Source organism: Parapedomonas caeni (assembly GCF_041060555.1).
GTDB lineage: Bacteria > Pseudomonadota > Alphaproteobacteria > Sphingomonadales > Sphingomonadaceae > CAUJIW01.
Genome location: NZ_JBEUDS010000008.1, coordinates 56321 through 140012 on the forward strand (window position 1 = coordinate 56321; position 83692 = coordinate 140012).

The 83692-nt window shown below is 67.3% G+C and carries 85 protein-coding genes, 1 tRNA gene and 1 pseudogene (1 of these 87 only partly in view); 25 read left to right on the forward strand and 62 right to left on the reverse strand.

Annotated elements, in window-relative coordinates; translation table 11 throughout:
* The 26 genes from rplO to secA form a co-directional block, all read right to left on the reverse strand.
* Positions 1–356, reverse strand: the 5' portion of a protein-coding gene (gene rplO / locus ABU113_RS07500) for a 50S ribosomal protein L15 (protein WP_454558883.1). It extends 103 nt beyond the left edge of the window; the window shows 356 of its 459 coding nt (coding positions 1–356); it begins with the start codon at positions 354–356; the stop codon falls past the left edge of the window.
* A gap of 93 nt (positions 357–449) precedes the next feature.
* Positions 450–638, reverse strand: coding sequence for a 50S ribosomal protein L30 (gene rpmD / locus ABU113_RS07505; protein WP_454558884.1), 189 nt, complete (start codon positions 636–638; stop codon positions 450–452).
* Positions 639–645: 7 nt separating this feature from the next.
* Entirely contained in the window at positions 646–1239 is a 594-nt protein-coding gene (gene rpsE / locus ABU113_RS07510) for a 30S ribosomal protein S5 (RefSeq protein ID WP_454558885.1), read from the reverse strand.
* Between the two features lie 3 nt (positions 1240–1242).
* Positions 1243–1599, reverse strand: a complete 357-nt coding sequence (rplR, locus tag ABU113_RS07515) for a 50S ribosomal protein L18 (RefSeq protein ID WP_454558886.1) — start codon at positions 1597–1599, stop codon at positions 1243–1245.
* 9 nt (positions 1600–1608) lie between these two features.
* A complete protein-coding gene (gene rplF / locus ABU113_RS07520) occupies positions 1609–2142 on the reverse strand; it encodes a 50S ribosomal protein L6 (RefSeq protein ID WP_454558887.1) in 534 nt (177 codons plus the stop codon).
* 13 nt (positions 2143–2155) lie between these two features.
* Positions 2156–2554, reverse strand: a complete 399-nt coding sequence (gene rpsH / locus ABU113_RS07525; RefSeq protein WP_454558888.1) for a 30S ribosomal protein S8 — start codon at positions 2552–2554, stop codon at positions 2156–2158.
* 17 nt (positions 2555–2571) lie between these two features.
* Positions 2572–2877 (reverse strand): 30S ribosomal protein S14, encoded by a 306-nt coding sequence (rpsN, locus tag ABU113_RS07530; RefSeq protein WP_454558889.1) that lies wholly within the window; start codon positions 2875–2877, stop codon positions 2572–2574.
* 19 nt (positions 2878–2896) lie between these two features.
* A complete protein-coding gene (gene rplE, locus ABU113_RS07535; RefSeq protein WP_454558890.1) occupies positions 2897–3478 on the reverse strand; it encodes a 50S ribosomal protein L5 in 582 nt (193 codons plus the stop codon).
* The gene (rplX, locus tag ABU113_RS07540) at positions 3471–3791 is read right to left on the reverse strand and encodes a 50S ribosomal protein L24 (RefSeq protein ID WP_454558891.1); all 321 of its coding nucleotides are present in this window, start codon (positions 3789–3791) and stop codon (positions 3471–3473) included. Before rplX ends, rplE begins: the two co-directional genes overlap by 8 nt.
* On the reverse strand, positions 3791–4159 hold the full coding sequence (gene rplN, locus ABU113_RS07545) for a 50S ribosomal protein L14 (protein ID WP_454558892.1): 369 nt from the start codon (positions 4157–4159) through the stop codon (positions 3791–3793). Before rplN ends, rplX begins: the two co-directional genes overlap by 1 nt.
* 29 nt (positions 4160–4188) lie before the next feature.
* Positions 4189–4425, reverse strand: a complete 237-nt coding sequence (gene rpsQ / locus ABU113_RS07550) for a 30S ribosomal protein S17 (protein WP_454558893.1) — start codon at positions 4423–4425, stop codon at positions 4189–4191.
* A gap of 10 nt (positions 4426–4435) precedes the next feature.
* Entirely contained in the window at positions 4436–4627 is a 192-nt protein-coding gene (gene rpmC, locus ABU113_RS07555) for a 50S ribosomal protein L29 (protein WP_454558894.1), read from the reverse strand.
* Between the two features lie 20 nt (positions 4628–4647).
* On the reverse strand, positions 4648–5067 hold the full coding sequence (gene rplP, locus ABU113_RS07560) for a 50S ribosomal protein L16 (RefSeq protein WP_454558895.1): 420 nt from the start codon (positions 5065–5067) through the stop codon (positions 4648–4650).
* 86 nt (positions 5068–5153) lie between these two features.
* Positions 5154–5849: a 30S ribosomal protein S3 gene (gene rpsC / locus ABU113_RS07565; RefSeq protein ID WP_454558896.1), complete on the reverse strand. Its 696-nt coding sequence runs from the start codon at positions 5847–5849 to the stop codon at positions 5154–5156.
* Positions 5849–6229 (reverse strand): 50S ribosomal protein L22, encoded by a 381-nt coding sequence (gene rplV / locus ABU113_RS07570; protein WP_454558897.1) that lies wholly within the window; start codon positions 6227–6229, stop codon positions 5849–5851. Before rplV ends, rpsC begins: the two co-directional genes overlap by 1 nt.
* 9 nt (positions 6230–6238) lie before the next feature.
* The gene (gene rpsS, locus ABU113_RS07575) at positions 6239–6514 is read right to left on the reverse strand and encodes a 30S ribosomal protein S19 (protein ID WP_454558898.1); all 276 of its coding nucleotides are present in this window, start codon (positions 6512–6514) and stop codon (positions 6239–6241) included.
* Between the two features lie 14 nt (positions 6515–6528).
* Entirely contained in the window at positions 6529–7362 is an 834-nt protein-coding gene (gene rplB / locus ABU113_RS07580) for a 50S ribosomal protein L2 (RefSeq protein WP_454558899.1), read from the reverse strand.
* Between the two features lies 1 nt (position 7363).
* The gene (locus ABU113_RS07585) at positions 7364–7663 is read right to left on the reverse strand and encodes a 50S ribosomal protein L23 (RefSeq protein WP_454558900.1); all 300 of its coding nucleotides are present in this window, start codon (positions 7661–7663) and stop codon (positions 7364–7366) included.
* Positions 7656–8279: a 50S ribosomal protein L4 gene (rplD, locus tag ABU113_RS07590; RefSeq protein WP_454558901.1), complete on the reverse strand. Its 624-nt coding sequence runs from the start codon at positions 8277–8279 to the stop codon at positions 7656–7658. The genes ABU113_RS07585 and rplD overlap by 8 nt, the downstream gene beginning before the upstream one ends.
* A gap of 3 nt (positions 8280–8282) precedes the next feature.
* Positions 8283–9020, reverse strand: coding sequence for a 50S ribosomal protein L3 (gene rplC / locus ABU113_RS07595; RefSeq protein ID WP_454558902.1), 738 nt, complete (start codon positions 9018–9020; stop codon positions 8283–8285).
* 95 nt (positions 9021–9115) lie between these two features.
* Positions 9116–9430, reverse strand: coding sequence for a 30S ribosomal protein S10 (rpsJ, locus tag ABU113_RS07600; protein WP_454558903.1), 315 nt, complete (start codon positions 9428–9430; stop codon positions 9116–9118).
* A 134-nt stretch (positions 9431–9564) separates the two neighbouring features.
* Positions 9565–10755, reverse strand: coding sequence for an elongation factor Tu (gene tuf / locus ABU113_RS07605; protein WP_454558904.1), 1191 nt, complete (start codon positions 10753–10755; stop codon positions 9565–9567).
* 47 nt (positions 10756–10802) lie between these two features.
* Positions 10803–12896: an elongation factor G gene (fusA, locus tag ABU113_RS07610; protein ID WP_454558905.1), complete on the reverse strand. Its 2094-nt coding sequence runs from the start codon at positions 12894–12896 to the stop codon at positions 10803–10805.
* Positions 12897–12923: 27 nt separating this feature from the next.
* Complete coding sequence (rpsG, locus tag ABU113_RS07615; RefSeq protein WP_454558906.1) at positions 12924–13394, reverse strand: 30S ribosomal protein S7; 471 nt, start codon at positions 13392–13394, stop codon at positions 12924–12926.
* 12 nt (positions 13395–13406) lie between these two features.
* The gene (rpsL, locus tag ABU113_RS07620) at positions 13407–13778 is read right to left on the reverse strand and encodes a 30S ribosomal protein S12 (protein WP_454558907.1); all 372 of its coding nucleotides are present in this window, start codon (positions 13776–13778) and stop codon (positions 13407–13409) included.
* A gap of 462 nt (positions 13779–14240) precedes the next feature.
* Positions 14241–17015, reverse strand: coding sequence for a preprotein translocase subunit SecA (gene secA, locus ABU113_RS07625; RefSeq protein ID WP_454558908.1), 2775 nt, complete (start codon positions 17013–17015; stop codon positions 14241–14243).
* Between the two features lie 269 nt (positions 17016–17284).
* On the opposite strand from secA, the gene ABU113_RS07630 reads away from it, so the two are divergent.
* From ABU113_RS07630 to ABU113_RS07640, 3 genes are all read left to right on the forward strand, one after another.
* Complete coding sequence (locus ABU113_RS07630; protein WP_454558909.1) at positions 17285–17791, forward strand: DUF2062 domain-containing protein; 507 nt, start codon at positions 17285–17287, stop codon at positions 17789–17791.
* 112 nt (positions 17792–17903) lie between these two features.
* Positions 17904–19166: a bifunctional glutamate N-acetyltransferase/amino-acid acetyltransferase ArgJ gene (gene argJ / locus ABU113_RS07635; RefSeq protein WP_454558910.1), complete on the forward strand. Its 1263-nt coding sequence runs from the start codon at positions 17904–17906 to the stop codon at positions 19164–19166.
* Positions 19167–19348: 182 nt separating this feature from the next.
* Positions 19349–21187: a hypothetical protein gene (locus ABU113_RS07640; RefSeq protein ID WP_454558911.1), complete on the forward strand. Its 1839-nt coding sequence runs from the start codon at positions 19349–19351 to the stop codon at positions 21185–21187.
* Positions 21188–21543: 356 nt separating this feature from the next.
* On the opposite strand, the gene groL is transcribed toward ABU113_RS07640, so the two are convergent.
* Entirely contained in the window at positions 21544–23181 is a 1638-nt protein-coding gene (gene groL, locus ABU113_RS07645; protein ID WP_454558912.1) for a chaperonin GroEL, read from the reverse strand.
* Between the two features lie 164 nt (positions 23182–23345).
* Positions 23346–23627: pseudogene (gene groES / locus ABU113_RS07650) on the reverse strand (co-chaperone GroES); the annotation flags it as partial.
* 214 nt (positions 23628–23841) lie between these two features.
* Between groES and sppA the strand changes: the two are divergent.
* Positions 23842–25773, forward strand: coding sequence for a signal peptide peptidase SppA (gene sppA / locus ABU113_RS07655; RefSeq protein ID WP_454558913.1), 1932 nt, complete (start codon positions 23842–23844; stop codon positions 25771–25773).
* Positions 25774–25821: 48 nt separating this feature from the next.
* On the opposite strand, the gene ABU113_RS07660 is transcribed toward sppA, so the two are convergent.
* On the reverse strand, positions 25822–26304 hold the full coding sequence (locus tag ABU113_RS07660) for a redoxin family protein (RefSeq protein WP_454558914.1): 483 nt from the start codon (positions 26302–26304) through the stop codon (positions 25822–25824).
* A 160-nt stretch (positions 26305–26464) separates the two neighbouring features.
* On the opposite strand from ABU113_RS07660, the gene ABU113_RS07665 reads away from it, so the two are divergent.
* The 4 genes from ABU113_RS07665 (at position 26465) to ABU113_RS07680 (ending at position 28979) form a co-directional block, all read left to right on the forward strand.
* On the forward strand, positions 26465–27028 hold the full coding sequence (locus ABU113_RS07665) for a YqgE/AlgH family protein (protein WP_454558915.1): 564 nt from the start codon (positions 26465–26467) through the stop codon (positions 27026–27028).
* Positions 27029–27188: 160 nt separating this feature from the next.
* The gene (locus ABU113_RS07670) at positions 27189–27659 is read left to right on the forward strand and encodes a hypothetical protein (protein ID WP_454558916.1); all 471 of its coding nucleotides are present in this window, start codon (positions 27189–27191) and stop codon (positions 27657–27659) included.
* 94 nt (positions 27660–27753) lie between these two features.
* Positions 27754–28578: a TrmH family RNA methyltransferase gene (locus ABU113_RS07675; protein ID WP_454558917.1), complete on the forward strand. Its 825-nt coding sequence runs from the start codon at positions 27754–27756 to the stop codon at positions 28576–28578.
* Positions 28575–28979, forward strand: a complete 405-nt coding sequence (locus tag ABU113_RS07680) for an ACT domain-containing protein (protein ID WP_454558918.1) — start codon at positions 28575–28577, stop codon at positions 28977–28979. Before ABU113_RS07675 ends, ABU113_RS07680 begins: the two co-directional genes overlap by 4 nt.
* A 14-nt stretch (positions 28980–28993) precedes the next feature.
* Here ABU113_RS07680 and ABU113_RS07685 read toward each other — a convergent pair whose 3' ends face one another.
* From ABU113_RS07685 to ABU113_RS07745, 13 genes are all read right to left on the reverse strand, one after another.
* Positions 28994–29680, reverse strand: coding sequence for a TIGR02466 family protein (locus tag ABU113_RS07685; protein ID WP_454558919.1), 687 nt, complete (start codon positions 29678–29680; stop codon positions 28994–28996).
* Positions 29681–29782: 102 nt separating this feature from the next.
* Entirely contained in the window at positions 29783–30682 is a 900-nt protein-coding gene (locus tag ABU113_RS07690; RefSeq protein WP_454558920.1) for a class I SAM-dependent methyltransferase, read from the reverse strand.
* Complete coding sequence (locus ABU113_RS07695) at positions 30679–31938, reverse strand: M16 family metallopeptidase (RefSeq protein WP_454558921.1); 1260 nt, start codon at positions 31936–31938, stop codon at positions 30679–30681. Before ABU113_RS07695 ends, ABU113_RS07690 begins: the two co-directional genes overlap by 4 nt.
* Positions 31935–33332 carry a threonine synthase gene (gene thrC, locus ABU113_RS07700; protein ID WP_454558922.1) on the reverse strand — a complete coding sequence of 466 codons (1398 nt, stop codon included), beginning with the start codon at positions 33330–33332 and terminating at the stop codon, positions 31935–31937. The genes ABU113_RS07695 and thrC overlap by 4 nt, the downstream gene beginning before the upstream one ends.
* Positions 33333–33356: 24 nt before the next feature.
* Positions 33357–34055: an SURF1 family protein gene (locus tag ABU113_RS07705; RefSeq protein WP_454558923.1), complete on the reverse strand. Its 699-nt coding sequence runs from the start codon at positions 34053–34055 to the stop codon at positions 33357–33359.
* A gap of 10 nt (positions 34056–34065) precedes the next feature.
* Positions 34066–34455 carry a DUF983 domain-containing protein gene (locus ABU113_RS07710; RefSeq protein ID WP_454558924.1) on the reverse strand — a complete coding sequence of 130 codons (390 nt, stop codon included), beginning with the start codon at positions 34453–34455 and terminating at the stop codon, positions 34066–34068.
* Positions 34456–34522: 67 nt separating this feature from the next.
* Positions 34523–35371 carry a cytochrome c oxidase subunit 3 gene (locus ABU113_RS07715; RefSeq protein ID WP_454558925.1) on the reverse strand — a complete coding sequence of 283 codons (849 nt, stop codon included), beginning with the start codon at positions 35369–35371 and terminating at the stop codon, positions 34523–34525.
* 17 nt (positions 35372–35388) lie between these two features.
* Positions 35389–36024 (reverse strand): cytochrome c oxidase assembly protein, encoded by a 636-nt coding sequence (locus ABU113_RS07720; RefSeq protein ID WP_454558926.1) that lies wholly within the window; start codon positions 36022–36024, stop codon positions 35389–35391.
* Positions 36021–36179 (reverse strand): hypothetical protein, encoded by a 159-nt coding sequence (locus tag ABU113_RS07725; protein WP_454558927.1) that lies wholly within the window; start codon positions 36177–36179, stop codon positions 36021–36023. The genes ABU113_RS07720 and ABU113_RS07725 overlap by 4 nt, the downstream gene beginning before the upstream one ends.
* Positions 36176–37048: a heme o synthase gene (locus ABU113_RS07730; RefSeq protein ID WP_454558966.1), complete on the reverse strand. Its 873-nt coding sequence runs from the start codon at positions 37046–37048 to the stop codon at positions 36176–36178. The genes ABU113_RS07725 and ABU113_RS07730 overlap by 4 nt, the downstream gene beginning before the upstream one ends.
* 96 nt (positions 37049–37144) lie before the next feature.
* Positions 37145–38794 carry a cytochrome c oxidase subunit I gene (gene ctaD, locus ABU113_RS07735; RefSeq protein ID WP_454558928.1) on the reverse strand — a complete coding sequence of 550 codons (1650 nt, stop codon included), beginning with the start codon at positions 38792–38794 and terminating at the stop codon, positions 37145–37147.
* A gap of 21 nt (positions 38795–38815) precedes the next feature.
* Complete coding sequence (gene coxB / locus ABU113_RS07740; protein ID WP_454558929.1) at positions 38816–39673, reverse strand: cytochrome c oxidase subunit II; 858 nt, start codon at positions 39671–39673, stop codon at positions 38816–38818.
* A gap of 122 nt (positions 39674–39795) precedes the next feature.
* Positions 39796–40608: a crotonase/enoyl-CoA hydratase family protein gene (locus tag ABU113_RS07745; protein WP_454558930.1), complete on the reverse strand. Its 813-nt coding sequence runs from the start codon at positions 40606–40608 to the stop codon at positions 39796–39798.
* A gap of 97 nt (positions 40609–40705) precedes the next feature.
* On the opposite strand from ABU113_RS07745, the gene ABU113_RS07750 reads away from it, so the two are divergent.
* Positions 40706–41227 (forward strand): (2Fe-2S)-binding protein, encoded by a 522-nt coding sequence (locus ABU113_RS07750; protein ID WP_454558967.1) that lies wholly within the window; start codon positions 40706–40708, stop codon positions 41225–41227.
* Between the two features lie 14 nt (positions 41228–41241).
* On the opposite strand, the gene ABU113_RS07755 is transcribed toward ABU113_RS07750, so the two are convergent.
* Entirely contained in the window at positions 41242–42207 is a 966-nt protein-coding gene (locus tag ABU113_RS07755) for an NAD(P)H-dependent flavin oxidoreductase (RefSeq protein WP_454558931.1), read from the reverse strand.
* A 162-nt stretch (positions 42208–42369) separates the two neighbouring features.
* Here ABU113_RS07755 and ABU113_RS07760 point away from each other — a divergent pair, with 162 nt between their 5' ends.
* From ABU113_RS07760 to bfr, 3 genes are all read left to right on the forward strand, one after another.
* Entirely contained in the window at positions 42370–43158 is a 789-nt protein-coding gene (locus tag ABU113_RS07760) for a hypothetical protein (protein ID WP_454558932.1), read from the forward strand.
* Between the two features lie 125 nt (positions 43159–43283).
* Positions 43284–43481, forward strand: a complete 198-nt coding sequence (locus ABU113_RS07765; protein ID WP_454558933.1) for a (2Fe-2S)-binding protein — start codon at positions 43284–43286, stop codon at positions 43479–43481.
* A gap of 127 nt (positions 43482–43608) precedes the next feature.
* Positions 43609–44088 (forward strand): bacterioferritin, encoded by a 480-nt coding sequence (gene bfr / locus ABU113_RS07770; protein ID WP_454558934.1) that lies wholly within the window; start codon positions 43609–43611, stop codon positions 44086–44088.
* A 12-nt stretch (positions 44089–44100) separates the two neighbouring features.
* Here bfr and ABU113_RS07775 read toward each other — a convergent pair whose 3' ends face one another.
* From ABU113_RS07775 to norR, 6 genes are all read right to left on the reverse strand, one after another.
* A complete protein-coding gene (locus ABU113_RS07775) occupies positions 44101–46779 on the reverse strand; it encodes a PAS domain-containing protein (protein ID WP_454558935.1) in 2679 nt (892 codons plus the stop codon).
* Between the two features lie 72 nt (positions 46780–46851).
* The gene (locus ABU113_RS07780; protein ID WP_454558936.1) at positions 46852–48234 is read right to left on the reverse strand and encodes a class II 3-deoxy-7-phosphoheptulonate synthase; all 1383 of its coding nucleotides are present in this window, start codon (positions 48232–48234) and stop codon (positions 46852–46854) included.
* A gap of 102 nt (positions 48235–48336) precedes the next feature.
* The gene (gor, locus tag ABU113_RS07785; protein WP_454558937.1) at positions 48337–49689 is read right to left on the reverse strand and encodes a glutathione-disulfide reductase; all 1353 of its coding nucleotides are present in this window, start codon (positions 49687–49689) and stop codon (positions 48337–48339) included.
* Between the two features lie 124 nt (positions 49690–49813).
* Positions 49814–50137: a hypothetical protein gene (locus tag ABU113_RS07790; RefSeq protein ID WP_454558938.1), complete on the reverse strand. Its 324-nt coding sequence runs from the start codon at positions 50135–50137 to the stop codon at positions 49814–49816.
* Between the two features lie 130 nt (positions 50138–50267).
* Positions 50268–50705: a MarR family winged helix-turn-helix transcriptional regulator gene (locus ABU113_RS07795; RefSeq protein ID WP_454558939.1), complete on the reverse strand. Its 438-nt coding sequence runs from the start codon at positions 50703–50705 to the stop codon at positions 50268–50270.
* A gap of 71 nt (positions 50706–50776) precedes the next feature.
* Positions 50777–52348 carry a nitric oxide reductase transcriptional regulator NorR gene (norR, locus tag ABU113_RS07800; RefSeq protein WP_454558940.1) on the reverse strand — a complete coding sequence of 524 codons (1572 nt, stop codon included), beginning with the start codon at positions 52346–52348 and terminating at the stop codon, positions 50777–50779.
* 128 nt (positions 52349–52476) lie between these two features.
* On the opposite strand from norR, the gene hmpA reads away from it, so the two are divergent.
* The 4 genes from hmpA to ABU113_RS07820 all read left to right on the forward strand — a co-directional run bounded on the left by hmpA (position 52477) and on the right by ABU113_RS07820 (position 55338).
* Positions 52477–53652, forward strand: coding sequence for an NO-inducible flavohemoprotein (gene hmpA, locus ABU113_RS07805; RefSeq protein ID WP_454558941.1), 1176 nt, complete (start codon positions 52477–52479; stop codon positions 53650–53652).
* Positions 53653–53916: 264 nt separating this feature from the next.
* Positions 53917–54111, forward strand: a complete 195-nt coding sequence (locus ABU113_RS07810; RefSeq protein ID WP_454558942.1) for a YgaP family membrane protein — start codon at positions 53917–53919, stop codon at positions 54109–54111.
* A 175-nt stretch (positions 54112–54286) separates the two neighbouring features.
* The gene (locus ABU113_RS07815) at positions 54287–54904 is read left to right on the forward strand and encodes a hypothetical protein (protein ID WP_454558943.1); all 618 of its coding nucleotides are present in this window, start codon (positions 54287–54289) and stop codon (positions 54902–54904) included.
* Positions 54905–54918: 14 nt separating this feature from the next.
* A complete protein-coding gene (locus ABU113_RS07820) occupies positions 54919–55338 on the forward strand; it encodes an MAPEG family protein (protein ID WP_454558944.1) in 420 nt (139 codons plus the stop codon).
* Between the two features lie 41 nt (positions 55339–55379).
* Here the strand turns inward: ABU113_RS07820 and htpG are convergent, their stop codons facing one another.
* The 7 genes from htpG to ABU113_RS07855 form a co-directional block, all read right to left on the reverse strand.
* Positions 55380–57254, reverse strand: a complete 1875-nt coding sequence (gene htpG, locus ABU113_RS07825) for a molecular chaperone HtpG (protein WP_454558945.1) — start codon at positions 57252–57254, stop codon at positions 55380–55382.
* Positions 57255–57338: 84 nt separating this feature from the next.
* Positions 57339–58328, reverse strand: a complete 990-nt coding sequence (locus ABU113_RS07830) for a DUF4340 domain-containing protein (RefSeq protein WP_454558946.1) — start codon at positions 58326–58328, stop codon at positions 57339–57341.
* Between the two features lie 5 nt (positions 58329–58333).
* Positions 58334–60208 (reverse strand): Gldg family protein, encoded by a 1875-nt coding sequence (locus ABU113_RS07835; protein WP_454558947.1) that lies wholly within the window; start codon positions 60206–60208, stop codon positions 58334–58336.
* Positions 60208–60960 (reverse strand): ABC transporter permease, encoded by a 753-nt coding sequence (locus ABU113_RS07840; protein WP_454558948.1) that lies wholly within the window; start codon positions 60958–60960, stop codon positions 60208–60210. The genes ABU113_RS07835 and ABU113_RS07840 overlap by 1 nt, the downstream gene beginning before the upstream one ends.
* Entirely contained in the window at positions 60957–61895 is a 939-nt protein-coding gene (locus ABU113_RS07845; protein WP_454558949.1) for an ABC transporter ATP-binding protein, read from the reverse strand. The genes ABU113_RS07840 and ABU113_RS07845 overlap by 4 nt, the downstream gene beginning before the upstream one ends.
* A gap of 187 nt (positions 61896–62082) precedes the next feature.
* Positions 62083–62337, reverse strand: a complete 255-nt coding sequence (locus tag ABU113_RS07850) for a hypothetical protein (RefSeq protein ID WP_454558950.1) — start codon at positions 62335–62337, stop codon at positions 62083–62085.
* Between the two features lie 96 nt (positions 62338–62433).
* Entirely contained in the window at positions 62434–63441 is a 1008-nt protein-coding gene (locus ABU113_RS07855; protein WP_454558968.1) for a cysteine synthase A, read from the reverse strand.
* A 282-nt stretch (positions 63442–63723) separates the two neighbouring features.
* Between ABU113_RS07855 and ABU113_RS07860 the strand changes: the two genes are divergently transcribed.
* The 7 genes from ABU113_RS07860 to ABU113_RS07890 are packed head-to-tail and all read left to right on the forward strand — an operon-like array spanning position 63724 to position 72056.
* Positions 63724–64182 carry a flavin reductase family protein gene (locus ABU113_RS07860; protein WP_454558951.1) on the forward strand — a complete coding sequence of 153 codons (459 nt, stop codon included), beginning with the start codon at positions 63724–63726 and terminating at the stop codon, positions 64180–64182.
* A gap of 7 nt (positions 64183–64189) precedes the next feature.
* Positions 64190–65848: a peptide ABC transporter substrate-binding protein gene (locus ABU113_RS07865; RefSeq protein WP_454558952.1), complete on the forward strand. Its 1659-nt coding sequence runs from the start codon at positions 64190–64192 to the stop codon at positions 65846–65848.
* Positions 65845–67446, forward strand: coding sequence for a peptide ABC transporter substrate-binding protein (locus tag ABU113_RS07870; protein ID WP_454558953.1), 1602 nt, complete (start codon positions 65845–65847; stop codon positions 67444–67446). Before ABU113_RS07865 ends, ABU113_RS07870 begins: the two co-directional genes overlap by 4 nt.
* Complete coding sequence (locus tag ABU113_RS07875) at positions 67394–68374, forward strand: ABC transporter permease subunit (protein ID WP_454558954.1); 981 nt, start codon at positions 67394–67396, stop codon at positions 68372–68374. Before ABU113_RS07870 ends, ABU113_RS07875 begins: the two co-directional genes overlap by 53 nt.
* Before the next feature lie 2 nt (positions 68375–68376).
* Entirely contained in the window at positions 68377–69225 is an 849-nt protein-coding gene (locus ABU113_RS07880; protein WP_454558955.1) for an ABC transporter permease, read from the forward strand.
* On the forward strand, positions 69222–70865 hold the full coding sequence (locus ABU113_RS07885; RefSeq protein ID WP_454558956.1) for a dipeptide ABC transporter ATP-binding protein: 1644 nt from the start codon (positions 69222–69224) through the stop codon (positions 70863–70865). Before ABU113_RS07880 ends, ABU113_RS07885 begins: the two co-directional genes overlap by 4 nt.
* A 3-nt stretch (positions 70866–70868) precedes the next feature.
* A complete protein-coding gene (locus ABU113_RS07890) occupies positions 70869–72056 on the forward strand; it encodes an acetyl-CoA C-acyltransferase (protein ID WP_454558957.1) in 1188 nt (395 codons plus the stop codon).
* A gap of 100 nt (positions 72057–72156) precedes the next feature.
* Here the strand turns inward: ABU113_RS07890 and ABU113_RS07895 are convergent, their stop codons facing one another.
* Together ABU113_RS07895 and ABU113_RS07900 are read right to left on the reverse strand one after the other, a co-directional pair.
* The gene (locus ABU113_RS07895; protein WP_454558958.1) at positions 72157–73473 is read right to left on the reverse strand and encodes a hypothetical protein; all 1317 of its coding nucleotides are present in this window, start codon (positions 73471–73473) and stop codon (positions 72157–72159) included.
* A 74-nt stretch (positions 73474–73547) separates the two neighbouring features.
* Complete coding sequence (locus ABU113_RS07900; RefSeq protein WP_454558959.1) at positions 73548–74765, reverse strand: TIGR04063 family PEP-CTERM/XrtA system glycosyltransferase; 1218 nt, start codon at positions 74763–74765, stop codon at positions 73548–73550.
* Positions 74766–75052: 287 nt separating this feature from the next.
* Between ABU113_RS07900 and ABU113_RS07905 the strand changes: the two genes are divergently transcribed.
* The gene (locus tag ABU113_RS07905) at positions 75053–76399 is read left to right on the forward strand and encodes a glycosyltransferase (RefSeq protein WP_454558960.1); all 1347 of its coding nucleotides are present in this window, start codon (positions 75053–75055) and stop codon (positions 76397–76399) included.
* Between the two features lie 58 nt (positions 76400–76457).
* Here ABU113_RS07905 and ABU113_RS07910 read toward each other — a convergent pair whose 3' ends face one another.
* Both ABU113_RS07910 and polA read right to left on the reverse strand, forming a co-directional pair.
* Entirely contained in the window at positions 76458–77795 is a 1338-nt protein-coding gene (locus tag ABU113_RS07910) for a hypothetical protein (protein WP_454558961.1), read from the reverse strand.
* The gene (gene polA, locus ABU113_RS07915) at positions 77795–80620 is read right to left on the reverse strand and encodes a DNA polymerase I (protein ID WP_454558962.1); all 2826 of its coding nucleotides are present in this window, start codon (positions 80618–80620) and stop codon (positions 77795–77797) included. The genes ABU113_RS07910 and polA overlap by 1 nt, the downstream gene beginning before the upstream one ends.
* Positions 80621–80831: 211 nt before the next feature.
* Here polA and ABU113_RS07920 point away from each other — a divergent pair.
* Positions 80832–80905, forward strand: a tRNA-Gly gene (locus ABU113_RS07920).
* Between the two features lie 613 nt (positions 80906–81518).
* Here the strand turns inward: ABU113_RS07920 and ABU113_RS07925 are convergent.
* Positions 81519–82451, reverse strand: coding sequence for an ArdC family protein (locus tag ABU113_RS07925; RefSeq protein ID WP_454558963.1), 933 nt, complete (start codon positions 82449–82451; stop codon positions 81519–81521).
* Between the two features lie 347 nt (positions 82452–82798).
* Positions 82799–83614: an AAA family ATPase gene (locus ABU113_RS07930; RefSeq protein ID WP_454558964.1), complete on the reverse strand. Its 816-nt coding sequence runs from the start codon at positions 83612–83614 to the stop codon at positions 82799–82801.
* Positions 83615–83692: the final 78 nt, after the last annotated feature.

The window sequence follows — 83692 nt, forward strand, 5'->3', positions numbered from 1 at the left end:
TTTGCCAGCACGCGCACGCCGTCCTTGGCCTTGCCGCACAGACCGGCAGCCTTGAGAGCGGCGAAGTCGAGCTCGGCGCCGGCGGCAATCTTGCCGGCGTCGACGGCCTTCTGGAGCCGCCCCAGGTTCACCTCGGCATAGTCGGTGCCGAAGATGTTGTTGAAACCGCGCTTCGGCAACCGCATGTGCAGCGGCATCTGGCCGCCCTCGAAGCCGTTGATCGACACGCCCGAGCGGGACTTCTGACCTTTCTGGCCACGGCCAGCGGTCTTGCCCTTGCCCGAACCGATACCACGGCCCACGCGCATGCGGCGCTTGCGGGCGCCTTCGTTGTCTTGCAGTTCGTTCAGCTTCATGAGCTGGTCCTCTTCAACGTCCGTCCACCGGCACCCCGCAGTGGTCTTTCAGATGGGGATGCCGGTGCTGCCACGCCAGAGTGGATGGCGATATTATTCGCCGTCCACCTTCACCATGTGAGCGACCTTGCGGATCATGCCCCGGATAGACGGCGTGTCCTCAAGCACCACGGTGCGATGCATCTTGTTCAGGCCCAGGCCGACGAGGGTCGCCCGCTGGTCCTTGGTACGGCGGATCGGCGAACCGGTCTGCGTCACCTTGATCGTCTTGCTCGCGCTCATCGCTCAACTACTCCGTCTGGGCCTCGGCCTCGGCGGAAACCGCCTTGCCGCTGACATCGCCCCGGCGCGAGATGATGTCGGCGATCTTCTTGCCGCGACGGGAAGCCACCATCTTCGGGCTGGTCTGGTTGACCAGCGCGTTAAAGGTGGCGCGGATCATGTTGTAGGGGTTGTTCGACCCCATCGACTTGGTCACCACGTCCTGAACGCCCAGGCTCTCGAACACCGCGCGCATCGGGCCGCCGGCGATGATGCCGGTACCCTGCGGCGCCGAGCGCAGAAACACCTTGCCGGCGCCCCAGCGGCCGTTGACGTCATGGTGCAGCGTGCGGCCTTCGCGCAGCGGAATGCGGACCATCGTCTTCTTCGCCGACGCGGTGGCCTTGGAAATGGCCTCGGGCACCTCGCGGGCCTTGCCGTGGCCGAAGCCGACGCGGCCCTTGCCGTCGCCCACGACGACCAGTGCCGCAAAGCCGAAGCGCTTGCCGCCCTTCACCGTCTTCGACACGCGATTGATGTGGACCAGCTTTTCAACCAGCTCGTCGCCACCCTCTTCGCGGGCGGGGCGATCGCCCCGTTCCTGTTTCGGTTCGCGCGCCATCGCTTAAAACTCCAATCCGCCTTCACGTGCCGCCTCGGCCAGAGCCTTGACACGCCCGTGATAGAGAAAACCGCCACGGTCGAACACGACCTGGCCAATACCGGCCGCCTTGGCGCGTTCGGCCAGCAGCTTGCCGACCTCGGCGGCCGCCGCGACGGTCGCGCCCGACTTGCCCTTCAGGGCCGACTCCAGCGTCGACGCGGCGGCAACCGTCGCACCTTTGCTGTCATCGATAACCTGGGCGTAGATGTGCTTCGACGACCGGTGGACCGACAGACGCGGCCGACCGCCCGACTTGAGCGCCAGCTGGGTACGCACCCGCTGCCGGCGCCGCTCGAAAAGAGAGAGACCCTTAGCCATGGTGCATCCTTACTTCTTCTTGCCTTCCTTGCGGAAGATGAACTCGCCCCGGTACTTGATACCCTTGCCCTTGTAGGGCTCGGGCTTGCGCCAACGACGGATTTCGGCGGCCACCTGGCCCACCTGCTGCTTGTCGTTGCCGCTGATCTCGACCGTGGTCTGATCCGGGCACTTGATGGTGATGCCATCCGGGATCGGGAAATCCACGTCGTGGCTGTAGCCGAGCTGCAGCTTCAGGTTCGAACCCTGAACGCTGGCGCGGTAGCCGACGCCGGTGATTTCCAGCACCTCGGTGAAACCCTGGGTCACACCGGTAACCAGGTTGTTCACCAGCGTGCGCTGCATGCCCCAGAAGGAACGCGAGCGCTTGGTGTCGCTGCGCGGCTGGATGCTGATGACGTTGCCGTCGACCGTGCAGACCACTTCGTCCGCAACCGTCAGCGACATCTGACCCTTGGGGCCCTTGACCGCCAGCTGCGCGCCGTCGAGCGTCGCGGAGACGCCAGAGGGAAGGGCAACCGGCTTCTTGCCAATACGAGACATCGTGCGCCCTCCGTCAGAACACGGTGCAGAGCACTTCGCCGCCCACGTTCTGCTCGCGCGCTTCCGCGTCCGAGAGAACGCCCTTGGGCGTCGAAATGATCGAGATACCGAGACCGTTGCGCACGCGCGGCAGCTCCTGCGAACCGGAGTAGACGCGGCGACCGGGCTTCGACACGCGCTGCAGCCATTGAATGGCCGGCTGGCCCTCATGGTACTTCAGCTCGATGCGGATTTCGCGCCGGCCGGGGCCGAGGTCGAATTCCGAGAAGCCGCGGATGTAGCCTTCGCGCTTCAGCACGTCGAGCACGCGGGCACGCAGCTTGGACGCCGGCGTGACGATGGAGTCTTTGCGAGCCTGCTGACCGTTGCGGATGCGGGTCAGCATATCGCCCAGGGGATCCGTCAGATTCATGTTTGGACCTCCCGACCTTACCAGCTCGACTTCACGACGCCGGGAATCAGGCCCTGATTGGCCAGTTCACGCAGCGACACGCGAGACATGCGGAATTTGCGGTAATAAGCGCGCGGACGGCCCGTCACTTCGCAACGATTGCGGATGCGGGTCGGGTTTGCGTTGCGCGGGACCTCGGCAAGCTTCAGGCGGGCGAGGAAACGTTCCTCTTCCGGCTTCGACTCGTCGTTGGCAATCGCCTTCAGGCGAACGACCTTGCCCGCGAATTTCTTCGCCAGCTTGCGTCGCCGCTCGTTCTTGTTGATCGAACTCAGTTTGGCCATTCTCTATCCTTCCCGGTGGTCAGGCCGCGCGGCTGTCCGGGGTCTGACCCCAGAACGGCATGTCGAATGCCTTCAGCAGCGCACGCGCCTCCTCGTCGGTCTTGGCGGTCGTGCAGATGATGATGTCCATACCCCGGATCTTGTCGATCTTGTCGTAATTGATCTCGGGGAAGACGATCTGCTCCTTGAGGCCGAGAGCGTAGTTGCCCCGACCGTCAAAGCTCTTGGGATTCACGCCGCGGAAGTCACGCACGCGCGGCAGCGCGATGGTGATCAGGCGGTCCAGAAATTCGTACATCTGCTCACGGCGCAGCGTGACCTTGGCGCCGATCGGCATGCCTTCACGCAGCTTGAACGTGGCGATGGACTTCTTGGCGCGGGTGACGACCGGCTTCTGGCCGGCAATCGCCTGCATATCGGCCACGGCGGCATCGACGCGCTTCTTGTCCTGGGTCGCCTCGCCGACGCCCATGTTGATCACGATCTTCTCCAGACGCGGCACTTCCATCGGGTTCTTGTACCCGAACTGCTTCTGGAGCTCCTCGCGGATCTTGGTCTCGTAGAGAGTCCTGAACCGCGGCATGGGTGCGTTCTCAGCCATCGATCACCTCGCCCGAACGCTTGGCCACGCGAACCTTGCGCCCGTCTTCCAGCACCTTGAAACCAACACGGGTCGGCTTGCCGGTTTTCGGATCCTCGATCGCCACCTTGGCGACGTGGATCGGAGCCTCGACCCGTTCAAGACCACCAGCATTACCGCCCATCGGCTTCTTGTGCTTGGTGACCATGTTAACGCCGCTGACGACAACCTTGCCGTCCTTCGGCAGGGCGCGAACCACCTCGCCGTGCTTGCCCTTGTCCTTGCCGGACAGGACCACCACGCGGTCGCCCTTCTTGATCTTCAGCGCAGACATCACAGCACCTCCGGCGCGAGCGAAATGATCTTCATGTGGTTCTTCGCGCGCAGCTCGCGAACCACCGGGCCGAAGATACGGGTGCCGATGGGTTCGTTGTTCTTGTTGATCAGCACCGCCGCATTGCGGTCGAAACGGATCACCGAACCGTCCACACGACGGATGTCCTTGGCGGTGCGAACGACGATCGCGCGGTGCACGTCGCCCTTCTTCACACGACCGCGCGGCGCGGCCTCCTTGATGGAGACGACGATGATATCGCCGACACTCGCGTACTTACGCTTGGAGCCGCCCAGCACCTTGATGCACATCACGCGCTTGGCGCCCGAGTTGTCGGCGACGTCCAGATTTGTTTGCATCTGAATCATGGCAAATTCTCCTGGTCTTCAGCCGACTCTCAGGAAACCTTCTCGAGAACACGCCACGACTTCGTCTTCGAAATCGGGGCGCACTCCTCGATGCGAACGACATCGCCCTCGCGGATCGCGTTGGCTTCGTCATGCGCGTGATACTTCTTCGACCGGCGGATGATCTTGCCGTAGAGCGGGTGCTTCACCTTGCGCTCCACCAGCACGGTCACCGTCTTGTCGGTCTTGTTGGACACCACCGTGCCCTGAAGAATACGCTTCGGCATGGGGTTCTCCTTAGTTGGCCTGGCGCTGACGCTGCAGCGTCTGGATCTTGGCGATCGTGCGACGCACCTCGCGCACACGCGCGGTGTTGGTCAGCTGACCGGTGGCACCCTGGAAGCGCAGCGAAAACTGCTCCTTCTTCAGGCTCGTCAACTCCTCGGAGAGCTGATCATCGGTCTTGGTTTTGAGGTCCGCGAATTTCATCTGTCCTGTCTCCACGTGCCTCAAGCCGCCTCGCCCAGACGGGCGACGAACTTGGTCTTGATGGGGAGCTTGGCCGCCGCGCGCTCGAAGGCGCCGCGCGCGATATCGGCGGGCACGCCGTCGAGCTCGAACAAGATACGGCCCGGCTTCACGCGCACAACCCAGTAGTCGGGCGCGCCCTTACCGGAACCCATGCGGACTTCCGCCGGCTTGGTCGACACCGGGACGTCCGGGAACACGCGGATCCAGAGGCGTCCGGCGCGCTTGATGTGACGGGAAATGGCACGACGCGCCGCCTCGATCTGGCGGGCGGTGATACGCTCCGGCGCCACGGCCTTAAGGCCGAAGGCGCCGAAGTTCAGCGCCGTGCCGCCCTTGGCGAGGCCGTGGATACGGCCCTTGTGAGCCTTGCGAAATTTGGTCTTCTTCGGTTGCAACATTGTCTATCGCCTTCTGACAGAGCCCCGGCGGGTTAGCGACCCACGTGGGATGTGCCCTCGATCAGGCGACGCTTCAGGGTTTCCCCTTACCGCGCCGGCCGAACTCCCGAGGTCTGAGCCTCCAGCATCAGCTTGTCCTGTGCCATGGGGTCATGGCCAAGGATTTCGCCCTTGAAAATCCACACCTTGACGCCGCACACGCCATAAGCGGTGTGGGCCTGCGCCTCGGCGTAGTCGACGTTGGCACGCAGCGTGTGCAGCGGCACCCGACCTTCGCGGTACCACTCCATGCGCGCGATTTCGGCGCCGCCGAGACGGCCGGAGCAGTTGATCCGGATGCCCTCGGCGCCCAGACGCAGCGCCGACTGCACCGCACGCTTCATGGCGCGGCGGAAGGCGATACGGCGCTCCAGCTGATCGGCCACCGACTGGGCCACCAGCTTGGCATCGATCTCCGGCTTGCGGATCTCGACAATGTTCAGCGAGACCTCGGAATTGGTCATCACCTGAATCTTGCGCCGCAGCTTCTCGATATCGGCGCCCTTCTTGCCGATGATGACGCCCGGGCGAGCGGCATAGATCGACACGCGGCACAGCTTCGCCGGGCGTTCGATGACCACCTTGGAGATGGCGGCCTGCGGCAGTTCCTTCATCACGAACTGGCGGATCTTGAGATCCTCATGCAGCATCCGGCCATACTCGGAGCGGTCGGCGAACCAGCGCGAGTCCCAGGTGCGGTTGATCTGCAGGCGCAGACCGACAGGCGAGGTTTTCTGACCCATTAGGCTTGCTCCTCGATCTCGCGCACGACGACGCGAATACGGCTGAACGGCTTGACGATCGGCGCGCCACGACCGCGGGCACGGGCCATGAAGCGCTTCATCTGCAGCGACTTGCCAACCGAAGCCTCCTGAACGACGAGCGCGTCGACGTCCAGGTTGTGGTTGTTCTCGGCGTTGGCGATCGCCGACTGCAGCACCTTCTTCACGTCCCGGGCCATGGCCTTGGGGGAGAAGGTGAGAATGTTGAGCGCTTCGGCAACGCGACGACCGCGAATGAGCCCAGCCACCAGGTTGAGCTTGCGGGGGGAGCCGCGGACCATCGTATTGACGGCCAGCGCCTCTTTGTCGCCGACGCGACGGGGAGCGGATGGCTTACTCATGTCCCGTCCTTACCTCTTCGCTTTCTTGTCGCCGGCGTGACCGGGGAAGGTGCGGGTCGGCGCGAACTCGCCGAGCTTGTGACCCACCATTTCCTCGCTCACGTAGACGGGGATGAACTTCTTGCCGTTGTAGACGTTGAACGTCAGGCCAACGAACTGCGGCAAAATCGTCGAACGACGCGACCAGGTCTTGATCGGAGCTTTCGCCCCCGACTCCTGCGCGCCCTCGGCCTTCTTCAGAAGGTAGAGGTCGACGAACGGACCTTTCCAAACCGAACGTGCCATGTCGCCTTAACCCCTTACTTCTTCTTCGCGTGGCGCGAGCGGATGATGAACTTGTCCGTCGCCTTGTTCGAACGCGTGCGCTTGCCCTTGGTCGGCTTGCCCCACGGGGTCACCGGATGGCGGCCACCGGAGGTGCGGCCCTCACCACCGCCGTGCGGGTGGTCGACCGGGTTCTTGGCGACGCCGCGGCTGAGCGGGCGCATACCGAGCCAGCGGGCGCGACCGGCCTTGGCGAGGTACTGGTTGGCGTTGTCCGGGTTGGACACGGCGCCGACCGAAGCCATGCACTCAGACCGGATGTAGCGCTGCTCACCCGAGTTCAGGCGGACGATGACCATGCCGCGGTCACGACCGACGACCTGGACGTAGGCACCCGCGGCGCGAGCGATCTGACCGCCCTTGCCCGGCTTCAGCTCGACGTTGTGGGCAATGGTGCCAACCGGCATCTGACCGATTTCCATCGCGTTGCCCGGCTTCACGTCGGTCTTCTTGCCGGCGACGACGGTGTCGCCTTCCGACAGGCGCTGCGGCGCGATGATGTAGGCGAGCTGGCCGTCTTCGTACTTGATCAGCGCGATGAAGGCCGTGCGGTTGGGGTCATACTCCAGCCGCTCGACGATCGCCGGCGCGTCCCACTTGCGACGCTTGAAGTCAACGATGCGGTAGGAGCGTTTGTGACCACCGCCCATGCCGCGCATGGTGGCATGGCCCTGGTTGTTGCGACCACCCGACTTGCTCAGGCCCTCGGTGAGCGCCTTGACCGGCTTGCCCTTCCAGAGGCTCGACTTGTCGACCAGCACCAGGCCGCGGCGGGCGGCGCTCGTCGGATTATATTGCTTGAGTGCCATGTTACTTCAACTCCGGCGCCGCCAGGTCGATCTGGCCCTCGGCGAGGGTGACGATCGCCTTCTTCTCGTCCGACCGCATGTAGGGCTGACCGCGCCAGCGCTTGGTCTTGCCCTTCTGCACGATGGTGTTGACGGCCTTCACCTTCACGCCCTTGAACAGAGCCTCGACGGCGGCCTTCACGTCCGCCTTGGTGGCGTCGCGGGCAACCTTGAAGGTGTACTGACCGTGCTCGGAGACCAGCGTCGACTTCTCAGTGATCACCGGCTTGAGCAGGACGTCGTAGTGCTTGAGCTCAGCCATTGAACCGCGCCTCCAGCTTCTCGACCGCGGCCTTGGTCAGCACCAGGGTGTCGTGGTTGAGGATGTCATACACATTGGCGCCAATGGCCGGCAGCGCGTCGATGCGCGGCAGGTTGGCGGCGGCCAGCTTGAAGTTGGCATCCACCGCCTCGCCATCGATGAACAGGCCGCTGGCAATGCCCAGCTTGGCCAGCTTCTCGGCGAGCGCCTTGGTCTTGGCCTGACCGATGGTCAGGTTTTCCACCACCAGCAGCTTGCCCTCGGCCTGCTTGGCCGACAGCGCAACCTTCAGACCCAACGCGCGGATCTTCTTGTTCAGCGACTGGTCGAACACCCGGGCACGCGGGCCGTGGGCCTTGCCGCCCTTGCGGAACTGCGGCGCCGCCTTGTTGCCGTGACGCGCCGAGCCCGAGCCCTTCTGGCGATACATCTTCTTCGACGTCGCCGACACGTCGCTGCGCTCCTTGGCCGCGCGGGCCGGGGCCCGACGGTTGGCGAGCTGCCAGTTGATGACGCGGTGCAGAATGTCCTTGCGGAGCTCGCGGCCGAAGATGTCGTCCTTCAGCTCGATTTCACCGGCCGAACCGGCGTCCAGCGTTTTGACTTCAATCTTCATGGCTTATTCTCCCGCCTCGGCGTCGGCCGGAGCCTCGGCCGGGGCTTGCGTCGCCGGCGCGGCCGCCGCCGTCAGCACCGACGCCGGGTACGGCGCCGCCTGCGGACGGGCGATCTTGGCAGCGTCCTTGACCTGCAACCAGGCACCCTTGTGACCAGGCACCGAACCCTTCACGAACAGCAGCCCGCGCTCGACATCCGTGGAGACGATCTCGAGGTTCTGCTGGGTGATCTGCGAGGCGCCCATGTGGCCGGCCATCTTCTTGTTCTTGAAGACCTTGCCGGGATCCTGACGGTTACCCGTCGAACCGTGGGAGCGGTGGCTGACCGACACGCCGTGGGTGGCGCGCAGACCGCCGAAGTTCCAGCGCTTCATGGCGCCGGCAAAGCCCTTACCAACGGTCACGCCGGTCACGTCGACATACTGGCCGGCAACGAAATGGTCGGCGGAAATCACCGCGCCCACATCCACCAGCGCGTCTTCGGCGACGCGGAATTCCACCAGCTTGCGCTTGGGCTCAACCTCGGCCTTGGCGAAATGGCCGCGTTCCGGCTTGGTCAGGTTCTTCACCTTGACCGTGCCGGCACCCAGCTGCAGCGCCGTGTAGCCGTCCTTGTCGTTGGTCCGCTGGGCCACCACCTGGCAGCCTTCGAGCGCCAGAACGGTCACCGGCACATGCCGGCCATCGTCCTGGAACAGGCGGGTCATGCCCACCTTCTTTGCGATCACACCGGTGCGCATGGCACCTCTTCTCCTTCGTCAGAGGCTCGGACCGACCATCGGCCGAGCGTGAAACCGGTGGGTCAACCCCCGGTCTCGATTACCCCAGCGCCCGGTCAGGCCTGGAGCTTGATCTCAACGTCCACACCGGCCGCCAGGTCGAGCTTCATCAGCGCGTCCACCGTCTGCGGCGTCGGGTCCACGATGTCGAGCAGGCGCTTGTAGGTACGCACCTCGAACTGCTCGCGGCTCTTCTTGTCGACGTGCGGCGAGCGGTTGACCGTGAACTTCTCGATGCGGGTCGGCAGCGGGATCGGTCCACGCACCAGCGCGCCGGTCCGCTTCGCGGTCATCGCGATCTCGCCCGTGGCCTGATCCAGCACGCGGTGATCAAAGGCCTTGAGGCGGATCCGGATGTTCTGCGTTTCCATGGGTCCAACCCTTTGTCGTCTTCACTTGAACAGCGTCCGCTTCGTCGCGGAAGCGGACGCCTGTAGGTTAGTTACAGAAAAATGTAAAGCCGCCCGGACCGGAAAACGCCGGCCCGAGCGGCCTTTTTTTATGGTTACTCGATGATCTGGGCGACGACGCCCGCGCCGACGGTACGACCGCCTTCACGGATGGCGAAGCGCAGACCCTGGTCCATGGCGATCGGCGCGATCAGCTGAACGGTCAGCGTCACGTTGTCGCCCGGCATCACCATCTCGGTGCCCTCCGGCAGGGTGACCATGCCGGTGACGTCGGTGGTGCGGAAGTAGAACTGCGGGCGGTAGTTGCCGAAGAACGGCGTGTGGCGACCGCCCTCGTCCTTCGACAGCACGTAGGTTTCCGCCTTGAACTTGGTGTGCGGGGTGATCGAACCCGGCTTGGCCAGAACCTGGCCACGCTCCACGTCGTCACGGCCGATGCCGCGCAGCAGCGCACCGATGTTGTCGCCAGCCTGGCCCGAGTCGAGCAGCTTGCGGAACATTTCGACGCCGGTCACGACGGTCTTGGCAGTGGCCTTGATGCCGACGATCTCGACTTCGTCGCCAACCTTGACGATGCCGGTCTCGACGCGGCCGGTCACCACGGTGCCGCGACCCGAGATCGAGAACACGTCCTCGATCGGCATCAGGAACGGCTTGTCCAGCGGACGCTCCGGCTGCGGGATGTAGCGGTCGACTTCCGCCATCAGCTTCAGCACGGCGTCACGGCCGATTTCCGGACGCTTGTCTTCCAGCGCGCAGACGGCCGAACCCTGGACGATGGGGATATCGTCGCCCGGGAAGTCGTACTTGGACAGCAGCTCGCGGATTTCCAGCTCGACGAGCTCCAGGATTTCCGCGTCGTCCACCAGGTCGACCTTGTTCATGAACACGACCAGCGCCGGCACGCCGACCTGACGGGCGAGCAGGATGTGCTCGCGGGTCTGCGGCATCGGGCCGTCGGAGGCGGACACCACCAGGATGGCGCCGTCCATCTGGGCCGCGCCGGTGATCATGTTCTTCACGTAGTCGGCGTGACCCGGGCAGTCGACGTGCGCGTAGTGACGCTGGGCGGTCTCGTACTCGACGTGGCTGGTCGAGATGGTGATGCCGCGGGCCTTCTCTTCCGGCGCCTTGTCGATCTGGTCGTAGGCGGTGAAGGTGGCGCCGCCGGCCTCGGCCAGAACCTTGGTGATCGCCGCGGTCAGCGACGTCTTGCCGTGGTCGACGTGACCGATGGTGCCGATGTTGCAGTGCGGCTTGTTCCGCTCAAATTTAGCCTTGCCCATGATCCCTTACCTCTTCTCGACAGGTCTCTGAAAAACGAGATCGCGTGTTACGCGAACTTCGCCTTGACTTCTTCCGCCACGTTGGCGGGGACTTCTTCGTAGTGGCTGAACTGCATCGTGTACTGCGCGCGGCCCTGGGTGAAGCCACGCAGCTGGTTCACGTAACCGAACATGTTGGCCAGCGGCACTGTCGCCGAGACAACCTGCGCGTTGCCGCGCGTGTCGGTGCCCTGGATCTGGCCACGCCGCGAGTTCAGGTCGCCGATGACGTCGCCCATGAAGTCTTCCGGCGTCACCACCTCGACACCCATGATCGGTTCCAGAATGGAAATGCCCGCCTTCTCGGCTACTTCGCGCATGGCGCCGCGGCCGGTGATTTCGAACGCCAGCGCGCTCGAGTCCACGTCGTGGTAGGCACCGTCAACGAGACGGATCTCGAAATCGATCAGCGGGAAGCCGATCAGCGTGCCCGAGGCCGCAACCTCGCGCATGCCCTTCTCGACGGACGGGATGTATTCCTTCGGAATCACGCCACCCTTGATGTCGTCGTGGAACACGATGCCGCTGCCGCGCTCGCCCGGCGCCACCTGCACCTTGACACGGCCAAACTGGCCCGAACCGCCCGACTGCTTCTTGTGGGTGTAGTCGACCTCGACGCTGCGCTTGAGCGTCTCACGGTAGGCCACCTGCGGCGCGCCGACATTGGCCTCGACCTTGAACTCGCGCTTCATGCGGTCGACGATGATCTCAAGATGGAGTTCGCCCATGCCCTTGATGATGGTCTGGCCGGACTCGTGATCCACCGAAACGCGGAAGCTCGGGTCTTCCTGGGCAAGACGGTGCAGCGCGGTGCCCATCTTCTCCTGGTCGACCTTGGTCTTCGGCTCGACGGCGACCTCGATCACCGGCTCCGGGAACTCCATGCGCTCCAGGATGATCGCCTTGTTGTTCACGCAAAGCGTGTCACCGGTGACCGTATCCTTCAGGCCGCAGATGGCGATGATGTCACCGGCGCGGGCTTCCTTGATATCCTCGCGGCTGTTGGCATGCATGAGCAGCATGCGGCCGATCTTTTCCTTCTTGTCCTTCGTCGAGTTGGTGACGACGGTGCCCGACTCCAGCGTACCGGAGTAGATGCGGACGAAGGTGAGCGAACCGACGAACGGGTCGTTCATGATCTTGAAGGCCAGGCCGGAGAACGGCGCTTCATCGCTGGCCTCGCGGGTGTCCGTCTCGCCGTTGGGCAGCACGCCCTGCACGGCCGGGATGTCCAGCGGGCTCGGGAGATAGTCGACAACGGCGTCGAGCAGCGGCTGGACGCCCTTGTTCTTGAACGACGAACCACACAGCACCGGCACGAAGTCGAACGCGATGGTACCCTTGCGGATGAGCGCCTTCAGCGTGGCGACATCCGGCTCGTTGCCTTCGAGGTAGGCCTCCATCACCGCGTCGTCCTGCTCGACCGCGAGCTCGATCAGCTCGGCCCGCGCGGCCTCGGCGGCGTCCTTCATGTCAGCCGGAATGTCCTGATACTCGAACTTGGCGCCCAGCGACTCTTCCAGCCACACGATGGCGCGGTTGTTCACCAGATCGACGAGACCCTTGAAATCGCTCTCGATGCCGATCGGCAGGTACAGCACGGCGGTGCGAACACCCAGGCGGTCCTGGATCATCTTCACGCAGCGATCGAAGTTGGCGCCCGTGCGATCCAGCTTGTTGACGTAGCACATGCGCGGCACGCGATACTTGTCGGCCTGGCGCCACACGGTCTCGGACTGCGGCTCGACACCCGCCACGCCGTCGAACGCGGTGATCGCGCCGTCCAGCACGCGCAGGCTGCGCTCGACCTCGATGGTGAAGTCGACGTGACCCGGGGTGTCGATGATGTTGATCCGGTGCTCCGGACCCTTGCCCTCGTCAGCGCGCCAGAAGCAGGTGGTGGCGGCCGACGTGATGGTGATGCCGCGCTCCTGCTCCTGCTCCATCCAGTCCATGGTGGCGGCGCCGTCGTGGACTTCGCCGATCTTGTGGGACTTGCCGGTGTAGTAGAGGATACGCTCGGTCGTCGTCGTCTTGCCGGCGTCGATGTGCGCCATGATACCGATGTTACGGTAGCGCTCGAGCGGAGTGGTGCGGGCCATTGGTCCGGTCCTAGTCTAAAACTGCAATTACCAGCGATAGTGCGAGAAGGCGCGGTTGGCTTCCGCCATCCGGTGCGTGTCCTCGCGCTTCTTCACGGCGGTGCCGCGATTGTTCGCGGCGTCGATCAGCTCGGCCGACAGACGGGCCGCCATGGTGTTTTCCGAGCGGTTGCGCGCGGCCTGCACCAGCCAGCGGATGGCCAGCGCCTGCGAGCGCTCCGGACGAACCTCGACCGGCACCTGATAGGTGGCGCCACCGACACGGCGGGAACGCACCTCGATGCCCGGACGCACATTGTCCAGCGCGTTGTGGAACACGTCGATCGGCTCGCGCTTCAGGCGGGTCTCGATGGTGTCGAGGGCGCCGTAGACGATCGCCTCGGCGACCGACTTCTTGCCGTCGAGCATGACGCTGTTCATGAACTTGGTGAGCACGATGTCCCCGAACTTCGGATCGGGGAGAACTTCGCGCTTTTCGGGACGACGACGACGAGCCATCTCGATAACTCCTTACTTCGGACGCTTGGCGCCGTACTTGGAACGGCTCTGCTTACGGTTCTTGACGCCCTGGGTATCCAGCACGCCGCGCAGGATGTGATAACGCACACCCGGCAAGTCCTTCACGCGGCCGCCGCGGATCAGCACCACCGAGTGCTCCTGGAGGTTATGACCCTCACCCGGGATGTAGCCGATGACTTCGTAGCCGTTGGTCAGACGCACCTTGGCGACCTTGCGAAGCGCCGAGTTCGGCTTCTTCGGGGTGGTCGTATAGACGCGGGTGCAGACGCCGCGCTTTTGCGGGCAGGCTTCCATCGCCGGCACCTTGTTGCGGGCCTTCTGCGGTTCGCGTCCCTTGCGGACCAGCTGGTTAATCGTCGGCATTCTTACAGCCTCACAGTTCCAAATTGCATCTTCGACAATGGCCTGAACATAAAAAAAGCGGACGCCACGGTAGGCCTCCCCTCCGGCCTACCTGGCCAGCTCAAGTCACCATCAATTTGTCAGCTCTCAAGCTCGTGCCAGGGCAGCGTTTCGGACGTGCGCCGACCACCAACCCGCGAGCGACGGCGGCTTATAGGTCCACCGCCCCGCCCCGTCAACGGGATTCTTGCGGCGCGGGCGCCGGAACAGCCCGCTTTGAGGCGGTTATCAACCGCCCCGCACCCGCCAGGGCGGCATCCGCGGGGACGAACTCGTCAGTGCCGCGAGACCGCGCGCCTGCACGGGTGGCAGGACCGCTCGGCGGGTCTCCAACGTGGTCGTTACGGCGCTACCACAGGGGCAAAACGCGCTCATGCCGCCGCCGGCCGCCGAGTCCCGGCGGGTACGGCGCTATCCGAGGCGTCAGTCGCGGCCGTGGCAGTGCTTGTACTTGAGATTCGAGCCACACGGACACGGCGCATTGCGCGAAACGAATCGGCTCCAGGTGGCGGGATCGGCCGGCACGTAGCCCTCGCCGAAATCGTCAGCGAGGCTCGCCGCCGCGGCGACCTCCGCATCGGTAAGCGGGCCGGCGGTCAGCAGCACCGATGGCAGGGCGCCAAACGGCGATTCGCCCCCCGCCTCATTCTCTCCGGTGAACGGGTCGAGATGGGTGGTCACGAACTCGCTGGGCTCCTCCAGCGGCGCCGGCGCCGCCTGGAACTGGACCTTGGCCGACATCTCGGACACGTTCTCGCGCACCGCGACCAGCATCCGCTCGAACAGCGCGAAGGCTTCCGACTTGTACTCGTTGAGCGGGTTGCGCTGGGCATAGGCCCGCAGGTGGATAACCTGGCGCAAGGCATCGAGCGTCGCCAGATGCTCCTTCCAGTGATGGTCGATGGCCTGCAGCAGCAGGCTTTTCTCGACCCGCGTCCACAGTTCCCCGCCCAGCGCGGCGATTTTTTCCTCGACCTGGGCGACGGTGGCGGCGTTCAGCCGCTCCACCAGCATCTCGCTGGTGACCGCCTGTTCCTTGATCCACTCCTCGAACGGCAGATCAAGGCCGAAGATTCGCTGCACGTCGTCCTTCAGTCCGGCGATGTTCCACTGCTCGGGGTAGGAATTGGGCGGGCAGGCGGCGGCGACAATGCCGTTCACGGTCTCGACGCGCATGTCGGAGACCACATCCGACACCGAGTCGGAGATCATGATGTCACGACGCTGCTCATACACCACCTTGCGCTGGTCATTCATCACGTCGTCGTACTGCAGCAGCTGCTTGCGGATGTCGTAGTTGCGCGCCTCGACCTTGCCCTGCGCCTTCTCGATCGCCTTGTTGATCCAGGGGTGGATGATGGCCTCGCCTTCCTGGAGGCCCAGCCGCACCAGCATGGCATCCATGCGGGTCTGGGGGCCGAAGATGCGCAGCAGATCGTCCTGCAGCGACAGGTAGAACTTCGACAGGCCGGGGTCGCCCTGGCGACCGGAACGGCCGCGCAGCTGATTGTCGATGCGCCGGCTCTCGTGGCGCTCGGTACCCAGCACGAACAGGCCGCCAGCGGCGAGCACCTCGGCCTTCTCCGTCTCGATCTCGGCCTTCACCCGCGTCCGCGTCGCCTCGATCTCGGCCGGGTCGGTCAGGTGGCTGTATTCGTCCATCATGCGGAAATCGATGTTGCCGCCGAGCTGGATGTCGGTGCCGCGACCGGCCATGTTGGTGGCGATGGTCACCGCGCCCTTGCGGCCGGCCTGGGCGACGATATGCGCTTCCTGCTCGTGGTAGCGGGCGTTGAGCACCGTGTGGGCAACGCCTTCCTTGTGCAGATACTCGCTGAGCAGTTCCGATTTTTCGATCGACACCGTGCCCACCAGCACCGGCTGACCGCGCTCCTGTGCTGCCCGGATGCCCTTGACGATGGCGGCGAACTTCTCCTGCGCGGTGCGGTAGAATTCGTCATGCTCGTCCCGGCGCTCCACCGGCACGTTGGTCGGGATCTCGACCACGTTGAGCTTGTAGATGTCGAAGAATTCCTGCGCTTCCGTGGCCGCCGTGCCGGTCATGCCGGCCAGCTTGGGGTACATGCGGAAGTAATTCTGGAAGGTGATCGAGGCCAGCGTCTGGTTCTCCGGCTGGATGTCGACGCCTTCCTTGGCCTCCACCGCCTGGTGCAGGCCATCCGACCAGCGGCGGCCATCCATCATGCGCCCGGTGAACTCGTCGATGATGACGACCTTGCCGTCCTTCACGATGTAGTCGGTGTCGCGCTGGAAGATGACGTTGGCACGCAGCGCCTGGTTCAGGTGGTGCACGACCTGCGTGTTCTCGAAATCGTACAGATTGGAGGACTTGAGCAGATCCGCCGCCTCCAGCATTCGCTCGACCTTCTCGGTGCCGTCTTCGGTCAGGGTGACCGAACGCTGCTTCTCGTCCATTTCGTAGTCTTCACGGACGAGCTGCTTCACCACCGCGTTCACCGCCATGTACAGCTCCGACTTGTCCTCGGTGGGGCCGGAGATGATGAGCGGGGTGCGCGCCTCGTCGATCAGGATCGAGTCCACCTCGTCGACGATGGCGAAATTGAACGGCCGCTGGACCATATGGTCGAGCGCGTACTTCATGTTGTCGCGCAGATAGTCGAAACCGAACTCGTTGTTGGTGCCGTAGGTGATGTCGCAGGCATAGGCCGCGCGACGCTCCTCGTCGGTCAGCCCGTGCATGATCTTGCCGACCGTCAGCCCGAGGAAATTGTGGACCCGGCCCATCCAGTCGGCGTCGCGGGTGGCCAGATAGTCGTTCACCGTGACGACGTGGACACCCTTGCCGGCCAGCGCGTTGAGATAGGTCGGCAGGGTGGCGACCAGGGTCTTGCCCTCGCCGGTCTTCATCTCGGCGATCTCGCCGCGGTGAAGCACGATGCCGCCGATCAGCTGCACGTCATAGTGGCGCTGGCCGAGCACGCGCCGGGCGGCCTCGCGCACGGTGGCGAAGGCCTCCGGCAGCAGATCGTCAAGGCTCTCGCCATTGGCCAGCCGGGCCTTGAACAGCTCGGTCTGCTGCTTGAGCTGGTCGTCCGACATCGCCGAAATCTGCGGTTCCAGCGCATTGATCCTGGCAACGATCGGCCGCAGCGACTTCACATAGCGATCATTGGATGTACCGAAGATGCGCCGTGCGATCGCGCCAAAACCCAACATGGATGAACCTCAAAGACTGGGTGAAGCGGGCTGTTTAGCGAAACCAGCCCTCGACGAATAGTCCCCCGACAGACTGCACGCAGATAAGGAGCAGGGACACGGGTGTCAACGGAGCGGCGCGCACGACGGTGTGTTCATCGCCCGTTCATTGACGCAGCGCACAATCAACCCGACATAGTGAACATGGATCGCCGCGACATCGTAACGCCTCGGTTACTTTTCGCTGGCACTGTACAATGCAGTTTCAAGCGGGTGCTCAAGGGACGGGAATGCCGAAGTCCTTTTTCAAGAAGCGGATGCCGGATGCCGACACGATGCTCAAGTCGCGTTGGCTGAAGCCGTTTGCCCGCTATCTGGCCCACGCACCGCTGTGGCATCTCAATCGCCGGTCGGTCGCCCGCGGCGTTGCCATCGGGCTGTTCTTCGCCTTCGCAACCCCCATCGCCCAATCGCTTTTCGCCGTCTTCGCCTCGGTGCCCCTGCGCGCCAACATCGGCGTGGCGACGCTGAGCACCTTCGTCACCAACCCGCTGACAACCCCGCCAGTACTGATTTTCGCCCATCAGGTGGGGAGTTGGATTCTGGGCAGGTTCGGCCATGCCGCGCCGCCGGTGGAAGCAGCTGCCTCGTGGTGGTCGCAGGTCAGCGCGGTTGCCGGCACCACCGCGATCGGCCTGGCCCTGTTCGCCACCGTGGCGGCCGTCACCGGCTATCTGCTGGTTGATGGCCTGTGGCGGCTGCACCTGGTCAAGCGCTGGCAGGCCCGCCGCGGCTGAGACCTGCCGGGGCGGGCGCTCGTCGCTTGCCCCGCGCGAGGCCCCCTTCCTCCTTGATTGTCATTGATTTGCCAGCGCGCGAAATTAGTGTCGCGCGCCAACGCCCTCTTTCATGGATCGACCAATGGCCAAGGATCTCGCCCCGTCCCCGCTGGCGCCCGCGCGCTTCCCCAACCTGCTGCCGGTCGCCGGCGTGCAGCTCGGCGCCACCTATGCCGGCATCCGCTACAAGCCGGGCCGCAACGACACGCTGGTCGCCACCTTCGCCGAGGGCACGACGGTCGCCGGCGTCTATACCAAGTCACTGACGGCGAGCCCGGCCATCCACTGGTGTCGCGAGGCCACCGCCGCCAGCGGCGGCCAGGCGCGCGCGCTGATCGTGGTTGCCGGCAACTCGATCGCCGGCACCGGCGCCGCGGGGGCGGCCGCCTGCCAGGCGATCGCCGAGGCGATGGCGGGTGAACTCGGCGTGCCGGCGGCGATGGTGCAGTTCGCCGCCACCGGCGTCATCGGCGAGCCCTTCCCCACCGACCGACTGACCGCGGCCCTGCCGGCGGCGCTCGCCACCCGCGGCACCACCGGCTACGAAGCAGCGGCGCGCACCATCATGACCACCGACACCTTCCCCAAGGGCACCAGCCAGGTCGCCCGCATCGACGGTCACGACGTGGTGATCTCGGGCTTCGTCAAGGGCTCGGGGATGATCATGCCCAACATGGCGACCATGCTGGGCTACCTGTTCACCAACGCCGCCCTGCCGCATGACGTGCTGCAAACGCTGCTCAGCGCGGCGGTGGAGCGCACCTTCAACTGCATCACCGTCGATGGTGACACATCGACCTCCGACACCATCCAGCTGTTCGCCACCGGCCAGAACGTCAAGCACGCCGCCGTGACCGACGCCGCCGACCCCCGGCTCGACGACTTCAAGGCCAAGCTGGAGGCCGCCTGTCTGGAACTGGCGACCCTGGTGGTGAAGGACGGCGAGGGCGCGCAGAAGTTCGCCACCATCAACGTCACCGGCGCACTGAGCTTCGAGGACGCCCGAACCCTGGGGCTCGCCATCGGCAACTCGCCGCTGGTCAAGACCGCGCTCGCCGGCGCCGACGCCAACTGGGGCCGCATCGTCATGGCGGTAGGCAAGGCCGGCCCGCGCATCGACCCGGATCGCCTCAGCGTCGCCTTCGGCGGCACCGTGATCTGCCGCGACGGCATGCGGGTGGACGGCTATGACGAGGCGCCGGTGGCGGCGCACCTCGCCGGCCGCGACGTCGTCATCGACGTCGATGTCGGCGTCGGGCGGTCAAGCGCCACCGTCTACACCTGCGACCTCACGCACGGCTACATCAGCATCAATGGCGACTATCGCAGCTAGAACAGGCAGCGCCGGCACGACGGGAACAACGTGAGCGGGTACACGTGACGCCGCCTCACCACTCGGTTCGTCGCGCTTGCGTTTCACCAGCGTATCAAGGACACTCCTCTCCGGTCGCATAACGTCAATTGCCAAGGGTCGAGATTGCAACGGGAATACCCGGCGATCCATGCGTGAACGGAATGCCTGACGAACCAACACGACCGGGGCCGCCCCCCGGCGCCTCGACCACTGACCGTCAGCTGCCAGGGGATGTGCTGTTCCCGGCAATGTCGCGTGTCGTCGCCGCGCTCTATGCGTTCGCCGCCGACCCGGACCGCTGGGACGAACTGGTCGACGTGCTGGCCGATCTGCCCGAGGAATCGGCTCTGTCAGCCGAAGTCGCCTCGGCGCTGACCCCCCACCTGACCCAGGCGGTGCAGATCGCCGAGCGGTTGTCGCCCGATCTGCCACCGCCGGCGACACTGCCGCTGTGCGGGCTGGTGCTGGATGCCGACCGCCGCCTGCTGATGACGTTCGGCGACATCGGTCCGCTGTGCGAGCGCCTGATCGCCCCGCCGGTGAAAAGCGCCCGGCTGCAGTTTCTCGACAGCGAGAACGAGGCGCGCCTGCGTGCCGCCATCGCCGACCTGCCCCCTGTCGGCGGGTCGTCGCTGCTGCAACTCTATGACGGCGCGGATCGCGCCTTGCGACTGGCGGTGGTGGTGCGCGTGGATGCCGACCGCCGGCGCCAGCTCGATCTCGGCCCAGGCGGTCCGGTGCCGCCGGCCGGCGCCCTCGCCATCCTGCTGCCCGGCGGCTCGCCGGCCATGCGTTCCGATGCCCTGCTGCGCGACGGCTTCGGCCTGACGGCGGCGGAAACCCGGCTGGTGCGCCAGCTGGAAGACGGTCTGTCGCTCCAGGAAGCCGCTGGTGTGCTCGGCATCCGCCTCAACACCGCGCGCAACCAGTTGAAGTCGGTGTTCGACAAGATGGGCGTGCGCCGGCAGAGCGAGTTGGTGAAGCACCTGATGGAGCTCGCCACCATCGCCCGCTACATGCCCGGCAACGCACCGGCCGGCCCGCCGCCACGCCGCACTCCCGGCGATCAGGCCGGTGGCGAGACGCTGCGGCGCCACGGGCTGCCTGACGGTCGTCAGCTGAGCTACCGCCGCTATGGCCGGCCGGGCGGCCGGCCGGTACTGGCGCTGCATATGTGGGGTGGCGCGACGCTGCTGCCACCGGGCACCCCGGCGCTGGCGGAGCGCCTGGATCTAGACCTCGTGTCGGTTGCCCGCCCCGGCTATGACGGCGCCTCCCCGGTCGCCGACATGAACGTCACCGATCACGCCGCCGACCTCGGCCATCTGCTGGACACGCTGGCCATGCCAACCACCCAGATACTGGCGATATCGGCCGGCGCGGCCTACGCGCTGGGCCTGGCGCTGGCAGCGCCGGCGCGGGTCGAACGGCTGTTCCTGCTGACGCCGCGCCCCACCGGCCGCGACAACTGGCGCGGCGGCGAACGCACCGGCTGGCATCATTTCCGCGACTATCTGGTGCGCTTCCCCGGTGTTGCCGACGCCATGGGCGGCGTCATCAGCCGGACCATGACCCGGGAATCCATCGTCCGCACCATCCGCCGGCTCGAACAGGGCTGCGCCAAGGACCAGCAGTTCTTCGCCGACCATCCGGAGCACTTCAACTATCTGGTCGATGTCATGTACGGCGCCGTGAAGCAGTCGATGGCGGGGATGCGGGACGAGCTGAAATACTCCGCCCGCGATGACCGTCTCGACCTCGCCGACCTGGCGCCGCCGCTGACGATCTGGCACGACTCCGAGGACCCGGTGATCCCGGCCGACGCCTTCCTGCGCCAGCTGCCGGCCACGCTGCAACCGGACCTCCGCCTGTTCGACGGCCCTGGTCATTATCTGTGGGTGCGGCGCTGGCAGGATATCCTGCGTGCCCTCGCGGACTGGCCAGCCGCGACCCGGCAGGGACCCGACAGCCGTGTGGCCGGCCAGCCCTTGACGGCATGACTCCCGCATAGCCCAATTGGGTCATGCGACAAACCGTTGGGCGCACTATAAATCCAACGAAATCCGGTGGTTGTTCGTGATGACAGGTGCGACGCAGGCCGCCGGAAAACAGCCACTTCACCCATCTGACGAATCGGGTGGTTCAGCAGGCCACGACCGGCAGCGGCGAATCTCGACCCATTTGCCACTGCTGCCAGCGGCCACTCGCACCTTCAGGCCACCGGCTCCCCGGTGGCTTTTTTTTTTGCAGTGTTGCCGCCCCCCACCGGCCGGTACAACCGGCCTGAAACAGCCGCGGCCAAACAAAAGCGGCGGGGTTGCCCCCGCCGCTCTCGTTCAGCGCTGATCGGCCGGACTTAGAAGTCCATGCCGCCCATGCCGCCGCCCGGCATCGCCGGCATCGGCGTATCGTCCTTCGGCAGCTCGGCGATCGTCGCCTCGGTGGTGATCAGCAGGCCGGCGACGGACGCCGCATCCTGCAGCGCGGTACGCACCACCTTGGTCGGATCGATGACGCCCGACTTCACCAGATCCTCGTACTTCTCGGTCTGGGCGTTGAAGCCGAAGTCCGTGCTCTTCTGCTCCAGCAGCTTGCCGGCGATCACCGCGCCGTCGAAGCCGGCGTTCTCGGAGATCTGACGTACCGGCGCCTGCAGCGCGCGACGGATGATGTCGATGCCGCGGGTCTGGTCGTCGTTGGCGCCCTTGGCCTTGTCCAGCGCGCGGGTGGCATAGAGCAGCGCGGTGCCGCCGCCGGCGACCACACCTTCCTCAACCGCGGCGCGGGTGGCGTGCAGGGCGTCGTCGACGCGGTCCTTGCGCTCCTTCACCTCGACCTCGGTGGCGCCGCCGACCTTGATCACCGCGACACCGCCGGCGAGCTTCGCCAGCCGCTCCTGCAGCTTCTCGCGGTCATAGTCGGAGGTGGTCACCTCGATCTGGGCGCGGATCTGCTCGACGCGCGCCTTGATGTCGACCGGCTTGCCGGCGCCGCTGACGATCGTGGTGTTGTCCTTGTCGATCGTCACCTTCTTGGCGCGGCCGAGCATGTTCAGCGTCACGGTCTCAAGCTTGATGCCGAGGTCTTCCGAGATCATCTGACCGGCGGTCAGGATCGCGATGTCCTCCAGAATCGCCTTGCGGCGATCGCCGAAGCCCGGCGCCTTCACCGCCGCGACCTTCAGGCCGCCGCGCAGCTTGTTGACCACCAGGGTCGCCAGCGCCTCGCCCTCGACGTCCTCGGCGATGATCAGCAGCGGCTTGCCCGACTGCACAACGGCCTCGAGAATCGGCAGCATCGACTGCAGGTTCGACAGCTTCTTCTCGAAGATGAGGATGTACGGGCTGTCCAGCTCGACCAGCATCTTCTCCGGGTTGGTGATGAAGTACGGCGACAGGTAGCCGCGGTCGAACTGCATGCCCTCGACGACGTCGAGTTCGCTGTCGAGACCCTTGGCCTCCTCGACGGTGATGACGCCTTCCTTGCCGACCTTGTCCATCGCCTGGGCGATCATCTTGCCGATCTCGGATTCACCGTTGGCGGAGATGGTGCCGACCTGGGCGATCTCGGCCGAGTTCTTCACCGGGCGCGAGCGCTTCTGCAGGTCGTCGATGACCTTGGCAACGGCCAGATCGATGCCGCGCTTGAGGTCCATCGGGTTCATGCCGGCGGCCACCGACTTCATGCCCTCACGCACGATCGCCTGGGTCAGCACGGTGGCGGTGGTGGTGCCGTCGCCGGCCAGGTCGTTGGTCTTCGAGGCGACCTCGCGGACCATCTGCGCGCCCATGTTCTCGAACTTGTCCTTCAGTTCGATTTCCTTGGCGACAGTGACGCCGTCCTTGGTGATGCGCGGGGCGCCGAACGACTTCTCGATGACCACGTTGCGGCCCTTGGGACCCAGCGTCACCTTCACCGCGTCGGCCAGGATGTCGACGCCGCGCAGGATGCGCTCACGCGCGTCGCGCGCGAACTTAACTTCTTTGGCTGCCATGTTTCAGCTCCTTGAAAATCTCGTGGGGACTGGTCGCGTGGGCGACCAGGTTACTTCTTGGGACGACCGCGCTTGGCGGGGGCGGCCTTGGCGGCCGGCTTGGCCGGAGCGGACTTCACGGCCTTCACGGCAACCGGCTTCGCGGCGGCCTTAGCGGTCACCTCGATGATGCCGAGCACGTCCGATTCCTTCATGATCAGCAGCTCTTCGCCGTTGACCTTGACCTCCGTGCCCGACCACTTGCCGAACAGCACCCGGTCACCGGCCTTGACGTCGAGCGGCACCAGCTTGCCGGTCTCGTCGCGAGCGCCCGAACCGGCGGCGACGATCACGCCCTCTTGCGGCTTTTCCTTGGCGGTGTCCGGGATAATGATGCCACCGGCGGTCTTCTCCTCGGATTCGACGCGACGCACCAGCACTCGGTCGTGCAGGGGACGGAAAGACATGCAGTCACCTCTTTGTTAGCTGAGGACCAGCAACAGCGGCCCCCGGGATCTGGTCCAATGGCCTTGGCACTCACGCGGCGTGAGTGCTAGCGGCTGCCCGGATATGAGCACGCCCCGCCCCCGAGTCAAGGCGCCCCCCGCAGATTCCCGCCGATCGCGTTTTACTGACGCCCCCATCCCCTGTATCTGAAACGGAACTGGTTTCGCTCTTTGCATGAGGCGGCTGCTGTCCATGTGGAATTTCATCAAGGCGCTGTGGCGCGCCCTCGTTGTCACCAAGGATCTGGTGTTCGGCGTCATTGCCGTGCTGCTGCTGCTGGGCGTCGTGGCGGCACTGATGCCCCGGACACCGGCACCGCTGCCCGACAAGGCGGCGCTGGTCATCCGCATCGACGGCATTCTGGTGGACCAGCGCTCGCCCACCGATCCGCTGGTGATGCTGGGCGGCGCCGATGGCCTGCCAACCGAGGTTCTGCTGCGTGACGTGCTGACGGCGATCGACCGCGCCTCGACCGATCCGCGCATCGCCGCCGTCAGCCTGGAACTCGACGGCTTCTTCGGCGCCGGTCCCGGCACGCTGGAAACGGTGGGCCGCGCGCTCGACCGCTTCCGCGAGAGTGGCAAGCCGATCTACGGCTATGGCCGCTACTTCGCCGAGCCGCAATATCAGCTGGCGGCGCGCGCCAGCGAGCTTTGGCTGCACCCGATGGGTGGCGTCGTGCTCACCGGCTATGGCCAGTACAACCTCTACTTCAAGGACGCGCTCGAACGTCTGAAGGTGAATGTCCACGTCTTCAAGGCCGGCCGATTCAAGTCCTTTGTAGAGCCTTACGACCGGCAGGACATGTCGCCCGAGGCCCGCGAGGCCGCACGTGCGCTCTATGCGGCGCTGTGGGGCAACTATGTCGCCGAGACCGGCGCCGCACGCACCGGCAAAGGGTTCGACCTGACCCGCATGATCAATGACGCGCCAGCCATGCTGGCGGCCAAGGGTGGCGATCTTGCCCAGATGGCGCTGGCCGCGCGCGCGGTCGACCGGGTCGGTGCCTATGCCGACTATGCCCGGGCACTGGCCAAGGTGGCGGGAGACGGCGAGGACAGCGATGGCCTGCCCTCCTTCTCCCAGGTCGACATGGAGCGCTATCTGGCGGCCACCAGCGACATGGAACGCTCCAGCGGTGACGCCGTGGGCGTACTCTACGTGTCGGGAGACATCATCGACGGCGAAGGCCCGGCCGGAGTCGCCGGCGGCGACACCATCGCCCGACTGGTGCGACAGGCGATGCAGGAGGGCGACATCAAGGCTCTGGTGGTGCGCATCAACTCGCCCGGCGGATCGGCAACCGCCGCCGAGGCGATCCGCGAACAGCTGGCGCTGGCCCGCGCCGAGGGCCTGCCGATCGTCGCCTCGTTCGGCACCGTCGCCGCCTCGGGCGGCTACTGGGTCGCCACCGCCGCCGACGAAATCTGGGCGGAGCCGTCGACGATCACCGGTTCGATCGGCGTGTTCGGCATCATCCCGACGTTCGAGGAGACACTGGCGTCGGTGGGAGTCACCACCGACGGCGTCGGCGCCACGCCGCTGGCGGATGCCGGCAACATCACGCGGCCATTGTCACCTGCCGTGGCGACCATGATCCAGGCGACGGTCGACCACACCTACCAACGCTTCATCGGCCTGGTCGCCGCCAATCGCAAGATGACCCTTCCGGCGGTGGACACCATCGGACAGGGACGGGTCTGGGCCGGTTCCACCGCGCGGGAACTCAAGCTCGTCGATCACATCGGCGGCCTGGAACAGGCCATCGCCGCCGCGGCCCGGCGAGCCGGCCTGAAGCAGTACCGGGTCATCCATGCCGATCCCGGCGAGCCCTGGAAGGACATGTTGCTGCGCAAGCTGCTGAACACCGCGGCCCCGGCCCCGTCCGTCACACCGGTGGGCATCGGCGTGACGGACCAGCTTCACCGGGCCGGCGTGCTGCTGACACCCCGGCGGATCACCCGGCTGGGCGACGTGCAGGCGACCTGCCTTGAATGCCTGCCGTTCAGCCCGTCGCCTCGTGCCGCCGCGCGCACGGCCTCGGCCGACGAGACCCTGCTGGGCGCCGCCTTGCTCACCGGACTGGCTGGCAAGATCGCGCAATGAAAAAGGGCGCCGGAAACGGCGCCCTTTTCCCCGTCGCTGCCGATCCGCTCAGAGCTGGGTCAACGCGTGCTCGGCGCTCGACACCTTGAACTCGCCCGGCGCCTCGACATTGAGCTCGGTCACCACGCCGTCCTTGGCGATGATCGAGAAGCGCTGGCCGCGCTTGCCCATGCCGAACTTGGTGCCGTCCATCTCCAGGCCGAGCTTGGCGGTGAGGTCGCCGTTGCCATCCGCCACCATCAGCACCTTGTCGCCAGCCTCCTGCGACTTGCCCCAGGCGTTCATCACGAACACGTCGTTGACGGCAACGCAGACGATGCTGTCGACGCCCTTGGCCTTCAGCGCCTCGGCGTTCTCGATAAAGCCCGGCAGGTGCTTGGCCGAGCAGGTCGGCGTGAAGGCGCCCGGCACCGAGAACAGCACCACCGTCTTGCCGGCGAAGATCTCGTCGGTGGTGATCGGGCCCGGGCCGCTGTCGGTCATGCGCATCAGCGTAGCCGACGGAATCTTGTCTCCGACCTTGATCGTCATTCCACTTCCCTTTCCTGATGGAGTCGCAATCTGTCGACAGGCGCACGCACCTGTCACCCCGCCGAGTTATAGTGCGCGCCGCCCCGGTGTCGAGGCCGGCACGGCCCGACACCCGACATCTCCCCTTGAAAGCACCCCGGCCAAGGCTCAAGTTACGCTAATGACGGAGTCACCATCCCTGGAGGGACAGCTGCTGCTGGCGATGCCCGGCATCGGCGACCCGCGCTTCGAGCGCGCCGTGATCCTGATGTGCCAGCACAACGCCGAGGGCGCCATGGGCCTGGTGATCAACAAGCCGTTCCAGAAACTCTCGGTCGCCGACCTGCTGGGGCAGCTGGAAGTGGACGCCGGCGAGGAACTGGAGGACGTCGTCGTCCATGCCGGCGGACCGGTGGAGCCGTCGCGTGGCTTCGTCGTCCACTCCACCGACTATGAGCAGCCCTCGACCCTTCAGGTCACCGAGTCGATCGCGCTGACCGCCACCATCGAGATCCTGCGCGACATCGCCGAAGGGCGCGGGCCGGCCCGCGCGCTCGTCGCGCTGGGCTATGCCGGCTGGGCACCGGGCCAGCTCGACCGCGAACTGACCAAGCATGGCTGGCTGTCGGCGCCCGCCACCGATGCCCTCATCTTCGAAACGCCCCTGGAGAAGAAGTGGACCAGGGCGATGACCTCGATCGGCATCGACGTGCGGATGCTCTCCGGCGAGGCCGGCCACGCCTGAACGGGCACATCTTAATAACAGTTAACGTGCCACAACCGTTCCCTTCGAGGCGGCGTTAATATCTTGGCCACATCCTGCGACTCACCCGGGACAATCCGGGGGAGACTTCGGGCCGGACGCGGAGAAACCGCGCGGATGCCCGGCGACGCAAGGGTGGGACATGACTGGACGCACGGGAACCATGGGTGCCATCGCCGCTGTACTGGCCCTGCTGGCCGGGCCGTCGCTGGCCGCGCCCTGCTGGTCGTCATCGGAGGTGAGGGCAGCCCAGGTGCGCGAGATGCAGACGCTGATGATGGTGGGCGCCTTGCAGTGCCGCCACATCGCCGGCAATGACGCGCTGGCCAGCTACAACCGCTTCGTCACCCGCTTCCGGCCGCACATCAGTTCGCAAAACGACGTGCTGAAGGCCCGCTTCGCGCGCCTGCACGGCAATGGCGCCGGCCAGAACGCCTATGACCGCTACACCACCAGCCTTGCCAACCTGCAGGCGGCGCGCGGTGCCCAGACCGGCTTCTGCGAGCAGGTCGCCGATGTCGGCCGCACGCTGGCGACCCTGAACGACCAGGACATGCAGGCGATGGCCGCCCGGCTGGTGCCGGCGCCCGCCAGCGTCGAGTGTATCGAGTAGCGTCGCGTCACCCCCGCGGCCGGCGCCGCCAGTCGGTGTATCGGGGTCTGGCCGTTGCATCGGAGGCCCGCGCGCGTGTAGCGTGCGCGCCATCATGCGACCCGATGCCGACACCAAGCTGATCACCTCGCCCGCCAATCCGCTGATCAAGCGGATCAACGCCCTGCACGAGAAGAAGTTCCGCGTCCGCGAGGGACTGTTCCTCGCCGAGGGGCTGCGCATCGTCACGGAAGCGGCGGACGCCGGCGTCACGCCGGCCTATCTGATCCACGGCCCGGACATGAGCGACCATGTGCTGCTGCGCCGGCTGATGGCCGCCACCCGGGCGGCCGGCGGCGAGGTTGTCGAGACCTCGGCCGACGTGCTGCGCAAGCTCTCCCGCAAGTACAATCCGCAGTCGGTGCTGGGTGTTTACACCGAACCCGCGCGCACCCTGGCCGACCTCGACCGCACGGCGAGCTTCGCCTGGATCGTCTGCCAGAGCCTGAAGGACCCCGGCAACCTCGGCACCATCCTGCGCACCGCCGACGCGGTGGGGGCCGGCGGCGTCATCCTGCTCGACCAGTCGTGCGACCCCTACAGCGTCGAGGCGGTGCGGGCCTCGATGGGCGCGCTGTTCACGGTGCCGGTGGTGCAGGCGGAGTGGGCCGACTTCCTGCCCTGGCTGCGCGGCGGGCCGGGTTTTCTGGTCGGCGCCTCGCTCAATGCCAGCGAGGACTATCAAGCGATCCGCTACCCGGCGCCGACCTTCCTGTTCATGGGCAACGAGCAATCGGGCCTGCCGGCCGACTATGAGGCGGCATGCGACGCGCGCATCCGCATCCCGATGCAGGGCAAGGCGGACAGCCTCAATGTCGCCGTCGCCACCGCGGTGCTGCTCTACGAGGTGTTCAACCAGCACCGGCGAGCCGACCGGTGAGCCCCGGCGAGCGTGACCTCACGCGTCTGCTCGCCAGCCTGTCACCGCTGCTCGACCCCGAGGAATACGGCTTCGGCCTGCTGCCGCCCGAGGCGCCGCTGCCCTTGGCGCCGCTGGCGCTGTTTCGCGAAGCCGAGGGGACGACGCTGATCGCGCCGGCACAGGACCTTGCCCGGGCCGGCGTGCCGCACGTGGCCGGCTGGGCGCGCATCACGCTGATGGTCCATTCGTCGCTCGCGGCCGTCGGGCTGACCGCGGTGGTGGCCCAGGCACTGACCAGCGCCGGCATTCCCGCCAACATGGTCGCCGCCTACCACCACGATCACCTGTTCGTGCCGTGGGCGCAGCGGCAGGCGGCCCGCGACGTGCTCGACCGGCTGGCGGCCGCCGCGCGGGCCTGAGCGGAACGCCGGGCCTACAGGCAGAGATTGAAAGCGATGGAAATCCGCCGCGCCGGGCCGTGGTAGGGGCGCACGGCGTGCAACAGCCAGGAGGGGAACAGGATCAGCTCGCCGGTCGCCGGCTGCAGCCGCTCCCACAGGCCGGCGGTGACGCAGCCCTCGAAGGCGGCCTTGAGCTGCGGGGCATACATGGTCGGCATGGTGCCGCGCGGGTCGTGGAACTCCAGCTCGCCGCCGGCCGCCGCGCCAAGATCGTCGGCCGCCACATAATAGACGCACGACCAGTAGGCGCCGGGGTGGGCGTGCATGTCGTTGGCGTCACCCGCGCCATTGACGTTGACCCAGGCATTGACCCGCCACGGCACCCCACGACGCACCAGCGCGCCATCCTCCACCAGCACCGTCACCCGGTCGGCCAACGCGCAGACGGCGGCGACCAGCCGCCGGGCCGGCGCGCCACCCCAGGCGGGAAAGTCGTCGTCGGACTGCCAGCCGCCGAGGTTGCTCTTGGCGACGGAGGGATAGCCGGCGATGCGGGCGTCGATCTGCGCGGTCAACTCGGCATTGAGCGCCACGGCATCCGGCAGGCGGGCGCGCACCACCGGGGTGGGAAACAGCGACATCGCCTGGACGATATCCACCTCTGGCACCACCGCCGCCTGCCCGCCCATCTGCCCCCGACTCTCGAACCATGTCTCCACGGGCGAACAATCCGTCCGTGCTGTCACGGGGTTACGTGGGCGTATCCGGTGATCCTTCGGCAGGCGCGACCGGTCAGGCCACCGGCCTCGACCGCAGGCGACTTAGGCCGCCTGCCAGCGGACGTAGAGCGCGGTGGGCACCAGCAGGCCGCGCGGGCCGCCCTCGCGGATCGCCATCTCGCCGCAGGTGACGCGGCCACCGAAGCCGGCCAGCGCTTCGGCCAGTGCCTGGCCGAAGGCGAGTGCCGAGGCGCGGATGGCATAGACCGTCAGCACCAGAAACAGCGGCTGGTCCACCAGCAGCTCGCGGCACAGCCGCAGCAGCTCCGGCAGTTGCTCGAACAGCTTGAACACCTCGCCCTGGGGGCCGCGCCCGAACTTGGGCGGATCGAGGATGATACCCTGATAACGCCGGCCGCGCCGCACCTCGCGGGCCAGGAACTTGCCGGCATCCTCGACGATCCAGCGCAGCGGCGCGTCCTCCAGCCCGGAGAGCTTCTGGTTCTCCACCGCCGCCGAGATCGCCTTCTTCGAGGCGTCGACATGGGTGACCCGGGCGCCGGCCTGGGCACAGGTGAGACTGGCAAGGCCTGTATAACCAAAAAGGTTCAGCACCTCGATCGGTCGCGCCGTGTCGGCGGCGCGGGCGTCGCGGATCAGCCCGGCCATCCAGTCCCACTGCGGCGCCATGTCGGGGAAGAAGGCGAGATGGCGAAACGGCGTGCAGGCGGCCCAGAACTTCATGTCGCCGCGCGCCAGCGGCCAGGCGTCCGGCACCTCGTTGGCGAACTGCCAGCGGCCGGTATCCTCGGTGTTGCCGGGAACGAACTCGCCGTCGGCGCGCCAGTTGGCCTTGGCCGGCTTCCACAGCGCCTGCGGTTCGGGGCGGATGAAGCGGTAGCGGCCGTAGCGCTCCAGCTTGCGGCCGTCACCACTGTCCAGCAGCTCGAAATCCCCCCACGGTTCCGTGACCAGCAGGTCCAGACGCGGCTCCAGCTTCATTGCAGCCGGGCCTGCAGCCGGTCGATCGCCGGCACGTCGACCGACGGGCCGACGCTGGCCATGGCCAGCGGTCCGGCGGTCAGCATCCGCTGGGCGGCGGCGGAGACCTCGGCGAGCGTCACCGCGTCGATGCGCTCGATGATCTCGGCGGTGGGCACGACGCGGTTGTAGATCAGCAGCTGGCGGCCGAGCTGTTCCGACAGGCCGGCACAGCTCTCCAGCCCCATGAACACCGATGCCTTGAGCTGGGCCTTGGCGCGGTCCAGCTCGGCGGCGGCGAGATCGGTGGCGGCGCCGAGCAGGGTGTCCAGCGTCAGGTGCACCGCCTCGCCCGCCGTCTCCGGCCCGGTGCCGAGATAGAGCGTCATCAGCCCGGTGTCGGCGAACGGCGCCAGGTAGCTGTAGATGGAATAGACCAGCCCGCGTTCCTCGCGCACCGCCTGGAACAGGCGGGACGACATGCCGCCGCCCAGCGCCGTCGAGAACAGCATCAGCGGGTAATAGTCGTCATGCAGCGCCGGCACGCCGGGCAGCGCCAGCGTCACGTGGGTCTGTTCCGACTCCCGCTCGTCGCGGTGCTCGCCGCCGCCGTAGCGGGCCGCCTCGTGCACCGGCCGGGCGCCGGCGGGGATCATGCCCAGCCGCTCGCGCGCCATCCCGACCAGGGCCGCGTGGTCGACCTTGCCGGCGGCCGCCAGCACCATCGAGTGGCCCCGGTAGTGCCCGGTGAGCCAGTCGCGCATGTCGGTATCGCTGAGCGCCTGGATGCTCTCCTCGGTGCCCAGAATCGAGCGGCCGAGCAGCTGGCCGGGGTAGGCCACTTCCTGCAGGTTATCGAAGATGATGTCGTCGGGCGTGTCGCGCGCCTGCCCCAGTTCCTGCAGCACCACCTCGCGCTCGCGCGCCAGTTCGCCGGCATCGAACAGCGGCTCGGTGACGAGGTCGGCGATCATATCGACACCCAGCGGCAGATCGTCGGCCAGCACGCGGGCATAGAAACTGGTCTGGTCGCGCCCGGTATAGGCGTTGAGCTGCCCGCCCACCGCCTCGATCTCCTCGGCGATCTGCCGGGCGGTGCGCCGGCGGGTGCCCTTGAACACCATGTGTTCGAGCATGTGGGCGACGCCGTGCGCCGCCTGCGGCTCCAGCCGCGAGCCGGTATCGACGTAGAGGCCCACCGCCGCCGTCTCCAGCCCCGGCATGGCGAGGCTCGCCACCCTGAGGCCATTATCGAGCGTGGTGACGATCGCCGTCATTCGGCCATGCGCTCGGCGATGAAGGCCTCCACCGCCGCCAGATCGTTGGGCAGCGTGGTGTAGCGCTCCTCGCGGTCGAACAGGCCCTGGGCACGCGGCGGCATCGCCGGCCGCTGGCCGGTCGCCCGTTCCACCGCATCGCGGAACTTGGCCGGATGCGCGGTGGACAGCGTCACCACCGGAATGTGGCGATCGGCCGGCGCCTGGGCCCAGGCCGCCGCCACGCCGACGGCGGTGTGCGGATCGAGCACCAGGCCGCTTTCGGCATAGACCCGGCGCAGGCTGAGCGCGGTGTCGTCCTCGTCGGCGCTGAAGGAGACGAACAGCCTGGCCGCCGTGGCCCGCTGGTCGGCGTTGAGGTGCATCCGCCGGTTCTTCTCGAAGTCGGCCATGGTCGCCGCCAGCGCGGTGCCGTCGCGGCCGTGCAGATCGAACAGCAGCCGCTCGAAGTTCGACGAGATCTGGATGTCCATCGACGGCGAGCTGGTGGGCGCCACGGTGCCGACCGAATAGTCGCCCTTGGTCAGCGCCCGGTGCAGGATGTCGTTGGTGTTGGTGGCGACGATCAGCCGCTCAATCGGCAGGCCCATGGCGTGGGCGATGTAGCCGGCGAACACGTCGCCGAAATTGCCGGTGGGCACCGAGAAGGCGACCTGGCGTTCCGGCGCCCCCAGCCGCACGGCGGCGTAGAAGTAATAGACCACCTGCACCAGCAGCCGGGTCCAGTTGATCGAGTTCACCGCCGACAGCCGGTGCCGGTCGCGGAACGGCTGGTCGTTGAACATCGCCTTCACCAGCGCCTGGCAGTCGTCGAAGGTGCCCTGGATCGCCACGTTATGGACGTTGGGCGCCATCACCGTGGTCATCTGCCGGCGCTGCACGTCGGACACCCGGCCCTGCGGGTGCAGCATGACGATGTCGAGATTGTCCCGCCCGGCCAGCGCGTGGATCGCCGCCGAGCCGGTGTCGCCGGAGGTGGCGCCGATCACCGTCAGGTGCTCGTTGCGGGTGGCGAGGAAACGCTCGAACAGCAGGCCCAGCACCTGCAGCGCGAAGTCCTTGAAGGCCAGCGTCGGGCCATGGAACAGCTCCAGGATCCAGTGCCGTTCGTCGAGCTGCTTGAGCGGCGCCACCGCCTTGTGGTCGAAGTGACCGTAGGCCTCGGTGAGCAGCGCCCGCAGGTCCGCCTCCGGCAGCGCGCCGCCGAGGAACGGGGTGAGGATGCGCACCGCCGTCTCGACATAGGACAGCCCGGCAAGGTCGCGGATCTCGGCCGGCGACAGGGTAGGGATGGACTCCGGCACATAGAGGCCGCCGTCGCGGGCAAGGCCCGCCAGCGTCACTTCCTCGAAGGTCAAGGCCGGAGCAGCGCCCCGCGTACTGATATATTTCACGTCACTGCCACCGAATCGCAAAAATCAAGAGCGGCGGACTGTATCGTCCGACTTCTCGCGCTGCAACATGCGCCAGCGTCGTAGATAGAGCCCGTAGATCACCGCCAGAACGGCGGCGAAGGCAAACCACTGGACGGCATAGGCCCGGTGGTTATTGGGCACCGCCGCCACGCTGAGCGGGCTGGGCTCGGGCCAGGCCGCGCCGTCGGCCGCATCCAGGCGCACCGCCTGGACGAAATAGCGCGGCTCGACACCGGGAAAATCCGCCGCGGACGGCCGCCGGGCGCCCGCCAGCCGTTCCATCGCCGTGGCCGGCTGCCAGGTCCGGGCAACGCCGGCGGCGGCAAGGCGCGCACCGGTCAGGTCCGGCGCGGGTGCCCGGAAGGGAAGCCAGCCGAGATCAACCACCAGGGCGCGGTCAGCGGCGCGGCATGGCACGAAGAGATGCTGGCCGGCCTCGCCTTGGGCATTGCCGCCGGCAAAAGTCAGCCCGCGCGCCATCACCTCGCAGTCCAGCCGCACACGGCGGAACTCCAGTGCCGCCGGTTCGTCCACCGGCAGATCGGCGAGGCGTACCGGCGCCACGGCGCTGTTGGCGCGATAGCGGGCGAGCAGCGCCTCCTTCCAGCCGGCGCGCTGAACCTGCCACAGACCAAGCGCCAGCAGCACGGCGAGCATGACCGCCATGGTGAGGGAGGGCAGGAGCGGATAACGCCGCGCCACGGATCGGTCCCTAGCCGTCATCCGAACGCCGGCCCTCGCGAGCCTGATTGGCGTATTCCGAGCCCAGCAGGGCGGCCTTGATGAAATGCAGCGACAGCACGGTGAGCACCACCAGCGTCGGCACCCACACCAGCGCATGGACCCACCAGGGCGGCCGTACCGCCATGTCGAGCCACAGCGCCCCCACGGCGATGATGGTCCCGACGATGAAGATGGCAAAGGCCGCCGGTCCGTCGCCAACGTTGAAGTCGCCGTAATCCAGTCCGCACGCCCGGCAACGGTCGCCCAGTTTCAGCGGGCCGGTGAACAACCGGCCCTGACCACAACGCGGACAGCGGCCCTTGAGCGCGTGGCCGATGGCCACACCCTTGTCGGGGATAAGATCAGCCGGGTTGGTCATGCGCGCCTCCTTCAAACGGCAACGCCCCGGACCAGGCCGGGGCGCGCCATGGACTGCATGGACGGGCTTAGTGGCCGGCGCCGTGCATGACCGCCGCGCCGAAGTCGCTGCCCCACAGGTAGATGGACAGGAACAGGAACAGCCACACCACATCGACGAAGTGCCAGTACCAGGCCGCAGCCTCGAAGCCGAAGTGGTGGTTCGACTTGAAGTGGCCCTTGTAGGCGCGGATCAGGCAGACCGCCAGGAAGATGGTGCCGACGATGACATGGAAACCGTGGAAGCCGGTGGCCATGAAGAAGGTGGCGCCATAGACGTGGCCGGAGAAGGTGAAGGCCGCATGGTGATATTCATAGGCCTGCACGCAGCTGAAGATGAAGCCGAGAATGACGGTGCACCACAGGCCGTTCTTCAGGCCGTCACGATCACCCTCCAGCAGCGCGTGGTGCGCCCAGGTGACGGTAGTGCCCGAGAGCAGCAGGATCAGGGTGTTCAGCAGCGGGAACAGGAAGGGGTCCAGCAGCTCGATGTCCTTGGGCGGCCAGGTGGCGCCGGTGACGTCGGCCACCGCCTGATAGCCGTCGGGGAACAGCGAGAAGTGGAAATAGGCCCAGAACCAGGCGACGAAGAACATCACTTCCGAGGCAATGAACAGGATCACGCCATAGCGATGGTGCATCTGCACCACCGGCGTATGTGCGCCCTGGTGCTCCGCCTCGTCGACGACGTCCGACCACCAGGCATACATGGTGTAGAGGATGCCGGCGAGGCCGAGAGCGAACAGGTACGGACCGACACTGGCGTCGCGCATCCAGGAGATCGCGCCCAGCGCCATGGCGAGCGCCGAGAACGAGGCAATGATCGGCCACGGGCTCGGATCGACCAGATGATAATCGTGTTGCTTAACAGCCGCCATTGTCCATGGTCCTCTCTTTACGAACGTGTCGCCCCCTTGACCGCCGCGGATGTCTGGGAAGTCCGTTGCGTCGCGTCGGCCGGCTTATCCATCTTGTAGAACGTGTAGCTCAGCGTGATTTCGCTGATCTTGCGCGCCTGCGGGTCATCGAGAATGGCCGGATCGACAAAATACACCACCGGCATGTCGATGGCCTGACCCGGCTCAAGCTTCTGCTCGGTGAAGCAGAAGCACTCGATCTTGTTGAAATACTGCCCGGCAATGTCGGGCGTGACGTTGAACACCGCCTGACCGGAAACCGGTTCGCCGCTGTTGTTCACGGCCTTGTAGAAGGCCAGCTTCTGTTCGCCGATCTTCAGCGTCTGGGCGGTCTGCTCCGGCATGAAGCCCCAGCCCAGGCCGGGGGCGACGTTGGCGTCGAAGCGCACGCTGATGGTTTGGCCCGTCACCCGGGTCGGCGCCGCATCGGCGCGCTGGGTGGTGCCCCCGAACCCGGTCACCTGACAGAACATCTGATAGAGCGGCACCGCGGCGTAGGACATGCCGACCATGCCGGCGACCACGCCAAAGGCGATCATGCCGACACGGCGATTGCGCCGCGCCAGGGCATGGGTGCCGGCGTCGTCCGGCGGCGGGGTTTCGGTCGCGCTCACGTGTTCACCCCGATGCGGGCGATAGTGATGAGGTAGAACAGCACGACCATGGCCACCAGTACCGCGAGCAGCGCCCAGTTGCGGCCGCGCCGCTTGGCGGCGAACTCCTCGTCGGCCTGCTTGCGGGCGACCGGATCATGCTCGGCGCCGCTCATGCCGCGACTCCCGCCAGGCGATCGGCGACCAGCGCCGCGAACAGCACGAACAGGTAGAGAATGGAAAACCCGAACAGCAGCTTGGGCGCCTTGAGGTCCGTGCCACGCCACACCCGCCAGGCGCCGGCGAGGAACAGCACGCCCAACCCGCTGGCGGTCAGGCCGTAGACCGCGCCGGTCAGGCCGAGCGCCCAGGGCGCGACGGAGGCCGCCACCAGCGCCCAGGTGTAGAGCCAGATCTGCAGCCGGGTGACCCGCTCGCCGGCCACCACCGGCAGCATCGGAATGCCGGCACGCTCATAATCCTTGCAGGCGAACAGCGCCAGCGACCAGAAGTGCGGCGGGGTCCAGAGGAAGATGATGGCGAACAGCAGCACCGGCAGCGTCGAGACGTCGCCGGTCACCGCCGCCCAGCCGATCAGCGGCGGGAAGGCGCCGGCCGCGCCACCGATGACGATGTTCTGCGGCGTCCGGCGCTTCAGCCATACCGTGTAGACGTGGGTGTAGAACAGGATGGAGCCCAGCAGCAGCCCGGCCGCCAGCCAGTTGATCGCCAGCCCCATGATCGCAACCGATGCCCCCGCGAGCGCGACAGCGAACGCCAGCGCCTCGGCGGGCTCGATTCGCCCGGCCGGAATCGGCCGGCTGGCGGTCCGGCGCATCAGGGCGTCGGTATCGCTCTCGAACCACTGGTTGAAGGCACCGGCGGCACCCGCGCCCACGGCGATGCACAGCAGCGCCGTCAAGGCCAGCGTCGGATGCAGCGACCCGGGTGCTGCCAGCAGGCCGCACAGGCCGGTGAACACCACCAGACTGACCACCCGGGGTTTCAGCAGTTCCAGGTAATCGCGCCAGTCGGCCACCGGCACGGCACGCCAGTCGGCCCCGGCGGATGCCGGGGCCGATGCGTAGGCGGATGCGACGGAGTCTGTCACGACTGCACGGTCCCTTGTCGTCAACGCTGCTTACTTGATCTTCGGCAGGGTTTCGAACTGGTGGAACGGCGGCGGCGAGGACAGCGTCCACTCCAGCGTGTTGGCGCCTTCACCCCACGGATTGTCACCCGCCTTCTTGCCCGCCAGCAACGTGTAGATGACGTTCACGAAGAAGATGGCCACACCGATGATGGTGATGCGGTAGCCCCACGACGACACCATGTTCCAGTACTCGAAGGCGTCCGGATAGTCGGGGATACGACGCGGCATGCCGTTGAGGCCGAGGAAGTGCTGCGGGAAGAAGATGAGGTTCACGCCAATGAACATCACCCAGAAGTGCAGCTTGCCCAGGAACTCGTTGTACTGACGGCCGGACATCTTGCCGATCCAGTAATACCAGCCGGCGAAGATGGCGAACACCGCACCCAGGCTGAGCACGTAGTGGAAGTGCGCGACCACGTAGTAGGTGTCGTGCAGCGCCACGTCGACGCCGGCATTGGACAGCACCACGCCCGTCACACCGCCGACGGTGAACAGGAAGATGAAGCCGATCGCCCACAGCATCGGGGTGTTGAAGGTGATGGAGCCGCCCCACATGGTGGCGATCCACGAGAAGATCTTCACGCCGGTCGGCACCGCGATGATCATGGTCGCGGCGGTGAAGTAGGCCTTGGTGTCGACGTCGAGGCCGGCGGTGTACATGTGGTGGGCCCACACGACGAAGCCGACAAAGCCGATGGCGACCATCGCGTAGGCCATGCCGAGATAGCCGAACACCGGCTTCTTCGAGAAGGTCGAGACGATGTGGCTGATGATGCCGAAGGCCGGCAGGATCATGATGTACACTTCGGGGTGGCCGAAGAACCAGAACAGATGCTGGTAGAGAATCGGGTCGCCGCCACCAGCCGGATCGAAGAACGTGGTACCGAAGTTGCGATCGGTCAGCAGCATGGTGATGGCACCGGCAAGCACCGGCAACGACAGCAGCAGCAGGAACGCGGTCACCAGCACCGACCACACGAACAGCGGCATCTTGTGCAGGGTCATACCCGGCGCACGCATGTTGAGAATGGTGGTGATGAAGTTGATGGCGCCGAGAATCGACGAGGCGCCGGCAATGTGGAGGGCGAGAATGCCGTAGTCGGTGGCCGGTCCGGGATGGCCGGCGGTGGACAGCGGCGGATAGACGGTCCAGCCGCCGCCGAAGCCGAGCTGGCCGGCCGGACCCTCGACGAACATCGAGCAGACCAGCAGGATCAGCGCCGGCGGCATCAGCCAGAACGAGATGTTGTTCATGCGCGGGAAGGCCATGTCCGGCGCACCGACCATGATCGGCACGAACCAGTTGCCGAAGCCGCCAATGACGGCCGGCATGACCATGAAGAACACCATGATCAGGCCGTGCGCCGAGATCAGCACGTTCCACAGGTGGTAGGACTGGTCGATGGCGGCCGCCGGGTCCGACGCACTGGAGAAGGCCGTCAGCACCTGCATGCCGGGCTGCATCAGCTCTTCACGCATCAGGCCCGACATGGCCCCACCGACGATGCCGGCGATGATCGAGAAGATCAGGTAAAGGGTGCCGATGTCCTTGTGGTTGGTGGACAACAGCCAGCGACGCCAGCCTGTCGGATGGTCGTGGGCGTGGTCGTCATGAGCGTGCGCGGACGCGTGGGCCATGGTGAACTCCCTGTCTCGAACTTACTGCCGCACGATGACGTCGCCCGCGACGTCGGCTTGCGCATACTGGTTGGCGGGCGGCACGGCGGCGAACTTGGTCTTCGCCTCCGCCACCCAGGCGTCGAACTTGGCCGGCTCCATCGCCTCGATCATGATCGGCATGAAGCCGTGGCGGATGCCGCACAGCTCGGAGCACTGGCCATAATAGATGCCCGGCTTTTCGACGTTGAACCACGATTCGTTCACCCGGCCCGGCACCGCGTCCATCTTGAGGAAGAACGCGGGGATGGCGAAGGAGTGCAGCACGTCGGCCGAAGTGATGAGCAGCTTCACGGTCTTGCCGGTGGGCACGACAATGCGATTGTCGACACCCAGCAGACGCGGCAGCTGCTCCTTGGCGGCCTCCTCGTCGGTCAGCATGATGGAATCGAAGGCAATGCCGTCCTGGTCGGGATACTCATAGGACCAGTACCACTGATGCCCGGTCACCTTGATGGTGAGGTCGGTCTTGGGCGGGCTGTACTCGGCATAGAGCAGGCGGAACGACGGCACCGCGATCGCCACCAGGATCAGCACCGGGGCCACGGTCCAGACCACCTCCAGCAGGGTGTTGTGCGAAGTCTTGGACGGCTCCGGGTTGGCACCGGCGCGGAAGCGCACCACGATGTAAACCAGCAGCGCCAGCACGAAGAGGGTGATGGCGACGATGATCGGCGTCAGCCAGTCATGGTACATCCAGTAGCCGAACCGCGCGAGTTCGGTGGCGGGCTCCTGCATGCCCAGGGCCTCGGGTGTCGGCTGGCCGGCGGACGCGGCGCCCGACGCGAAAACAGCCGCGCCTGCGACCAAAGTCGATAGCAGTGATTTGATCTTCCTCATGGTTTCCCCGCTATTTCCAGCCGACAATGCTGCGGCCCCATTCGGCCGCGTTATAAGCGCGCACCTCAAGCTCGACAAGCGGCCACTGTGCCGCAGCCGGGCGTTTTTATGCAGTCGCGCTACTATTCAAGCAAGTCCTTGAAGTCTGCTGTCTTTTTTGCCAACGCAGCTGTTACGGCGACATTCAGATCGTCACCGATGAGCATGCCGGCGTTCCATGTGGCCACATAGTCGAGCCCATCCTCGATCGAGTGACCGCGGCCATAGTCGAGCACGCGCTTGATTCCGGTGATCGCCACCGGCGACTTGCCGGCGATCTCGCGCGCCAGTGCGAAGGCCTGCTCCAGCGCCGCCTCGGGCGTGTCGGCGACCCGGTTGAGGAACCCCCATTGGCGGGCTTCCTCGGCGGTGAACCGCCGGCCGGTATAGGCGAGTTCACGCACCAGCCCCTGCGGCAGCAGATAGGGCAGACGCTGCAGCGTGCCGACATCGGCGACGATGCCGACGTTGATCTCCTGGACGGTGAAATAGCAGTCGGCGGTGCCGACCCGCATGTCGCAGGCCGTGACGAGATCGACGCCGCCGCCGATGCAGCCACCCTGCACGACGGCGATCACCGGCACCCGGCAGCGGTCGACCACCGACATGGTCTCCTGCATCCGGAGAATCTTGCGGCGCAGCTTCTCCCGCGCCCGCGCCGGATCGTCGGAGGCCGGCCGCAGCGACGTGGAGGCCATGGCGAGATCGAGACCGGCGGTGAAATGCCGGCCGGTGGAGGACAGCACCACCGCCCGGACATCGGGACGGGCGTCAATGGCCTCGAACACCTCGATCATCTCGGTCCAGAACGCCGCGACCATGGTGTTGAGCTGTTCGCCACGGATCATCCGCACATGGGCGATGCCGTCGGCGATAGCGAGATCCAGCGTTTCCATTCCATCCTCCCGTTAGTGTCGGTCCGTCGGTTGTCTTGTCCGTCCGGAACGTGTTTATGGTCCTTATCGCAACGAGGTATCCATGACCAAGATTGTCGTGACCAAGATTGTCCTCAACGGTCAGCCGGTGGCGTTCGACGTGCCGCCGGACATGCCGCTGCTGTGGGTGCTGCGCGACATCGCCAACCTGACCGGCACCAAGTTCGGCTGTGGCGCCGGCCTGTGCGGCGCCTGCACGGTGCATGTCGATGGCGAAGCGGTCCGGGCCTGCCAGGTGCCGATCGGCGACATCAATGATGCCACGGTCGTCACCATCGAGGGCCTGTCGCCCGACCGTGATCACCCGGTGCAACAGGCCTGGCTGGAACTGCAGGTGCCGCAGTGCGGTTACTGCCAGCCCGGCATGATCATGGCCGCCACCGCGTTGCTGCACGCCAGGCCGGAGCCCACCGACGCCGACATCGCCGAGACCATGACCAATCTGTGCCGCTGTGGCACCTACCCCAGGGTCCGCCAGGCGATCCTGCGGGCAGCGCAGCTGGCGCGCCAGTCGGCGCTCAAGGCGCTCAGCGAGATCGAGGCCGAACAGGCCCAGCCGGCGACGCCCGCCGAACCCTGAGGCGCGCCGCCGCGTCAGCGCACGAATCGCGGCAGGTCGCCGATGACCGCCCGGGCTTGCGCCACCGTGCGCTCGACGATTTCCCGGCACGACAGGATGTCGCTGATCGCGCCGCCGCCCTGGCCGGCAGGCAGGCACTGGTGGTCAGCGTCCACCCCCTCGACAATCCCGGCGATCGGCCCCAGACGGTTGAGCTGGACCGACTCCATGACCTGGAGCGGGAATTTCTTGATTTCGGCATCACGCCCCTCCCATTGGCGGGTCGTGTCGTTGACCAGCGCCCGCAGGGTCTTGCCGGTAAATACCCGGCTGATGGTGGTATCCTCGTCGCGCATGGCAACGATGCGTTCCTTGTAGACCTGGGCCGCGTGCGCCTCGTGCGAGGCGATGAAGCGGGTGCCCATCCATACCCCCTGGCAGCCCATCGCCAGCGCCGCCACCAGGCCGCGACCGTCGACGACGCCACCGGCGGCAATGACGGGAATCGACACCGCGTCCACCGTCTGCGGCCACAGGGCGATGGAGGCGACCTTGCCGGTGTGGCCGCCACCCTCGGTGCCCTGCATGATCACCGCGTCGCAACCGGCCTCCGCCGCCTTCACGGCATGACCCACCGTGCCGCACATGCTCATCACCAGCACGTTGGCGGCCTTGAGCTTCTCGATGATGGCGGTGGGCACCCCCAGTCCGGCGATGAACGCCCGGGCGCCGCCGGCGATGATGACATCCACCGAGGCGGTCAGGCTCTCCGGCTGGGCCGCCAGCAGGTCGACGCCGAACGGCCTGTCGGTGAGCGTCCGCACCTCGGCCATCTGGCGCTCGATCTCGGCGGGCGGCAGGCCCGCCATGCCCAGCGTGCCGAAACCGCCGGCCTCGCTGACCGCCGCGCAGACCCCGGCATAGGACACGCCGCCCATACCGGCCAGCAGTACCGGATGCTCGATACCCAGCAGATCGCAGATTGGCGTGTGCAGTCCCATGTCATCCCCCGTTTTGCGTATTTGATCTACGCATAAATCGGCGGCGCCGAAGATCAAGCCGGCCGTCGGGGGGGGGCAGACGTTGCTTGCGCGCAACAACGACATTTGCTCAAAGTCGGGCGGCTGGATGGACGTCGCTGGCGTCGCACGCAACGGGTCGGAATGGTGACGAACCGGGAACAGCAGCAGAATCAGGAAACGGCATCCGCGCCGGCCCCCAGCCGGCAGGCCGTCGTGACAACGCTGTCGCTGGGCCTGGCCGTGGCGACATTGACCGGCTGCGGGCTGCTGACCTATCGCTTCGCCGGGAGCGTGCCCGCGCGTGACCTGTTTGCCGCCAGTGCCTGGATCGGCGGGCTGGCGTTGCTGCTGTGGCTGGCGGCCTTGCGGCGGGCCGACCGGCGCCGGCGTGCCATGCGCCCGAAGGCCGGCAGCGTCTCCCTGCTGTTCGTCGCCTCGATGATCTCGGTCGGCGGGCTCGTGCTGGCGTTCGCGCTTGGTCCAGCATCCCCGGCTTTCCGCCTGCACTGGCCGCTCCAGATCCTGCTGCTGGCGGTGACTCTGGCGGCCTTGCGCCGCGGCGTGACCCGCGACGACATGGCGCCCGCCGCCACAACTCTCCGGCAGGGCGACATCCTGCTCGCCCGACTGGCGGCGCTGGCCGACAATGCCTCGCTGACCGGGCAGCCCCCGCTGTCCCCCGCGGCGCGCGTCCGGGCGGCACTTGGCTGGTGGGAGGAAGAACTGCGCGCCGTGCTCGACGGCGAGCCGTCACCGCGCCCCGACGCCGCACTGAGTCGGCTGCTCAACAGCGCCGCCGATGATATCGCCACCATCGAGGCCGCGCTTGCCAGTCACGAGCCGACCACCGGCGCGATGGTCGACATCGAGCGGCGGGTGCTGGGCGCCACCCATCGGACCGGCCGACTGCGACGCCGGCGACGACACTGAGGCGACGACACTGACAGGGCATCGCCGGGGCCGCGCGATAGCGCCGGACACCGCCTGGCCAGTTGACACTCATTCTTAGTAACGCTATGAATTGCGCGATTGAGATTCAGTCGCGGGTGTCCTGTATGTACGTCTGCCTTTGCAATGGATTGCGGGAAGCCGATGTCCGCACGGCGGCACGTCTCAGTGGCGAGACCCGCCCGGCCGCCGTTTACGCCCACCTCGGTTGCGCGTTCGAGTGCGGCTGCTGCGCCAGCTTCGCCCGCAACATCATCGAAGACAGCCACGCCGAAGGCTGCGAGACCGTCTGGGCCGCGGAGTAACCCCTGCCGCCGGACGCGGCGGTATCCAGGACAGTTCCATCACGTTGCGATGATCGCAATGTGCTTGGGAATCTTGCGCTTTTGATGCTATCCTCGGCTTCATCATAACCGTTGTCAGGAGGTGGCCGTGAAGGGCGATTCCGAGGTCATCAAGCACCTTAACAAGATTCTCAAAAACGAACTGACGGCCATCAATCAGTACTTCCTGCACGCGCGAATGCTGGAGAACTGGGGCCTCGACCGGCTCGGCAAATATGAATACGGCGAATCCATCGACGAGATGAAGCACGCCGATGCGCTGACCAAGCGGATCCTGTTCCTGGAGGGTGTGCCGGGCATGCAGTCGCTCAACCGGCTGCGCATCGGTGAAACGGTGACGGAACTGCTGGAATGCGACCTGGCGCTGGAAATGGAGGCGATGCCCGACCTCAAGGCGGCGATCGCCCATTGCGAGGCGGTGCAGGACTACATCAGCCGCGAGCTGCTGGAAGACATCCTGGAGTCCGAGGAAGAACATGTCGATTTCATCGAGACCCAGCTGGCGCTGATCAAGGCCGTCGGCCTGGAAAATTACCTGCAATCGCAGATGAAGCCGCTTGAGGCCTGAGGTGGCGCCGGATCAGCCCCCGGTATCGCCAGGCGGGCGATACTCCGGGATATAGATGCTGATCTGGGCACCCTCGCCGGGGGCTGAGCGCACGGCGATACCCCCACCCCAGCGGCTGACAATGCCATAGACCACCGCCATGCCAAGCCCGGTACCCTGACCGGGCGGCTTGGTGGAGAAGAACGGCTCGAACAGCCGCTGCTGGGTCTCCAGGGCCATGCCGACACCATCGTCGGCCACCGTCAGCCGTATATAGCCGCCGGGCGAAACTTGCGGCCGCGTCAGCCCCTCGGGATTCTCCACCTTGTCGACCAGAATGCGGATATGTCCCTTGCGATCCGTGGCATCGGCGGCATTGACCAGCAGGTTGAGCACCACCTGGGTGAACTCGGCACCGATGAGCCGGACATTCAGCGACCCGACGTCGGGCGGACACGCCACCTCGATCGCGCCGGACACCACGCCCGCCGCCAGCGACAGCACCTGGTCGAACAGCGTCTTGATGTCCCTGATGTCCGGGCGATCGACCTTGGGCCGGGCGAAGGCGAGCGTATTGGCGACGATTTCGCGCATCCGCAGTGCCGCGTCCATGATCCGCCCGAGATACTGGTTGCGCTTCTCCGACGGAATCTCGCCCTGGGCGTGGCGGGCGAAGGTGAGAATCGGCTGCAGCAGATTGTTGACCTCGTGGGCGACCCCGCCGGCCAACTGACCCAGTGCTTCCATCTTCTGGGTGTGCTGCAGATTGCGCTCGATCTGGGCCTGCAATTCCCGCATCGCATGCTGCTCGGTGCGGTCCACCACCACGATCAGCACGCCGACGCTCTCCAGCGGCACGGCACGCACCAGCAGATGGCGGACATCGCCATCCATGCGCGGCCAGACCAGGTCGTCCAGATCCAGCGGCTGCTGCGTCTCCACGACAGCGGACAGCCGCCGCGACAGATCCTCAACATACGCGCAGTCGCCACCATAGAATTCGCGGAGAAACCGCCCCACCACCTGCTCCGGATTGTCCAGCCCGCCGATGGCGGTCAACGTCGTGTTGACGTAGAGCACCCGCAGGTCGAGCCCGACCAGGCCAACGCCGACTCCCGCCCGATCCAGGGTTCGCACGATCACCCGGTTGCGCTCCGCCAGCAGCGCCAGTTCGCTCGCCATGCGTTTGCGTTCCGTGATGTCCTGGGTGATGCCGAAAAACCCGATGACCTTGCCCTGGGCATCCGTTTCCGGCTCGGCGATCACGTGCAGGGCTTGTGACACCCCGTCAGGCCGAACGTGGTCAACCTCATAACTGAACCCCGCGCCGTCGCGGATCGCCGCGGCACGGGCCGCCTGCACCTGGTCGCGCCGCTCAGGCGGCAGCAGCGACTCCACCCAGGCCACCGATGGCGTCAGGGAGGCGGGATTGTACCCGGTCAGGGCATAAAGCTCGTCCGACCAGGTCATCACACCGGCGCGCAGGTCGGAGTACCAGCGCCCCATGCGGCCAATGCGCAATGCCCGCTTCAGGCCGCGCTCGGCCTGGCGGAACTCGGTGATGTCCTGGGTGACGCCGAAAAACCCGATGACCGCTCCGGCATCATCGGTGTCCGGCTCGGCGCGCAGCAACACCGTCTGGATGTGGCCGGTTGGCAGGGTTATCTCGGCCTCGAACGTATAGCCGGTGCGGGACGTCATCGCCTCGGCCATCATCACCTGCAGACGTTGCCAGTCCGCACGCGGAAACAGCCGACGGACATTGTCCTCGCTGAGCTTGAAATCCTGATCGACCTGATGAAGCGCGTACAGTGCTTGCGACCAGGTCAGCGTGCGCGAGCGCATATCGACGTACCAATGGCCCATGCGGCCCATTTCCTGGGCGCGCCGCAGCTGACTCTCGCTCAGCGCCAGCGCCTGCTCGATCTGCTTGCGCTCGGTGATGTCCTGGCTGACGCCGAAATAGCCGATGAGCCGCCCCTCGGTGTCGCAGTCCGGCTCCGCCTCGTAGTGCAGCCACTGGATGGTACCATCAGGCCGGCGCAATTCGGTCTCGAAGGTGTAGCCGCGACCGGCCTCCAGCGCCTGCTGTCGCACCGCAAGAAACCGGGCGATTTCGTCGGGACGCATCCGCTCGCCCACCGCCTCGGCCACGAGTGCCCGTTCGGCAGGATCAAGGCCATGCAACTGGTACTCGGCTTCCGAATAGCTGAGCACGCCGCCAGCAAAATCATGGTGCCAGTGCCCCATGCGGCCCAGCCGCTGCGCCCGACGAAGGTTGCTCTCACTTTCCGCGAGCGCCGCCTGGGCGTTTTTCTCATCGGTGATGTCGTACGCCGTCAGGATGATGCGCCCGCCGCCACCGGGTCGGCGCAACGGGATGATGCCGATGCGGTACCACAAGGTGGCGCCGAACGCGCTGGACTGCCGCTCGAACTGGAACCCCTCGGCGCGGCTAAGCCCGGTGCGATAGTGGTCAAGGAAGGCATCCGCCTCGTCGGCAGGGAAGATGTCGTGCGGCGTGCGGCCAACCGCGTCCTCGTGGCGGACCCCGAACATCAGCTCGGCGCGGTTGTTGGCCGCGACGTAGCGCGCCTCGCCGGCGGCGTCGAGTTCGACAACGAACGTGGCCACGCCAAACAACTCAAGCAATTGCCGCGTCGGCTCGGAACCGAGCGAGAGAATCAGCTTGAGAACATCGGTCGCGGGCATGACGGTGGTCGAGCTTACGCGCGATCACCAGTCATGTCAGCCTATCATCGACGCCCGTTCAGGGCAGCCGGTTCAGGCGGCCTCGCGGCTCGCCAGTTCCTGCTGCAAGCCCTCGGCAATGAGGAAGGCAAGTTCAAGCGACTGGGCGGCGTTGAGGCGCGGGTCGCAGTGGGTGTGGTAGCGATCCCCCAGCGTCTCGTCGGTGATGGCGACGGCGCCGCCGGTGCACTCGGTGACGTTCTGGCCGGTCATCTCGGCATGGATGCCGCCGGCGTGGGTGCCTTCCGCCCGGTGAATGGCGAAGAAGGCGCGCACCTCGGCGAGAATCCGCTCGAACGGCCGGGTCTTGAAGCCGGTGCCGGTCTTGACCGTGTTGCCGTGCATGGGATCGCACGACCACACCACCGAGCGGCCCTCGCGGGCCACCGCGCGCACCAGCGCCGGCAGATAGGCGTCGATCTTGTCGGCGCCGAAGCGCGAGATCAGCGTCAGCCGGCCCGGCTCGTTCTGCGGGTTCAGGGTATCGATCAGCCGCAGCAGCGTATCGGCGTCCAGCGACGGCCCGACCTTCATGCCGATCGGGTTGCCGATGCCGCGCAGATACTCGACGTGCGCCGAGCCCGGGAAACGGGTGCGGTCGCCGATCCACAGCAGATGCGCCGAGGTGTCGTACCAGTCGCCGGTGAGCGAATCCTGCCGCGTCATCGCCTGTTCGTAGCCCAGCAGCAGCGCCTCGTGGCTGGTGAAGAAGTCGGTGCCGCGCAGCTGCGGCGCCGTCTCCGGGTTGATGCCGCAGGCCTGCATGAAGCGCAGCGCCTCGCCGATGCGGTCGGCGAGATCACGGTAGCGCTTGGCCGCCGGCGAGGAGCCAACGAAGTCCAGCGTCCATTTGTGCACCTGCATCAGGTTGGCATAGCCGCCCTGGGCGAAGGCGCGCAGCAGGTTCAGCGTCGCCGCCGACTGCATGTAGGCGCGCAGCATTCGCTTGGGGTCGGGCTCGCGGCCCTCCGCCTCGAAACCGATGTCGTTGACGATATCGCCCCGGTAGCTCGGCAGGCTGACGTCGCCCTTGGTCTCGTGGGTGTCCGAGCGCGGCTTGGCGAACTGGCCGGCCATGCGGCCGACCTTCACCACCGGCATCTTGGCGGCGAAGGTAAGCACCACCGCCATCTGCAACAACACCCGGAAGGTATCGCGGATGTTGTTGGGGTGGAATTCGGCGAAGCTTTCCGCGCAGTCGCCGCCCTGGAGCAGGAAAGCACGGCCGGCGGCGACCTCGGCCAGCTGACCCTTCAGGCTGCGCGCCTCGCCGGCGAACACCAGCGGCGGATAGCTCTTCAGTTCGGCCTCGACCGCGTCCAGCGCGGCGGCATTGCCATAGCTTGGCATCTGGCGGGCCTCAAACTGCCGCCAGCTGTCCGGGGTCCAGGGTTTGGACGTGCCGTTACCAGCCATGATGCACCTCGCTTCCTTCAATCCCGCCCCGATCATCGGGGCCGCCGGTTAATGCGCTGCCCGCCCGCAAATGGCAAGCCAGCCATCATTCCCAGCCATATGTTAACGCATCAGCACGAACTCTTCCGCTGCCGTGGGGTGGACGGCGATGGTGGCGTCGAACTGCGCCTTGGTGGCGCCCATCTTCACCGCGATCGCCACCGCCTGGATGATTTCGGCGGCATCCGCCCCCAGCATGTGCGCGCCCAGCACCCGGTCGGTGGCGCCATCCACCACCAGCTTGCACAGGCTGCGCTCGGCGCGGCCTGCGACAGTGTGCTTCATCGGCCGGAAATCGGAACGGAACACCTTGATGTCGTTGAATTTCTGCCGCGCTTCGGCCTCGGTGAGGCCGACGCTGGCCAGCGCCGGCTGGCTGAACACCGCCGAGGGGATGGTGTCGTGGTCGGCCCGCCACGGCTTGCCGCCGAACACCGTGTCGGCGAAGGCATGGCCTTCCTTGATGGCGACCGGCGTCAGCTGCACCCGGTTGGTGACATCGCCAACGGCATAGATATGTCCGGTGGAAGTGCGCTGGTCGGCATCGACCAGCACCGCGCCGGCGGCATCGGTGGCGACGCCCGCCGATTCGAGGCCGAGGCCGGCGGTGTTGGGCACCCGGCCGATGGCATGCAGCACCGAATCGGCGGCCAGCGTCGAGCCGTCGGTCAGGGTGGCGATGATCGCGCCATCCGCCGCCCGGTCCAGCCGGGCGAGCGTGGCGCCGGTGCGCACGTGGATGCCCTTGTCCTGATAGATCGCCTGCAGGCGGGTGCGCAGCTCGTCATCCCAGCCGCGCAGGATGGTCTCGCCGCGATAGAGCTGCACCGTCTCGGCGCCGAGGCCATGGAAGATGCCGGCGAACTCGGTGGCGATGTAACCACCACCGGAAACGATGACACGCCGGGGCAGCGTTTCCAGATGGAACGCCTCGTTGGAGGTGATGCCGAGTTCCGCACCGGGAATGTCCGGCAGGCTCGGGCGCGCGCCCACCGCGATCAGGATGTGCCGGGCGGTCACCCGGCGGCCGTCGAGCTGCAGCGTGTGTTCATCCACCAGCACCGCCCGGCTGGGAATGATCTCGACGCCCGCATTGCCCAGCGTCTGCATGTACAGCCCGTTCAGCCGGCTGACCTCAGCCTGAACATTGTCGCGCAAGCTCACCCAGTCGAGCGTCGGCCGGGCGTCGGCCGGCAATCGCCAGCCGTAGCCGGCGGCGTCGTCGAAATCCTCGCCATAGTGCGATGCATAGACCAGCAGCTTCTTGGGCACGCAGCCGCGAATGACGCAGGTGCCGCCGACGCGATATTCCTCGGCGACCGCCACCCTCGCGCCGTGGCTGGCGGCAATACGCGCCGCCCGGACACCGCCGGAGCCCGCGCCGATGACGAACAGATCATAGTCGAACAGGGCCACCCGCCGTCCCTTTCCTCGCTGCAACCGCTCACGAGGTAGGCACGGCGGGGGCAAAGCGCAAACGCAAAGTACCGATCACAGCGATCGCCACGGGCGAACAGCGATGCCGTGCCGTCGCCTCGGCTTACTGCGCCGGCGCCGGGCTGGACGCGCCAGCACCGTCAAGCGGCGTGACGTCCCTCACCTCGCCAGTCGAGCCGGCGACGCAAAGGTAGCGACCGGCTTCAGCCGACAGCCACACCTTGGTGACGCGCCCGCCGCCGCGAATGCGGTCGACGCGCAGCGCCACCGCGGACTGGCCGGCCTGCTCGGCCACAGCGGCGCGGCAGGCGTTGACGGCCTTGTCATACTCGCCGGCGTGAGCCGGCGACCCGGCGAAGGCCGCGACGGCGACGACGGCCGGCAACGACAGCAACGGCAACAGACGGGGGAATGAAGAGAAGGTCATGATGATCTCCATTGAAACGGGGGGAGGAGTAACGAACGCCTTACACAACGACTGACCCTGGAACGCGGGGCCATCTCATATCCGCAGGGAAATAACTGCATATGCAGATATTGAGAACGCAGATCGTTTATCATGCCGGCAACAACCGGTCGAGAGCGGTATCGAGAGCGTCGTTCAGCAAGGTGGCCCGCTGATCGCCGAGCATGTCCCTGAGCTGGCGCTGCGCCTCGACCCAATAGGGCCGGGCCTCGCCCAGTACGGTTGCTCCGGCCTTGGTGAGATGCACCTCCCGCTGCCGGCGGTCCCGTGCGCTGACCTTGAGCTCTACCCAGCCCCGGTCCACCAGTGGCCGCAGGTTGCGGGTCACCGTGCTGGGGTCCATCACCAGATGTTCGCCCAGTTCGCTGACCGACACATCCTTGAGGAACCAGGCGTGCGCCAGCAGGCCAAACTGCGTCACCGACAGGCCGGCGGGCGCCATGATCTGGTCGTACAGCTGGGTGACCCGCCGCGCCATCTTGCGCAGCCGGAGGCACGAGCAGTCACCCAGCTGATAGCGTTCACTCACGACCGACCTCGGCATGCAGAATACATGCATATACATGTATCTCGACCCGACCCTGCTGTCAACCCGTCGGCTCAGTGTCCGGACGAACGCAGGCCAAGCCGCCGGGCCAGCCGGTGCAGGTTGCCCCGGTCCATGCCCAGTGCCCGCGCCGCGGCCGCCAGATTGCCGCGGTGCGCCACCAGCATGTCGTCGATGAGCTGGCGCTGGAAGGCGTCGGTCGCCGCCGCGAGGCTGACGCCTGCTGCCCGCGCCTCCACAGCCGGTGTCGCCAGCACCGCCCCCGCGTCCGCCGGCGACGGCAGATCGAGGTGGCGGACATCAATGGTGACGACACGGTCGGCGCCACGCCCGCCCGCCGCGGCCTTCAGTGCCGCCCGGCCGATCATGTGCTCCAGCTCGCGCACATTGCCCGGCCAGTCATGTGCCAGCAGTGCTGCCTGGGCCTGCGGCGTCAGGCGCAGGCCGCGCAGCCGCAGGACGGCACGATTGAGTTCCAGCATGTGGCCGGCCAGCAGCAGCACGTCGCGGCCGCGCTCGCGCAACGGCGGCACATGGACCGGGTAAACGCTCAGCCGATGATAGAGATCGGCACGGAAACGCCCGGCGCGCACCTCGGCCACCAGATCGCGGTTGGTGGCGGCGACAATGCGGGTATCGACCTCAATGTGGCGGTCCTCGCCCACCCGCTGCACCTCGCCGCTCTGCAGCGCCCGCAGCAGCTTCGCCTGCACCGCCAGCGGCAACTCGCCCACCTCGTCGAGGAAAAGGGTGCCGCCATCGGCGATCTCGAAGCGGCCGCGCCGGTGACCACTGGCGCCGGAAAAGGCACCGGCCACATGGCCGAACAGCTCGCTCTCCGCCAGCGTTTCCGGCAGCGCCGCGCAGTTGACGTGGATCAGCGGCTTGTCGGCCCGGTTCGAACGATAATGCACGGCGCGCGCCACCAGTTCCTTGCCGGCGCCGGTCTCGCCGGTGATCAGCACCGTGAGATCACTGCCCGCGACGGTGTCGATATCCTGCAGCAGCGCCTTCATCGCCGGGCTGCGTCCGATCAGCCGATCGTCGGGCCGCAACTCCGCCAGCAGCGCACTGCTGACCTGATGCTGACGCTCCACCGACTCGGCCAGCCGCGACTGGCGTTCGACCAGCCCCAGACATGCACCGGCGAAACCGGCGGCGGCGCGCAGCACCGCCAGCGCCTCGCCCCGCAACACGCCCGCCTGCAGTGCGTCCAGCGTCAGCGCTCCCACCACCCGGTCGCCGTCGCGCAGGGCGATGCCGGCGCAGTCATGCACGTGCAGGCGATCGCGAAGATCAGGGATCAGGCCGTCAAAGGGATCGGGCAGCGGGCTGTCGGCGGGAAAGCGGATCGGCTCCGCGCTGGCGACAATCGCCTGCAGGCGCGGGTGCTGATCGAGCGGGAACCGCCGACCCAGCGTGTCGGGGCTGAGGCCGGCGATCGCCAGCGGCGCCAGTTCGCGTCCGGCCAACCGTAACAGCGCACAGGCATCACAGCCGGTGGCGCGCCGCAGCTGTTGCAGCCAGGCGTGCCAGGCCTGGCCCTCCTGCCCTGCCGCCACTTCGCGCAGGACGACGGCTCCAGCGTCGAGTAACGTTATCAACTGGACATCGTGTGATGTCATATTAACATCCATCAATTCATGTCATTATTACACCAGTCTTCCATAACCCGCAGAATATCAAGCCGTAAATACTGGCATGCTCCTTGCTCTGCACAGGCCTGCATTGACGCACAAAAGGAGGATACCCGGTGCTCACCGACGCCCAGATCGCCATTATCAAGGCCACGGCGCCCGCCGTCGCCGCGAACGCCACCGCCATCACCGGCACCTTCTACCCGCTGATGTTCAGCCGCTTCCCCGAAGTGCGGACGGTCTTCAACCAGAGCCACCAGCGCGGCGGCGCCCAGCCGCAGGCACTGGCCAACGCGATCATCGCCTACGCCAGCAACATCGACAATCTGGCGGTGCTGGGCGAGGCCGTGCGCCGGATCGTCGAGAAGCATGTCTCCCTCAACATCACCGCCGAACAGTACGACATCGTCGGCACCTGTCTGATGGAGGCCATCGGCACGGTGCTGGGAGATGCCGTCACCCCCGAGGTCGCCGATGCCTGGGGCGCCGCCTACTGGCAGCTGGCGCACATCCTGATCGCGGCGGAGGAAGCGGAGTATCAGCGCAAGGCGGCGGTGCCCGGGGGCTGGCGCGGCCCGCGCACGGTGCGCGTGGTCCGCAAGCAGCCGGAAAGCGCCGTCATCACCTCCTTCTGGCTGGAACCGGTGGACGGCGGCCCGCTGATGGACTTCCAGCCCGGCCAGTACATCGGCCTCAAGCTGGTCATCGACGGCGAGACGCTGCATCGCAACTACAGCCTGTCGGACTCCCCCAACGGCCGGAGCTATCGCATCTCGGTGAAGCGCGAGCCCGAGGGCCAGGCCTCGGTGTACCTGCATGACCGGGTGCAGGAAGGCGACACCTTCGACATCTACCCGCCGGCCGGCGAGTTCACGTTGCAGGAGGGCGCCGATCCGGTGGTGCTGCTGACCGCCGGCGTCGGCCAGACTCCGGCGCTGTCGATGCTCGACAAGGCGGCGGCCGAGGGCCGGCCAGTGATCTATCTGCACGCCGCGCTCAACGGCAAGGTCCACGCCTTCCGCGACCGGGTGGACGCCATCGTCGCCCGCGCGCCGCAGGTACGCCGGGCCTATATCTACAGCGAACCGCACGCCGACGACGCCCCCGACCATGTGGGCTTCGTGACGCCGGACCTGCTGGAGCAGTATCTGCCCGCCAACCGCGCCGCCGATGTCTATTTCCTCGGCCCCAAGCCGTTCATGCGCAGTGTCCGCCAGTCGCTGCGCGACCTCGGGGTCGCCGACGCACGGGTCCGCTACGAGTTCTTCGGCCCGCTGGAGGCGCTGGACTGATCCGGGCGCGCGCCGCCCCACCCTCGTCTGGCACCCGCACGTCCCTGCGGGCGGGTGCCGGCGGGCGATGCCATGATTTCCTCCATGTACACACGAACATGGTGTCGCCGGGCGCCCGGGGCGGGAAACCGCTCCGGGCGTTTCCCGTAGTGCCGGGCCGACCCGGCGCACCGCCGCATGACATGGATCAGGCAGGCGCTCGCGCCCCATGTTAGAAGATGCGCATGAACCCGCGCACATCCGCGCCGGACAGGAGGACCGACCATGCCCGTCAACGAAGGCAAGCTCGACCGGATGCTGCGCGTCATCGCCGGCCTGGTGCTGATCGCCCTGGTGTTCGTCGGCCCCAGGACCGCCTGGGGCTGGATCGGCGTGGTGCCGCTGCTCACCGGCCTGGTGGGCTTCTGCCCGCTCTACACGGTACTTGGCCTCAATACCTGCCCGACGAAGCGCGACTAGTCCGGCCCGAACCGTTGCCCTCGGACAGGAAGTGCCGCGGCCGGAGCGTCAGGCTGCCGGCGCCTGGCCCATGACCAACTCTCGACACGACCGCGCCGAAAATTCTTGACGCCTGTTATATTGTGCGCGATTTAATCGCTATCGATATAACAGGCGTCACAAGATGAGGTGTCCCATGCAGGCTTTGGCGAGAACCGCGCTCCTGGCCGCCGCCGCCGTCGGCCTTGCCGCGCTCACCGGCTGTTCGCCGCCCACGCCGGCGAAGACGCCGCCGCAGACCCGTCAGATCACGCAGGCCGACTTTGGCTGCATGCGGGAGCTGATGCCGGTTGGCCGATTCTATGTCGGCAATCTCGCCGGCAATTTGGAAGAGACGGTCAGGGTCGCCCAATCGGCGACCGGCGGCACCTTTCCGGCGGGGTCGGTGGTGCAGCTCGTCCCGACCGAGGTCATGATCAAGCGCGAGGCCGGTTTCAGCGCGGCGACGAACGACTGGGAGTTCTTCGAGCTCGATGTCAGCCCCCGGGGGTCGGCGATCCGCCGGCGTGGTCATGTCGATGTCGTCAACCGCTTCGGTGGCAACTGCCTGGAATGCCACGCCAAGGCCGGGAAGCAGTGGGACATGATCTGCTCGACGGACCACGGCTGCGACCCGATTCCGCTTACCGACGACATGATCCGCGCCCTGCAGAAGACCGATCCGCGCTGTCCGCCAGCCACACTGACGGACGCGGAGTCCGAGGCGCTGAACTCGCTGCTTCAGTTTACCGCCCCGCCCCCTGCCGAACCCTGAAGATGGAGCTTCCCATGACGGTTGAAATCCTCGCCGCCCTCGTCGTCATCGCGCTGGGCGTCGTGCAGGTCACCCTCCAGGCGATCGAGTATCGCCGCGTGCATGGCGTGCCTTACGCAAATTCAGCACAGGACACCCCCTCGCCGGTGGCGGATTCCCCGCTGCTGGGCCGGCTGACGCGAGCGCTGCGCAACCTGCACGAAACGCTGCCCTTCTTTCTCGGCGTCGTGATCATCCTCGCCCTGATGCAAGTCAGCACCCCGGGCACCCGCACGGCCGCGATGACCTTCGCGGCGGCGCGGATCGTCTATCTGCCGCTCTACGCGTTGGGCGTGCCCTACCTGCGGGGTCTGGTCTGGACGATTTCCTTTGGCGCGCTGATCTCGCTGCTGGTCGCGGCCTTCAGCGCGGCGGACTGGTCGGTGCTCGGGTGAATGCCGGCCGGGCCTGACCCGGCCGTCACGCCACCACCGGCTCAGGCGAGACCGCGCGACAGCAGCTCGGCCAGCCGGCTGGCAAAGCCCGCCGGGTCGGGCAGCGGCTCGCCCTCCAGAATGCGCGCCTGATCGAGCAGCAGCTGGCTGGCCAAGGCGATGCTGTCGTAGCTGCCGTCCTCGCCCGCGCGGGCGGCGAGCCGGCGCACCAGCGCGTGGCGCGGATTGAGTTCGAGCACGCGCGGCGCCACCGCGTTCAGCCGGTCGTGCGCCTTCAGCATACGCGCCAGCCGCAGGTCCATGTCGCCCTCGTCGGCGACCAGGCAGGCGGGGCTGGCCACCAGCCGGTCGGAGGCGCGGATGTCCTTCACTGCCTCGCCCAGCACCCCCTTCATCACCTCGACCAGCCGCGCCAGATCGACCTCCGGCACCGCCTCGCCCTCCGCCGGCGCCTCCCCGAGATCCTTCAGCCTGGCATCGGCCCTGGTCACCGACTGGAACGGCTTGCCATCGAATTCGTGGATGGCACCCAGCCAGAAATCGTCGATCGGGTCGGTGAGCAGCAGCACCTCGACGCCGCGCGCCTTGTAGCCTTCCAGCTGCGGGCTGTGCGCGCCGCCATCGTCGGCGGTGAGGTAGTAGATCGCGTCCTGGCCGTCCTTCATCCGCCCCGCATAGTCGGCGAGAGTGGTCCAGCCCTCGACCCCGGTGGACTTGAAGCGGGCAAGCTTCAGCAGCTCGTCGCGCCGCTCGAAATCCTCGTACAGGCCTTCCTTCAGCACCCGGCCGAAAGTCTCCCAGATTTTCAGGTAGCTCTCGGGCTCCTTGTCGGCCAGCCGGGCGTAGTCGGCGAGCACCTTGCCGGTGATCGCCTTCTTCATGGCCGCCAGCACCGGATTGTGCTGCAGCATCTCACGGGAGATGTTGAGCGCCAGATCCTGGGCATCGACGACGCCGCGCAGGAAGCGCAGCCAGGGCGGCAGCAAGCTGTCGCACTCGTCGGTGATGAACACCCGGCGAACGTAGAGCTTCACCTTCGACTTGCGCTCGGGCTCGTAGAGGTCGAACGGCGGGGTGGACGGCGTGAACAGCAGGCAGGTGTAGTCGAGCTTGCCTTCGGCCTTGAAATGCAGCGTGCGCGCCGGCGCGTCGAACTGGCCGCCGACATGGCGATAGAATTCGGCGTAGTCCTTGTCCTCGATCTCCGATTTCGGCCGCGTCCACAGCGCCTGGGCGGCGTTGACCGCCTCCGGCACCTCCGCGCCCAGCGCCAGCTTCACCGGCACCGCGATGTGGTCGGAATAGGTGCGCACGATGGATTGCAGGCGGTACTTCTCCAGGAACTCGCCCGCGTCCTCCTTCATGTGCAGCGTGATGGTGGTGCCGGCGGCCTCGCGGTGGGCGGGTTCGAGGGTGAAGCTGCCCAGCCCGTCGGACACCCACTCCCACGCCTCGTCCGCACCGGCGCGGCGGCTGACCACCGTCACCTTGTCGGCGACCATGAAGGCGGAATAGAAGCCGACGCCGAACTGGCCGATCAGCTCCGGCGCGCTGTGCCTGGTCTCGGCGGTCTTCATCGCTTCCATGAAGCGGGCGGTGCCGGAGCGCGCGATGGTGCCCAGATTGTCGATCATCTCCTGGCGGGTCATGCCGATGCCGGAATCGGCAAGCGTCAGCGTTTTCGCCTGCGGATCGACGGTGATGGCGATCTCCAGCGGCGTGTCGCCCAGCAGGCTGGCGTCGGTCAGCGCCTCGTAGCGGCGCCGGTCGCAGGCGTCGGCGGCATTGGAAATCAGCTCGCGCAGGAAAATCTCGCGCTCGGAATAGACCGAGTGCGTCATCATGTGCAGCAGCTTGGCGACCTCGGCCTGAAAACCGAAGGTCTCGGGCGTCTGGGTGGCGTCGCGGTCAGCCATGGCGGTCATCATCCCCTGATCGTTACCGGTTCCTGACGCCGGATTTAGGGATGGCGAGCCGGAAACGGAAGAGGGGTCACGTGCTCAGTCGCGCAGCAGCGCCATCCCGCGACGGTTGAGCACGGCAGCCTGGGCGGCCGGCAGCGTGAAGGCATAGGCGCGCAGGTCGTTGATGGCGTGGGCCTCGGCCTCGCCCCTGGTCTTGGCCTCCGCCGCGAGGCCCAGTGGCGCCACGAAGTGGGCATTGATGCGCACCTGCGACACCGCGCCGGCCGGCTTCGCCAGCAGCGTCACCACCAGTCCATCGAAGGTCTCGACGAAAATCATGCTGGCGCCCGGCCAGCTGATGTCCCTGGCGGAGGCAAGCCCGGTGAACGACAGGTCGCCATAGACACGGGCCGACTGCTCGATTGCCGCCGGGTTGGCGCGGGCCGCGTCACCACTGGTGAGCTGGAACGGCTGACCGGCGAGACCGCGCGCGAAGGCGGCGATGTCGCCGTCGGCATGGAGCACCCGCACCGACTTGATACGCTCGGGCGCGATCGCCGGTAGCCTCAGCGTGGTCCAGCGGGCAGCCTCCAGCGCCAGTGCCGGCAAGCCGCTGGCGATCACCGGGGCCGACGCCCCCTCCACCCGCGCATAGACCTGATCGTCGCCGGCGGGCTTGCCAATGGTCAGCGCCGCCAGCATCTTGCCGCCGGCATCCCGCACCGTCACCTGCACCCCTGCATCCAGACCGGACGTCATCGCCGGCAGATCCTTCGGCTGCGCGGCCACGATGCCGGCGCTCGCCACGGCATCGAGCACCTGGTCCACCATCTCCGCACGCGCCGGCGCGTTGCCGGCACTGGCCAGCACCCAGCTGCCGTCCTTCGTGCGAGCCAGCTCAACCGCACCGGGCGGACCGGCGATGCGCAGCCGCGCCACTGCCGGCACCTGTTCATCGAAACCCGGCAGCAGGGCGTCATTCCCGCTGAAGGCACCCCGGCCCAGCAGCATCATGGCCAGCACCAGTGCCGCCGCCAGCGTCACGCCGAGCATGATCCAGCGTTTGGCCTGCGGCGTCAGTGCCATCATTGTCATCCCCTTGCCTTCGCCCGCCGCCAGCGACGCCATAGCGCGCCGACAGCAGCCACCATCACGACCACAACCGGCATGAAGGCGATGTTGGCGCCCGCCAGCAAGGTCTCCAGTCCTTCGACTTCGGCCCGCAGATCGCGCTGGACCGCCCGGAGGTCGCGGCGCGTCTGCACCATCAGGTCACGCACCCGGGCGAGTTCGGCTTCCTGCGACTCACCCTGGGCCTCCAGCGTCCGCAGCCGCTGCTCCGAGTCCCGCAGCGCCTGCTCCAGGTCGGCCTGGCGATCGAGGAACCGGCGCTCGGCCCGCTGGCGCAGTTGCTCCATCACCACGAACGGCCGGGTCGCCACCCCGCGCGAGCGCAGCGACACCAGCGTATCGGCGCCCAGCAGCGTATCGGCCACGTTGAGCACGAACGCACCGTTGTCGGCGAACGGCGTGAACACCCGCTGGCCCAGCAGCATCTGCGGCTGGGCCCACATCTGGTCTTCCAGCAGATCAGTGTCGGCGACCACCACCACGGCGGTCGGCGCTGACCGCGCATCAACGCCGCCCGCGACCGGAAAGGCCGATGGCAGCCGGCCGGTCAGCCGGGCCGCCAGCACATAGGTATCGCCCGAGGCGCGGAAGCTACGGATCAGCCCCACCGGGTCCGGCCCGGCGGCCAGCCGCTCCACCGGCACCAGCTGGGCGGCATTCGAGGACGTGATGAGCGGCGTCGCCGTCACGCCGGCCGGCGGCTTCAGCCGCAACTGGCCGGCCGCCGCGACATTGAGCTGGCGCAGGCTGGCGGTGGCGACGTCGTGCGCGTTCATCGCCTCGCGCGGCAGCGCCAGCCAGGGCAGATAGGTGACCAGGGTCGGCGCCCCGCCGGCATCGGCACCCATGTCCACCCGCTGCGCGAAACGGCCGTCAGCCACCACATGGCGATCGTCCAGGTCGACACCCCAGGCCGCCAGCAGCGGCCGCAGGTCGGAGCGCGAGGCCACCATGCCCGGCTGGTCGCCAAGGCCCAGCCCCTGATCGGGTCCGCCGCCGGTCGCCCGGCCGATCTCCGACAGCGGATCGACAAGGGCCAGCAGACGCCCGCCCGCCATCACGAAGGCATCGACAGCACGCAGCTGCGCTTCGGTCAGCCGCGGCGGATGAGCAAGCACCAGAAGACGGGTGCCTTCGGGAATGACGGCGCTCTCGGGATCCATCAGCCGCACGTCGAACGACTGCCGCAACTGATCGTAGATGACGTAGGGCGCCGACTGTCCCTGCATCATCGCCACCGGTCCGCCATGGCCGAAGGCGAGCGGCAGCGACGACAGCACGGCGACGCGGGGCAGCTCGGGCGTGGTCAGCCGCTGGATCAGCCGCGCCAGGTCATACTCCAGCTGCGGCTCGCGGTCCGGCGCCAGGAACGGGATCACCTCGCGCGCGGCCGGCCGCCCCGCCGAGGCCGGGCGCTCGCCCACCAGGCCGAGATAAACGGACGTGCCGTTGCCCAGGTCCACCCCGCGCAGACCGGCGGCCACCGCCGCATCCTCGGTCGCGGAGAAGGCCTCGGGGTCGACGCGCTTCACCCGCAGCTTGCCGTCGGACGCGCGGACGAACGCCTCCAGCAGATCGGCGACGCGTCGGCCGTACAGGTTGATCTGCGGCGCCGCCGCCGTCTCCTGTTCGGAGAAATACAATGTCAGTTTGACCGAGGCGGGCAATGCCGCCAGCAGCCGGACCGCGCCGGGGCTCAGCGTGTACAGGCGGTCCTCGGTGAGATCGAGACGGGCGCGGCCCGTCAGCAGATTGCTCGCAATGACCGCCAGAACGAACAGCAGCGCCAGCACCAGCAGCGCCAGCGGCCCCCGGGGCAACAGGCGACGGCTCATCACGCGCCCTCCCGCTTCAGGTCAACCACCACCACCGTGGCCACCAGCCAGACGATGATCAGCGCCAGGAAGTAAAGCAGATCGCCAAGATCCAGCACGCCCCGGGTGATGGCGCTGAAATGGGTCAGGAAACTGAGCGAGGTGATAAATCCGATGAGTGAAGACGGCGCCCAGCCCTGCAGGAAATCCGTCACCATCGGCAGCCCGGCGACGAGAAACAGGAAGCACAGCATCACGCTGGCGACAAAGGCGCTGGTCTGGCTGCGGGTGGTGGCTGACAGGCAGCCACTGATGGCAAGATAACCGCCCGCCATCAGCCATGACGCCAGGTAGGACGCGACAATCACGCCATTGTCAGGCCGGCCCAGCAGATTGACGGTCAGCCACAACGGCCAGGTCAGCAACAGCGCGACGCCCACGAAAGCCCAGGCGGCGAGGAACTTGCCCAGCGTCGCCCCGGCCGTGGAAACCGGCAGGGTCAGCAGCAGTTCCATGGTGCCGGAGCGGCGCTCCTCCGCCCAGAGCCGCATGGCCAGAGCCGGCGCCAGCAGCAGGAACAGCCAGGGATGGAACTGGAAGAAGGACTCAAGGTCCGCCCGTCCCCGGCCGAAAAAATCGCCGACGTAGAAAGCGAACACGTTGGATGCGACCAGAAACACCACCAGGAAAACGGTGGCGAGCGGAGTCGCGAAATAGCCGGTGAACTCCCGCGCGAACACCGCCCGCCAGCCTGTCAGCAGCCCGCCCGTCACGCCGCGTCCTCCTCGGCATGGGTCAGCGCGCGGAATACGTCATCCAGCCGTCCGGCCTCCACCACCAGGTCCAGCGGCACGACCTTGAGGTCGGACAAGCGCTGCCGCACGGCATCCAGGAAGGGCGCGCCATCGGGCGACAGCAGGGTCACCTGGACCCGACCGTCCGGCAGCGTCCGCAACTCGTGGCGCCAGCCATTGGTCACCGCGCCGACGGCGGCGGCGATCGGGAAGGTCAGCGTCACGGCATGGGCATAGCGGGACTTGGCGCGCAACTGCTCCGGCGTGCCATCGGCGACGATGCGGCCCCGGTCGACAATGACAACCCGCGAGCACATCGCCTCCACTTCTTCCAGGATGTGCGTCGACACGATGATCGCCCGGCCGGGCCGCAGGCCGGCGATCAGGTCACGTACCGCCTGCTTCTGGTTGGGATCCAGCCCGTCGGTGGGTTCGTCGAGCACCAGCGCCAACGGGTCGTGCATGACCGCCTGCGCCAGGCCGACGCGGCGGCGAAACCCCTTCGACAGGGTGTCGATACCCTGCGATCGAACGCGACCCAGCGCCAGCCGGTCGATAATCGATCCGATGGCGGCGCGCGCGGCCGCGCGATCGAGGCCGCGCGCGGCGGCACAGAAACGCAGGAACGGCTCGACCGCCATCTCGGTATACAGCGGCGCACCTTCGGGCAGATAGCCCAGTGCCCGACGGGCGGCCAGCGGATCGGCCCAGACATCGAGACCGTTGACCAGCGCCCGGCCGGCGGTCGGCCGCAGATAGCCCGTCAGCATGCGCAGGGTTGTGGTCTTGCCCGCACCATTGGGGCCAAGCAGCCCGAGCACTTCGCCGGCCGCCACCTTCAGACTGAGGCTGCGGACGGCCTCAACGGCTCCGTAGCGCTTGATCAGGCTGTCAGCTTCGAGCGAGACGGTCATCGGTGACCCATGAAAAGGCAGGCGGATTTCTGCTTAGTCGCGGATTTTTGCTTAGCCAATGCCTGGCCGGGCATCAAGCACCGTTGGGCCACCGTCACCGGCAACCGTGGCACAGGCGAGACAAGACGAGGGCCGGCGGTCTCTGACGCCGGGCCTGTATCAGACGCCCTGTATCAGACGCCCTGTATCAGACGGTCTTGGCGGCGCGAGCCTTGGCATCGGGGCAGGCTGCCAGCATCGGCGCGGGGTCGGCACCGACATGCGCCGGGGAAAGCGGCGCCACCACATCGCCACCAGGGGCGAACCCGAGCACCGCGAGCGCCGAGCGCTGCGCCATGCCTGCCGTCGTCGACCGCGCGACGCCAACGTTGGCGGCGGCAGCCGCCATCAGCGCGAACATGACGATCGCCAGCCCAGCCAGGCCAAGCCTGATGCGAAGCATGAGTTTACCCCTCCTTGAGTGGCGCATACTCTAGCAGGTCCGCGATTCACGGTCGAGAGCGGAAATGGCGACAGTCCGTTGCCGCTATGCGCCGGATTACTTCACCATCCACGGCGGCAGCGGCAGGTCGCGCTCGGCGAGCCAGGCCGGGTTGAAGATCTTGGACAGATACTGCCGCCCGGAGTCGCACAAGATGGTGACGATGGTCTTGCCCGGCCCCAGCTTGCGGGCAAGATGGACCGCACCGGCAACGTTGATGCCTGACGACAGACCCAGACACAGGCCTTCGTACTGCATCAGGTCATAGACGTAACCCAGCCCCTCCTCGTCGGAAACACGGAACCAGTCGTCCACCGGCGCGCCATCGAGATTGGCGGTGATCCGGCTCTGGCCGATTCCCTCGGCGACCGACGAACCCTCGGCCTTGAGTTCCCCCGTCGCGTAGTAGCTGTAGAGCGAGGCGCCATGCGGATCGGTCAGCGCCACCACCACGTCGGGATTGAATTCCTTCAGGCCCATGCCGACGCCCGCCAGCGTGCCCCCGGTGCCGACCGCGCAGGTGAAGGCATCCACCCGGCCGCCGGTCTGGCGCCAGATTTCCGGCGCGGTGGTCTTGATGTGCGCCAGCCGGTTGGCGATGTTGTCGAACTGGTTGGCCCAGACCGCACCCGGAGTTTCCTCGGCGATCCGCCGGGAGGTGTGCACGTAGTGACCGGGGTTGGAGAACGCGGCCGGCGGCACCAGCACCAGCTCGGCGCCCAGCGCCGTCAGGGTATCCTTCTTCTCCTGACTCTGGGTCTCGGGCATGACGATGATCGTCCTGTAGCCCTTGGCGTTGGCGACCACCGCCAGGCCGATGCCGGTATTGCCGGCGGTACCCTCGACGATGACACCACCCGGCGCCAGCGCACCGCGTGCCTCGGCGTCCTCGATGATCGCCAGCGCCGCACGATCCTTCACCGAGCCGCCGGGGTTGAGGAACTCCGCCTTGCCCAGGATGGTACAGCCGGTCGCGGCGGACGCGCGCTGCAGCTTGATGAGCGGCGTGTCGCCAATCAGCGGCAAAACGCTGTCAGCAACGGCGGGGCGGGCGTGATCGGTCATCGTCATGGTGCCAGATGTATCGCCGGCCCGCCCCTGCATCAAGGCGCGCGCTGCGATAAAACATGGACGCACCGTGTCTGCGGTCGCGCGGATGTCGCACAGATGGGGGATGCATTTTCCACGGCGGACGATAGTAGTGACGTCAGGCCGACATTTCGGAATCAGAGCAAGGATTGCATCCCGACCATGGCATCCACCCCGCCCGCCGCGCCCGGCACATCCACGCCCGGCACATCCACGCCCGGCGAGTCGACGTCCGGCGCATCCATCGACCCCCGCGCGTTGCGCACCGCGCTCGGCGCCTACGGCACTGGGGTTGCCATCGTCACCGCGCTGGACGCCGGGGGCCAGCCGGTTGGCATGACCATCAACAGCCTCGCGGCCGTCAGTCTTGACCCGCCGCTGGTGCTGTGGTCGGTGCAGCTCGACACCCCCTCCGCCAGCGCGTTTCGTCAGGCCCGCCACTTCGCGCTGTCCATCCTCGCCGCCGACCAGGAAACGATCGCCCGCCAGTTCGCCCGCACCGACAGCGACAAGTTCAGCGGAATCGCCACGACGCCGGGAAGCGCGGACGTGCCGCTGATCGACGGCGCGGTGGTGCATTTCGAGTGCGAGGCCTGGGCCTGCTATCCTGGCGGCGACCACGAGATCATCGTCGGCAAGGTCACCCGCCTTGCCAGCCGCCCCGGCCCGACACTGGGGTTCCACCGCGGCCGCTTCACAACCCTGGCCGACGCCTGAGCGGCCGATGGCGGCGACCGGCAGAGGAGCCCCGCTGACCCGGCGGCCCGCCCTGCTGGCGGCGCTGCTGGGCGCCTTCCTGGCCGCCAGCTGCGGCCCGTCCGCCGACACCGGGCCGGGCGCGACACGACTCCCCCCGGACACGCTGGTGCGCGCCAGCAGCGACGAGCTGCGCAGCCTTGACCCGCACAAGGTCTCGACCGTCGACGACATCAAGGTGATGGCCGACCTTTACGAGGGTCTGACCCGGCTGGGTGCCGATGGCCGGGTGGAACCGGGCCTCGCCGAGCGCTGGCAGGTCAGCGCCGACGGGCTGGACTGGCGCTTCACCCTGCGGCCGGGACTGCGCTTCGCCGACGGTACGACGCTGAGCGCCCGCGACGTGGTGACGAGTCTGCGCCGGCTGCTGACGCCGACCACCGCCGCCCCCAACGCCAGCCTGTTTTTCGCCATCGCCAACGCCGAGGCGGTCGCCTCCGGCACGGCCGCGCCCGAGACCCTGGGAGTACAGGCGTCAGACGCCCGGACGGTCACCATCCGTCTCCAGCGCCCCCTGCCGGCCTTCGCCGAACTGCTGGCCCACGCCAGTGCCGTGGTGCTGCCGGGCGCGGCCCTGGACCGCCATGGCGATGCCTGGATCAAGCAACGACCGTTGGCGAGTTCCGGCCCGTTCCGGCTGCGTCAGTGGCGGCTGCACAGCGCGCTGACGCTGGAGCGCAACCCCCATTATCATGACGCCGGCGACGTCGCCCTGGCCGGCGTGGTCTACCGTCCGCTGCCCGACGACCAGAGCGCGCTGCGCCAGTTCCGCGCCGGCGCGCTCGACATCCTGCCCGACTTCCCGGCCCGCGATCTTGCCCTGGTGCGCCGCGAAATCCCCTCGGCGGTCCGGCTCGCGCCCTATCGGGGCAGCTATTATTTCGCCTTCAACACCCGCCGGCCACCGTTCGACGACGTGCGGGTGCGCCGGGCGCTGGCGATGAGCGTCGACCGGCATATTCTTGTCCATCTTGTCATCGGGCTCGACCAGCCGCAGGCCTTTGGCGTGGTGCCGCCCGGGCTTGGCGGCTATGGCCCGGCGGTGCTGCCCGGCTACGCCCGCTGGCCGATGGCCCGGCGTCTGGACGAAGCGCGCCGGCTGCTCCTTGCCGCCGGCTATGGCCCGGACCGGCCGCTGACATTCGAGATCCGCTACAACAGCGATGTCGAGCACCGGCGGATCGCACTGGCGCTGACGCAGATGTGGAAGCCGCTGGGCGTGCGCACCCGGCTGGTCAACGCCGAGGCGGCCATTCACTTCGCCATGCTGCGGGCCGGTGATTTCTCTCTGGCGCGATCGGGCTGGATCGCCGACTATGCCGGGGCTGAAAACTTCCTGTCGATCTTCATGTCCAACGCCGGTCCGCTCAACTATCCCGGCTATGCCAATCCCGACTATGACCGCGACGTCATGGCGGCGATGGCGCTGGCCGACCCCGTTGCCCGCAATCATGCCCTGCGACGGGCGGAGGCCCGGTTGGTGGAGGATGTTCCGGTGCTGCCGCTCTATCATTATGTATCGAAATCGCTGGTGGGACCGCGCGTGGAGGGCTGGACCGACAATCTTGCCAACATCCACCCCTCGCGTGCGCTGCGGCTGCGTCCGGCCCCGGAGACAGTCCGATGATCCGCCTGACCCGGCCGTCGACCCGTTTTGCCCGGCTTGCCCTGCTGAGCCTCGGGCTGCTCACCGGCTGTGGCGGCACGTCCGGGGACGACGCAGCGGCCGAACGCACCTTGAGAGTTGCCGTCATCGGCGACCTGACGACGCCCACGCCCTATGCCGCCACCACCGGCGCTGAACGCCTGCTGGCGGCGGAAACCCAGCGCGGCCTGGTGACACTCGATGCCGCCGGACGGATCGTGCCCGGGCTGGCCGAGAGCTGGTGGGTCAGCGAGGACGGCCTCAGCTACATCTTCCGGCTGCGCCTGGCACACTGGCAGGATGGCAAGACGGTGACGCCGGATGACGTGGTGAGGGCCTTCCGTGCCATGCTTGGACCCGGGTCACGGCATCCGTTGCGTGAGGAGCTGTCGGTGATCGAGAACGCCGACAAGGTGCGGGAGCGAAAGCTGGGCTCGCGGGCACTGGGCGTCAAGGCCGTCACCGAGAATGTCGTCGAGATCGTGCTGGAGCGGCCGCTGCCGGCGATGCTGGGCCTGCTTGCCGACCCGACGACCGGCATTGTCCGCAGCGTGCAGGAAAATGGCCAGCGCCTTCAGCTCGGACTCGGCCCCTACCGGCTGACCCGCCGCGAGCCGGGCAGCTGGCTGCTCGACACCAATGGCGGCTCGTTCGCCGCGCGGGGACTCGGCTATGGCCATGTGCTGCTGTCGCCTGTCGCCAGCGCCGACGCGGCCATCGCCCGTTTTCGCGACGGCAAGGTCGACATCGTCGCCGGCGGCGCGCTCGACGGGCTGTCCGGCGCCCGCACCCTGCCCGCCAGCGGCACGTTGCGGATCGAGCCGTCCTACGGCGTCTACGGACTGGTGGCGCAGACCCGCCGCGGCCCGCTCGCCGACATCCGCCTGCGCCGCGCGCTGGCGATGGCGGTCGACCGCGAGAACCTGGTACAACGCCTGTTCAGCATTTCGGCCATGAAGGTGGCCACGGCCATCGTGCCGCCCAACCTGCCGAGTTATGGCGCGCCGGCCGCACCCGACTGGGCGGCCTGGACGCCCGTCGAGCGACAGCAGGAGGCCCGGCGACTGCTGACGGAAGCCGGCTTCGGCCCCGACACGCCGCTCACCCTCACCGTCGCACTGCCGGATGGCATCGAGAACGAGCAGGTGCTGGCGGCGATCGCCGCCAACTGGCAAGCGCTGGGTGTCCAGATCACCGCCCGGCGCGGCTCCCGCGCCGCCATGGCCGCCCTGGTGGCCACAGGCGAGTTTGATCTGGCACTGCGCCCGATCATCACGGCCGCCGACCTGCCCAGCGCGTTCCTGGCGCCGTACCTGTGCAATGCCGGCGCGATCAATTTCGGCGGCTATTGCAACGCCGAGGCCGACCGCCTGCTGGGCGAGGCAACCCACATCGCCGACCGGGCCGCCCGTACCGCCAAGATCAAGGCGGCCGAGAAGCTGATGGCGGACGAGGCGCCGGTGATCAGTCTGTTCGTGCCGGTGCGGTGGTCGCTCGTGCGCGCCGACATCACCGGCTGGGTGGACAATGTCGCCGGCAGCCATCCGTTGTCGCAACTGCACCCCGACGGTGGAAAGTAGCGGCACGATGGGGCGTTTCCTGCTCGGCCGCCTGCTCGGCGCCATCCCGACCCTGCTCGCCATCATCCTGCTCAGCTTCGCCATCATGCGGGCCGCTCCCGGCGGGCCCTTCGACGGTGAGCGGGCACTGCCACCCGAGGTCGAGGCCAATCTGCGCGCGGCCTATGATCTCGACGCCCCGCTCGCGGTACAGCTCGGCCGCTATCTCGCCGGTCTGGCGCGGTTCGATTTCGGCCCGTCGTTCAAATACGCCGATTTCTCGGTCGGCGAACTGATCGCCGGGGGGGCGCCGGTCAGCGCCATCATCGGCGGCGCGGCCCTGCTGCTGGCGACCGTCCTCGGCATTGCCCTGGGCAGCGTCGCCGCGCTCGACCGGCACCGCGCGCTCGACAGCGGCGTCATGGCGCTGGCGGTGGTCGGCCAGGTGGTACCGACCTTCGTCGTCGGCCCGCTGCTGGCGCTGCTGTTCGGCCTGTGGCTGGGCTGGCTGCCGATCGCCGGACTGGAGGGCGGCGCGCGCGCTTTCGTGCTGCCGGTGGTGACGCTGGCGCTGCCCTATGTCGCCAGCATCGCCCGGCTGACCCGGGGCAGCCTGCGCGAAGTGCTCGCCCAGCCGTTCATCCGCACCGCCCGCGCCAAGGGGCTCGATGACGCCACCGTGCTGTGGCGTCACGCGCTCAAGCCCGCGCTGCTGCCGGTGGTGAGCTATCTCGGCCCCGCCGCCGCCGGGCTGCTGACCGGCTCGGTGGTGGTGGAGACGGTGTTCGGCCTGCCTGGCATCGGCCGCTATTTCGTCCAGGGCGCCATCAACCGCGACTACACGCTGGTGCTCGGCGTTGTCGTGCTCTACGGCGCGCTGATCATCCTGTTCAACCTGCTGGTGGACATCCTCTACGGCTGGCTCGACCCGCGGCTGGCGCGGCGATGACGATGCCGGGGCGCCCCTCCCGCCGGTCGCCGGCCGCGCGCCTGCGCCGCCACCGCGCCGGCATGATCGGGACCATGCTGCTGACCATTCTCGCCGTTCTGGCGCTGACTGGACCATTATTGTCACCACATGGGCTGGACGCGGTGGACTGGGCGGCCTTCGAGCGGCCGCCATCGGCAAGCCATATCTTCGGCACCGACAGCGCGGGTCGCGACCTGTTCGTCCGGCTGATGCTGGCCACCGGCATCTCGCTGCTGCTGGGGCTGCTGGCGAGCCTGGTCAGCGTGGTCATCGGCATCCTGTGGGGTGCCATCGCCGGCTTCGCCGGCGGCCGGGTCGACGCGGTGATGATGCGCCTTGTCGACATCCTCTACGCCATGCCGTTCATGTTTCTGGTCATCCTGCTGATGGTGGTGTTCGGCCGCTCGATCTGGCTGATCTTCATCGGCGTCGGCGCCATCGAGTGGCTGACGCTGGCGCGGATCGTGCGCGGCCAGACCATGCAGCTCAAGGCGATGCCGTTCGTCGAGGCGGCCCGCGCCTGCGGTGCCTCGCCGGCGCGCATCGTCGCCCGCCACATCGTGCCCAACCTGCTGGGCGTGGTCGCCATCTACGCCACGCTGACGGTGCCGCAGGTCATTCTGGTCGAGAGCTTTCTCAGCTTTCTGGGGCTTGGCGTGCAGGAGCCGCTGACCTCGCTGGGCGTGCTGGCCAAGGATGGCGTCGACGCCCTGGAAACCGCGCCCTGGCTGCTGCTGTTCCCTGGCGGCTGGCTGGCGTTGCTGCTGATCGCGCTCAACCTGCTGGGCGACGGGCTGCGCGACGCGCTCGACCCGAGGGAAGCGCTGTGACCGCCGTCGCGCCGCTGTTCGCCCTGCGCAATTTCCAGGTCCGGTTCGACACCGCCGATGGTCCGGTGGCGGCGGTGCGCGGGGTCGACCTCACGCTGGCGGCGGGCCAGGCGCTGGCCATCGTCGGCGAGTCCGGCTCCGGCAAAAGCCAGACCGTGCTCGGCGCCTTCGGCCTGACCGGCGCCAACAGCCACATCGCCGGCGATATCGCCTTCGACGGCCACGACATCCGCTTGCTGTCGCCCCGCCAGCGCCGGTCGCTGCTGGGTCGCGATGTCGGCTTCGTGTTCCAGGACCCGCTGACCGCGCTCACCCCCCATCTGCCCGTTGCCCGCCAGATCAGCGAGACGCTGGAGCGCCATCGCGGCTTTGATCGTACCGCCGCGCGCGCCGCCGCCATCGCCCTGATGACCCGGCTCGGCCTGCCCGCCGACCGGGCGGACGCCTACCCCCATGAACTGTCGGGCGGCCAGCGCCAGCGGGTGATGATCGCTTCGGCACTGGCCTGCGACCCCAAGCTGCTGATCGCCGACGAGCCGACCACCGCGCTCGACGTGACGGTGCAGGCGGAGATTCTCGCCCTGCTGGACTCATTGCGCGCCGAACGCGGCCTGGCGCTGGTGTTCATCACCCACGACCTGGCGGTCGCCGCCCAGGTCACCGGCCGGCCAGGCGACCAGGTGGCGGTGATGCGGGCCGGACGGATCGTCGAGCAAGGTGCCGCCGAGGCGCTGCTGGCCGCACCCGCCGACCCCTATACCCGCGCCCTGGCCGCCGCCGCGCGCCCCGCGACGCCGCGCGAGGCCGCGCCGACACCGCTGCCCCGGCTGGTGGTCGACGGGCTGGGTGTCAACTACCGCCGGCCGTCGGGCTGGTTCGCCAGCCGCCCGGTGCCGGCGCTGCGCGATGTCAGCTTCACCGCCGGCCCGGGCGAGGCCATCGGCATCGTCGGCGAATCCGGCTCCGGCAAATCGACGCTGATCCGTGCGTTGCTCGGGCTGGTGCCGACCTGTGCCGGCACGATTCACTGGCAGGGCGCGCCGCTATGCCCGCCCTACCCACGCGCATTGCGACGGTCGTTGCAGATCGTGCATCAGGATCCGTTCGCGGCGCTCAATCCGCGCTTGACCATTGGCCAGTCACTGGCTGAACCGCTGGAGATCCACGCGCCCGAACTGACAGCCGGCGACCGCCGGGCAAGGGTGCAAGACTGGCTGGCGCGGGTCGGCCTGCCCGCCAGCTTCGCCGACCGCCATCCACACGAACTGTCGGGCGGACAGAACCAGAGGGTCAATATTGCGAGGGCCTTTATCGCTGGTCCGGCACTGGTGGCCTGCGACGAGGCGGTGAGCGCGCTGGATGCCGAGACCAAGGTCGCCATCCTCGATCTGCTGCTGGGGCTGCAGGCGGAGACCGGCGTCATCCTGCTGTTCGTTACCCACGACTTTCAGTCGGTGACAACATTGTGCCAACGCACAATCGTTTTGCACTGCGGCAAAATTGTTGACGCCGGGGCCACATCGGCGCTTATGGCAAACCCGACGCAGGCGTATACCCGGACGCTGATCGCGGCGATGCCGCGACTGACGCTCCCCCCACAACAAGCGCCCGCCAAACGAGAGAAGCCACGGGAGACCTAAGACATGAGCACGGATCCGATTGTGATCGTCGGCGGCAAGCGCACGCCGATGGGTGGATTTCAAGGCGAGCTGGCCGGCCTGACCGCGCCGCAGCTCGGCACGGCGGCGATCAAGGCCGCGATCGCGGAATCCGGCGTGGCGCCGGACGAGGTCGATCAGGGCGTGATGGGCTGCGTGCTGCCGGCCGGTCTGGGCCAGGCGCCGGCCCGCCAGGCGGTGCGCAACGCCGGCCTGCCCGACTCGGTGGCCTGCACCACCGTCAACAAGATGTGCGGCTCCGGCATGAAGGCGGTGATGGACGCCCATGACGCGCTGGCGGCCGGCTCCGCCGACGTCATCATCGCCGGCGGCATGGAGAGCATGACCAACGCGCCCTACATCCTGCCCAAGGTCCGCGCCGGCCTGCGCATCGGCCACGCCGAGGTGCTCGACCACATGTACATCGACGGCCTGGAGGACGCCTACCAGCGCGGCCGCCTGATGGGCACCTTCGCCGAATCGACCGCCCAGCACTACCAGTTTAGCCGCGAGGCGCAGGACGCCTACGCCATCGAGAGCCTGAAGCGGGCGCAAAACGCCATCACCTCCGGCGCCTTCGACAGCGAGGTGGTGCCGGTGTCGGTGCCGACCCGTGGCGGCGCGGTGGAGGTCCGGATCGACGAGCAGCCCGGCAAGGCCAAGCTCGACAAGATCCCGACGCTCAAGCCCGCCTTCGCCAAGGACGGTACGGTCACCGCCGCCAATTCCTCGTCGATCTCCGACGGCGCGGCCGCACTGGTGCTGATGCGCGCCTCCACCGCCAAGGCCAAGGGCCTGACGCCGCTGGCCCGCATCGTCGGCCATGCCACCCATGCCCGCGCGCCGGAGTGGTTCACCACCGCGCCGATCGGCGCCATGCAGTCGCTGTTCAAGCGCACCGGCTGGGGCGTCAATGACGTCGACCTGTTCGAGATCAACGAAGCATTCGCCGTCGTCACCATGGCGGCGATGCAGGATCTCGGCCTCGATCACGCCAAGGTGAACGTGCATGGCGGCGCCTGCGCGCTGGGCCACCCGGTCGGCGCCTCGGGCGCGCGCCTCATCGTCACGCTGATGGCGGCGCTGAAGCGCTACGGCAAGACCCGCGGCGTTGCCTCGCTGTGCATCGGCGGCGGCGAAGCGACCGCCGTCGCCATCGAACTGGCGGCGTAAACGGTCAGGCGGCGGCCGGCGGACCCGCCGGCTGCAACAGCAACGGGCGCCCCCGCGCAAGCAGGGGCGCCCGTTTGCGTTGGCACGATGGCGTATGGCGTTACAGGTCGGGCAGCGACTCGTCAGCGACCTTCTGCAGGTCGCGGATGGCGCTGGAGAGCCGGCGCGTCGTCTCCGGGTCGGTCAGCGGCGGCTCGATCGGCCCCAGTGCCGCCGGCGCGATGGCCGGGCCCTGGCTGATGGCGCGGTTGAGATCGCGCATGCGCTCGGCCAGCGCGATGAAGCGCTCCACCGTCTCGCGGCTGACCCGGGCGGCGGCGGCCATCTGTTCAGCCGCCTGACCCATGGTCTGGGCGCCGTTGGCCTCTCTCGTCAATGCGGCCAGCAGCTGTTCGGTGGTGGCCTGGCTGCTGGCGACATTGGCCTCGATGCCCTGGGTCGCGCCCTGGATCATCGTCCGCAGCTCCTGCGCCACCCCGCGCACCTCGTCGATCGCCCTGGCAACCTGCTTGGCGTGGTGTTTCTGGATGGCGGTAAGCGAGCTGGTGTAGCTGTCGCCCAGCGTCTTGAGCTGCGCCTGACTGATCTGCGGCAGCGAGGCCTGGGTCTCGCGCACCGACTCCAGTACGCCCTGCGCCACGCCGTCAAGGGTGCGCAAGGTCTCGGCGATGGCGTTGAACCGCGCGCCGGAGGTCTCTCCGAGCTGCTCGATGAACCCGTCCAGCGTCTGGCGCAGAATGTCGCCGTCCGCGGCCGCCACGGCCACCGGTGACGGCGCCGGCCCTCCCGGGGCCAAAGCCGCCACCACCCGGTCCAGCCGGGCCTCGACGGCACCACCGGCGCCAGCAAACAGCAAGGCCGCGACAAGCGCGCCCGCCCCCGCGATCACCAGGCTGGCCAGCGCCAGCACCGTGCCCTCCAGACCGGAACGCTGCACCAGCGCCAGCGGCTGGCCGACCATCGACAACTCCGCGGCGCTGCCGCGCGCCAGCGCCACCAGCGCCAGCAACACACCCACGCCCAGCGCCAGCATCGGCAGCAGGCGGAAAAACCAGCGCGCGAAACGGCGGGCCAGCAGATCACGGCCACTGATCGCGCCCAGGGGACCACCGACCTTGTCGAACAGATCGTCCAGCTCAACGCTGCCCGGCTCGACGTCGGCATCCAGCGCCCGGTCCGCGACAATGGCGACCCCCAGCAGCGGCAATACCCAGCCGGCCAGCACCCATGCCACCGCCCCCAGTCCGGTCGTCAGCGCCACCAGCAGCACGGGCTCGTCGTAACGCACCCCGAGCAGGCGGGTGCCAAGGCCCCACTGTTCGGCCATCGACGCCAACAGGCCGCCCCCCAGCACGGCCACTGCCGTCAGCAGGACGACCACCAGGCCGCCAAGCCAGAATCCCACCTTGTTCAACATGGTCGCGTTCAACCCCTCATCCGCACGCGATGCCGCCAGACCGGGACGCCCATCCCGGTCGTCCTATTCTACGCTCACCCCCGCCGCGCACCACCCAGCAGGCGGGCATAGACCGGTACATAATGATCGACCGTCATCGCCCAGGTCCGCTCCGTCGCCACGTAGCGGCGCGCGGTTTCCCGCCGCTGCTCCCACATTTCCGGCCGATCGAGCAACCCGCTGACGCTTTCCGCCAGCGCCGCCGGATCATCGGGCCGGAACAGCTCGCCGGTCTCGCCGGCAAGAATCAGCTCCCGATGGCCACCCACGTCGGAGGCCGCCACCAGCTTGCCTTCGGCCATCGCCTCCAGCGGCTTGAGCGGCGTCACCAGTTCGGTCAGCCGCATCCGCTTGCGCGGATACACCAGCACGTCGATCAGGCTGTAGTAGCGGTCCACCTCGGCGTGGGGCACCCGGCCGGTAAAATGAACGCGCGCGCCAACCCCAAGTGCGGCCACCTGCGCCTTCAGCGCCGCCTCCACCGGCCCGCCACCCACCAGCAGCAGATGCAGCCTGGGTCGGCTGGCCAGCAGCAGCGGCATGGCCGCCACCAGCACGTCAAGACCCTCGTAATCATAGAAGGAACCGATGAAACCGATGATCTCGGCATCCGTCAGCCCCAGTTCGGCCGCCAGCGCCGCGTCGCGCGGCTTGCCGGGCGTGAACTGGTCCTGGTCGACCGCGTTGGGCGTCAGGAACAGCTTGTCCTCGTGAATGCCTCGGCCGCGCAGGTCACCCATCAGGCCGGCACAGATGCAGCCCACCGCGTCCGCCGCCATCGCCGCGCGCGTTTCCAGCCAGTGGGTCGCGGTATAGCGCAGGTCACCTTCGCGACTGGTGCCATGGGCGGCCGACGCATCCTCCCAGAAGGCGCGAATCTCGTAGACCCAGGGCAGGCCGGTGCGCCGCGCGACGCGACCCACCGCCATGGCATTGAGCACCGGCGAGTGGGCGTGCAGGATGTCGGGCCGGGTCTCGGCCACCAGCGCCTCCAGTCGACGGGTGGTCGCGGCCACCTCCGCCAGCTCGCGCAGCACTGGCACCCGGCTTGCCAGACCGTCCGGGCGCGGCGTGCGATGGAACCGCAACCCGTCGGCCTCCTCCGGATCGGGGCCCGGATGATAATGACGCGGCGTGGTCAGATGGACCGTCTCCCAGCCGCGCCGGTTCTGCTCACGCAGGATGGAACGGCTGCGGAAGGTGTAGCCACTGTGCAGCGGCAGCGAGTGGTCAAGGACATGAAGGATGCGCATCGGGGAATCGGTCGGCTTTCATGGATCGGCCCGGTTGTAGCCGATCGGGATCGATGGTCAAACAAGCCCGCGAGGCAACGCCCCCCGGGCACGCGGCAACGCCGGCCCGCGCGACGAACCCTCGGGCCGGCGCTAAGTCTTGGACGACAAGCATTAAACTTTGTATTGCCAGTTTCTGTCATCGTGCCGAAAGAATGTCGGGCGATTCGATGTCGGCAGTTTCCGGGGAACGTTCGCGAAGGGTATCGCAGGTGCAATCAGGCCAAGGTGAGTCGCGTGATCCGGCCGTGTCTTCTGACAGGCTGACGCCACGCCGCATCCTGCTCGTCGCCGGCTTCTTCCCGCCGCTCGCGCCGTCAGGTTCGACCCGTGCGCCAAGCCTCGCCCGCCACTGGCTGGCCCAGGGCCATGACGTGCGGGTGCTCTCGGCCCGCAACCGCCTCACCTCGAAGGTGCTGAAGCACGAACTGCCGGAGGAGCGGGTCACCTTCGTCCCGTTCCCCGAGGTCGAATCACTGCGCGAGGCCGCCGCCTTCCACCTGTTTGGCCGGGTGCCCCCGACACCGGCCGACGGTGGCGGATCGCCGGCCACGCCGCCGGCCGGCGCCGGCGGGGGGACACCCCGGCTGGCATCGCTGCCCTACCGCAAGCAGATCGCGGATCTTTACTGGGACATGATGTTCATTCCCGACAAGCATCTGTTCTGGTCGCGCACCGCCACCACCGCCGGGCGGGCCCTGGTGGAGCGGTGGAAGCCGGACCTCCTCTATTCCAGCGGCCCGCCGCACTCGGGACACATCGTCGCCCGCCATCTCGCCGCCGCCTGCGGCGCCCCCTGGGTGGCGGAGCTGCGCGACGAATGGGCCGGCAACCCCTACGGCGTGCAGAACTGGCTGCGCACCATCATCGAACGCCGCATGGAACGCCGCACGCTGCACGACGCCACCGCGCTGGTGGCGGTCACCCGCACCACCCAGCGCACGCTGGACCAGCTGCACGGCAAGCCGGTGGCGCTGAGCATGAACGGCTATGACCCGGTGGATTTCGACGGGCTGGAGACGGTGACGCCGCTCGACCCCGACAAGCTGACCATCGTTCACGCCGGCTCCATCTACATCGGCAAGCGCGATCCGTCGTCGCTGTTCGCCGCCACCGCCCGGCTCGGCGCGCTGGCCTCGCGGGTGAACCTGCTGTTCTACGGCGAGCAGGCCGATTCGCTGGCCTCGCTGGCGCGCCACTATGGCGTGGAGGCAAGCGTCACCATCTCGCCGCCGATCACCCGGCGCGAAGTGCTCGAAATCGAACGCCGCGCCGACGTGCTGCTGCTGTGCCGCTGGAACGACCCCGCCGAGGACGGCATCATCCCCGGCAAGCTGTTCGAGTATATCGGCGCCCGCCGGCCGATCCTGGTCATCGGCTCCGAGACCGGCGAGGCGGCCGAGATCGTCCGTGAGGGTCAGTTCGGCCTCGTCTCCAACGACCCCGACCGCCTGGCCGCCCAGTTGCGCGGCTGGATCGAGGCCAAGGCGCAGACGCCTCGGCTGGAGGATGTTCCCAACATCAGTGGCCGTGACTACACCCGTGCCGGCCAGTTCGATGCCCTGGACAGCTTCCTGGCCCGCACGCTGGCCTGAGGCGACGCCACCAACCGGCGGTCTTCCAGCGCCGGGACCAGCCCGGCCCGCCGCCCGGCTAGCCCATGTCGGAATAAGGGATGCCACGATAGAGCGGCAACGCGTCCAGCGTCGCGTCCAGCCGGGCGATGGTGTGGCGGTATCGCTGGTCCGTCACTGACCGGTAGATACGCCTGAAACTGGTCGCGCTCATGCCCTCGGCCAGCCCGTCGATGGCATCGGCGGGAAACAGCGCCGCCTCGCGGGCCCGCGCCAGCAACCTTATCATCGCCTCGGCATCACGGCTGCGCTGATGGGTGATGCGGGCGAGTCTCAGTCCGGCCCGGTTGGCGAGCAGGTCAACGAAGGAGAATCCGCTGCCGCCAGGCAGCGAGTCGTTCAGCTCCTTCCACTCCCCGGCGGCCCGCGACAACCGGTCGGGGAAGATCACGCCCAGCGCCGCCGACAGCGCGAAATGCTTCGGCAGATCCTGACGGCCCGCCAGCACCAGCGCCGGTGGATCGGGCGTGCACGCCGCACCGAGATCGACCACGCCGCCCGCCAGCGCCGCCACCCGCTGGCCCACCGCCAGCATGCCCAGCGCCACGAAGGCGGCACGGGCTTCCTCGCCGGCATTACCGACGGGCAACCGCTCCTCGGCCAGCGCGAAGGCACGGTTGACCAGCAGGGCGAACGGCTTGGCACCAACGCCACTGCGCAGGTCAGCCTCCAGCAGATGGGCGTAGTAAAGCCGGACCAGCGCCGGATCGATACCCGGCTCGCCTCCGGGCACCAGCGCCCGCACCCGGTCGAGCAGGCTGGCCGGCACACGGACCACCGCGACCACCTGCTGGCGGGGTGTGAACCGCAGACTGTGGACGGCATCGTCGGGTCCGCCCACCTCGGGCGGAAAGCCGAGCGCATGCCAGAGCCGTTCGACCATCCAGCGCATGGTGGCCGGTGACAGTTCGACCGCGCCGACGCGGGCACTGACGGGCGGGAAGCCACCGCGACGCTCGGCAACCACGGCCTCAAGATTGATGAACGAGTGGCGTGCCACCACGATGGTCAGCGCCAGATCGGCACGGCCACCGCCGAGACGGACCCGGGGTCGCAGCGTGCCGAACCCGTGGTTGGTCAGCCGACCCAAAGCGTCGAGCTGACGCTGGCCGAGCACGATCCCCCGCGCCTGCCCTGATGCCTTGACGGTATCCCCCAGCTCCGCCACCACAAGACGCGCGGCGGCCGAGTCCGCCGGCTGCGGCGGCGGCAGATCATCGACCAGCGGCTGGCCGCTGATCACCGTCGTGGCCAGCAGCGCCAACGCGGCGACCATCACCAGCAGCGGTCGGCCGCACCACCGCCAGGCGCGGGCCGCCCACGGATGGGACAGTCCCGCCCGCAGGACGCGGACCATCAATGCGCCGCCCCCCAGGTGGCGCCCTGGCCGCACTCGACGACCAGCGGCACCGCGATATCCACCGCCGGGCGCGCCGCCGCGCTCATCACCTCGGTGATGACGGACGCCGCCGCGCCGGCCAGCGACTCCGGCGCCTCGAACACCAGTTCGTCATGCACCTGCAGCAGCATTTTCACCGCGCTCAGCCCCGCCGCGTCCAAGGCGGCCGGCATGCGGATCATCGCCCGGCGGATGATGTCGGCCGCCGTGCCCTGGATCGGCGCGTTGATCGCCTGGCGTTCAGCGAAATTGCGCTGGTTGGGGTTCTTGTCGTTGATGGTGGCGATGTAGGCGCGGCGGCCGAACAGCGTCTCGACATAGCCCTGCTTGCGGCACTGGGCGACGGTGGCGTCCATATAGGCGCGAATACCGGGGAATTTCTCGAAATAGCGGTCGATGAAGGCCTGCGCCTGGCCACGGGCGATGCCGAGCTGGCGGGCCAGCCCGAACGCCGAGATGCCGTAGATGATGCCGAAGTTGATCGCCTTGGCCTGACGGCGGACCATCGGGTCCATGCCCTCCACCGGTACGCCGAACACTTCCGATGCGGTCATGGCGTGGATGTCGATGCCGTCGGCGAAGGCGCGCTTGAGTGCCGGAATGTCGGCGATGTGCGCCAGCAGGCGCAGCTCGATCTGGCTGTAGTCGGCCGACAGCAGCACAGCGCCTGTAGGCGCCACGAAGGCCTCGCGGATCTTGCGACCCTCCTCGGTGCGCACCGGGATGTTCTGCAGGTTGGGGTCGGTCGACGACAGCCGGCCGGTGGAGGTGGAGGCCATGGCATAGCTGGTGTGCACCCGCCCGGTGTCGGGGTTGATCTGGCCCTGCAGCGCATCGGTGTAGGTGGACTTCAGCTTGGCCAGCTGGCGCCAGTCCAGCACCCGCTGGGCCAGCTCGACGCCCTCCGCCGCCAGGCCGTCCAGCACGTCGGCGTCGGTGGACCAGGCGCCGGTCTTGCCCTTCTTGCCGCCCTTGAGCGCCATCTTGTCGAACAGGATGTCGCCGAGCTGCTTGGGGCTGGCGACGTTGAACGGCTCGCCGGCGAGCTGGTGGATCTGCGCCTCCAGCGCCCCCATGCGCTGGGCGAAGTCGCCCGACAGCCGGGCCAGCGTCGTCCGGTCGACCAGGATGCCGGCGCGCTCCATCGCCACCAGCACCGGCACCAGCGGCCGTTCCAGCGTTTCATAGACGGTGGTCATGCGGTCCCGCCACAGCCGGCCCTTCAGCGCCGCGTGCAGCCGCCAGGTGACGTCGGCGTCCTCCGCCGCATAGGCGGTCGCCCGGTCGAGCGGCGCCTCGGCGAAGCTGATCTGGTTCTTCCCCGAGCCGCAGACATCGGCGTACTTGATGGTGGCGTGGCCCAGGTGCAGCTCGGACAGCGCGTCCATGCCGTGGCTGTTGCGGCCGTTGTCCAGCACGTAGGACAGCAGCATGGTGTCGTCGAAGTTGACGATGGTGACGTCGTAGCGCGCCAGCACCGCCATGTCGTATTTCAGGTTCTGGCCGATTTTCAGCACGCCGGCATCCGCCAGCAGCGGCCGCAGCACGTCCAGCGCCACCACCAGCGGAATCTGCGCCGGCCGCTCGGCCAGCAGACCACCGCCGCTGCCGGTATGGCCGAGCGGGATGTAGCAGGCCTGGCCCGGCGCCAGCGCCAGGCTGACGCCCACCAGCTCGGCGCGCAGCGCATCCAGCGAGGTGGTCTCGGTATCCACCGCCACCACGCCCAGCCGGGTCGCCTGCGCCACCCACCAGCCCAGCCGGTCAAGCGTGGTGACGCATTCGTACGCGCCGGTGTCGAACGGCACCGCGCCGCCAGCGGCGTCCGCCGCCGTCCCGTCCCCGGCGAGGGCGGCGTCATGGTGCGTGTTGATCTTGGCCTTCAGCGAGCGGAAGCCGTGCTTGTCGAAAAAGGCGATCATCGGCTCGTGCGGCGGATGGCGCAGCGTCAGTTCGTCCAGCGGCACCGGCAGCGGCACGTCGTCCTTCAGCGTCACCAGCTGCTTCGAGACGCGGGCGAGATCGGCGAACTGGATCAGGTTTTCCCGCCGCTTGGGCTGCTTGATCTCGTGGGCGTGCGCCAGCAGCGTCTCGACATCGCCATAATGCTGGATCAGCTCGGCGGCGGTCTTGGGGCCGATGCCCGGCACGCCCGGCACATTGTCGACCGAGTCGCCCATCAGCGCCTGCACCTCGATCACCTTGTCGGGGCCGACGCCGAACTTCTCGACCACCGCCTCTTCCCGCAGACGGCGGTTGTTCAGGGTGTCCAGCAGCTCGACGCCGGGACCGACCAGCTGCATCAGATCCTTGTCGGAGGAGACGATGGTGACCTCGAAGCCGGCCGCCCGGGCGGCGCGGGCGTAGGAGGCGATGATGTCGTCGGCCTCGAAGCCCGGGCTTTCGATGCACGGCACCGAGAAGGCGCGCACGGCATCGCGGATCAGCGGAAACTGCGGCCGCAGGTCCTCCGGCGGCTCCGGCCGGTTGGCCTTGTAGTCGGGATAGATGTCGTTGCGGAACGAATGACGGGCAGCGTCGAGAATCACCGCCAGATGGGTCGGGTGCTCGGCGTCGTTGAGATCCTCGATCAGCTTCCACACCATGGTGGTGAAGCCGTAGACGGCGTTCACCGGCGTGCCGGCCGGATCGGTCATCGGCGGCAGCTTGTGGTAGGCGCGGAAGATGTAGCCGGAACCGTCCACCAGATAGAGGTGGTTCTGGCGCGGCGTCGCGGCCGGACCGGGTTCCGGCGCGACGGGAAGGGCAGCGGGGTCGCTCATGGCGGCGGACTGTAGCCGCGTGATCCCGGCTTGACCACCCGCACGCTGTCGCAGCCCGTCGGCGTTCTCACCCGGTCCACCGTGACGGTTCCAGACCGGTACGCCTTGCTGTCGTCCGCCGCTCTGGACCTGCGCCTGTTGAAACCAGCCCCTCTTGCAAGCAGGCCCATAGGCCCGCTATGAAGCGGTGCGCTGACGCGCAGGCGCCCGGGCGGGTGTAGTTCAATGGTAGAACAGCAGCTTCCCAAGCTGCATACGAGGGTTCGATTCCCTTCACCCGCTCCAAATTTTCAGATTTGTCGAAACACCTGAAAAATAAAGAGAAAAATAGGCCATTCTGGCCTGTGTAGGTACTGTGCAGAAAAATTTTCGGAATTGCTTCGCAGTCGCCCGCAGAAAATCCGCTTTCAGCTCCCCCAATTCGCCCATCAAAGCTATCCCGTTTTTGGTTGATTCGAGCGTCGTCGAGCGCCATTTCCCCGATAACGCGGTTATGGCGCAAAGCGCCTATATAGAGGCGGGCAGCGACAGGATCGGACAATGCGGGCAAGGCGCAGACAAGACGAAGAACGGATGAAAGCGCGGGCGCGCCGCGTGATGGCCTTGTGGTCGCGCGGCCTCTCCGATGCGCCTGCACATTCGCCGCGCGCGGTCGGGCGCAATGCCTCTACGCATTGCCGCCCGTGTTCCTGCTGGCTGTGCAGCGGCCATAAGGATGTGCCGCGCAAGGGGGAGCGCGGCTTTGAGGATTATCAGGGCTGAAAGCCCTCTGTCCGGCGCGGCCCCAAAGGCCGCGCCGTCCGCTCAGGGGTGGGTCGGGCGGGATAAAGAATAGCCGCCGTCACCATGACGGCGGCTCCGCCAGATGCCGGAGGGTTGTCCCTCCGGCGTTTTTATTTCAGGCGGCTTCCTTCACCTCGTGGGGCTGCGGCTGCAAGCTGTGGAGATAATCGGCGGCGCGCTGCGCATGGGCGGCGGCGTTGAAAATCGCGCGCTTGTCTTCCTTCAGCACCTTCAGCCAGTTGCCAATATAGGCGGCATGCTCGTCACGGGGTTCAGGCGACAGACTGAGGTCGGCGCAAAGGAACGCGGCGCCAAGCTCCGCGACTAGTTCCTCCATCGCGTAGCCTTCATCGCCCCAGCGCTTGCGGCCAAAGTCTCGCTCCAAGCGGTTCGCGCCTTTCGTCCAATGGGTCATTTCATGGGCAAGGGTGGCGTAATAGGCTTCGGCCTCGCGGAAGGCTTCAAAGGGCGGCATTTGTACAAAGTCCTGTGCAGGGCTGAAAAACGCGCGGCTGCCGCCGTGGCGAATATCCGCGCGGGTGGCGGCAAAGAAAGCCTCGGCATGCGCGATGCGCTGCACGGTATCGGCGGGACGCTCTGCCAGCGCATAAAAATGCGCAGGCAATCCCTCCACCTGCTCCACGTTAAAGACGGTGTATCCCTTCATGAACGGAATATCGCGCTCGGATTCCTGCCCGTTCTCGTCGGTTTCGGTTTTGGTGATGGTGTTGGCGTAAACGACAAGATTGCCTTTCTCGCCCTTGCGAACGTTGCCGCCAAGCTCCTGCGCCTGCTTGTAGGTCATCCAGATAGGCGCGTTATATCCACGCTCGCAGGCTGCGCCCCACAGCATCAGGACGTTGATTCCACGGTAGGGCTGACCATTCGCGCGCAGCGGGCGGGTAATACGTCCTGCGGCATGTTCGGCGTTCCACGGCTGGAACCACGGGCGGACGCCATTCTCCAATGCGGTCACAATGTGGGCGGTTACTCGTTCATAAACATCTTGCTTCATTGCCTTTTCTTCCTTGGCTGATGGGTTGCGCATGCAACCGACTAGCCACGCGGCAATGAGCGGGGATTCAGCCGTCCAGACCGGAAAACGGGGGATGGTGCGGGCCGGAGCGCAGCGACTACACGGCCCCCGTTTTCCGCCCCTTAGGGCTTGGTCTTGACGGTGAAGGGCGGCACGCCCCCACAAAGAAAGAAGGAATGCGGACAAAGGCCGCGCTCTATCCGCGCGCGGGATTGTTACCGGATGGCGGAGACGCGGCTGCGCGGCGGCTCGGTGCCGCAAGGCATAAAGCCCAATCCGGCCACGCCGGACGCGCCCGTTTGGACTTCAAGAAAGCTTTGCTGGAATCGCTGGCGGCAAGGTTCTTTGCCCGATATTCGTCAACGCCGCGACGTGAAGCGAAGGGTGCGCTCGGCGAAGCCGGTCAACTCCTGATCGTTGATCGCGGCTGTCTGCCAGGCAGGATTGCTGTCATGGTGGAAGCGGTTGGCGTAGACGCGAAGACGATCAAGCTCATCAATGTCAGCAACAGTCATGATCGGGTTGGGCTGTCCGGCCCGCTGCCGTGCGATGGTGATGAACCGGCCGAGCATAGCGTCGGGAGGGAACTCAGCCGGGTAAGCAACGCGCAAATAGGATTCGAGAATCGGACGAAGCGCCTGTGCAACGGCGCGCTCATTCGCGGGATTGGCAGCACGAATGTGGCCGCTTACGAGAGCATGCCGCCTGTCGTGCTCGGTAATACAATCCTGATGCACGTCCCAAGCGGCAAGTGTGGAGCCGGTTCCATCGCGGTCAATCCTGAGCGCAGAGCGCGTCTGCCTGTCCGCCTGTTCCCAAATGGCGCACAGGAACGGCTTGGAATGCGACAGGACAATGACCTGCCGGACCCGGCCCACCAGTCCGCGCACCTCTTGAACCGTTGTCAGGGAACGGTGTTCGTCGAGACTCGTCATCGGGTCGTCGATGACGACAATCTTGTCGGCCAGATTGGCCTCCCGTTCCAACGACGCAAAAAAGAACGCGAGCGCCAGAGTATTGCGGTCGCCTGCGCTTAAGGTTGTGCGAAACGACGGCCCGCCGTTGGCGGCGGTCAGACCGACAGAGACGTTGTTGATGACGACGTTATAATTGGCAGACGAGCCTGTGATCCACCCCCATTGAACGGGTCCACCTTGAAGTATGGTTTTGACCATGAAGGAGGACCACAATGGCAAACAAGCGACACAAGCCCGACGAGATCGTCACGAAGCTTCGGCAGGTTGAGGTTTTGC

Excerpts from the sequence above, each read along its gene's own strand:
- htpG (WP_454558945.1), bottom strand. The coding sequence starts at position 57,254 with ATGGCTGACCGCGACGCCACCCAGACGCCCGAGACCTTCGGTTTTCAG.
- rplR (WP_454558886.1), bottom strand. The coding sequence starts at position 1,599 with ATGGCTAAGGGTCTCTCTCTTTTCGAGCGGCGCCGGCAGCGGGTGCGT.
- ABU113_RS07895 (WP_454558958.1), bottom strand. The coding sequence starts at position 73,473 with ATGTTGAACAAGGTGGGATTCTGGCTTGGCGGCCTGGTGGTCGTCCTG.
- ABU113_RS07855 (WP_454558968.1), bottom strand. The coding sequence starts at position 63,441 with ATGACCGATCACGCCCGCCCCGCCGTTGCTGACAGCGTTTTGCCGCTG.
- rpsE (WP_454558885.1), bottom strand. The coding sequence starts at position 1,239 with ATGGCGCGCGAACCGAAACAGGAACGGGGCGATCGCCCCGCCCGCGAA.
- rpsJ (WP_454558903.1), bottom strand. The coding sequence starts at position 9,430 with ATGGAAACGCAGAACATCCGGATCCGCCTCAAGGCCTTTGATCACCGC.
- ctaD (WP_454558928.1), bottom strand. The coding sequence starts at position 38,794 with ATGGCCCACGCGTCCGCGCACGCTCATGACGACCACGCCCACGACCAT.
- sppA (WP_454558913.1), top strand. The coding sequence starts at position 23,842 with ATGAGGCGGCTGCTGTCCATGTGGAATTTCATCAAGGCGCTGTGGCGC.
- ABU113_RS07675 (WP_454558917.1), top strand. The coding sequence starts at position 27,754 with ATGCGACCCGATGCCGACACCAAGCTGATCACCTCGCCCGCCAATCCG.
- ABU113_RS07880 (WP_454558955.1), top strand. The coding sequence starts at position 68,377 with ATGCCGGGGCGCCCCTCCCGCCGGTCGCCGGCCGCGCGCCTGCGCCGC.
- rplN (WP_454558892.1), bottom strand. The coding sequence starts at position 4,159 with ATGATTCAGATGCAAACAAATCTGGACGTCGCCGACAACTCGGGCGCC.
- coxB (WP_454558929.1), bottom strand. The coding sequence starts at position 39,673 with ATGAGGAAGATCAAATCACTGCTATCGACTTTGGTCGCAGGCGCGGCT.
- rpsC (WP_454558896.1), bottom strand. The coding sequence starts at position 5,849 with ATGGGTCAGAAAACCTCGCCTGTCGGTCTGCGCCTGCAGATCAACCGC.
- ABU113_RS07760 (WP_454558932.1), top strand. The coding sequence starts at position 42,370 with ATGGTGACGAACCGGGAACAGCAGCAGAATCAGGAAACGGCATCCGCG.
- ABU113_RS07830 (WP_454558946.1), bottom strand. The coding sequence starts at position 58,328 with ATGGCACTGACGCCGCAGGCCAAACGCTGGATCATGCTCGGCGTGACG.
- rplP (WP_454558895.1), bottom strand. The coding sequence starts at position 5,067 with ATGTTGCAACCGAAGAAGACCAAATTTCGCAAGGCTCACAAGGGCCGT.
- ABU113_RS07845 (WP_454558949.1), bottom strand. The coding sequence starts at position 61,895 with ATGACCGTCTCGCTCGAAGCTGACAGCCTGATCAAGCGCTACGGAGCC.
- norR (WP_454558940.1), bottom strand. The coding sequence starts at position 52,348 with ATGACATCACACGATGTCCAGTTGATAACGTTACTCGACGCTGGAGCC.
- ABU113_RS07695 (WP_454558921.1), bottom strand. The coding sequence starts at position 31,938 with ATGACGGCGATCGTCACCACGCTCGATAATGGCCTCAGGGTGGCGAGC.
- ABU113_RS07820 (WP_454558944.1), top strand. The coding sequence starts at position 54,919 with ATGACGGTTGAAATCCTCGCCGCCCTCGTCGTCATCGCGCTGGGCGTC.
- ABU113_RS07925 (WP_454558963.1), bottom strand. The coding sequence starts at position 82,451 with ATGCGCAACCCATCAGCCAAGGAAGAAAAGGCAATGAAGCAAGATGTT.
- rpsG (WP_454558906.1), bottom strand. The coding sequence starts at position 13,394 with ATGGCTCGTCGTCGTCGTCCCGAAAAGCGCGAAGTTCTCCCCGATCCG.
- ABU113_RS07715 (WP_454558925.1), bottom strand. The coding sequence starts at position 35,371 with ATGGCGGCTGTTAAGCAACACGATTATCATCTGGTCGATCCGAGCCCG.
- rplB (WP_454558899.1), bottom strand. The coding sequence starts at position 7,362 with ATGGCACTCAAGCAATATAATCCGACGAGCGCCGCCCGCCGCGGCCTG.
- ABU113_RS07815 (WP_454558943.1), top strand. The coding sequence starts at position 54,287 with ATGCAGGCTTTGGCGAGAACCGCGCTCCTGGCCGCCGCCGCCGTCGGC.
- rpsN (WP_454558889.1), bottom strand. The coding sequence starts at position 2,877 with ATGGCCAAACTGAGTTCGATCAACAAGAACGAGCGGCGACGCAAGCTG.
- rplX (WP_454558891.1), bottom strand. The coding sequence starts at position 3,791 with ATGTCTGCGCTGAAGATCAAGAAGGGCGACCGCGTGGTGGTCCTGTCC.
- ABU113_RS07930 (WP_454558964.1), bottom strand. The coding sequence starts at position 83,614 with ATGGTCAAAACCATACTTCAAGGTGGACCCGTTCAATGGGGGTGGATC.
- argJ (WP_454558910.1), top strand. The coding sequence starts at position 17,904 with ATGGATCGACCAATGGCCAAGGATCTCGCCCCGTCCCCGCTGGCGCCC.
- ABU113_RS07810 (WP_454558942.1), top strand. The coding sequence starts at position 53,917 with ATGCCCGTCAACGAAGGCAAGCTCGACCGGATGCTGCGCGTCATCGCC.
- ABU113_RS07670 (WP_454558916.1), top strand. The coding sequence starts at position 27,189 with ATGACTGGACGCACGGGAACCATGGGTGCCATCGCCGCTGTACTGGCC.
- ABU113_RS07890 (WP_454558957.1), top strand. The coding sequence starts at position 70,869 with ATGAGCACGGATCCGATTGTGATCGTCGGCGGCAAGCGCACGCCGATG.
- rplC (WP_454558902.1), bottom strand. The coding sequence starts at position 9,020 with ATGCGCACCGGTGTGATCGCAAAGAAGGTGGGCATGACCCGCCTGTTC.
- ABU113_RS07690 (WP_454558920.1), bottom strand. The coding sequence starts at position 30,682 with ATGAAGCTGGAGCCGCGTCTGGACCTGCTGGTCACGGAACCGTGGGGG.
- rpsS (WP_454558898.1), bottom strand. The coding sequence starts at position 6,514 with ATGGCACGTTCGGTTTGGAAAGGTCCGTTCGTCGACCTCTACCTTCTG.
- polA (WP_454558962.1), bottom strand. The coding sequence starts at position 80,620 with ATGAGCGACCCCGCTGCCCTTCCCGTCGCGCCGGAACCCGGTCCGGCC.
- rplD (WP_454558901.1), bottom strand. The coding sequence starts at position 8,279 with ATGAAGATTGAAGTCAAAACGCTGGACGCCGGTTCGGCCGGTGAAATC.
- ABU113_RS07865 (WP_454558952.1), top strand. The coding sequence starts at position 64,190 with ATGGCGGCGACCGGCAGAGGAGCCCCGCTGACCCGGCGGCCCGCCCTG.
- ABU113_RS07660 (WP_454558914.1), bottom strand. The coding sequence starts at position 26,304 with ATGACGATCAAGGTCGGAGACAAGATTCCGTCGGCTACGCTGATGCGC.
- ABU113_RS07870 (WP_454558953.1), top strand. The coding sequence starts at position 65,845 with ATGATCCGCCTGACCCGGCCGTCGACCCGTTTTGCCCGGCTTGCCCTG.
- ABU113_RS07725 (WP_454558927.1), bottom strand. The coding sequence starts at position 36,179 with ATGAGCGGCGCCGAGCATGATCCGGTCGCCCGCAAGCAGGCCGACGAG.
- ABU113_RS07790 (WP_454558938.1), bottom strand. The coding sequence starts at position 50,137 with ATGACCTTCTCTTCATTCCCCCGTCTGTTGCCGTTGCTGTCGTTGCCG.
- ABU113_RS07900 (WP_454558959.1), bottom strand. The coding sequence starts at position 74,765 with ATGCGCATCCTTCATGTCCTTGACCACTCGCTGCCGCTGCACAGTGGC.
- ABU113_RS07780 (WP_454558936.1), bottom strand. The coding sequence starts at position 48,234 with ATGGCTGGTAACGGCACGTCCAAACCCTGGACCCCGGACAGCTGGCGG.
- rpsQ (WP_454558893.1), bottom strand. The coding sequence starts at position 4,425 with ATGCCGAAGCGTATTCTTCAGGGCACGGTGGTGTCCAACAAGACCGAC.
- rpmD (WP_454558884.1), bottom strand. The coding sequence starts at position 638 with ATGAGCGCGAGCAAGACGATCAAGGTGACGCAGACCGGTTCGCCGATC.
- ABU113_RS07745 (WP_454558930.1), bottom strand. The coding sequence starts at position 40,608 with ATGGAAACGCTGGATCTCGCTATCGCCGACGGCATCGCCCATGTGCGG.
- ABU113_RS07775 (WP_454558935.1), bottom strand. The coding sequence starts at position 46,779 with ATGCCCGCGACCGATGTTCTCAAGCTGATTCTCTCGCTCGGTTCCGAG.
- ABU113_RS07835 (WP_454558947.1), bottom strand. The coding sequence starts at position 60,208 with ATGAGCCGTCGCCTGTTGCCCCGGGGGCCGCTGGCGCTGCTGGTGCTG.
- groL (WP_454558912.1), bottom strand. The coding sequence starts at position 23,181 with ATGGCAGCCAAAGAAGTTAAGTTCGCGCGCGACGCGCGTGAGCGCATC.
- tuf (WP_454558904.1), bottom strand. The coding sequence starts at position 10,755 with ATGGGCAAGGCTAAATTTGAGCGGAACAAGCCGCACTGCAACATCGGC.
- rpmC (WP_454558894.1), bottom strand. The coding sequence starts at position 4,627 with ATGAAATTCGCGGACCTCAAAACCAAGACCGATGATCAGCTCTCCGAG.
- ABU113_RS07755 (WP_454558931.1), bottom strand. The coding sequence starts at position 42,207 with ATGGGACTGCACACGCCAATCTGCGATCTGCTGGGTATCGAGCATCCG.
- ABU113_RS07850 (WP_454558950.1), bottom strand. The coding sequence starts at position 62,337 with ATGCTTCGCATCAGGCTTGGCCTGGCTGGGCTGGCGATCGTCATGTTC.
- fusA (WP_454558905.1), bottom strand. The coding sequence starts at position 12,896 with ATGGCCCGCACCACTCCGCTCGAGCGCTACCGTAACATCGGTATCATG.
- ABU113_RS07585 (WP_454558900.1), bottom strand. The coding sequence starts at position 7,663 with ATGGCTGAGCTCAAGCACTACGACGTCCTGCTCAAGCCGGTGATCACT.
- rplV (WP_454558897.1), bottom strand. The coding sequence starts at position 6,229 with ATGAGTAAGCCATCCGCTCCCCGTCGCGTCGGCGACAAAGAGGCGCTG.
- ABU113_RS07630 (WP_454558909.1), top strand. The coding sequence starts at position 17,285 with ATGCCGAAGTCCTTTTTCAAGAAGCGGATGCCGGATGCCGACACGATG.
- ABU113_RS07640 (WP_454558911.1), top strand. The coding sequence starts at position 19,349 with ATGCCTGACGAACCAACACGACCGGGGCCGCCCCCCGGCGCCTCGACC.
- ABU113_RS07875 (WP_454558954.1), top strand. The coding sequence starts at position 67,394 with ATGTCGCCGGCAGCCATCCGTTGTCGCAACTGCACCCCGACGGTGGAA.
- ABU113_RS07665 (WP_454558915.1), top strand. The coding sequence starts at position 26,465 with ATGACGGAGTCACCATCCCTGGAGGGACAGCTGCTGCTGGCGATGCCC.
- secA (WP_454558908.1), bottom strand. The coding sequence starts at position 17,015 with ATGTTGGGTTTTGGCGCGATCGCACGGCGCATCTTCGGTACATCCAAT.
- ABU113_RS07765 (WP_454558933.1), top strand. The coding sequence starts at position 43,284 with ATGTACGTCTGCCTTTGCAATGGATTGCGGGAAGCCGATGTCCGCACG.
- rplE (WP_454558890.1), bottom strand. The coding sequence starts at position 3,478 with ATGGCTGAGAACGCACCCATGCCGCGGTTCAGGACTCTCTACGAGACC.
- rplF (WP_454558887.1), bottom strand. The coding sequence starts at position 2,142 with ATGTCTCGTATTGGCAAGAAGCCGGTTGCCCTTCCCTCTGGCGTCTCC.
- rpsL (WP_454558907.1), bottom strand. The coding sequence starts at position 13,778 with ATGCCGACGATTAACCAGCTGGTCCGCAAGGGACGCGAACCGCAGAAG.
- ABU113_RS07910 (WP_454558961.1), bottom strand. The coding sequence starts at position 77,795 with ATGGTCCGCGTCCTGCGGGCGGGACTGTCCCATCCGTGGGCGGCCCGC.
- rpsH (WP_454558888.1), bottom strand. The coding sequence starts at position 2,554 with ATGAATCTGACGGATCCCCTGGGCGATATGCTGACCCGCATCCGCAAC.
- ABU113_RS07710 (WP_454558924.1), bottom strand. The coding sequence starts at position 34,455 with ATGACCAACCCGGCTGATCTTATCCCCGACAAGGGTGTGGCCATCGGC.